This window comes from Variovorax sp. DAIF25 (assembly GCF_050711835.1).
Classification (GTDB): domain Bacteria; phylum Pseudomonadota; class Gammaproteobacteria; order Burkholderiales; family Burkholderiaceae_C; genus Variovorax.
Genome location: NZ_CP136636.1, coordinates 6,965,831 through 7,076,913 on the forward strand (window position 1 = coordinate 6,965,831; position 111,083 = coordinate 7,076,913).

The 111,083-nt window shown below is 70.6% G+C and carries 103 protein-coding genes and 1 pseudogene (2 of these 104 running past the window's edge); 69 read left to right on the plus strand and 35 right to left on the minus strand.

Annotation, left to right across the window (positions count from 1 at the left end; all coding sequences use genetic code 11):
* Window positions 1-871: the 3' portion of a DUF445 domain-containing protein gene (locus tag R0232_RS32190; RefSeq protein ID WP_431510659.1), read on the plus strand. It extends 395 nt beyond the left edge of the window; only the last 871 of its 1,266 coding nucleotides appear in the window; its start codon lies beyond the left edge, outside the window; its stop codon occupies window positions 869-871.
* Window positions 872-1,005: 134 nt separating this feature from the next.
* Here the strand turns inward: R0232_RS32190 and R0232_RS32195 are convergent, their stop codons facing one another.
* The gene (locus tag R0232_RS32195; protein ID WP_093354459.1) at window positions 1,006-1,788 is read right to left on the minus strand and encodes a type III pantothenate kinase; all 783 of its coding nucleotides are present in this window, start codon (window positions 1,786-1,788) and stop codon (window positions 1,006-1,008) included.
* A gap of 134 nt (window positions 1,789-1,922) precedes the next feature.
* Between R0232_RS32195 and lysM the strand changes: the two genes are divergently transcribed.
* A complete protein-coding gene (gene lysM / locus R0232_RS32200) occupies window positions 1,923-2,387 on the plus strand; it encodes a peptidoglycan-binding protein LysM (RefSeq protein ID WP_093354195.1) in 465 nt (154 codons plus the stop codon).
* Window positions 2,388-2,713: 326 nt separating this feature from the next.
* Here the strand turns inward: lysM and R0232_RS32205 are convergent, their stop codons facing one another.
* Window positions 2,714-3,124, minus strand: a complete 411-nt coding sequence (locus R0232_RS32205) for a rhodanese-like domain-containing protein (protein WP_431510660.1) — start codon at window positions 3,122-3,124, stop codon at window positions 2,714-2,716.
* A 227-nt stretch (window positions 3,125-3,351) separates the two neighbouring features.
* On the opposite strand from R0232_RS32205, the gene R0232_RS32210 reads away from it, so the two are divergent.
* From R0232_RS32210 to R0232_RS32220, 3 genes are all read left to right on the plus strand, one after another.
* Entirely contained in the window at window positions 3,352-4,467 is a 1,116-nt protein-coding gene (locus R0232_RS32210; protein WP_208514018.1) for a TRAP transporter substrate-binding protein, read from the plus strand.
* A gap of 229 nt (window positions 4,468-4,696) precedes the next feature.
* Entirely contained in the window at window positions 4,697-5,326 is a 630-nt protein-coding gene (locus R0232_RS32215) for a TRAP transporter small permease subunit (RefSeq protein WP_208514019.1), read from the plus strand.
* Window positions 5,323-7,272 (plus strand): TRAP transporter large permease, encoded by a 1,950-nt coding sequence (locus R0232_RS32220; protein ID WP_431510661.1) that lies wholly within the window; start codon window positions 5,323-5,325, stop codon window positions 7,270-7,272. The genes R0232_RS32215 and R0232_RS32220 overlap by 4 nt, the downstream gene beginning before the upstream one ends.
* Window positions 7,273-7,339: 67 nt before the next feature.
* Here the strand turns inward: R0232_RS32220 and R0232_RS32225 are convergent, their stop codons facing one another.
* The 6 genes from R0232_RS32225 to R0232_RS32250 form a co-directional block, all read right to left on the minus strand.
* Window positions 7,340-8,308 (minus strand): Bug family tripartite tricarboxylate transporter substrate binding protein, encoded by a 969-nt coding sequence (locus R0232_RS32225; protein ID WP_431510662.1) that lies wholly within the window; start codon window positions 8,306-8,308, stop codon window positions 7,340-7,342.
* A 46-nt stretch (window positions 8,309-8,354) separates the two neighbouring features.
* Window positions 8,355-9,362 (minus strand): hydroxymethylglutaryl-CoA lyase, encoded by a 1,008-nt coding sequence (locus R0232_RS32230; protein WP_209542983.1) that lies wholly within the window; start codon window positions 9,360-9,362, stop codon window positions 8,355-8,357.
* A complete protein-coding gene (locus R0232_RS32235) occupies window positions 9,359-10,564 on the minus strand; it encodes a CaiB/BaiF CoA transferase family protein (protein WP_431510663.1) in 1,206 nt (401 codons plus the stop codon). Before R0232_RS32235 ends, R0232_RS32230 begins: the two co-directional genes overlap by 4 nt.
* Entirely contained in the window at window positions 10,561-11,946 is a 1,386-nt protein-coding gene (locus tag R0232_RS32240) for an MFS transporter (RefSeq protein ID WP_431510664.1), read from the minus strand. The genes R0232_RS32235 and R0232_RS32240 overlap by 4 nt, the downstream gene beginning before the upstream one ends.
* 130 nt (window positions 11,947-12,076) lie before the next feature.
* Window positions 12,077-12,970 carry a LysR family transcriptional regulator gene (locus R0232_RS32245; protein ID WP_203203197.1) on the minus strand — a complete coding sequence of 298 codons (894 nt, stop codon included), beginning with the start codon at window positions 12,968-12,970 and terminating at the stop codon, window positions 12,077-12,079.
* Window positions 12,971-12,986: 16 nt separating this feature from the next.
* The gene (locus tag R0232_RS32250; RefSeq protein WP_431510665.1) at window positions 12,987-15,023 is read right to left on the minus strand and encodes a PEP/pyruvate-binding domain-containing protein; all 2,037 of its coding nucleotides are present in this window, start codon (window positions 15,021-15,023) and stop codon (window positions 12,987-12,989) included.
* 152 nt (window positions 15,024-15,175) lie between these two features.
* Here R0232_RS32250 and gorA point away from each other — a divergent pair, with 152 nt between their 5' ends.
* Entirely contained in the window at window positions 15,176-16,537 is a 1,362-nt protein-coding gene (gorA, locus tag R0232_RS32255) for a glutathione-disulfide reductase (protein WP_431510666.1), read from the plus strand.
* A gap of 8 nt (window positions 16,538-16,545) precedes the next feature.
* Here gorA and R0232_RS32260 read toward each other — a convergent pair whose 3' ends face one another.
* Together R0232_RS32260 and R0232_RS32265 are read right to left on the minus strand one after the other, a co-directional pair.
* Window positions 16,546-17,448 carry a ketopantoate reductase family protein gene (locus R0232_RS32260; protein WP_431510667.1) on the minus strand — a complete coding sequence of 301 codons (903 nt, stop codon included), beginning with the start codon at window positions 17,446-17,448 and terminating at the stop codon, window positions 16,546-16,548.
* Between the two features lie 55 nt (window positions 17,449-17,503).
* Window positions 17,504-18,418 carry a LysR substrate-binding domain-containing protein gene (locus tag R0232_RS32265; RefSeq protein ID WP_057592576.1) on the minus strand — a complete coding sequence of 305 codons (915 nt, stop codon included), beginning with the start codon at window positions 18,416-18,418 and terminating at the stop codon, window positions 17,504-17,506.
* A gap of 185 nt (window positions 18,419-18,603) precedes the next feature.
* Between R0232_RS32265 and R0232_RS32270 the strand changes: the two genes are divergently transcribed.
* The 7 genes from R0232_RS32270 (at window position 18,604) to R0232_RS32300 (ending at window position 25,558) form a co-directional block, all read left to right on the plus strand.
* A complete protein-coding gene (locus R0232_RS32270; RefSeq protein WP_203203201.1) occupies window positions 18,604-19,380 on the plus strand; it encodes an ABC transporter permease in 777 nt (258 codons plus the stop codon).
* Window positions 19,377-20,405, plus strand: coding sequence for an ABC transporter ATP-binding protein (locus R0232_RS32275; RefSeq protein ID WP_431510668.1), 1,029 nt, complete (start codon window positions 19,377-19,379; stop codon window positions 20,403-20,405). Before R0232_RS32270 ends, R0232_RS32275 begins: the two co-directional genes overlap by 4 nt.
* 25 nt (window positions 20,406-20,430) lie before the next feature.
* Window positions 20,431-21,507 carry an extracellular solute-binding protein gene (locus tag R0232_RS32280; protein ID WP_296788811.1) on the plus strand — a complete coding sequence of 359 codons (1,077 nt, stop codon included), beginning with the start codon at window positions 20,431-20,433 and terminating at the stop codon, window positions 21,505-21,507.
* Between the two features lie 10 nt (window positions 21,508-21,517).
* A complete protein-coding gene (locus tag R0232_RS32285; RefSeq protein ID WP_296788809.1) occupies window positions 21,518-22,342 on the plus strand; it encodes an ABC transporter permease in 825 nt (274 codons plus the stop codon).
* On the plus strand, window positions 22,290-22,841 hold the full coding sequence (locus R0232_RS32290) for a TIGR00725 family protein (RefSeq protein ID WP_431510669.1): 552 nt from the start codon (window positions 22,290-22,292) through the stop codon (window positions 22,839-22,841). Before R0232_RS32285 ends, R0232_RS32290 begins: the two co-directional genes overlap by 53 nt.
* 59 nt (window positions 22,842-22,900) lie before the next feature.
* Window positions 22,901-24,418, plus strand: coding sequence for an AMP nucleosidase (locus R0232_RS32295; protein ID WP_093354454.1), 1,518 nt, complete (start codon window positions 22,901-22,903; stop codon window positions 24,416-24,418).
* 147 nt (window positions 24,419-24,565) lie between these two features.
* Entirely contained in the window at window positions 24,566-25,558 is a 993-nt protein-coding gene (locus R0232_RS32300; protein WP_431510670.1) for a Bug family tripartite tricarboxylate transporter substrate binding protein, read from the plus strand.
* A gap of 12 nt (window positions 25,559-25,570) precedes the next feature.
* On the opposite strand, the gene R0232_RS32305 is transcribed toward R0232_RS32300, so the two are convergent.
* Window positions 25,571-26,272 carry an ArsR/SmtB family transcription factor gene (locus tag R0232_RS32305; RefSeq protein ID WP_093354147.1) on the minus strand — a complete coding sequence of 234 codons (702 nt, stop codon included), beginning with the start codon at window positions 26,270-26,272 and terminating at the stop codon, window positions 25,571-25,573.
* Window positions 26,273-26,384: 112 nt separating this feature from the next.
* On the opposite strand from R0232_RS32305, the gene R0232_RS32310 reads away from it, so the two are divergent.
* On the plus strand, window positions 26,385-27,542 hold the full coding sequence (locus R0232_RS32310; protein WP_431510671.1) for a cytochrome P450: 1,158 nt from the start codon (window positions 26,385-26,387) through the stop codon (window positions 27,540-27,542).
* Between the two features lie 79 nt (window positions 27,543-27,621).
* Here the strand turns inward: R0232_RS32310 and R0232_RS32315 are convergent, their stop codons facing one another.
* Together R0232_RS32315 and R0232_RS32320 are read right to left on the minus strand one after the other, a co-directional pair.
* On the minus strand, window positions 27,622-28,602 hold the full coding sequence (locus R0232_RS32315) for a pyridoxamine 5'-phosphate oxidase family protein (RefSeq protein WP_431510672.1): 981 nt from the start codon (window positions 28,600-28,602) through the stop codon (window positions 27,622-27,624).
* A gap of 40 nt (window positions 28,603-28,642) precedes the next feature.
* Entirely contained in the window at window positions 28,643-29,290 is a 648-nt protein-coding gene (locus tag R0232_RS32320; RefSeq protein WP_431510673.1) for a glutathione S-transferase family protein, read from the minus strand.
* A 120-nt stretch (window positions 29,291-29,410) separates the two neighbouring features.
* Here R0232_RS32320 and R0232_RS32325 point away from each other — a divergent pair, with 120 nt between their 5' ends.
* The gene (locus tag R0232_RS32325; protein WP_093354140.1) at window positions 29,411-30,301 is read left to right on the plus strand and encodes a LysR family transcriptional regulator; all 891 of its coding nucleotides are present in this window, start codon (window positions 29,411-29,413) and stop codon (window positions 30,299-30,301) included.
* Between the two features lie 9 nt (window positions 30,302-30,310).
* On the opposite strand, the gene R0232_RS32330 is transcribed toward R0232_RS32325, so the two are convergent.
* Window positions 30,311-30,985 (minus strand): hypothetical protein, encoded by a 675-nt coding sequence (locus R0232_RS32330; RefSeq protein ID WP_431510674.1) that lies wholly within the window; start codon window positions 30,983-30,985, stop codon window positions 30,311-30,313.
* Window positions 30,982-31,857, minus strand: coding sequence for a hypothetical protein (locus R0232_RS32335; RefSeq protein ID WP_431510675.1), 876 nt, complete (start codon window positions 31,855-31,857; stop codon window positions 30,982-30,984). Before R0232_RS32335 ends, R0232_RS32330 begins: the two co-directional genes overlap by 4 nt.
* 243 nt (window positions 31,858-32,100) lie before the next feature.
* Between R0232_RS32335 and R0232_RS32340 the strand changes: the two genes are divergently transcribed.
* From R0232_RS32340 to R0232_RS32375, 8 genes are all read left to right on the plus strand, one after another.
* Window positions 32,101-33,075, plus strand: a complete 975-nt coding sequence (locus tag R0232_RS32340) for an ATP-binding cassette domain-containing protein (protein ID WP_093354132.1) — start codon at window positions 32,101-32,103, stop codon at window positions 33,073-33,075.
* A gap of 55 nt (window positions 33,076-33,130) precedes the next feature.
* Window positions 33,131-33,976: an ABC transporter permease gene (locus tag R0232_RS32345; RefSeq protein WP_431510676.1), complete on the plus strand. Its 846-nt coding sequence runs from the start codon at window positions 33,131-33,133 to the stop codon at window positions 33,974-33,976.
* A 172-nt stretch (window positions 33,977-34,148) separates the two neighbouring features.
* Window positions 34,149-35,279, plus strand: coding sequence for an IS481 family transposase (locus R0232_RS32350; protein ID WP_431509459.1), 1,131 nt, complete (start codon window positions 34,149-34,151; stop codon window positions 35,277-35,279).
* Window positions 35,280-36,398: 1,119 nt separating this feature from the next.
* A complete protein-coding gene (locus tag R0232_RS32355; RefSeq protein WP_431510677.1) occupies window positions 36,399-37,742 on the plus strand; it encodes a hypothetical protein in 1,344 nt (447 codons plus the stop codon).
* A gap of 143 nt (window positions 37,743-37,885) precedes the next feature.
* Window positions 37,886-38,692, plus strand: coding sequence for an MHYT domain-containing protein (locus R0232_RS32360; protein WP_431510678.1), 807 nt, complete (start codon window positions 37,886-37,888; stop codon window positions 38,690-38,692).
* 78 nt (window positions 38,693-38,770) lie between these two features.
* Window positions 38,771-39,931, plus strand: a complete 1,161-nt coding sequence (locus R0232_RS32365) for an acyl-CoA dehydrogenase family protein (protein ID WP_093350984.1) — start codon at window positions 38,771-38,773, stop codon at window positions 39,929-39,931.
* Window positions 39,932-40,055: 124 nt separating this feature from the next.
* A complete protein-coding gene (locus tag R0232_RS32370) occupies window positions 40,056-40,358 on the plus strand; it encodes a YciI family protein (protein WP_431510679.1) in 303 nt (100 codons plus the stop codon).
* On the plus strand, window positions 40,355-40,687 hold the full coding sequence (locus tag R0232_RS32375; protein WP_431510680.1) for a Dabb family protein: 333 nt from the start codon (window positions 40,355-40,357) through the stop codon (window positions 40,685-40,687). Before R0232_RS32370 ends, R0232_RS32375 begins: the two co-directional genes overlap by 4 nt.
* A 16-nt stretch (window positions 40,688-40,703) precedes the next feature.
* Here the strand turns inward: R0232_RS32375 and R0232_RS32380 are convergent, their stop codons facing one another.
* Window positions 40,704-41,636 carry a LysR family transcriptional regulator gene (locus R0232_RS32380; RefSeq protein WP_431510681.1) on the minus strand — a complete coding sequence of 311 codons (933 nt, stop codon included), beginning with the start codon at window positions 41,634-41,636 and terminating at the stop codon, window positions 40,704-40,706.
* A 114-nt stretch (window positions 41,637-41,750) separates the two neighbouring features.
* Between R0232_RS32380 and R0232_RS32385 the strand changes: the two genes are divergently transcribed.
* The 4 genes from R0232_RS32385 (at window position 41,751) to R0232_RS32400 (ending at window position 47,629) form a co-directional block, all read left to right on the plus strand.
* Window positions 41,751-42,794 (plus strand): tripartite tricarboxylate transporter substrate binding protein, encoded by a 1,044-nt coding sequence (locus tag R0232_RS32385; RefSeq protein ID WP_431510682.1) that lies wholly within the window; start codon window positions 41,751-41,753, stop codon window positions 42,792-42,794.
* A 67-nt stretch (window positions 42,795-42,861) separates the two neighbouring features.
* Entirely contained in the window at window positions 42,862-44,568 is a 1,707-nt protein-coding gene (locus R0232_RS32390) for a carboxylesterase/lipase family protein (RefSeq protein WP_431510683.1), read from the plus strand.
* Between the two features lie 11 nt (window positions 44,569-44,579).
* Window positions 44,580-46,007, plus strand: a complete 1,428-nt coding sequence (locus R0232_RS32395; RefSeq protein WP_431510684.1) for a dipeptidase — start codon at window positions 44,580-44,582, stop codon at window positions 46,005-46,007.
* A gap of 140 nt (window positions 46,008-46,147) precedes the next feature.
* Window positions 46,148-47,629, plus strand: coding sequence for an SEL1-like repeat protein (locus R0232_RS32400; RefSeq protein ID WP_431510685.1), 1,482 nt, complete (start codon window positions 46,148-46,150; stop codon window positions 47,627-47,629).
* A 45-nt stretch (window positions 47,630-47,674) separates the two neighbouring features.
* Here R0232_RS32400 and R0232_RS32405 read toward each other — a convergent pair whose 3' ends face one another.
* A complete protein-coding gene (locus R0232_RS32405; protein WP_431510686.1) occupies window positions 47,675-48,973 on the minus strand; it encodes a DEAD/DEAH box helicase in 1,299 nt (432 codons plus the stop codon).
* Between the two features lie 99 nt (window positions 48,974-49,072).
* Here R0232_RS32405 and R0232_RS32410 point away from each other — a divergent pair, with 99 nt between their 5' ends.
* The 5 genes from R0232_RS32410 (at window position 49,073) to R0232_RS32430 (ending at window position 52,563) form a co-directional block, all read left to right on the plus strand.
* Window positions 49,073-49,459 (plus strand): translation initiation factor Sui1, encoded by a 387-nt coding sequence (locus R0232_RS32410; protein WP_057597644.1) that lies wholly within the window; start codon window positions 49,073-49,075, stop codon window positions 49,457-49,459.
* Entirely contained in the window at window positions 49,459-49,695 is a 237-nt protein-coding gene (locus R0232_RS32415) for a DUF3820 family protein (RefSeq protein WP_057597643.1), read from the plus strand. Before R0232_RS32410 ends, R0232_RS32415 begins: the two co-directional genes overlap by 1 nt.
* Before the next feature lie 190 nt (window positions 49,696-49,885).
* Window positions 49,886-50,341: an RNA recognition motif domain-containing protein gene (locus tag R0232_RS32420; protein WP_093351005.1), complete on the plus strand. Its 456-nt coding sequence runs from the start codon at window positions 49,886-49,888 to the stop codon at window positions 50,339-50,341.
* Window positions 50,342-50,549: 208 nt separating this feature from the next.
* The gene (locus R0232_RS32425) at window positions 50,550-51,038 is read left to right on the plus strand and encodes a tripartite tricarboxylate transporter TctB family protein (protein WP_093351008.1); all 489 of its coding nucleotides are present in this window, start codon (window positions 50,550-50,552) and stop codon (window positions 51,036-51,038) included.
* A 13-nt stretch (window positions 51,039-51,051) separates the two neighbouring features.
* Complete coding sequence (locus R0232_RS32430; protein ID WP_093351011.1) at window positions 51,052-52,563, plus strand: tripartite tricarboxylate transporter permease; 1,512 nt, start codon at window positions 51,052-51,054, stop codon at window positions 52,561-52,563.
* Between the two features lie 53 nt (window positions 52,564-52,616).
* On the opposite strand, the gene R0232_RS32435 is transcribed toward R0232_RS32430, so the two are convergent.
* The gene (locus tag R0232_RS32435) at window positions 52,617-53,375 is read right to left on the minus strand and encodes a sulfite exporter TauE/SafE family protein (RefSeq protein WP_431510687.1); all 759 of its coding nucleotides are present in this window, start codon (window positions 53,373-53,375) and stop codon (window positions 52,617-52,619) included.
* A gap of 418 nt (window positions 53,376-53,793) precedes the next feature.
* Here R0232_RS32435 and R0232_RS32440 point away from each other — a divergent pair, with 418 nt between their 5' ends.
* Window positions 53,794-55,029 carry an ammonium transporter gene (locus R0232_RS32440; RefSeq protein ID WP_431510688.1) on the plus strand — a complete coding sequence of 412 codons (1,236 nt, stop codon included), beginning with the start codon at window positions 53,794-53,796 and terminating at the stop codon, window positions 55,027-55,029.
* A 6-nt stretch (window positions 55,030-55,035) separates the two neighbouring features.
* Window positions 55,036-55,350, plus strand: a complete 315-nt coding sequence (locus tag R0232_RS32445; protein ID WP_057597260.1) for a hypothetical protein — start codon at window positions 55,036-55,038, stop codon at window positions 55,348-55,350.
* Here R0232_RS32445 and R0232_RS32450 read toward each other — a convergent pair.
* The 4 genes from R0232_RS32450 to amaB all read right to left on the minus strand — a co-directional run bounded on the left by R0232_RS32450 (window position 55,347) and on the right by amaB (window position 60,875).
* On the minus strand, window positions 55,347-57,026 hold the full coding sequence (locus tag R0232_RS32450; RefSeq protein WP_431510689.1) for a thiamine pyrophosphate-binding protein: 1,680 nt from the start codon (window positions 57,024-57,026) through the stop codon (window positions 55,347-55,349). The two genes, R0232_RS32445 and R0232_RS32450, sit on opposite strands and share 4 nt — an antisense overlap.
* A gap of 43 nt (window positions 57,027-57,069) precedes the next feature.
* Window positions 57,070-58,311: a pyridoxal phosphate-dependent aminotransferase gene (locus R0232_RS32455; protein ID WP_431510690.1), complete on the minus strand. Its 1,242-nt coding sequence runs from the start codon at window positions 58,309-58,311 to the stop codon at window positions 57,070-57,072.
* Window positions 58,308-59,225 carry an amino acid ABC transporter substrate-binding protein gene (locus tag R0232_RS32460; RefSeq protein WP_431510691.1) on the minus strand — a complete coding sequence of 306 codons (918 nt, stop codon included), beginning with the start codon at window positions 59,223-59,225 and terminating at the stop codon, window positions 58,308-58,310. Before R0232_RS32460 ends, R0232_RS32455 begins: the two co-directional genes overlap by 4 nt.
* Window positions 59,226-59,333: 108 nt before the next feature.
* The gene (gene amaB / locus R0232_RS32465; RefSeq protein ID WP_431510692.1) at window positions 59,334-60,875 is read right to left on the minus strand and encodes an L-piperidine-6-carboxylate dehydrogenase; all 1,542 of its coding nucleotides are present in this window, start codon (window positions 60,873-60,875) and stop codon (window positions 59,334-59,336) included.
* Between the two features lie 265 nt (window positions 60,876-61,140).
* Between amaB and R0232_RS32470 the strand changes: the two genes are divergently transcribed.
* Both R0232_RS32470 and R0232_RS32475 read left to right on the plus strand, forming a co-directional pair.
* Window positions 61,141-62,064: a hypothetical protein gene (locus R0232_RS32470; protein ID WP_398496702.1), complete on the plus strand. Its 924-nt coding sequence runs from the start codon at window positions 61,141-61,143 to the stop codon at window positions 62,062-62,064.
* A gap of 19 nt (window positions 62,065-62,083) precedes the next feature.
* Entirely contained in the window at window positions 62,084-62,683 is a 600-nt protein-coding gene (locus R0232_RS32475) for a CDP-alcohol phosphatidyltransferase family protein (protein ID WP_398496704.1), read from the plus strand.
* Between the two features lie 15 nt (window positions 62,684-62,698).
* Here R0232_RS32475 and R0232_RS32480 read toward each other — a convergent pair whose 3' ends face one another.
* Window positions 62,699-63,556: an IclR family transcriptional regulator gene (locus R0232_RS32480; RefSeq protein WP_261210075.1), complete on the minus strand. Its 858-nt coding sequence runs from the start codon at window positions 63,554-63,556 to the stop codon at window positions 62,699-62,701.
* Window positions 63,557-63,762: 206 nt separating this feature from the next.
* On the opposite strand from R0232_RS32480, the gene R0232_RS32485 reads away from it, so the two are divergent.
* From R0232_RS32485 to R0232_RS32515, 7 genes are all read left to right on the plus strand, one after another.
* Window positions 63,763-64,833 carry an ABC transporter ATP-binding protein gene (locus tag R0232_RS32485; RefSeq protein WP_431510693.1) on the plus strand — a complete coding sequence of 357 codons (1,071 nt, stop codon included), beginning with the start codon at window positions 63,763-63,765 and terminating at the stop codon, window positions 64,831-64,833.
* Window positions 64,830-65,690: an ABC transporter permease gene (locus R0232_RS32490; protein WP_093351028.1), complete on the plus strand. Its 861-nt coding sequence runs from the start codon at window positions 64,830-64,832 to the stop codon at window positions 65,688-65,690. The genes R0232_RS32485 and R0232_RS32490 overlap by 4 nt, the downstream gene beginning before the upstream one ends.
* A 4-nt stretch (window positions 65,691-65,694) precedes the next feature.
* On the plus strand, window positions 65,695-66,489 hold the full coding sequence (locus R0232_RS32495; protein ID WP_431510694.1) for an ABC transporter permease: 795 nt from the start codon (window positions 65,695-65,697) through the stop codon (window positions 66,487-66,489).
* On the plus strand, window positions 66,490-66,786 hold the full coding sequence (locus R0232_RS32500; protein WP_431510695.1) for a (2Fe-2S)-binding protein: 297 nt from the start codon (window positions 66,490-66,492) through the stop codon (window positions 66,784-66,786).
* Window positions 66,783-68,192, plus strand: a complete 1,410-nt coding sequence (locus R0232_RS32505; protein ID WP_431510696.1) for an FAD-dependent oxidoreductase — start codon at window positions 66,783-66,785, stop codon at window positions 68,190-68,192. The genes R0232_RS32500 and R0232_RS32505 overlap by 4 nt, the downstream gene beginning before the upstream one ends.
* On the plus strand, window positions 68,189-69,370 hold the full coding sequence (locus R0232_RS32510; protein WP_431510697.1) for an NAD(P)/FAD-dependent oxidoreductase: 1,182 nt from the start codon (window positions 68,189-68,191) through the stop codon (window positions 69,368-69,370). Before R0232_RS32505 ends, R0232_RS32510 begins: the two co-directional genes overlap by 4 nt.
* 64 nt (window positions 69,371-69,434) lie before the next feature.
* Complete coding sequence (locus R0232_RS32515; protein WP_296780451.1) at window positions 69,435-70,499, plus strand: ABC transporter substrate-binding protein; 1,065 nt, start codon at window positions 69,435-69,437, stop codon at window positions 70,497-70,499.
* A gap of 18 nt (window positions 70,500-70,517) precedes the next feature.
* On the opposite strand, the gene tet is transcribed toward R0232_RS32515, so the two are convergent.
* Entirely contained in the window at window positions 70,518-71,720 is a 1,203-nt protein-coding gene (gene tet / locus R0232_RS32520) for a Tet(A)/Tet(B)/Tet(C) family tetracycline efflux MFS transporter (protein WP_431510698.1), read from the minus strand.
* A gap of 91 nt (window positions 71,721-71,811) precedes the next feature.
* Here tet and tetR point away from each other — a divergent pair, with 91 nt between their 5' ends.
* Window positions 71,812-72,498 (plus strand): tetracycline resistance transcriptional repressor TetR, encoded by a 687-nt coding sequence (gene tetR / locus R0232_RS32525; protein WP_431510699.1) that lies wholly within the window; start codon window positions 71,812-71,814, stop codon window positions 72,496-72,498.
* A 7-nt stretch (window positions 72,499-72,505) separates the two neighbouring features.
* Here tetR and R0232_RS32530 read toward each other — a convergent pair whose 3' ends face one another.
* Window positions 72,506-74,137 (minus strand): GMC family oxidoreductase, encoded by a 1,632-nt coding sequence (locus tag R0232_RS32530; protein WP_431510700.1) that lies wholly within the window; start codon window positions 74,135-74,137, stop codon window positions 72,506-72,508.
* A gap of 129 nt (window positions 74,138-74,266) precedes the next feature.
* Between R0232_RS32530 and R0232_RS32535 the strand changes: the two genes are divergently transcribed.
* The 6 genes from R0232_RS32535 to R0232_RS32560 all read left to right on the plus strand — a co-directional run bounded on the left by R0232_RS32535 (window position 74,267) and on the right by R0232_RS32560 (window position 79,355).
* Entirely contained in the window at window positions 74,267-75,172 is a 906-nt protein-coding gene (locus R0232_RS32535; protein ID WP_208511068.1) for a LysR family transcriptional regulator, read from the plus strand.
* Window positions 75,173-75,383: 211 nt separating this feature from the next.
* Window positions 75,384-76,556, plus strand: a complete 1,173-nt coding sequence (locus R0232_RS32540) for an MlaE family ABC transporter permease (RefSeq protein ID WP_431510701.1) — start codon at window positions 75,384-75,386, stop codon at window positions 76,554-76,556.
* Window positions 76,553-77,407 (plus strand): ABC transporter ATP-binding protein, encoded by an 855-nt coding sequence (locus tag R0232_RS32545; RefSeq protein WP_431510702.1) that lies wholly within the window; start codon window positions 76,553-76,555, stop codon window positions 77,405-77,407. Before R0232_RS32540 ends, R0232_RS32545 begins: the two co-directional genes overlap by 4 nt.
* A 3-nt stretch (window positions 77,408-77,410) precedes the next feature.
* A complete protein-coding gene (locus R0232_RS32550; RefSeq protein ID WP_431510703.1) occupies window positions 77,411-78,382 on the plus strand; it encodes an MlaD family protein in 972 nt (323 codons plus the stop codon).
* Between the two features lie 33 nt (window positions 78,383-78,415).
* The gene (locus tag R0232_RS32555; RefSeq protein ID WP_431510704.1) at window positions 78,416-79,078 is read left to right on the plus strand and encodes an ABC-type transport auxiliary lipoprotein family protein; all 663 of its coding nucleotides are present in this window, start codon (window positions 78,416-78,418) and stop codon (window positions 79,076-79,078) included.
* Window positions 79,079-79,133: 55 nt separating this feature from the next.
* Entirely contained in the window at window positions 79,134-79,355 is a 222-nt protein-coding gene (locus tag R0232_RS32560; protein ID WP_057593185.1) for a hypothetical protein, read from the plus strand.
* A gap of 14 nt (window positions 79,356-79,369) precedes the next feature.
* Here the strand turns inward: R0232_RS32560 and R0232_RS32565 are convergent, their stop codons facing one another.
* Genes R0232_RS32565 through R0232_RS32575 form a run of 3 tightly spaced genes read right to left on the minus strand, consistent with a single transcriptional unit; the run spans window position 79,370 to window position 82,754 of the window.
* Window positions 79,370-80,389 (minus strand): hypothetical protein, encoded by a 1,020-nt coding sequence (locus tag R0232_RS32565; protein WP_431510705.1) that lies wholly within the window; start codon window positions 80,387-80,389, stop codon window positions 79,370-79,372.
* Window positions 80,386-81,924, minus strand: a complete 1,539-nt coding sequence (locus R0232_RS32570; RefSeq protein WP_431510706.1) for a serine hydrolase domain-containing protein — start codon at window positions 81,922-81,924, stop codon at window positions 80,386-80,388. The genes R0232_RS32565 and R0232_RS32570 overlap by 4 nt, the downstream gene beginning before the upstream one ends.
* A complete protein-coding gene (locus R0232_RS32575) occupies window positions 81,921-82,754 on the minus strand; it encodes an IclR family transcriptional regulator (protein WP_057593182.1) in 834 nt (277 codons plus the stop codon). The genes R0232_RS32570 and R0232_RS32575 overlap by 4 nt, the downstream gene beginning before the upstream one ends.
* Before the next feature lie 132 nt (window positions 82,755-82,886).
* On the opposite strand from R0232_RS32575, the pseudogene R0232_RS32580 reads away from it, so the two are divergent.
* The 6 genes and pseudogenes from R0232_RS32580 to fahA all read left to right on the plus strand — a co-directional run bounded on the left by R0232_RS32580 (window position 82,887) and on the right by fahA (window position 89,405).
* Window positions 82,887-83,846 (plus strand): annotated as a pseudogene (locus R0232_RS32580) (MBL fold metallo-hydrolase).
* Window positions 83,847-83,905: 59 nt separating this feature from the next.
* Window positions 83,906-85,582 carry an FAD-dependent oxidoreductase gene (locus tag R0232_RS32585; RefSeq protein WP_431510707.1) on the plus strand — a complete coding sequence of 559 codons (1,677 nt, stop codon included), beginning with the start codon at window positions 83,906-83,908 and terminating at the stop codon, window positions 85,580-85,582.
* Window positions 85,583-85,607: 25 nt separating this feature from the next.
* Complete coding sequence (locus R0232_RS32590) at window positions 85,608-85,805, plus strand: DUF2783 domain-containing protein (protein ID WP_057593179.1); 198 nt, start codon at window positions 85,608-85,610, stop codon at window positions 85,803-85,805.
* Window positions 85,806-85,826: 21 nt separating this feature from the next.
* On the plus strand, window positions 85,827-87,137 hold the full coding sequence (gene hmgA, locus R0232_RS32595; protein WP_431510708.1) for a homogentisate 1,2-dioxygenase: 1,311 nt from the start codon (window positions 85,827-85,829) through the stop codon (window positions 87,135-87,137).
* Complete coding sequence (locus R0232_RS32600; protein WP_431510709.1) at window positions 87,134-88,108, plus strand: Bug family tripartite tricarboxylate transporter substrate binding protein; 975 nt, start codon at window positions 87,134-87,136, stop codon at window positions 88,106-88,108. Before hmgA ends, R0232_RS32600 begins: the two co-directional genes overlap by 4 nt.
* 28 nt (window positions 88,109-88,136) lie before the next feature.
* Window positions 88,137-89,405 (plus strand): fumarylacetoacetase, encoded by a 1,269-nt coding sequence (gene fahA / locus R0232_RS32605; protein WP_431510710.1) that lies wholly within the window; start codon window positions 88,137-88,139, stop codon window positions 89,403-89,405.
* Window positions 89,406-89,488: 83 nt separating this feature from the next.
* On the opposite strand, the gene ggt is transcribed toward fahA, so the two are convergent.
* Entirely contained in the window at window positions 89,489-91,291 is a 1,803-nt protein-coding gene (ggt, locus tag R0232_RS32610; RefSeq protein ID WP_431510711.1) for a gamma-glutamyltransferase, read from the minus strand.
* Window positions 91,292-91,395: 104 nt separating this feature from the next.
* Between ggt and R0232_RS32615 the strand changes: the two genes are divergently transcribed.
* Window positions 91,396-92,304 (plus strand): LysR family transcriptional regulator, encoded by a 909-nt coding sequence (locus tag R0232_RS32615; protein WP_431510712.1) that lies wholly within the window; start codon window positions 91,396-91,398, stop codon window positions 92,302-92,304.
* Window positions 92,301-93,461, plus strand: coding sequence for a branched-chain amino acid ABC transporter substrate-binding protein (locus tag R0232_RS32620; protein WP_431510713.1), 1,161 nt, complete (start codon window positions 92,301-92,303; stop codon window positions 93,459-93,461). The genes R0232_RS32615 and R0232_RS32620 overlap by 4 nt, the downstream gene beginning before the upstream one ends.
* Before the next feature lie 10 nt (window positions 93,462-93,471).
* On the opposite strand, the gene R0232_RS32625 is transcribed toward R0232_RS32620, so the two are convergent.
* From R0232_RS32625 to R0232_RS32635, 3 genes are read right to left on the minus strand one after another with little or no spacing between them, the layout of a single operon-like run.
* A complete protein-coding gene (locus R0232_RS32625; RefSeq protein WP_431510714.1) occupies window positions 93,472-94,566 on the minus strand; it encodes a TRAP transporter substrate-binding protein in 1,095 nt (364 codons plus the stop codon).
* A 5-nt stretch (window positions 94,567-94,571) separates the two neighbouring features.
* Window positions 94,572-95,558 (minus strand): tripartite tricarboxylate transporter substrate binding protein, encoded by a 987-nt coding sequence (locus tag R0232_RS32630; protein ID WP_431510715.1) that lies wholly within the window; start codon window positions 95,556-95,558, stop codon window positions 94,572-94,574.
* 43 nt (window positions 95,559-95,601) lie between these two features.
* Window positions 95,602-96,405 (minus strand): maleate cis-trans isomerase family protein, encoded by an 804-nt coding sequence (locus R0232_RS32635; protein WP_093351091.1) that lies wholly within the window; start codon window positions 96,403-96,405, stop codon window positions 95,602-95,604.
* A 179-nt stretch (window positions 96,406-96,584) separates the two neighbouring features.
* Between R0232_RS32635 and R0232_RS32640 the strand changes: the two genes are divergently transcribed.
* The 4 genes from R0232_RS32640 to R0232_RS32655 all read left to right on the plus strand — a co-directional run bounded on the left by R0232_RS32640 (window position 96,585) and on the right by R0232_RS32655 (window position 99,816).
* Entirely contained in the window at window positions 96,585-97,280 is a 696-nt protein-coding gene (locus R0232_RS32640) for a GntR family transcriptional regulator (RefSeq protein WP_431510716.1), read from the plus strand.
* A 101-nt stretch (window positions 97,281-97,381) separates the two neighbouring features.
* Window positions 97,382-98,404, plus strand: a complete 1,023-nt coding sequence (locus R0232_RS32645) for a thiamine pyrophosphate-dependent dehydrogenase E1 component subunit alpha (RefSeq protein WP_431510717.1) — start codon at window positions 97,382-97,384, stop codon at window positions 98,402-98,404.
* Complete coding sequence (locus R0232_RS32650) at window positions 98,395-99,375, plus strand: alpha-ketoacid dehydrogenase subunit beta (protein ID WP_431510718.1); 981 nt, start codon at window positions 98,395-98,397, stop codon at window positions 99,373-99,375. Before R0232_RS32645 ends, R0232_RS32650 begins: the two co-directional genes overlap by 10 nt.
* Window positions 99,376-99,393: 18 nt before the next feature.
* A complete protein-coding gene (locus R0232_RS32655; protein ID WP_093351101.1) occupies window positions 99,394-99,816 on the plus strand; it encodes a MarR family winged helix-turn-helix transcriptional regulator in 423 nt (140 codons plus the stop codon).
* Window positions 99,817-99,825: 9 nt separating this feature from the next.
* Here the strand turns inward: R0232_RS32655 and R0232_RS32660 are convergent, their stop codons facing one another.
* Complete coding sequence (locus R0232_RS32660) at window positions 99,826-100,593, minus strand: SDR family oxidoreductase (protein WP_431510719.1); 768 nt, start codon at window positions 100,591-100,593, stop codon at window positions 99,826-99,828.
* A gap of 112 nt (window positions 100,594-100,705) precedes the next feature.
* Here R0232_RS32660 and R0232_RS32665 point away from each other — a divergent pair, with 112 nt between their 5' ends.
* Window positions 100,706-101,644, plus strand: coding sequence for a LysR family transcriptional regulator (locus tag R0232_RS32665; RefSeq protein ID WP_208507714.1), 939 nt, complete (start codon window positions 100,706-100,708; stop codon window positions 101,642-101,644).
* Window positions 101,645-101,767: 123 nt separating this feature from the next.
* On the plus strand, window positions 101,768-102,790 hold the full coding sequence (locus tag R0232_RS32670; protein WP_431510720.1) for a Bug family tripartite tricarboxylate transporter substrate binding protein: 1,023 nt from the start codon (window positions 101,768-101,770) through the stop codon (window positions 102,788-102,790).
* A gap of 90 nt (window positions 102,791-102,880) precedes the next feature.
* On the opposite strand, the gene R0232_RS32675 is transcribed toward R0232_RS32670, so the two are convergent.
* Entirely contained in the window at window positions 102,881-103,204 is a 324-nt protein-coding gene (locus R0232_RS32675; RefSeq protein ID WP_057593162.1) for a DUF1840 domain-containing protein, read from the minus strand.
* Between the two features lie 13 nt (window positions 103,205-103,217).
* Window positions 103,218-104,489, minus strand: coding sequence for an SAM-dependent methyltransferase (locus R0232_RS32680; RefSeq protein ID WP_296780377.1), 1,272 nt, complete (start codon window positions 104,487-104,489; stop codon window positions 103,218-103,220).
* A 187-nt stretch (window positions 104,490-104,676) separates the two neighbouring features.
* On the opposite strand from R0232_RS32680, the gene R0232_RS32685 reads away from it, so the two are divergent.
* The 5 genes in view from R0232_RS32685 to R0232_RS32705 are tightly spaced (at most 16 nt apart) and all read left to right on the plus strand, a layout consistent with a single transcriptional unit that may run on beyond the window.
* On the plus strand, window positions 104,677-107,025 hold the full coding sequence (locus R0232_RS32685) for a bifunctional salicylyl-CoA 5-hydroxylase/oxidoreductase (RefSeq protein WP_431510721.1): 2,349 nt from the start codon (window positions 104,677-104,679) through the stop codon (window positions 107,023-107,025).
* Window positions 107,026-107,041: 16 nt separating this feature from the next.
* Window positions 107,042-107,521 carry a MarR family winged helix-turn-helix transcriptional regulator gene (locus R0232_RS32690; protein WP_093351117.1) on the plus strand — a complete coding sequence of 160 codons (480 nt, stop codon included), beginning with the start codon at window positions 107,042-107,044 and terminating at the stop codon, window positions 107,519-107,521.
* Window positions 107,518-108,372 carry an enoyl-CoA hydratase family protein gene (locus R0232_RS32695; protein ID WP_057593158.1) on the plus strand — a complete coding sequence of 285 codons (855 nt, stop codon included), beginning with the start codon at window positions 107,518-107,520 and terminating at the stop codon, window positions 108,370-108,372. Before R0232_RS32690 ends, R0232_RS32695 begins: the two co-directional genes overlap by 4 nt.
* 4 nt (window positions 108,373-108,376) lie before the next feature.
* Complete coding sequence (locus R0232_RS32700) at window positions 108,377-109,567, plus strand: acyl-CoA dehydrogenase family protein (protein ID WP_296780367.1); 1,191 nt, start codon at window positions 108,377-108,379, stop codon at window positions 109,565-109,567.
* Window positions 109,564-111,083: the 5' portion of an AMP-binding protein gene (locus R0232_RS32705; protein ID WP_431510722.1), read on the plus strand. The gene runs 133 nt beyond the window's last position; the window shows 1,520 of its 1,653 coding nt (coding positions 1-1,520); its start codon is at window positions 109,564-109,566; its stop codon lies beyond the right edge, outside the window. Before R0232_RS32700 ends, R0232_RS32705 begins: the two co-directional genes overlap by 4 nt.

Consider the following 111,083-nt stretch of genomic DNA (forward strand, 5'->3'; position numbering starts at 1 on the left):
GCTCGGCGAATGGGGCGTGGCGGCCACGCGCTACGGGCTCTCGGCCTTCGACGACGCGCGCGTGCGCGACTTCATCGGCAAGGCCGCCGCGGCCGGGCTCGAGAAGATCGACCTGTCGCAGCTCATGGGCCAGACGCTGGGCGCGCTGACCGCGGGCGGGCGCCACCAGGCGCTGCTCGACGGGGTGCTCGAACAGATCGCGGGCGTGCTCGACGGCGAGGAGGTGCAGGCGCACATCACGGAGGCGATTGCGCGCGAGATCAAGACGCTGCGCTTCGTGGGCCTGGACCAGGTGGCGGCGCGCCTGGCCACGCGCAAGATCGTGGCGGCCGTGGCCCACACCATCGCCGAGCTCGCGGCCGAGCCCGCGCATCCGATGCGGCGGCGCTTCGACCATTTCGTCGACGACTTCATCGTGCGGCTGCAGCACGACCCCGAGTTCCATGCGCGCGGCGAGCGCATCCGCGCCGAGCTGATCGCGCACCCGGCGCTGGGCGACTACCTGCACGGGCTGTGGGGCGAGCTGCTGGCCTGGCTGCACGAGGACCTCGGCCGCGGCGATTCGACGATCCGCCGGCGCATCGCGTCGATGGCGGCCGCGCTCGGCCAGCGGTTGCAGGGCGACGAGGCGATCCGGCGCTGGATCAACGAGCAGATCGAGGCCGCGGCGCCGCTCGCGATCGAGCGCTACCGCGAGGACATCCGGCGCTACATCGTGGAGCGCGTGGCGCAGTGGAACACCGAGGAGATGACGGCCGAGCTCGAGCGCAACATCGGGCGCGACCTGCAGTTCATCCGCGTCAACGGCACGCTGGTGGGCGGGCTCGTGGGGCTGCTCATCCACGCGGCGACGCAGCTGCTGCGCGCCTGAGCGGCGAGCTTCAGAAGGTGTGAAGGAACCGTCGCGAGCGCCCCGAGGTCGCGTCGAGGACCGGAGCCGTACTGACGTACGGCGAGGACCGCAGATGCGAGATCGGGGCGCGCAGCAGGTTCATTCACACCTTCTCAGCCGGCGCGCTGCTGCGCGATCACCAGCAGCCCGTCCATGATCAGGCTCTCGACCAGCTCGAAGTGGCCGTTCATCACGGGCGCCATCTTCCAGCCCGCGCCGCCGGTCATGTAGCAGGCCGGCTCGGCGCCGCAGTGCGAGCGCACGTGCTGCACCATGCGCTCGACCGCGCCGGCGATGGCGTAGGTGCCGCCGCTGGTCAGCGCGTCGCTGGTGTTGGTGGGGAATTCGCGCACCTCGCCGGTGGGCACGTGCAGGCCCGCGGTGCCCGACTCGAGCGCGCGCAGCATGATGCCGTGGCCCGGCAGGATCAGGCCGCCGAGGAACTTGCCGTCGGCATCGACGGCCTCGACCGTGACCGCGGTACCGATCAGCACCACCACCATGGGCCGCGGCGCGCCTTCGCGCAGCATGCGGTGGCGCGCGCCGATCATCGCGACCCAGCGGTCGGCGCCGAGGCGCGTGGGATGGTCGTAACCGTTGACGATGCCGGCCTCGGCAAGGCTGGGCATGACCCAGCGCGGCGGACAGTCGAAGCGCTCGACCACCTGCTCCTCGGCGCGGCGGCGCAGCGCATCGCCGGCGACGACGCAGCCGAGCATGCTGGAAGGCGATGGAAGATCGGCCCAGGGGCCGTCGGCGAGCCGCTCGATGTGATCGAGGAACTCGGCACCCTGCGCCAGCAGGGCGGCGCCGGGGCGAGCCGCATCGTAGAGCGCCCACTTGAGGCGCGTGTTGCCGATGTCGATCGCGAGAAAGGGAGCGGTGGCTGCGGACATGCGCGGCATTATTGCGACTTTGTGACTATTCCTGCTGTCGCGGTGTTGTCGGTCGCGGTCGGGGACTACGCGGGGGCACCCCGGCGCGCCGCTACATTCGCGAATTCCATCGACCACCGACCAAGGAGAGAACCATGGGATTGTTGAGTTTCATCAAGGAAGCGGGCGAGAAGCTGTTCGGCGGCTCGTCGGCCCAGGCGGCCGAACCCGATGCCAACGACAAGGCCGCGGCCGCCATCAAGACCTACATCGAGACGCAGAACCTCGGCCTCACGAACCTCGCCGTGACCTATGTCGCGAGCACCGGCATCGTGACGCTCGCGGGCAATGCACCCTCGCAGGAAGCCAGCGAAAAAGCCTCGCTCGCGGCCGGCAACGTGGCCAACGTGACGAGCGTGGAGAACAACCTGGTCGCTCCCGCGGCACCGCCCGCGCAGTACCACGACGTGGTCAAGGGCGACACGCTGTCGGCCATCTCCAAGAAGTACTACGGCGACGCCAACAAGTACAACGCGATCTTCGAGGCGAACAAGCCGATGCTGTCGCATCCGGACAAGATCTATCCGGGGCAGAAGCTGCGGATTCCTCCGTTGAACTGACACCCCGCTTCGTTTTTGTGGGCCCTTCGATTTTTCGAGGGGCTTTTTTTTGGGGGCTTTCGACGGTTGGGGGCGCGTGCACAGGGCATCGGGTACTTCCCTCCGCGAATGTCCCCCGCCCTTCGGGCTCCTCCTTTATTTCGCTGCGGGAAGCACCCGATACCCTGTGCACGGGGACGCAGCGGTGGTGCCGCCCGCACAACAACCGTTGCGTCCAGGCTCACGTCGATGGGGTACTCCCCGCAGCGAAATAAAGGAGGAGCCGAAGGCGGGGGACATTCGCGGAGGGGAGTACCCCATCGGCGTGAGCCCGCCCCGAAAGTCAGTCAGTTCTGCTTCCAGGGCAACCCACGCTTGCGCCACCCCCCAACGAGACCCCGGTGCCCGTTCTCGTCCGGATTCCCCTCGAACCCCTCGAGGATGTTGTAAGCCTCCACCCCCAGCTCCGTCGCCCGCTTCGCGGCCGCGATCGAACGCACACCGCTGCGGCACAACAGCACCACCTTCTTCCCACCCTCGCCAGCCGCGCGCACGCCCTCGTCGAAGCCCGGGTTCAGCGCCATCCCCGGCCATTGCTTCCACGCCAGCGGTACCGCGCCCGGCACGAAGCCAACCCACTCGCGCTCGGCATCGGTGCGCACGTCGACCAGCACGGCCTCGCCGCTGGCCATCCATTGCGCCGCCTGCTCGGGCGTCACGTCGCCGGCATAGCCTTTTTCACCCACGGGTTCGGTCATCTTTTGCATTCCTTCCAATTCGATCGATGGCAAGAGGGTTCCCACGAAGCGGCGGCCATCTTTACCGGTTCCCGGTGGCCGTCGGATGGTGAAATTTTTCACCGGTTCGTGAAAACCCTGTTTGTCGTGTTTTGCTGCGCGCCAAAGATGGCGGCTTGGGCCTGTCAACCATAACTCCAAGACGGCGGCCTGGGATTTCCCCAGTCAGACCTATGGAGAGAGACAACATGACAGACAGCAAATCGACCCGCCGTCGCAGCCTGCTCAAGGGCGCCGCGGTGGCCGCAGGCGCCATGTCGGCGCCGATGGTCGCCATGGCCCAGACCACCACCCTGCGCTTCCAGAGCACCTGGCCGGCCAAGGACATCTTCCACGAGTACGCGCAGGACTACGCGAAGAAGGTCAACGACATGGCCGGCAGCCGCCTCAAGATCGAGGTGCTGCCCGCGGGCTCGGTGGTGCCGGCCTTCCAGCTGCTCGACGCCGTCGCCAAGGGCACGCTCGACGGTGGCCACGGCGTGGTCGCCTACTGGTACGGCAAGAACTCCGCGCTCGCGCTCTGGGGTTCGGGCCCCGGCTACGGCATGGACGCCAACATGATCCTGGCCTGGCACACCTACGGCGGCGGCAAGGCGCTGATGGACGAGATCTACAAGAGCCTCAACCTCGACGTCGCCTCGTACCTCTACGGCCCGATGCCCACGCAGCCGCTGGGCTGGTTCAAGAAGCCGGTGTCCAAGGCCGAGGACATGAAGGGCCTGAAGTTCCGCACCGTGGGCCTCGCGGTCGACGTGTTCACCGACATGGGCGCGGCCGTGAACCCGCTGCCCGGCGGCGAGATCGTGCCCGCGCTCGACCGCGGCCTGATCGACGCGGCCGAGTTCAACAACGCCTCGAGCGACCGCGTGCTGGGCTTCCCCGACGTGGCCAAGAACTGCATGCTGCAGAGCTTCCACCAGTGCGGCGAGCAGTTCGAGGTGCTGTGGAACGGCGCCAAGCTGCGCGCGCTGCCGCCCGAGCTCAAGGCCGTGATCGAGTACGCGACGCAGGCCGCGAGCGCCGACATGAGCTGGAAGGCGATCGACCGCAACTCCAAGGACTACGAGGAGCTCAAGAAGAGCGGCATCAAGTTCTACAAGACGCCCGACTCGGTGCTGCGCGCGCAGCTCGCCTCGTGGGACAAGACCATCGCGAAGAAGTCGGCCGAGAACCCGCTGTTCAAGAAGGTGCTCGATTCGCAGCGCGCCTTCGCCGAGCGTGCGGGCCAGTGGCAGAACGACTACTCGGTCGATTTCAAGATGGCCTACAACCATTATTTCGGACGGCAGGCGAAGAAGACCTGAAATAGGTCCACCCCCAGCCTCGCCCACTTCGTGTGGCTCGGACACCCCCTCAAGGGGGCGCACCCAGCGGCCCGGCAAAGCCGGTTCCGCGGGTGCCTCCGAACAGGCCGCGCTGTCGCGGGCCCTTGGAAGCCCCCGGCATTGCGACCGGTGCCCTCTTCTCATTTCTGATTTCGCCCGGCGCGGGCCGCGCACGACACGCGCAGCGCCTGGCGAGGAGTTCGTCCCGATGCAATCCTTCCTGTTGGCGGTCGACCGGTTCTCGACGTGGATCGGCAAGACTTTCGCCTGGTGTGCCCTGCTGCTCACGCTGCTGATCAGCTGGGAGGTGTTCTCGCGCTACGTACTCAACCGGCCGCATGCCTGGGTGCTCGACGCGCAGATCATGCTCTACGGCGCCATGTTCATGACCGCCGGGGCCTACACGCTCTCGAAGAACGGCCACGTGCGCGGCGACGTGCTCTACGGCTTCTTCATGCCGCGCACGCAGGCACTGGTCGACCTGGTGCTCTACATCGTCTTCTTCCTGCCCGGCATCATCGCGCTGACCTGGGCCGGCTGGATCTACGCGAGCGAGGCGCTCGCGATCCGCGAGCAGACCTTCTCGGCCGAGCCGCTGCCGTTGTATCCGTTCAAGTTCGTCATCCCGCTCGCGGGCTTCACGCTGCTCCTGCAGGGCATCGTCGAGATCATCCGCTGCGTGCAGTGCATCCGCGACGGCGCCTGGCCCTCGCGCGAGGAGGACGTCGAGGAGGTCGACGTCGAGAAGCTCAAGGAGATGGTGCACGTGAAGGACGCCGACATCGCCGCGCTCGACCGCGTGGTGATCGCCAACGAGGCACGGGAGGGCGCGCGATGAAGATCCGCCGCGAACTCTGGTTCGGCCTCACCTTCATGGCGCTGATCGTGATCGGCGGCGCCACCGTGCTGCTGCGCGCCGAGACCATCACCAACGGCCACCTGGGCCTGCTGATGCTGTCGCTCGTGGTGGTGGCGATCATGCTGGGCTTTCCCACCGCCTTCACGCTGATGGGCATGGGCATGCTCTTCACCTTCCTGGCCTACGACCGCGACTGGCACCGCACGCTCGACCTGATGGTGCAGTCGGCCTACAAGACCATGGCCAACGACGTGCTGATCGCCGTGCCGCTGTTCGTCTTCATGGGCTACCTGGTCGAGCGCGCCAACCTGATCGAGTCGCTGTTCAAGAGCCTGCACCTCGCGCTCGCGCGGCTGCCGGGCGCGCTCGCGGTCGCCACGCTCGTGACCTGCACCATCTTCGCGACCGCCACCGGCATCGTCGGCGCGGTGGTCACGCTGATGGGCCTGCTGGCGCTGCCCGCGATGCTGCGCGGCGGCTACAGCGTGCCGCTGGCCGCGGGCGCGATCACCGCGGGCGGCTGCCTGGGCATCCTGCTGCCGCCCTCGGTGCTGCTGATCGTCTACGGCGCCACGGCCGGCGTGTCGGTGGTGCAGCTCTACGCGGGCGCCTTCTTCCCGGGCCTGATGCTGTCGGGCCTCTACGTGCTCTACGTGATCCTGATCGCGAAGCTCAAGCCGCAGTGGGCGCCGCCGCTGTCGGCCGCCGAGCGCGTGGTGCCGCTGCCGCCGCTGACGCAGCGGCTCGCGAGCAGCCCGACGGCGCATGCGCTGGTCGGCCTGCTCAAGGGCAAGCGCAACGGCGAGGTGCCGTTCTCGCACGTGCTCAAGCAGCTCGGCATCGTGGCGCTGCCCGCCGTCATCTACGCGCTGCTCGCGCTGTCGAGCTACAAGGCCGTGACCACGGTCGAGGCCGAGGCGCGCTACGACATCGAGGAGATCGGTGCCTCGCGCGGCAGCAGCAGCGGCAGCAGTTCGGGCGGCTTGCAGGAACCGCCGGCCGAAGGTGGCCTGCAGGAGCCGCCGAGCGAGGGCGGGCTGCAGGAACCGCCGAGCGAGGAGCCCGCGGCCGGCGCCGTCGCCGAACCGCCGGGCGCCGAAGCACCGCCGGCGGCGCCCGCGCCCGCCGCCGCAGAGACCGCGCAGACCACACCGGCCGGCGCCAGCACCAGGCCGCCGCCCACCTGGTGGGTCGCGACCTTCTCGGTGCTCGGCGCGATCACGGCGCTGTTCTACCTGTTCCTGAGCTTCGCGCGGCTCGAGATCTTCAAGATGCTGCTGGCCTCCTTCTTCCCGCTGCTGCTTCTGATCCTCTCGGTGCTGGGCTCGATCGTGCTGGGCCTGGCCACGCCCACCGAGGCCGCGGCCATGGGCGCACTCGGCGGCATGCTGCTGGCGGCGGCCTACCGGCGGCTCAACTTCACGGTGCTCAAGGAGTCGGTGTTCCTCACCGCCAAGACCTCGGCGATGGTGTGCTGGCTGTTCGTGGGCTCGGCCATCTTCTCGGCCGCCTTCGCGCTGCTCGGCGGCCAGGCGCTGGTCGAGGAATGGGTGCTGGGCATGAACCTCACCAAGGTGCAGTTCCTGCTGCTGAGCCAGGTGATCATCTTCCTGCTCGGCTGGCCGCTCGAGTGGACCGAGATCATCGTGATCTTCATGCCGATCTTCATCCCGCTGCTCGACAACTTCGGCGTCGATCCGCTGTTCTTCGGCCTGCTGGTGGCGCTGAACCTGCAGACCGCCTTCCTGTCGCCGCCGGTGGCGATGGCGGCCTTCTACCTCAAGGGCGTGAGCCCGCCGCATGTCACGCTGAACCAGATCTTCCTCGGCATGCTGCCCTTCATGGGCATCCAGGTCCTCGCGATCTTCCTGCTCTACATGTGGCCGCAGATCGGCCTGTGGCTGCCGCAGCTGCTCTACAAGTGAGGAAGACGACGGCGGAGGGGAAACGCATGGCGGCGGCCGACCACCGACCGCCGCCATGCGCGCGGTCTCACTCGCCCTCGATCTTCGCGGCCTCGACCACCTTGCCCCAGCGCAGGTACTCGGCCTTGCTGTAGTCGGCGAGCTTCTGCGGGTTCATGTAGTCGGCCGTGGCGCCGAGCTCGGCGGCCTTCTGCTGGAAGGCCGGCGTGGCCACCACCTTGGCGATCTCGGCACTGAGCCTGTCGATCACGGGCTGCGGCGTCCTGGCGGGTGCGAACACCGCGAACCACGAGGTCGCGTCGAGGTTCGGCAGCCCGACCTCGGCCGCGGTCGGCACGCTCGGCAGCGAGGCCACGCGCGCCTTGCCGGTGACGGCCACCGCGCGCAGCTTGCCCGACTGGATGAAGGGCATGAACGGCGGCGGCGTGCCGAAGGTCATGTCGACCTGCGCGCCCAGCAGGTCCTGCAGCGCCGGGCCGGTGCCCTTGTAGGGGATGTGCGTGAGCTGGATGCCGGCCTGCTGCTCGAGCATGGCGCCGGTCACGTGCTGCAGCGAGCCCGGGCCCGAGGAGGCATAGGTCAGCTTGCCCGGGTTGGCCTTGGCATAGGCGATCAGCTCGGCCATGGTCTTCACCGGCAGGCCCTCGCGCACCACCACCACCTGCGGCGCGCTCAGCACGTTGGCCACGGCGCGGAAGTCCTCGGGCACCCACTGCGCCTTCTGCTTCGTGACGTGGGGCGAGATCACGTGGTAGCCCGAGTACTGCATCAGCAGCGTGTGGCCGTCGGCCTCGGCGCGCTTGACCGCCACCGCCGCGATCACGCCGCTGGCGCCGCCGCGGTTGTCGACCACCACCGGCTGGCCCAGCGCCTTGCCCAGCGGGTCGGCGAGCATGCGCCCGGCGATGTCGGTGGTGCCGCCGGCGGCCGTGGGCACCAGCATCGTGATCGGCTTGGAGGGATAGGTCTGGGCCAGGGCCGGGCCGGCGAGCAGCGCGGCCGCGGCCAGCGCGGCGATGAAGCGAAGGGGTTGCATGCGAATGTCTCCTGGTCTTGTGAAATGAAAGGGAAGCGAAGCGGTCTCAGTGCGCGCGCGCGGCCTCGCGCGCCAGCGCGCGTTCGCGCGTGGCCTCGAAGTCCGCGGGCGGCGCATGCAGGTCGAGCCGGCGGCCGGCCTTCACGATCTGGCTCGGGATGTCGTGGCCGATCAGCGCCGGCAGCCGGCGCGCGGCATCGATCACGCGCGCGAGGTCGACGCCGGTGTCCCAGCCCGAGAGCTCGAGCGCATGCACGATCTCCTCGCTGCAGACATTGCCGGTGGCGCCCGGCGCATAGGGGCAGCCGCCGATGCCGCCGATCGACGCATCGAAGCGGCGCGCGCCGGCGTCGATGCCGGCCAGCACGTTGGCCAGCCCCATGCCGCGCGTGTTGTGGAAGTGCAGCGTGAGCTCGGTGCCGGGCCAGCGCTGCAGGAAGGCGCGCGCGAGCCCGTGCACCTGGCCGGGCCAGGCCATGCCCGTGGTGTCGCACAGGGTGACGCCGCCGGCGCCGAGCTCCTCGACGAAGCGCTCGCACCAGCCGAGCACGCCGGCCTCGGCCACGTCGCCCTCGATCGGGCAGCCGAAGCTGCACGACAGCGAGACGTTGACCGCCACGCCGGCCTGGCGCGCGAGCGCGGCCACCTCCGCCAGCGCGCGGAACGACTGCTCGCGCATCATGCGCAGGTTGGCGAGGTTGTGGCTCTCGCTGGCCGACATCACGAGGTTCATCTCGTCCACGCGCGCATCGATGGCGCGCTCGGCGCCGCGCACGTTGGGCACCAGCGCGGTGTAGGCCACGCCGTCCACGCGCTCGATCTCGCGCAGCACCACCTCGGCGTCGCGCAGCGCGGGAATGGCCTGCGGCGAGACGAAGGCCGAGACCTCGATCTTCGCCATGCCGGCGCGCGAGAGCGCGTTGCACAGCGCGATCTTGTCCTCGGTCGGCACGAAGGCCGCCTCGACCTGCAGGCCGTCGCGCAAGCCCACCTCGCACATCCGCACGCGGCGATCGCCGTCGAATGTTCTTCCGTTCCAGACCGCGTCGTTCATGCAACCACCTTCCTGCCGCGCAAGGCGGCGATGTCTTCCGATGTGAATCCGATCTCGCCGAGCACCGCGTCGGTGTCGTCGCCCAGCCGCGGCGCCGAGGAGCGCACCGTGCCCGGCGTGCCCATGAGCTTGGGCACCACGCCGGGCACCTCGATCTCGTGGCCGTCGCGCGTGGCCTGGCGCAGCAGCATCTCGCGCGCGCGGTAGTGCGGGTCCTCGGCGATGTCCTTCGCGGTGTAGACCTTGCCCGCGGGCACGCGCGCCGCGCCGAGGACTTCGAGCACCGTCGCCACCGATTGCGGCAGCGTCCAGGCCTCGATCGCCTGGTCGATCTCGGCCACGCGCGCCACGCGGCCCGCGTTGTTCGCGAGCGCGGGATCGGCACCGAGGTCGTCGCGGCCGATGCTCTGCATGAGCCGGCGGAAGATGCTGTCGCCGTTGCCCGCGATCAGCACGTAGCCGTCGGCGCAGCGGTAGGCGTTCGAGGGCGCGATGCCCGGCAGCGCGCTGCCCGCGGCCTCGCGCACCGCGCCGAAGGCGCTGTACTCGGGCACCAGGCTCTCCATCACGTTGAACACCGCCTCGTTGAGCGCCACGTCGATGACCTGGCCCTGGCCGCCGTTGACCTTGCGGTGGTAGAGCGCGGTCAGCACGCCGATGGTGCCGTGCAGCGCGGCCAGCGTGTCGCCGATCGAGATGCCGCAGCGCACCGGCACCCGGCCCGGCTCGCCCGTGAGGTGGCGCAGGCCGCCCATGGCCTCGCCGATGGCGCCGAAGCCCGGCAGGTCGCGGTAGGGGCCGGTCTGGCCGTAGCCCGAGATGCGCAACATCACCAGGCCCGGGTTGCGCTCGCGCAGCACCTCGTAGCCCATGCCCCAGCCCTCGAGCGTGCCGGGGCGGAAGTTCTCGATCAGCACGTCGGCCTCGGCGATCAGCCGGCGCGCGATCTGCTGGCCCTCCTCGCTGCGCAGGTCGAGCGCCAGCGAGCGCTTGTTGCGCGACTGCACCTGCCACCAGACCGAGGTGCCGTCCTGCAGCAGGCGCCAGTTGCGCAGCGGGTCGCCGCTGCCGGGCGGCTCGATCTTGATCACGTCGGCGCCGAACTCGCCGAGCGTCTTGCCGGCGAAGGGGCCGGCGATCAGCTGGCCCATCTCGATGACGCGCAGGCCTTGCAGCGCGCCGGGACTCAGGGGAAGGTTCATGGCTTGGGGGCTTTCTCGGCGAAGGCGACGGCGGACGCATGCAGCGCGCCGCTCGCGGGGGAACGTGAAGCGGCCGACGGGCGCGGCTCGCGCCGGCGCAGCGATTCGGGCAGCGCGAAGGCCAGCAGCGCGGCGCACAGCAGCGCCAGCGCGCCGATGACGTAGAGCGCGGGCGTGGTGCTGCCGCTCAGGTCCTTGATGCGGCCCACCATCACCGGGCTCACGATGCCGCCGAGCTGGCCCAGCGTGTTGATCAGCGCGATGCCGCCGGCCGCGGCCGCGCCGCTCACCAGCTTGGGCGGCAGCGCCCAGAAGGCCGGGATCGAGGCGATCACGCCCGCGCCCATCACGGCCAGCGCGAGCACCAGCAGGTCGGTGTGGTGGTCGAACAGGCCGGCCGCGAAGAAGCCGATGGCCGCGAGCAGCAGCAGCGCGATCACGAAACGGCGGCGCTCGCCGCTGCGGTCCGACAGCCGCCCGACCACCACCATCGCGATCGCGCCGCACAGGTAGGGCACGGCCGTCAGCAGGCCGATCGCCGTGGGATCGGTGCTGCCCGAGGCGCGGATCAGGTGCGGGGCCCAGAAGTTGAGGCCATAGGACGCGACCTGGATCAGGAAATAGATCAGCCCGAGCATGAGGAAGCCCGGCGTCTTCAGCGCGTCGAGCAGCGAGCCGTGGGCACCTGCAGCGCCACCCTGCTCGGCGATGCGCTGCGACAGCCGCGTGCGCTCGTCGGGCGTGAGCCAGTGCGCGTCGGCGATGCGGTCGTCGAGCCGCACGAACACCAGCAGGCCGAGTGCGATGCACGGCAGCCCGCCGACCAGGAACAGCCAGTGCCAGCCGGCCATGCCGAGCAGGCCATCGAAGTGCGCGAGCACCAGGCCCGCGGCGGGCGCGCCGAACAGGCCCGCGAAGGCCGAGGCCAGGAACAGCATCGAGGTGACGCGGCCGCGGTGCGCGGCGGGGAACCACAGCGTGAGGTAGAACAGCACGCCGGGTGCGAAGCCCGCTTCCATCGCGCCGATCACGAAGCGCAGCGCATAGAACTGCCACTCGGTCTGCACGAACATCATGAGCGCGGTGGCCACGCCCCACGAGACCATGATGCGCGCGATCCAGCGCCGCGCGCCGACCTTGTAGAGCATCAGGTTGCTCGGCACCTCGAACAGCACGTAGCCGACCACGAACAGCCCGGCGCCGAAGCCGTAGGCGGTGTCGCTCAGGCCCAGGTCGCTCTGCAGCGCGAACTTGGCGAAGCTGATGTTGATGCGGTCGAAGAAGGCGAAGAGATAGCACACCATGATGAGCGGCATGATTCGCCACGCGACCTTGCGCACGATGGCGCCGTCGTCGTCGAGGAGGGAAGTGGGGGTAGCCATGGGAGCCTTTGTCTGCGCGGCTCGCCAGCACGACGCCGCATTCGTTGCCCGGATTCTGGGCAGCGCGGCCGCGCGGGAGAACGACAAAGGCGCGCACGCAGCTTTCGCGGAACGCGAAAGCGCCCGAGGGTTAACCCTGGCAGAGGTGGTCGATCAGGGTGCGCACGTGGCGCGGCACCACGCCGGCGTCGCGCAGGCCGATCAGCAGCCGGCGCTCGGCCCAGGCGTCGTCGAGCGCGATCTCGCGCAGGCCCATCGAGCGCAGGTGCGGCTGGATCGCCGCGTGCGGCAGCACGGCCACGCCCATGCCGGCCGCCACCATCTGGCACACGGCATCGAAGCTGCGCACCTGGATGCGCAGCCGCAGCCGCCGGCCCAGCGCCTCGGCCGCGGCCTGCAGCCGCTGCGCGAGCGAGGTCTCGGCCGGCAGGCTCACGAAGTCGTACTCGGTCGCCTCCTCGAGCCGCACGCTGCGCCGGCGCGCCAGCGGATGGCCGCGCGGCACCACCATCACCAGCCGGTCGACGCGGTAGTTGACGAGGTGCAGCCCGAGGCTCGGCGTGCCCTCCGCGAAGATGCCCGCGTCGGCGCGGCCGTCGAGCACCGCGAGCACGATCTCGCTGCTGTTGCGTTCCTCGAGCTCGATGCGGATGCCGGGATTGGCCGCCACGAAGCCCGACAGCCCGCGCGGCAGGAACTGCGTGACGGCCGAGGTGTTGACCCACAGCCGCACCACCCCGAGCACGCCCGAGGCGTAGTCGGACAGGTCGGCCGCGAGCTGGTCGACGTCGTCGAGGATGCGCTGCGCATGGCGGTGCAGCGCATCGCCCGCGACCGTGAGCGTGACGCCGCGCGAATGGCGCTCGAGCAGCGGCGTGCCCACGGCCGCCTCGAGGTCCGAGATGCGCTTGCTGGCCGCGCCCACCGCGAGGTGCGCGAGCTCGGCGCCCTTGCTGATGCTGCCGGTGCGCACCACCAGGTTGAACAGCGACAGCGAGACCAGGTCGAGGCGGTGCAGGTTCATGGCGCCGGTCCTGGCTTCAGCGGCGGCGCTCGACGTACGGCCGCGCCTGCAGCAGCACGATGCGCTCGCCCACGGTGGCCCATTCGATGTCCTGGTCGACGCCGCCGAAGCCGCGCTTGACCGCCGCGCCCACGTTCGCGAGCCGCACCACGAGTTCGTCGGTCAGCACGCTGCGACCGGCCTCCAGCGGCACCTCCTTCACGCCGCCGTCCTTGTCGAGCTGCAGCGCGCTGTCCTCGGCCGAGCGGCTCAGCACCTGGATCGCCTTCGACCAGCTCGAGTACATGAGCTGCTCGGCCACGCGCCGCCCCTCGACCACGCGGATGCCGATGCCGCGCTTGGCCGAGATGTAGGTGACGTGCGGATGGCCGGCGTCGAAGGGGTCGCGCGTGATCATCACGCCCGCGCTGGTGGCGTCGATCGCGGTCTGCACGAACACGCCCATCAGCACCGACTCGGCACCGAAGCCCGCGGCGCCGCGCGCTTCCCAGGCCTCGGCATTGAACACCGAGGCCCAGACCTTCTTCACCGCGAGCTCGAGCGCGTCGCCGCTCTTCACGTTGGGCACGGTGGTGTAGAGGCCGGCGCCGCTGAAGCCCGGCAGGTCCTCGGAGTTGGACGAGCTGCGCACGAACACGCCGCCGCCGCCGAGCTGCGACTGCCAGGCCGCGCGCCACGCGGCCGCGGTGGCGGGATCGACCGGCCACTGCACGATCTCGGCGCGCAGCGCCTCGAGCGCGCGCTGGCGCACCAGCGGATCGGCCGCGAAGCCCGGCGCCTGCTGCATGCGCGCGATGCGCTCGGCCAGGCCGTTGGCGCGCATGAAGCGGTCGTAGTGCGCGAACGGGATGCAGAAGCCGTCGGGCACGCTGGTCGACGGGATGCGCGCGGCCTGCAGCGCGCCGAGGTTGGCCGCCTTCACGCCGCACTGCGCGCTGCTGCGAGCGCGCAGCGAGGCCAGCGGCAGCAGCCGCGCCTCGCGCAGGTCGGGCCGCACGGCCGCGGCACCGCCCGGCGCGGCGCTGCCGCGGCCCATGGCGGCCGTGCGCGCGGCGCGCGTGGGCAGTGCCGCGATCTCCTCGGGCGTGAGCGGGCGCACCTGGTAGCCCGAGGCCGCGACCTTGAGCGCCACCCACTGGCCCGCATGCGCGCGCAGCGCCTCGGCCGCGTCGCGCACGTAGGCATTGGGAATGCCCCAGCCCTTGGCCAGCAGGTTGACGTGCGACAGCGCCGTGGACGGCCGCTCGGTCAGCACGCCCGCCACCGGCGGCAACGCGATCGGCACCTGGCGCAGCACCGCGATGTCCTCGGGCAGCAGCGCGTTGACCGCGCCCTCGTCCTCGACGATGCGCACCCGGCCGCTGGCCGTGCCGAGGTTCATCGGCAGGTAGGGCTGCTCGCGGATCAGCGCCTCCTGCGTCACGAAGTCGACGCCGGCCTCGCGTGCCACGCGTTCGTGCAGCGTGGAGTTGGTCTTGAACTTCACGGGCGCGAAGAAGCTGGCCTTCACCGCGCGGTCGGCCTCGCGCAGCAGCGGCGCGGTGAGGCGGTCGCCTTCCCAGAATTCATAGCCGAAGCCCGCGACGTTCTGCTGCCAGCTCAGCGTGCCGAACAGGAAGCGGCGGTCGGGCACGAGGTAGTTGCGGTCGATCTCGCGCTTGCCCGCGTGGGGCGCCAGGCCGGTGTCGCGCACGAAGCGCACATGGAGCTGCCAGCGCGGCGTGTCGAGGTAGTACACGCGCGGCGCCGGCTTCGCGCGCCGGTCGATCACGAACAGCACATGCGGCAGCGCCATCGGCGTGCCGGCGTCGTAGGTGCGCGCGAGCGCGTCGAAGTCGGCGCGGCTGGCGAGCGCGGGCAGCGACGAGGCGCCGCCGGCGGAGCGCACGGGCGAGGCCGGCTCCTCCACGCGCTTCTGCGCGTCGTAGAACGAGGGCTTGCGCGCGAGCTGCGCATCGGCGGGCAGGGGTGCGAGAACGGACAGGCACGACACGAGCAGCGCAAGCCGGCGCGCAACCGCGCCGCGTGGAAGGTGCCTGGGGTCGTTCTTCATGCGCTTGTCTCTGTCCTTCGTTGCCGACGAGCGCGGATTCTCGCTCCACCGCCGCCGGCGCGCGCGGCGGCTCGCGGCGCGTTCCAAGCCCCGTGCCCGGCAGCGGTCATCGGCGAGGGCTACAGTGCGCTCGCAAAGGAGAGCCTTGTTCCATGTCCACCCCCTACGACTTCGATCTCTTCGTCATCGGCGGCGGCAGCGGCGGCGTGCGCGCCGCGCGCATGGCCGCGCAGACCGGTGCCCGCGTCGGCCTGGCCGAGGCCGCCGAGCTCGGCGGCACCTGCGTCAACGTCGGCTGCATTCCCAAGAAGCTCTACAGCTACGCGGCCGGCTATGCCGAATCCTTCGAGGAAGCGGCGGGCTACGGCTGGCAGCTGCCCGGCGAACCGGTGTTCGACTGGTCGCACCTGAAGTCGCAGCGCGCCACGGAGATCTCGCGGCTCAACGGCATCTACGCCTCGCTGCTCAAGAACTCGGGCGTCACGCTGGTCACGGGCTGGGCCCAGCTCGCCGATGCCCACACGGTGGAGGTCGACGGCAAGCACTACACCGCGCGCCACCTGCTGGTGGCCACCGGCGGCACGCCCTTCGTGCCCGACATCCCGGGCCGCGAGCACATCGTGACCTCCGATGCGATGTTCGACCTCGACCCGTTCCCGCGCCGCCTGCTGGTGGTGGGCGGCGGCTACATCGCCTGCGAGTTCGCCTCGATCTTCAACGGTCTCGACGCGAAGGTCACGCTGCTGCACCGCCGCGCGCACCTGCTGACCGGCTTCGACGACGACGTGCGGCAGTTCCTCGCCAACGAGATGGGCAAGGCCGGCGTCGACGTGCGCCTGAACTGCGAAGTGGCTTCGGTCACGCGCACCGCCGACGGCCTGGTGGCCACGCTCGCGCGCGGCCAGCAGATCGAGGCCGACACGGTGCTGTTCGCCACCGGCCGCGTGCCCAACACGCAGGGCCTGGGCCTCGAGGCCGCGGGCGTGGCGCTCGACGAGCGCGGCGCGATCGCGGTCGATGCGCACTACCGCAGCTCGGTGCCTTCGATCTATGCGGTGGGCGACGTCTCCACGCGCGTGCAGCTCACGCCGGTGGCGCTGGCCGAGGCGATGGTGGTGGTCGACGAACTGTTCGGCAAGGGCAAGCGCCGGCTCGACTACGAGTTCATTCCCACCGCCGTGTTCACGCATCCGAACATCGGCACCTGCGGCTACGGCGAGCTCGACGCGCGCGCGAAGTTCGGCCAGGTCACGGTGTTCTCGAGCGAGTTCAAGTCGCTGCGCCACACGCTCTCGGGCCGCAGCGAGCGCACCTTCATGAAGCTGGTGGTCGACACCAAGAGCGACCGCGTGGTGGGCCTGCACATGGTGGGCGCCGACGCGGGCGAGGTGGTGCAGGGCTTCGCGGTCGCGATGCGCGCGGGCGCCACCAAGGCGATGTTCGACAGCACGGTGGGCATCCACCCCACTGCTGCCGAGGAGTTCGTGACGATGCGCGAGCCGATGCCGGGCTGAGGCCCGGTTCAGGCCTGCGCCGGCTTGTCCTCGAGCAGCCGCACCAGCGCCCACAGCAGCCGGTTGGCCGGCACCGGCACGCCCAGCGCCTCGCCGCGGCGCAGCACGAAGCCGTTGAGATGGTCGATCTCGCTGCGCTTGCCGCGCGCGAGGTCCTGCGCGGTCGAGGAGAACTGCGCGGGCATGGTGCGCGCGATGCCCGCCACCGCGACATCGATGTCGCCCGGGATCGTCACGCCCTCGGCCTGCGCGACCGCGAGGCATTCGGCCACCACGTCGCGCAGCACGCCGGGCACGCCCTCGTTGCGCACCAGCACGCCGTAGGGCAGTTGCGTGATCGCCGACAGCGCGTTGTAGGCGCAGTTGAGCACCAGCTTGGCCCACAGCGCGCCGCGCACGTTGCCGGAGATCTCGGTCGGCACGCCGGCCGCGCGCAGCGCCTGCGCCACTTTCTCGCCGCGGGCCGAGGGCGCGATCACGAGTTCGCCGCGGCCGTTGTGCTTGACGTGCCCCGGCCCCGCCATGCCGGTCGCGACATAGACCACGGCCGCGGCCACCTCGTGGGACCGCAGCACCGAGCGCGCGCGCTCGTCGTTGTCCACGCCGTTCTGCAGGGTGAGCACCAGCGCGCCGGGCGCCAGATGCGGCGCGATCTGCGCGGCGGCGGCCTCGGTGTCGGTCGACTTGACGCAGAACAGCACGAGGTCGGCGCCCCGCACTGCATCGGGCTCGGTGCTCGCGGCCATGGGCACGTGTTCGTCGAAGGTCTGGGCCTCGAGGCGCAGGCCGCGCGCCCGCACGGCCTCCACGTGCGCGGGCCGGCCGATCAGCACCACCTCGTGGCCCGCGCGCGCCAGCATGGCGCCGTAATAGCAGCCGACCGCGCCGGCGCCCATGACTGCGACTTTCATCGATGCATCGTCCTTGTCGTGATGAGGGATGGCGAGCGTAACCACTCGCGCGTTTTCATGCCTCGGCCTCCACGCCGCGCGACTTCTGGCCCTCGTCGAGCAGCCAGGCGCGAAAGGCCGCGAAGGCCGGCAGGTCGAGCCGGTCGGGCCGGTAGCAGAGGTAGTGGCCCTGGTTCACGCCGACCGGCGTGCCGCAGGGACTCAGCAGCGAGCCCTCGGCGAACTCCTCCTGCACCAGCAGCTTCGGCACCAGGCCGATGCCAAGGCCGTTGAGCGCGGCCTGGATCAGCGCCGAGTACTGCGCGAAGCGCGGGCCGGCCACGGTCTGCACCTCGGGCACGCCGTGCTGCGCGGCCCATTGGCGCCAGGCGGTAGGCGCGCCCTCGTGGTGCAGCAGCGTGTGGCCGAGGATGTCGGCCGGCTGCGCGATGCGGTGCCGCCCCTCGACCAGCGAGCGCGCCACGATCAGCACGAACTCGCGGCCCGCGATGTATTCGGACACCACGCCAGGCCAGCCGTCGGGGCCGTAGCGGATCGCCGCGTCGACGCCGGCCGGGATGCCGTCGCTGGGCTCGAGATGGCGGCTGAAGCTCAGCATGACGTGGCGGCTCTTCTGGCTGAAGGCCGGCAGCCGCGGGATCAGCCACTTGGTGAGGAAGGTGGGCACGCTCGCGAGCGTGAGCAGGCCGGCGCCGGCATCGCCCGAGCGCGCCTCGAAGGTGGCGGTCTCGATCGCGCGCAGGCCGCCGGCGATCTTCTGCCAGTAGACGCGGCCCTGCGGCGTGAGCTGCACGCCGCGCCCGTTCTTCTGCAGCAGGGCGCGGCCGAGGAAGGCCTCGAGCCCCGCGATCTGCTTGCTGACCGCGCTCACGGTGATGCACAGGGCGCCGGCCGCGAGCGTCAGGCTCTCGTGGCGCGCCACCGCGTCGAAGGCCAGCAGCTCCTGGATGGTGGGGCAGTCGCGCTTCATGCATGGCTCCGGTTGATGAAAGTTCGGTGAAAAACAGTTGCCAACAGCTCAAGTGTCGTCATCCAACTTTCACCCATGAATACCAAGGCGCTTCCTAGAATTCAGGCCGATGCGGCGGAAGACCCGGCGCAGACAGTAGCGCATCCGGAAAGTATGCCGGCCGCGCGTGACACGGAGACACACCCTTGGTTCGCGGCATCTCGCTCCTCTACGGCCTGTACCTGCTGCTGCCCATCGCCCTGCTGCTGGTCGGCAGCGTGGGCGGCAACTGGACCAACACGCTGCTGCCCACGGGCCTGACCGGGCAGTGGTATGTCGACCTCTGGCTCGACACCTCGTTTCGCAAGGCCTTCGTGAGCAGCTTGGTGGTGGCGCTCTCGGCCTGCGCGATCAACACCGTGCTGGCGCTGCCGCTGGCCTATGCGCTGTACCACGGCGCGCGCCGCGGCGGCAGCCTGGCGGCACGCATCGTGAGTGCCACGCCGGTGGCGGTGCCGGCGATCACGCTGGCCTTCGGCTACATGATCGTGTTCAACACCGACCTCGCGCCCTGGCTGGGCTCGATGCCGCTTCTGATCGCGGCGCACGCGATCCTCACGCTGCCCTACCTCACGAACACGCTGCTGACCGACCTGCGCCACCTCGACCTGGACCGGCTCGAGCAGGCCGCGGCCACGCTCGGCGCCTCGGGCTGGCAGCAGTTCAGCGGCATCGTGCTGCCGAGCCTGCGCCAGAGCCTGATCAGCGGGCTGGTGATGGTGGCGGCGATCTCGGTCGGCGAGTTCGGCGTGTCGAACCTGCTCACCAGCTTCCAGAACCGCACCTACCCGGTGGTGCTGCTGCAGGCCTTCTACGGCGCCACGGGCTTCGCCTGCGCGGCCACGGTCATCCTCCTGGTGCTGGCGAGCGCGTCGGCGCTTCTTTCCTCCTCCCTGGTGAAGCAACGCGCCGTCACGCCATGAGCCTCCTCCTCGACACGGTCAGCTACAACTACCCCGGCAGCACGCACGGGCTGCACGAGGTCTCGCTCGACGTGCGCACCGGCGAGCTGGTCGCGGTGATCGGGCCCAGCGGCTCGGGCAAGTCGACCCTGCTCAAGCTGGTGTCGGGCCTCGAGACCGGCCACACGGGCCGCATCGCGCTCGACGGCGAGGACATGTCGCGCACGCCGGTGCACCGGCGCCACATCGGCATGGTGTTCCAGAGCTATGCGCTGTTCCCGCACCTGAGCGTGCTCGACAACGTGGCCTACGGCCTCAAGCTGCGCAAGGTGGCGACCGCCGAGCGCCGCCAGCGCGCGCAGGCCTTGCTCGACACCGTGGGCCTGGGCGAGTACGCGCAGCGCGCCGTCGCGCAGCTCTCGGGCGGGCAGCAGCAGCGCGTGGCGCTGGCGCGCGCGCTCGCGATCGACCCGCGCGCGCTGCTGCTCGACGAGCCGCTGTCGGCGCTCGATGCCAGCGTGCGCGGCCACCTGCGCGACCAGATCCGCGCGATCCAGCAGCGCTTCGGCGCCACCACCTTGCTGGTCACGCACGACCAGGAAGAGGCGCTCGCCATGGCCGACCGCGTGGCGATGCTCAAGGATGGGCGGCTGCTGCAGATCGCCACGCCGCGCGAGATCTACGAGCAGCCCGCGAGCCGCGCGGTGGCCGAGTTCGTCGGGCTCTCGACGATCCTGCCGGCCAGGGTGGCGGGCCTCAACAAGCTGGACCTGGGCTTCGCCCAGCTCGCGGCGCCCACCGGCATGCGCGCGCCCGGCACCGCGCTGCACGTGCTGGTGCGGCCCGAGCACATCGCGGCCGATCCCGCGCCCGGCGCGCCGAACCGCATCGCGGGCCGCTGCGGCGCGCAGCGCTACCTGGGCTCGCTGACGCGCTACGACTTCGAGGTGCCGGGCGCGCCCAGGCCCTTTCTCGCCGAATCGGCGCGGCCGGCCACGGAGGCGATCGCGATCGCGCCCGAACACCTTCGCCTGCTCGACCACTGAATCATCTACTCCCGAGGAGTCACTCATGCAACGCAGACATCTGATCCAGGCCGCCGGCGCCCTGCCCGTGCTGGCGCTCGCGCGCACCGCCTTCGCCTTCGACGGCCCCGAGCTCTACGCGGGCGAGAAGGCGCTCTACGCCGAGGCGCAGAAGGAAGGCCTGTGCGTCTCCTTCGACACCGGCCCCGAATGGGCCAACTGGAAGTCGCTGTTCCGTGACTTCAAGAAGCGCTATCCCGAGATCGAGCTGACCTACAACGACATCGGCTCGGCCGCCACCGTGGTCGCGCTGGAAAAAACGAAGCGCCGCCCGCAGGCCGACACCGCCTACTACTTCGCGGCCTCGGCCGTCGATGCCGCGAAGAAGGACGTGGTCGCACCGTTCAAGCCCGTCAACTTCGACAAGCTGCCGGCCGTGTTCCGCGAGGCCGAGGGCCGCTGGTTCACCATCCACACGCTCAACATCGCGTTCCTCGTGAACAAGAAGCTGGTGAAGAACGTGCCCACCGGCTGGGCCGACCTGCTCAAGCCCGAGTTCAAGAGCACGGTGGTCTACCTCGACCCGCGCTCCACCGGCATCGGCCAGGTGCTGACCTTCGCCGCGGCCTATGCCAACGGCGGCGGCGTCGACAACGTGCAGCCCGGCACCGACTACCTCGGCAAGCTGCATGCGGCCGGCAACGTGCTGCGCGTGGAAGGCACCACGCCGTACGCCAAGTTCCTCAAGGGCGAGATCCCGGTCTGGATCAGCTACGAGAACGACGGCCTCAAGGCCAAGCATGTCGACGGCATGGGCGACGCGGTCGAGGTCGTGATCCCGAAGGAGGCCAGCGTGGCCGCGCCCTATGCGATCAGCCTGGTGAAGAACGGCCCGAACCCGAACGCCGGCAAGCTGTGGCTCAACTTCATCATGAGCGAGGCCGGCCAGTCGCTGTTCGCGCAGGGCTTCGTGCGGCCCGCAGTGCCGGGCACGCCGCTGTCCGCCGACGTCGCGGCCAAGATGCCGGCCGCGCCGCAGATCAAGCCGCTCGACGTGGTGAAGGCCTCGGAGCGCAAGGCCGAGCTCGACAAGCTCTGGGCCCAGGCCGCGCTGGGGAAGTAGGCGCTTCGTGATGAGACGCTTCGGTGCCTGGCCCGCCTGGGCCTTCATGGCGCTGTTCTTCGCGGTGCCGCTGGCGGCGCTGCTGCCCGAGGCCTTCGCCGAGCGCGGCAGCGCCTTCGGCCGGCTGGTGGGCAACCCGCTGTTCTTCGGCGCGCTGCGCAACACGCTGGCGCTCGGGCTGGCGGCGGGCGCGGTGTCGGCGCTGGTCGGCACCTGCATCGCGATCGAGCTCGCGCGCCAGCCGGCCGCGCGGCGCCAGTGGCTGATGACCCTGCTGGGCCTGCCGCTGGCCTTCTCGGGGCTGGTGATCGCCTACGGCTTCATCCTGGCCTTCGGCCGCGCGGGCTTCGTGACCCAGCTCATGGCCGGGCTCGGCGCCGATCCTGCCGTGCTCGGCAGCTGGATCTACAGCGTGTCGGGCCTGGGCTTCGCCTATGCCTACTACCTGATCCCGCGCGTGGCGCTGTCGCTGTACCCGGTGTTCGCCAACCTCGACCCGCGCCCGGCGCAGGCCGCGCGCACGCTCGGCGCCTCGCGCGCACGGGCCTTCTGGGACACGGTGCTGCCCGAGGTCGCGCCCTCGGTGCTGTCGAACGCCTGCATGGTGGCCGCGATCGCGATGGGCACCTACGGCACGGCGCTGGCGCTGGTGGGCACGCAGCTCAACATCCTGCCGCTGATGCTGCTGGCGCAGGTGGGCGACGGCGGTTCCGATTTCGCGGTGGCGGCGGCCCTGTCGCTGGTGCTGATGGTGGTGTGTGTGATCGTGATGGGAGTGGGCGATGTGCTTACGCGAAGGCGCGAACGCGGTGCAGTGGTCGGCGCCGGTCATTGAGGCGCTCGCGCGCCTCGGGCAACGGCAGCGCGGGCCCGATCGCCATCGCCAGCCGGTGGCGATCATCGGCCCCGGCGATGGCGGCCCGGCCGAGTGCGAGGCCGCCTATGCGGTGGCGCATGCGCTGGCCGGCGCGGGCATGGCGGTGGTGTGCGGCGGGCGCGGCGGCGTGATGGCCGCGGCCTCGCGCGGCGCCGCCGAGGCCGGCGGCATCGCCGTGGGCATCCTGCCCGAGGACGACGACCGCAACGCCAACGAATGGCTCAGCGTGGCCATCCCCACCGGCATGGGCGAGCTGCGCAACGGCATCGTCGCGCGCAGCGGCCTGTGCCTGGTCGCCATCGGCGGCAACATGGGCACGCTGTCGGAAATGGCGATGGGCCTCAAGTGGGGCAAGCCGGTGTTCGTGATGCACGGCGACGTCGAGCTGCCGGGCGCGGTGCCCGCGACGGATGCGGACGACATGCTCGCGAAGGTGCTGGGCTGCCTGCTGGCCTGAAGGGCGAGCCGGCCGGAAGCGTTTCGAAAGCGGTCACGACGGCATTGCACAATGCCGCCATGCCCTACATGCCCCCCTTCGTCGCACCCGCCCGCTTCACCGACGCCGCCGCCGCGCTCGACCAGGTGAAGGCCATCTACCAGGGCGGACTCGCCCATCTGCGCGAATCGATGCTGCGCTTCGTGGACGGCGACGAACTGCCGGGCCGCGTGCGCGCCTGCTATCCCTTCGTGCGGGTCCACACCCACACGGTGGCGCGCCACACGCCGCCGGCCAATGCCGGCCTGAGCTACGGCTTCGTGGCCGGACCGGGACGCTACGAGACCACGCTGACGCGGCCCGATCTCTATGCGCGCTACTACCTCGACCAGTTCCGGCTGCTGCTCGAGAACCACCAGGTCGAGCTCGAGGTGGGCACCAGCACGCAGCCGATCCCGATCCATTTCTCGTTCGCCGAGAACGACCACATCGAGGGCACGATGAGCCCCGAGCGGCGCGCGCTGATGCGCGACGTGTTCGACCTGCCCGACCTCGGCGCGATGGACGACGGCATCGCCAACGGCACCTTCGAGGCGCTGCCCGGCGAGGCGCAGCCGCTGGCGCTGTTCACGGGCGCGCGCGTCGACTACTCGCTGCACCGGCTGCGCCACTACACGGGCACCCTGCCCGACTGGTTCCAGAACTTCGTGCTGTTCACCAACTACCAGTTCTACATCGACGAGTTCGTGCGCCTGGGCCACGAGGCGATGGCCGACGAGAACAGCGAGTACATCGCCTTCATCGAGCCCGGCAACGTGGTGACGCGCCGGCGCGGGCTCTCGGCCGGCGCCAGCGCCACCTTCGGCCACCTGCTCGACGGCAGCCAGGGCACGGCGCCGCCGCGGCTGCCGCAGATGCCGGCCTACCACCTGGTGCGCGAGGACTACAGCGGCATCACGATGGTCAACATCGGCGTCGGCCCGGCCAACGCCAAGACCATCACCGACCACATCGCGGTGCTGCGCCCGCACGCCTGGATGATGCTGGGCCACTGCGCGGGCCTGCGCAACACGCAGCAGCTCGGCGACTACGTGCTGGCCCACGCCTACGTGCGCGAGGACCACGTGCTCGACGAGGAGCTGCCGCTGTGGGTGCCGATCCCGGCGCTGTCGGAGATCCAGCTCGCGCTCGAGCAGGCGGTGGCCGACGTCACGAAGTGCGAGGGCCCCGAGCTCAAGAAGATCATGCGCACCGGCACGGTGGCGAGCACCGACAACCGCAACTGGGAGCTGCTGCCCGGCAACCAGCCGCAGCGCCGCTTCAGCCAGAGCCGTGCGGTGGCGCTCGACATGGAGAGCGCGACCATCGCGGCCAACGGCTTCCGTTTCCGCGTGCCCTACGGCACCCTGCTGTGCGTCAGCGACAAGCCGCTGCACGGCGAGATCAAGCTGCCCGGCATGGCCAACCACTTCTACCGCGAGCGCGTGGAGCAGCACCTGCGCATCGGCATGCGGGCGATCGAGATCCTGCGCCAGGAAGGCTCGACCCGGCTGCACAGCCGCAAGCTGCGCAGCTTCGCGGAAGTGGCGTTCCAGTAAGGCCTGGCCCGCCAAAAGCGTGACTTAGTTCCCCATTTGGCGGGACTGGAGGCCCATTCCCCGGGTTTTCCCCTGGGTGCCTGTCACCGACACGACAGGCGCTGTGCGTCATCATTTGTTTACCTTTTTAGACAATCGGAAACAAACATGCCGCACCCGACCGCCCTGCCGCCTTCGCCCGGACGCCGGCGCTTCCATGCCTGGCTGGGCGCGATGGCCGTGCTGGGAACGGGGGCCGCGCGCGCGGCCGAGCCGCAGCTGACCGCGAAGCTGCGCATCGTGATCCCCGCCAACGAGGGCGGCGGCTGGGACCAGACCGGCCGCGCGCTCGGCGCCGCGATGCTGGCCTCGGGCGCGGTGGGCGACGTGGTCTACGAGAACATCGGCGGCAAGGGCGGCACTATCGGGCTCGCGAAGTACGTCGAGAAGTATGACGCCGACCCCGACGCGATCCTGATGAGCGGCATGGTGATGGTCGGCGCGGTGGCGCTGCAGAAGCCGGCCGTGACGCTGGCCCAGGTGGCGCCGGTGGCGCGCCTCACGAGCGACTACGAGGTGGTGGCGGTGCGCGCCGATTCGCCGATCAGGACGCCCAAGGACCTGATCGCCCAGCTGCGCGCCGACGCCGCCAAGACGGTGATCGCCGGCGGTTCGGCCGGCGGCGTGGACCACATGTACGCCGGCATGCTGGCGCGCGTGGCGGGCAACACCGCGGCGTTGGTCTACCAGCCGCACCCGGGCGGCGCGCAGGTGGTGGAGTCGCTCGAGTCGGGCAAGTCGGTGGCCGGCATCTCGGGCTACAGCGAATTCAGCGAGGCCCTCGCGAGCGGCAAGCTGCGCGCCATCGGCGTGTCGGCCAGGCGGCCCTTCCTCGGCATCCCCTCGGTGCGCGAACAGGGCGTGGACGCCGACCTCGCCAACTGGCGCGGCGTGCTCACCGGCAGGAAGGTGACACCCGAGCGACGCGCCGTGCTGCTCGAAGCGGTGCGCCGCGCGACCGTGGCCGACCTCTGGCAGAAGACCATCCGGAAGAACAACTGGGACGCCTACTGGATGGCGGGCAAGGACTTCGAGGGCTTCCTCGAGCTCGACACCGCGATGGCGGGCCCGCTGATCTACCTGCTCAAGCTCAAGGCCTGATTCGAGGCCCGATCAGGCACCGGCGAACAGCTCGGGCATCTCGCGCACGGCCTTGGGCGTGAGCGCGAGCGCGCGGCCGTCGAGCTCCTGGCGCACCCAGCCGCGCTTCAGCGAAAGCTGCAGCCACGCGGCGCCGAGCGCGCCGCCCAGGTGCGGCCGGCGCTCGCTCCAGTCGAGGCAGGCGCAGGCGAAGCGGCGGCGCGAACGCCGCACCGCATCGACCTCCACGCCCAGGCTCTCGAGCGCGACCGCGCCCTCGGCCGTGAGTTCGTAGGAGCCGCTCGCGAGGCCGCTGAGCCAGCCCTGCGCATGCAGCCGGTCGTGCAGCGCGACGCCCGCCGTGCCGGCCATGTGGTCGTAGCAGGTGCGCGCGCTGCGCAGCCGGCTCGGCGTGCTGGGCTTGAACCCGGCCACGCGCGGCGCGCCGGCCACCACCATCAGGCCTTCGAGCGCGGCCGCCACGTCGTCGTCGGCGAGCCGGAAGTAGCGGTGCTTGCCCTGCACCAGCAGCGCGACCAGCCGCTCCTCCCTGAGCCGCGCGAGGTGCGCGCTCGCGGTCGAGGGCGCGACCTCGGCCACGGTCGCGAGCTCGGTGGCGGTGCGCGCATGGCCGTCCATCAGGCAGCTGAGCATGCGGGCGCGCGCGGGCTCGGCGATGGCGCCGGCGAGGCGGGCGAGCTGGAGGTCCGGGTTCGCGGAGGCGGCGGTGTTCATGCGGCGATCCTAAGGCGCCATGCCATCCCACACTTCGGCCGCGAGCGAAGTGTGGCGGACACGCGCGGCGCAGACTTCGGCCATGAGCACGCCGCACCCCACCCTCGAGACGATGGCCCCGACCGCCCCGACCGACCCCGTCAAGGCCGTCGTGCATCCCGATCCCTATCCCTACTACGCCACCCTGCGCGACGGCCCGCCGCTGGCCTGGAACGCCACGCTGCGCCTGTGGGTCGCGAGCCGCGCCGAGGTCATCGAGACGCTGCTGCAGGCCCACGGCGCGCTGCGCGTGCGGCCGGCCGCCGAGCCGGTGCCGCGCGTCATCGTCGGCCAGCCCTCGGGCGAGGTCTTCGGCCACCTGGTGCGCATGAACGAAGGCGCGGCGCACCAGGCGCACCGGCCCGCGCTGCAGCGCGCGCTCGCGGGCCTCGACCTGCAGGGCGCGCATGCCACCGCGCTCGAAGCGGCCACGGGCACGCGCGCGCTGCCGTTGTCGGACGCGCTGTTCTCGATCCCGCTGCGCGCGGTGGCGCGGCTGCTGGGCTTCGGCGATGCGGCGCTGCCGCAGGTCGACGGCTGGATGCGCGACTTCGTGGCCTGCCTGTCGCCGCTGTCGAGCGAAGCGCAACTGCGTGCGGCGAGCGTTGCGGCGGCCGCGCTGATGACGCGCTTCGAGGCCCTGGTGGCCGACGGACCGGCCGCGCGCGGCACGCTGCTCGCGGCGGTGCGCGAGGTCGAGCCCGCGGGCACGCCACCCTCGCGCGCGCTGCTCGCGAACCTCGTCGGCCTGCTGTCGCAGACCTGCGATGCCACGGCCGGCCTGCTCGGCAACGGGCTGATCGCCTGGCGGCGCGAACCGGCCGCGCGCGAGGCCGCGGCCACGCGCGATGGCCTGCAGATGGTGGTGCAGGAGACCGCGCGCCACGACCCTTCCGTGCACAACACGCGGCGCTTCGTGGCCGAGCGGGTGGACATCGCGGGCACGACGCTGGCCGCGGGCGATGCCGTGCTGCTGGTGCTGGCGGCCGCGAACCGCGACCCGGCCTTCAATCCCGAGCCCGATCGCTTCCAGCCGCTGCGCGCGCGCCGCCGCATGCTGGGCTTCGGGCATGGCCTGCATGCGTGCCCGGGGCAGGCGCTGGCCTGCACGCTCGCGGCGGCCGGGCTCGAGGCCTTGCTGCGCGAGCGCCGCGCCGAGGTCGAGCGGCTGCTCGAGCGCGGCTGGCGCTATCGGCCTTCGGTCAACGGGCGCATTCCCTCGTTCGATTGAGACCCAACCATTCACGCTGAGCCTGTCGAAGCGCCGCGCGAGGCTTCGACTGGCTCAGCCCGAACGGGTGTTGATCCGCTCAGGCCGTTGCCTCGACCCACTGCCCCATGCGCTCCAGGAACGGCGACAGCTGTGCCGCGCCCCAGCGCAGCGGCAGCGCGCCGGGCCGGCGCAGCACCTGCTGCACGCGCAGCCGCAGCAGCCGCTCGGCGCCCTCGAAGGACGCGAGCTCGGGTCCGTCGATCACGATCTCGGCCGTGGCCGCGACATGCAGCATCTCGCCGCTGTCGAAGTCGACGAACAACAGGCCCGCGCGCGGATAGGCCAGCAGGTTGCCGAAGGTGTTGAAGAAGCGGTTGCCCGTGAAGTCGGGCACCGTCAGCACGCCGCCGCCGATGTCGTCCACGCGCACGAAGCCGGGCCGGCCGCCGCGGTGCGAGACGTCGACGCCGCGCGCGCTGACATCGACCTCGTCGCCCTCGATGGCCGCGCTCGCGGGATGGGCGCTGGCGATGAACAGCGTATCGGCGCGCCGGATCAGCGCGCGTGCCGCGTCGTCGAGGCCATCGAGCCATTGCGCCGCCGCGGGCGCCGAGGCCGGCGGCCGGTAGGCGGGCTCGCGCGCCTGGATGTACTTCGGGCAGTTGCCGAAGCTCTGCTGCACCTCGAGCGTGAAGCCCGCCGCGTCGAGCGCCTCGACCGTGCCGTTCATGCGGTTGCGCCGCCGCGTGTGCGGCTGGATGCCGAGCAGCCCGAGCGTCGCGCCGTCGCGCAGCGAGGCCGCGAGCGGATCGCCGGCATCGGGCAGCGCATCGATGCGCAGGTGCGTCGGGTCGGGCGAATGCGCGAAGCCGGCCGGCGCGGCCAGCATGCTGGCCCAGGGCTGGCCCTGCGCGTCGATGCTGCCGGTGACCAGGAAGGGCAGCAGCGCGAAGAAGTCGCGGTGCTGGTCGGGCATGAAGTCGCGGATCACGCGCGAGCCGGCCGCGGCCATGACCTCGCGCGAGCCGGCCTGCAGCTGCATCGCGCGTTCGCCGGCGTGGAAGGGAACATCGATCATGGCGGACCTCCGCGAGTTTCTTCAGTGAGGGCGGGCGCGATCAGGCGGCCAGCGCGACGGGCGAGCGCACCATCGGCACGAAGCCCGGCAGCGCCTCGACGCGCGCGAGCCATTGCCGCACGTGGGGATAGGGATCGAGCGACACGCCGCCCTCGGGCGCATGGGCCACGTAGGCGTAGTTCGCGATGTCGGCCAGCGTGGCCGACTCGCCCACCAGGAAGGGCCGGGCCGCGAGGTGCTGCTCCATCACCTCGAACAGCGCATGGGCGCGCTTGCGCACCTCGCTCGGATCGTCGGGCCGGCCGAACAGCGCGAACACGCGCGCGGCCGCCGGCCCGAAGGCGAGCTGGCCCGCCGCCACCGAGAACCAGCGCTGCACCTGCGCCGCGCCGAAGGCATCGCGCGGCATCCAGCGGCCGGGATCGGCCGCATAGCGCTCGTTGAGGTAGACCAGGATCGCGTTCGAATCGGCGAGCGTGAGTTCGCCGTCCTCGATCACCGGCACCTGGCCGAAGGCGTTGCGCGCCAGGAACTCGGGCGTGCGGTTGGCGCGGGTGCGCATGTCGATCTCGATCGCCTCGAAGGGCAGGCCCAGCAGCGACAGGAACAGGCGCACGCGGTGCACGTGGCCCGAGATCGGCGTGCCGTAGAGCTTGATGAACTGGGCCGGTTGGCGGGAAGCGGTCATGGTCGGAATCCTCGAAGTGGTGGCGTCGGAATGGATTCTTCTCTCTTGCGTCGATCGAAGGAATACACGTCATCGGATTTGACTGCTGCGTTTTTCGGATTAATCCGATCTAATCGCCCGATGGATCGCTTCAAGGCCATGCAGACCTTCGTGCAGATTGCCGACCAGGGCAGCCTGACCCGCGCCGCCGAGGCGCTCGGCACCTCGCTGCCCGCGGTGGTGCGCGCGCTCGCCGCGCTCGAGGCGCACCTGGGCGTGCGGCTGTTCCACCGCACCACGCGGCGGCTGTCGCTGACCGAGGAAGGCAGCCACTACCTGCCCGCCGCGCGCGAGGTGCTGCTGGCAGCCGACGCCGCCGACCTCGCGCTGCAGGCCGAGGCGCGCGAGCCCGAGGGCCGGCTCACGATCACCGCGCCGGTGCTGTTCGGCCACATGTACGTGGCGCCCGCGATCACGCGCTTCATGCAGCGCCACGAACGCGTGCGCTGCAGCGTGCTGCTGTACGACCGCACGGTGAACCTGCTCGAGGAAGGCATCGACGTGGGCATCCGCATCGGCAGCCTGGAAGACTCCTCGCTGGTCGCGCAGACGCTCGGCAGCATCCGCCGCGTGGTGGCCGTGAGCCCCGCCTACCTGAAGCGCCACGGCACGCCGCGCCACCCACGCGACCTGGCCGGCGCGCCCGCGGTGCGCGGCCGGCTCGATGCGCCCGCGCAATGGAGTTTCCACGAAGGCAGCCGCACGATCCATGTCGCGACCGTCACGCGGCTCGAGTTCAACCACCTCGCGCCGGCCGTCGAGGCCTGCGCCGCGGGCATGGGCTTCGGCACCTTCTTCTCCTACCAGGTGCTGCCGCTGGTGGCGCAGGGCCGGCTCGCGCTGGTGCTCGAGGACTTCGAGCCGCCGCCGCGGCCGGTCAGCGTGATCTATCCGAACGCGCGGCTGCTGCCGGCGCGCACGCGCGCCTTCATCGACTGGATGAAGGACGAGTTCACCGGGCTGCGGATGTAGCTCGGGGGCTCAGGGCGCCTCGGGCGGCAGCGGCCGGCCGTCGCACAGCCGCTCGGCGTCGTTGACCATGCCGCGCACCGCTTCCTCGAGGCCGAGGTTCAGCACCGCCATGAACTCGCCGTTGGCGCTGGCCCAGTTGGCGCGCGTGCCCATGCCGTGGTACTGGCGCGAGACGGTGGCGCCGCCCGGCAGCCGGTAGTCGACCTTGATCGCCACGTGCGACACCAGGTTGAGGTCGACCGACCAGGCATGCGCGAGCCGCAGCGAGACCTCGGCGCCGAGCTGGCGGCGCGCCAGGCCCGCGGCCGGCGGCACGGCCGCGAGCGTGTCGAAGCCGTAGCGGCGCGTGGCCAGCAGCGCGTCGCGCACCCAGGGCACGGCATCGCCGCCGCGCAGCGACTCCACGCGGCGCGGCGTGGCATGCACCGTCGGCAGCATGCGCGTGAGGTTGCCCATGTGGCTCTTGTTGCGGCGGATGTCGTCGACGCGCGCGAGGAACAAGGTGCAGCGCTGCGCGATGCGGAACGCCAGCACCGGCGCCTCGTCGGGCCGCTGCCCGGGCTCGGGCGAGGACTCGAAGACCATGCTCAGCGGCTCGTTCTCGTCGACCGCGTGCGCCAACGGCGTCAGCGCGCCGGCCAGCAGCACGAGCACGGCGGCGCGATGGAAGCGAAGGCGCGTCATGGCACGGTGCTCCGGATCGAATACAGCGCCTTGTCCTCGTCGCGGAACAGCACGCGCGGCGGACCGGCCTGCGTGTCCTCGATGCCCTGGCCGCCGATCACGACCCAGGTGCCGTTGACGTTGAAGCGCCCGGTCTTCACCGGCCCCGAGCGCGCGCCCGCGATGTCGAGCGCGAACAGGCGCATCGTCTGCATCACCGAGTCGCGCATCACGGCGCGCAGCGCCTGCCCATCGTTGGCGACCAGCCGCCGCACCACCGTGGGCCGCGTGCCGCCGCCGATCGGCGACTGGTAGATCGCGCCCGCGCGGTAGACCGGCTCGCTGCCGCCGTCCTGCCACAGCAGCGCGGTGGTGCGCGTGGTGAAGGCGCCGAGCCCCGGCTCGAGCGCGTACTGCAGCAGCAGCACGAGATAGGCGGGCCCGTTGCGCGTGGCCGCGATGCGCGCCTCGTGCTGCGCCTTGGGCGGCATCGCGGGCAGCACCTGCGCCGAGGCGATGCGCAGCGGCGGATAGAGGCCGGTGGCACCGATCTCGCCGAGCGCGATGCCGGCCTCGGTGCGGTAGTCGTAGTCGAGCAGCGGCCCGACCGTGGCGCCGACCTCGGCGCTCATCTCCTTCTGCCGCGCCTGCTGCACCGAGGAGTCGATCAGCGCGCCGATCATGCCGCCGCCGAGCGCCGCGGCCGCACCGGGCGGCTGGGCCGAGAACATGAAGCTCTCCTGCGCGACCACCACGCGCACGTCGACCTCGGGCAGCTTCGCGCGCTCCGCCGCGCCGATCGAACGATGGAAGGGCGCGCAGGCCGCGAGCAGCGCGATGCACAGCACGAGCAGCAGCGCGCGCCAGGGCCGCGACGCGGTCGCTGCCGTCATAGGCCGCGGACCCGGAAGAAGAAGGAAGTGCACGGCCTGTGGCTTGTCTGCATGGAAGGTCGGACGAAAGAATGCGTGGACGGACTGCGGCCAGGGCCGGCAAAGCCGCGATTGTGTCTCGCTCGCGCGCGCCATGGGCTCGCGGTGAACCCTGGTCCCCCGACGGACGGCGCCGCGCGCGGGCCTGCGTCAGAATCGTCGCGTTCCGCGGTCCTCCCTGTCTTCCTCTTTCTGGTCCCGCCCGTGTACTCCTCCTCCCAAGCTGCCTCCCCTCCCTCGCCGGCCGCCGCGCCCGCCGCGCCGCTCTTTCGCGTGGCGAACCTGCGCAAGCGCTACGGCGACACCACGGTGGTCGACGATCTCTCGTTCGACATCGCGCCCGGCGAATGCCTGGGCGTGATCGGCCCGAACGGCGCCGGCAAGACCACCACCATCCGCATGTGCCTGGGCCTCACCGCGCCCGACGGCGGCAGCATCGAGGCGCTGGGCCTGCAGATGCCGCGCGACGCGCTCGCGATCAAGGCGCAGCTCGGCGTGGTGTCGCAGTTCGACACCCTCGACCCCGACTTCAGCTGCGCCGAGAACCTCGTGGTCTACGGCCGCTACTTCGGCTTCGCGAAGAAGCAGGTGCGCGAGCGCGTGCCGCAGCTGCTCGAGTTCGCGGCGCTCTCGCACAAGGCCGATGCCAAGCCCGGCGAGCTCTCGGGCGGCATGCGGCGCCGGCTCTCGCTGGCGCGCGCGCTGGTCAACGACCCCAAGCTGCTGCTGCTCGACGAGCCCACCACCGGCCTCGACCCGCAGGCGCGCCACCTGATGTGGGAGCGCCTGCAGGTGCTGCTGCAGCAGGGCAAGTCGATCCTGCTGACCACCCATTTCATGGACGAGGCCGAGCGCCTGTGCTCGCGCCTGCTGGTGCTCGACCACGGCCGCAAGATCGCCGAGGGCCGCCCGCGCGACCTGATCGCCGAGCACCTCGAGCCCGACGTGGTCGAGGTCTACGGCAACGGCGCGCTCGCGCTGGCGAACGTCGACGCACTGCGCGCCCTGGCCGCGCGCGTGGAGGTCAGCGGCGAGACGGTGTTCTTCTACACGCAGGACGCGCGCCGCCTGCTCGAGGCGCTGTCGCAGCACCCGGGCCTGCGCACCTTCCACCGGCCCGCGAATCTCGAGGACCTGTTCCTCAAGCTCACGGGGCGGCAGATTCGCGAGGACGGCTGACGCCTGTGACGCGCCACGCCACGAGAACATCAGAGACCCCCACCGATCGCATCGCATGACCACCCCGACCCTCGCCACCGAGCCCTCCTCCTCTTCTTCACCACCTTCGCCTTCCGCGTGGCGGCCGCCGCAGCTGTCGATGCGCTGGTGGCCCGTGTTCCTGCGCAACCTGCTGGTGTGGCGCAAGCTCGCGATCCCGAGCCTGATCGGCAACATCGCCGAGCCGCTGATCTGGCTCGTGGCCTTCGGCTACGGCATGGGCGCGCTGGTGGGGCAGGTGAGCGTGGGCGAGACGAAGGTGCCCTACATCCTGTTCCTGGCGAGCGGCTCGATCTGCATGAGCGCGATGAACGCGGCCTCGTTCGAGGCGCTGTATTCGGCCTTCTCGCGCATGCACGTGCAGAAGACCTGGGACGGGATCATGAACGCGCCGGTGGGGCTCGACGACATCGTGCTGGCGGAGATGCTGTGGGCGGCGTTCAAGTCGATCTTCACGGTGACGGCGATCCTGTTCGTGATGCTGGGGCTGGGGATCAGCCACAGTCCGAAGCTGTTCGTGGCGTGGCTGGTGCTGGCTGGGGCGGGGGTCACGTTTTCATCGATCGCGCTGATCTTCAATGCGATGGCGAAGGGGTATGACTTCTTCACCTACTACTTCACCTTGTTCATGACGCCGATGATGTTCTTGAGTGGGGTGTTCTTTCCGCTCGAGCAACTGCCTGGGGCTGTGCAGGTGGTGGCTGGGTGGTTGCCGTTGGCTAATGCTGTGGCGTTGGTTCGGCCTTTGTTCATGGATCAGTGGCCTGTGGGGTGGGGGCGGCATGCTTGTGTGCTGGTTGTGTATGCGGGGGTGGCGTTTTGGGTGGCGTTGGCTTTGACTCGGAAGAGGTTCAGGGCTTGATTGGCGTTGATCTTTTTGCCTAGGGCTTGCTTTTGGTTAGGCCGTCGGCCGGGTCCCGCCCCGGCGGGCGGCTCACTTTCTTTGTCTCGCTGTATGGACCGGGCACATGGTGGACAGGTGTGCGAGGACATGGTGGACACCATCGGGCGTATCGCCCGATCGGAAGACGACCATGCCCTGGAGCACCCGAGACACCATGAGCCTGAGAGAAGAGTTCGTTGCCCTGGCACGCCAGGAAGGTGCCAACCGGCGTGAGCTGTGCCGGCGCTTCGGCATCAGCCCGCAGACCGGCTACAAATGGCTCGCACGCAGTGCCACGCTGGGTGCCGCCGGCCTGGGCGATGCCAGTCGCCGCCCACACAACAGTCCCGGCGAGACCTCGCCCGAGCTTCAACAATCCATCGTTTCGCTGCGCCAGCAGCACCCTGCATGGGGCGCACGCAAGCTCGCACGGCGCCTGAGTGACCTCGGACAGGGTTGCCTGGCTCCGAGCACCGTCAACTCCATCCTCAAGCGCCACGGCCTCATCAGCGCCCAGGCCAGCAGTGCGGCCACCGCCTGGCAGCGCTTCGAGCACGAGGCGCCCAACAGCCTCTGGCAGATCGACTTCAAGGGCTACGTGTCCACCGCAGCGGGGCCCTGCCATCCGCTGACGCTGCTGGACGACCACTCCCGTTACAACCTGGCCCTGCGCGCCTGTGCCCGCCAGCAAACGGCCAGCGTGAAGGAGCAGTTGCAGGACGTCTTCTCCCGCTACGGTCTGCCGGTGCGCATCAATGCGGACAACGGCGCACCCTGGGGCAGTCCGCGCGAGCCGGGCCAGCTCAGCGAACTCGCGCTGTGGCTCATCCGCCTGGGCGTGCGGGTGAGCTTCAGCAGCCCTTATCACCCGCAGACCAACGGCAAGGACGAGCGCTTCCATCGCAGCCTGAAGGCGGAGTTGCTGGTCGGGCGCAGCTTCCAGGATCTGGCGCAGGCGCAGCAGCAGTTCGATCGCTGGAGGCGTATCTACAACCATGAGCGCCCGCATCAGGCGCTGGGCATGAACACCCCGGCGAGCCGGTACCGCGCCAGCGAGAGGGCCTATCCGAGGACGCTGCCACCGCTCGAGTACGGCCCGAACGACACGGTGGTGAAGGTCGGCTGGCTGGGGGAGGTGCGCTTCAAGAGCAAGCGCTTCAAGGTGTCCGCAGCACTCAAGGACCACGAGATCGCGCTGCGCGCGCAGCCCGGGCGAGAGGGCTGCTACGACGTCTACTTCGTGCACCACAAGCTGCGCGAGATCGACCTGCGCGAGGCCTGAACCACCATGCAGAATGTGTCCACCATGTCCTCGCACATGTGTCACCCATGTCTCCGGTCCATACATCTCGCCAAAGAAAGTAAGCAAAGAAAGGCGACCCCGCTGTCTGTGTCCCTCCGCTTCGCTACGGGCAACCTGCGGTGCTCGGAGAAAGCGGGGGTCCGCAGAACTCGCTCCACTTCGTTGCGCTCAGACAGCTGCGGCCCTTATCCCGCTTTCTCCTGCGCTCCTCGGCACAGCCAGAGGGGATTAGGGTCAACGCGCCGTGGCGCGTCCTTGTGTGTGGGGTGTGTGCGAGCGCGTAAGCCTTGGGTCTTCCACCCCGGCCGAGCAACGCGAAGGCCCGTTGGGTCTTGGTGGCCGAGCGCAGCGACGGCCCGAACCACCCCTCTGGCTGCGCCGAGGAGCGCAGCGTTTCGCGGATAAGGGCTCGCAGCTGTTTGAGCGAAGCGAGTTCTGCGAGACCCCGCGAAACGCGAGCACCGCAGGTTGCCCGTAGCGAAGCGGAGGGTCGCAGACAGTGGGTCGCCTTTTCTTTGGTTACTTTCTTTTGGCGAAGCAAAAGAAAGTGACTCGCCCGCCGGGGCGAGACCCGGCCAACGGCCTAACCACAAGAGACAGCACCTTAAGAAAACCCAAACCCCTGTCTCACCAGCGACCAATTCCCCCTCCACATTCCCTAGACTCCCCCGCGCGCCTCAAACAACGCCGAACAAAGAGAAGAGAGAAGGAGACCCCGTGCCCACCTGCCCCCTGTTCCGTCGCTTCGCGATCGCCACCACGGCCGTCTGGCTCGCCGCCTGCAGCACGACAACAACGACAACGAGCCAACCGTCAACGCCCCCAGCAGTCGCACAGACACCAGAGCCGGCACCCGTACCGTCCCCACCCCTCATCACCACAAGACCCACAGCCTGGCACCCCCCAGAACCCCTGGTCCCCCCCTCCTCCTTCTCCGGCGTCCACGGCCTCGCCATCGACCAGAAGGGCCGCCTGCTAGCAGGCTCGGTCCTGGGAAACACCCTCTGGGAAGTCGACAGAAAAACAGGTGCAGCCAAGATCCTGATCGACGCCCCCGAAGGCCAATCCGACGACATCGCCATCGGCCCCCAAGGCGAGATGGCCTGGACCAACTACCTCATGGGCATGCTGCGCTACCGCGAGAACGACACCGCCCCCATGCGCGTCCTCGCCAAGGACCTGCCCGGCCTCAACTCGCTGGCCTTCGACCCGCGCAACGGCAAGCTCTACGCCTCGCAGGTGTTCCTCGGCGACGCGCTGTGGGAGATCGACCGCGCGGGCCAGAAGCCGCCGCGGCTGATCCGCAAGGACATGGGCGGCTTCAACGGCTTCGAGGTCGGGCCCGACGGCATGCTCTACGGGCCACTGTGGTTCAAGAACCAGGTGGTGAAGATCGATCCGGCCGACGGGCGCATCACGCCGATCGCCGACGGCTTCCAGATCCCGGCCGCGGCCAACCTCGACGGCAAGGGCAACCTCTGGGTGGTCGACGCGCGCAGCGGCGAGCTCGTGAAGGTCGAGCTCGCCACCGGCCGCAAGACGGTCGCGAAGCAGCTCAAGCCCTCGCTCGACAACCTCGCGATCGCGCCCGAAGGCACGATCTACATCTCGAACATGGCCGACAACGAGGTCATGGCCTTCGAGCCCGCCACCGGCGAGCTGCGCACGCTCACCGGCGGCAAGCTCGCGGTGCCGGCCGGCATGAAGCTCGACGGCAACGACCTCTGGGTCGCCGACGTGTTCGGCTTTCGGCGGGTGGACGTGCGCAACGGCGAGGTGCGCGACGTGTTCCGCATGCAGCGCGAACCCGAGCTCGAGTACCCGTTCGCGGTCGGGCTCTCGGCGCGGCTGTTCGCGCTGAGCTCGTGGTTCACGGGCACGGTGCAGCTGGTCGACCGGCAGACGCTGAAGACGGTGGAGACGATCCATGGCCTGAAGGCGCCGTTCGATGCGATCCCGATGCCCGACGGCAGCGTGATCTACGCCGAGATCGCCACCGGCAGCATCACGCGCGCGAGCGGCGCGAAGTTCGCCGAGCGGCAGGTGATCGCGAGCGGGCTCAACGGGCCGGTGCAGATGGTGATCGGCCGCGACGGCGCGCTCTACGTCACCGAGGCGGCCGGCAAGCTGCTGCGCATCCCGCTCGACGCCAGCGCGCCGCTGCGCACCATCGCCGACAAGCTCGCGCTGCCCGAGGGCCTGGCGCAGACGCCCTGGGGCAGCTTCGTGGTGGCCGAGAGCGCGGCGCGGCGGCTGGTGGAGATCGACCCGGCCGATGGCTCGCGCCGCACCATCGCCGAGAACCTGCCGATCGGGCTGGCGCCCGGGCCCGGACTGCCGCCGCCCTACGTGGTGACCGGCGTGGCGGTCGGGCCCGACGGCACGGTCTACATGGCGGCGGACCGGAACAACGCGATATACCGGATCCGGCCTCAGCGCTGAAAAATTAAGAGAAAAGTAATCTAAACAGAATTGTAAAAAACCAGTTTACTTTTAAAAACAAACATTACAAACTCGCCCGGAACGGTCCGGTACCACCGATTTCCGGGGGCGAGCGGTGCCGTTTTGCTGTCGAAAGGACAACCATGACACCGCTCGTCGCAGGCCAGCTGCTGTCGCCCGAATACTCGCTGGGGCTGGTGGCACTGTCGTACTTCATTTCCTTCGCCGGCTCGCTGACCGCGCTGATCTGCGCCGGGCGCATGGTCGGCGCCGACGGCCGCCCGAACCTCGCGGCCGTGGCCTGTGCGGCGGTGGCGCTCGGCGGCATCGGCATCTGGTCGATGCACTTCATCGGCATGCTGGCGTACCGGCTGCCAATCTCGATCGCCTACAACATGCCGCTGACCGTGGTCTCGCTGGTGGCCGCGATCCTGATCTCGGGCATCGCGCTCTACCTCGCGGGCGGGCGCCGCAAGTTCAGCCGCGCTGGCTGGCTCGCGGGCAGCCTGCTGGCGGGCCTGGGCGTGTGCGTGATGCACTACATGGGCATGTTCGCGATGAACATGCGCGCGTCGATGCAGTTCGACCCGATGGCGGTCGGGCTGTCGGTGCTGATCGCCATCAGCGCCGCCGCCGCCGCGCTGTGGCTGGCCTTCAACGTGCGCAAGCTGAGCCTGCAGATCGGCGCCGCGGCCGTGATGGGCCTGGCGGTCTGCACCATGCACTACGTGGGCATGAGCGCGGCCACCATGGTCTGCACCGCCGCCGCCCCGGTCGATGCGCTCGCCATCGGCGGCAGCTACATGGGCCTCACGGTGTTCGGCACGGCCGGCGCGGTGCTGATCTTCATCTACTGGGTGCTCACCGGCAACAGCATCGAGTCGCCGATCTCGGCCGCCTCGAACGCGCGGCCGGCACCGGCCACCGCGCGCCGCGCGCGCACCAGCTAGTTGGCGCAAGCCCCACGGCCGGGGCGCGCCTAGAGTTCCTGCGATCGGGGCCGGGAGCGCCCCGCCCGCTGGGACACCATGCACTACACGCACGAACACCTCGAGATCCAGAAGACCCTGCGCCGCTTCATCGACGAGGAGATCAATCCGCACGTCGACGAGTGGGAGGCGGCCGAGACCTTCCCCGCGCACGAGGTCTTCAAGAAGCTCGGCAACCTCGGCCTGCTGGGCCTCAACAAGCCCGAGGCCTACGGCGGCGCCGGCCTCGACTACTCGTACGCGATGGCGCTGGCCGAGGCGCTGGGCCACGTGAGCTGCGGCGGCGTGCCGATGGCGATCGGCGTGCAGACCGACATGTGCACCCCCGCGCTCGCGCGCTTCGGCAGCGACGAACTGCGCCGCGAGTTCCTCGCGCCGGCGATCGCGGGCGATACCGTGGGCTGCATCGGCGTGTCCGAACCGGGCGCGGGCAGCGACGTGGCGGGGCTCAAGAGCCATGCGCGCAAGGATGGCGACGACTACCTCATCAGCGGCCAGAAGATGTGGATCACCAACAGCCTGCAGGCCGACTGGATGTGCATGCTGGTCAACACCGGCGACGGCCCGGTGCACCGCAACAAGTCGCTGGTGATCGTGCCGATGGACAGCCCCGGCATCGAGAAGGCGAAGAAGATCCGCAAGATCGGCATGCACTCGAGCGACACCGGCCTGATCTACTTCGACAACGTGCGCGTGCCGCAGCGCTACCGCATCGGCGAGGAAGGCCAGGGCTTCGTCTACCAGATGCAGCAGTTCCAGGAAGAGCGGCTGTGGTGCGCGGCCAGCTCGCTCGAGCCGATGGACGACTGCATCGCGCAGACCATCGAATGGGCCCAGCAGCGCAAGCTTTTCGGCGGCACGCTGGCCGACCAGCAGTGGGTGCAGTTCAAGCTGGCCGAGCTCAAGACCGAGGTCGAGGCGCTGCGCGCGCTGACCTACCGCGCCTGCGACCTGCACGTGCAGGGCCAGGACGTGACCGAGCTGGCCTCGATGGCCAAGCTCAAGACCGGCCGGCTCACGCGCGAGGTGGCCGACACCTGCCTGCAGTTCTGGGGCGGCATGGGCTTCACGCTCGAGAACCGCGTCTCGCGGCTGTACCGCGACGGCCGCCTGGCCTCGATCGGCGGCGGCGCCGACGAGGTGATGCTCGGCATCCTCGCGAAGACCATGGGCATCGCGAAGCGGCCGCCGCGCGACTGAAGCCGGAGCGCCGCCAGCGGAAAACTGTTCTCCAGCGGCGACGCGGTCTTTCGCGCCGCGCCTGCATACCATCGTCCGCACGCCGCGGGCTCCTTCCCTGCCCCGCGGCAGCTGGAGCCCTCGCGTGATCTTCGTCTTCCACCTGCTCGACAAACCCGGCTCGGCCGCCCTGCGCGAAGAGATCCGGCCCGCCCACAAGGCCTACCTCGGCGCGGTCGCCGAGCGCATCGCCTTCGCCGGCCCGCTGCTCGCGGACGATGGGCAGGCCATGCTCGGCAGCCTGCTCGCGATCGACTTCGACCACCGCGAGGCCGCCGAACGGTGGCTGGCCGGCGAGCCCTTCACGCGCGCCGGCGTCTACGAGACGCGCTCGGTACTGCCGTTCCGCAACCTCTGGCCGCAGAAGGCCGGCTTCCCCGCGCCATGAATGGCACGGCACCCGCGGCCATGTTCAAGCACATCGTGATGTGGGACCTGCGCGCCGACACGCCCGAGCAGAAGGCGCGCGCCACGCAGTTCGTGAAGCAGCAGTTCGAGTCGCTGCGCGGCCAGGTCCCGGGCCTGCTGCGCATCGAGGTCGGCGTCGACTCGAGCCGCGTTGCCTATGCCTGCGACGTGGTGCTCTATTCGGAGTTCGACAGCCAGGCTTCGCTCGACGGCTATGCCACGCATCCGGCGCACCTGCGCGTGCGCGAGGCGCTGGGCGATCTGCGGATCGCGCGGCACCAGGTGGATTTCGCGGCCGCCCCCAGCTGACAGCGGCGCCTCGGCGCTATGCCTGCTCGGCCGCCGACTCCCTGCGCGCCAGCGCCATGCAGAAGCCGCGCACGATCTGCAGCGCGGGCGCCTCGGTGCGGCCCTCGAGCGTGACGAAGGCGAACTGCGCATCGAGCCCGGCCTGCGGCGCCACGGCCAACTCGACCAGTTCGCCGCCGTCGCGCAGCGCGCGCGTGACCGCGAGCACGCCGAGGAAGATCGCGTCGGTGTTGCGCACGGCTTCCACCAGCACGCCGATCTCTTCCGAGGACACCTGCAACCAGCGCTGCGGACTGGCCTCGCTGCCGTAGCGCTCGACCAGGCGGCGCGCGACGTCGTCGCTCACGCGCGTGGAGATCAGCGGAAAGCGCGCGAGCTCGGCGAAGGCCAGCGCGCCCGCCTCGCGCAGGCGCCTTGCCAGCGGATGGCCGCGCCGGCAGACGAAGCCAGAACGCAGGGTGGGCAGCACCTCGATGCGCAGGTCCTCGCTCGGCGAGAGCGCGCGGTAGGTGATCAGCAGCGCATCGATGGCACGCGCGCGCAGCGCCGCGAGCTGCTGCTCGGGCCCGCCGCCATGCAGCTCGAGGCCGACGCGCGGGTAGTCGCGCAGCATGTGGATCAGCAGCGGCGCCGAGAACAGCGCGCCCGGCGCGGCGCCCAGGCCCAGCCGCAACTGGCCCGCCTGCCCGTCGCTCAACAGCGCCGCGGCCCGGCGCAGCTCCTGCGCCTCGCTCGAGATGCGCCGCGCACGCGCCAGCACCATCGCGCCGAAGGGCGTGAGCTCGTTGCGCTTGCCGATGCGGTCGACGAGCGGCATGCCGAGCTCCTGCTCGAGCATCTGGATGCTGCGGCTGAGCGCGGGCTGCGTGAGGTGCACCTTCTCGGAGGCGCGGCTGAAGGAGCCGGTTTCGGCGAGCGCGAGCAAATGCTCGAGTTGCTGCAGGTTCATGGCGTGCCGATCATGAGTCCAGATCATGATAAGCAGAAAAACAATGCATTGGACAGATAGCGGGGCGATTTCTAGCATCCGTCGCGTACTGCTTTCGACCCAAGGAATCGCCCCATGCACGGCTTCTCGCAACGCTTCTCCCGACTGTCGCCCGGGCTGTCCCGCCGCCGCGGCGCCCTGGCGCTCGCCGCGGCCCTCGCCGGTCTTGCGGCCGTGGGCTCCGGCGCCTGGGCGCAGCCCGCGGCCTTTCCCTCGAAGCTGGTCACCTTGATGGTGCCGTACCCGGCCGGCGCGGCCAGCGACTTCACGGCGCGCGCGCTCGCCGAGCCGGTGGCCAAGGCGCTGGGTGGGCAGGTGATCGTCGAGAACCTCGGCGGCGCGGCCGGCGCCATCGCCGCCAACAAGGTGCTCGCGGCACCGGCCGACGGCCACTCCCTGTTCCAGGGCTCGCCCAGCGAGCTGATCCTCTCGGGCATGGTCAACAGGAGCGTGCGCTACCGCCCCGAGGACTTCCAGCTGGTGGCGCCGGTCGCGATCTCGCCGCTGGTGGTGGTGGTCAACGACAAGCTGCCCGCGCGCACGCTCGACGAGCTGGTGGCGCTGGCGCGCACCCGCGGCAAGGACGCGCCGCTGAGCTACGGCTCGACCGGCCCGGGCACGCTCTACCACCTGCTGGGCGAGCTGTTCGCCAAGCGCGCCGGCGCGAACGCCACGCACGTGCCCTACAAGGGCGGCGCGCCGCTGCTGCAGGACCTGCTCGGCGGCCAGATCGACTTCGCCTTCATGCCCTACCAGGCCTTCTATGCCGACTACGCGCGCCAGGGCAAGCTGCGCGTGATCGGCGCGCTCTCGGGCGGCCGCCTGCCGGCGCCGTTCGAGGACGTGCCCTCGAGCGCGGACTCGGTGTCGATGAAGGGCTTCGACTTCAGCATCTGGACCGCCTACGCGGTGAAGAAGGGCACGCCGCAACCGGTGGCCGAGCGGCTCAATGCCGCGATCGAGAGCGGGCTCGCCAATGCCCATGCGCGCGCCCAGCTCGAGGCGCAGGCCAAGACGATCTTCCAGCCGATGAGCCTGGAGGCGGCCGAGAAGTTCTACCGCGCGGAGATCGCGCGCTACCGCGAGCTGGTGCGCACCGTGGGCTACGAGTCGCCCTGAGCGCTGCTGCTTCCTTTTTCTTCCCCCACCCACCGAGAGAGGCCGCTCGCCGGCCCGAAGGAGACCCATGACCACCCTCGATCGAAGGGCGCCTCGTCGCGCCCTGCCGCTGGCCCTGGCCGCGATCCTGTGCACCGCCCTCGCGGCCTGCGGCGGCGGAGGCGGCGGTGCCGCGAACTTCGCGCTGCCACCGGTCGCCACGCCCGCGCCGCCACCGCCGGCCGCGCCCGATCCCGCGCTCGCCAGCACCACCGAAGGCCCGGTCGCGGGCCAGCGCCAGGACGGGCTGGTCGCCTTCCTCGGCATTCCCTATGCACGCCCGCCGGTCGGCGACCTGCGCTGGGCGCCGCCACGGCCGCCCGCCGCGCACGACGCGACGCTGCAGGCCCAGGCCTTCGGCACCGCCTGCCTGCAGGCGCCCGAGACCAATGTCGACGGCCGCTCGGCCGAGGACTGCCTCTATCTCAATGTCTGGAAGCCCGCGGACGCGAAGCCCGGCGACCGGCTGCCGGTGCTGGTCTACATCCACGGCGGCGCCTTCGTGCTCGGCTCGGGCTCGCAGGCCTCGGGTACGCTCGCGGCGCGCGGCGGCGTCGTGGTGGTGAGCTTCAACTACCGGCTCGGCGCGCTCGGCTACCTCGCCAACCGCTCGCTGCGCGCGCTCAACCGCGACGGCAGCCTCGGCAACTTCGCGCTGATGGACCAGATCGCCGCGCTCGAATGGGTGCAGCGCAACATCGCTTCGTTCGGCGGCGACGCGGGCAAGGTCACGATCTGGGGCACCTCGGCCGGCGCCACGCAGAGCTTCTCGCTGCTGCAGTCGCCGAAGGCCCGGGGCCTGTTCCACCGCGCCGTGATGCAGAGCGGCGGTGGCGGCGAGTACTCGAACCAGGGCATGGACACGGCGCTGGGCATCGGCGATGCCGCGGTCGCCAGGCTGGGCTGCGCCGGCAAGGCCGACGACGCCGCCACCGTCGCCTGCCTGCGCGGCCTGCCGGCCTCGGCGCTGCTGGCCGTGGGCGGCAGCAAGTGGCGGCCCACGGTCGACGCGCAGGTGCTCACGCAGGTGCCGGCGCGCGCCTTCGAGAGCGGCAACTTCAACCAGGTGCCGGTGATGATCGGCGGCGTGTACGACGAGGGCACCCTGTTCGTCGACACCAGGCTCGGCGCCGACGTCTACCCGTTCTACCTGCGCGGCCTCGCGCCCGCGGGCTTCGACACCACGGCCATCGAGGCGGCCTACCCGCTCTCGCGCTTCGCGGTGCCGGCGCAGGGCGTCGCGCGCGCCATCGGCGACGGCATGTACGCCTGCGGCAACAGCGCGCGACGCGGCGCGCTCTCGGCCTGGGTGCCGGTCTACGGCTGGGAGTTCACCGACCCGGTGCTGTCCTTCCCCGCCAAGCCCTCGGCCTTCTACTACGGCAGTGCGCACGGCATGGACAGCTTCTATTTCGGCGACATGGCCGACCAGCTCGCGGGCTATCCGTACCTCGATGCCGCCGACACCACGGCCGCGGGCGGCGATGCCGTCGTGGCCACGCAGCGCCGAGCGCTCGCCGCGCAGATGAGCACCTACCTGCTCAACTTCGTGCGCAGCGGCGATCCGAACCAGGGCACGCCGGTCGCCACGCCCTGGCCGCGCTTCGCCTCCCCGGCCGACCCGGCGCTGATCGCCTTCGGCTATCCCGCGATCGGCGTCACGCGCGGCGACTTCGAGCGCACGCACCGCTGCGACACGCTGTGGGGACCGGGCGTGTTCCCGCCGATCTACTGATGAACACCACCATGCATTCCACAGACTCCCCTTCCGCGGACGCCGGCGCGCAGGCCGTCATCGACCACCTCGCGGCGCGCCAGCAGCCCATCGTGGCCTGGCTCGAGGACTTCCTGCGCATTCCGAGCGTGAGCGCCGACCCGGCCTTCGCGCCCGGCATGGACACGGCGCGCCGCTTCCTGCTCGAGCGGCTGCGCGCCATCGGCCTGCACGAGGTGCAGCTGCTCGACGGCGGCGGCGAGCCCGCGGTGTACGGCGAATGGAACGGCGCGCCCGGCCGGCCCACCCTGATGGTCTACGGCCACTACGACGTGCAGCCCGCCGACCCGCTCGCGCTGTGGCGCACGCCGCCGTTCGAGCCGGCCACGGTCGACGGCCGGCTCTATGCGCGCGGCAGCTCCGACGTGAAGGGCTCGACCACCATCGCGCTCGAGACCATCGCCGCCTTCCTCGCGGTGCGCGGCGGCTGCCCGGTCAACATCAAGGTCTTCCTCGAGGGCGAGGAGGAGACCGGCAGCCCCTCGCTGCGCCGCCTGGTCGAGCGCCACCGCGCGCTGCTGCGGGCCGATGCGGTGCTGTCGGCCGACGGCGGCCGCGCGAGCGCCGAGGTGCCGACGATCAACACCGGCGCGCGCGGCAATGCGCAGCTCGAGGTGCGCCTGCGCAGCGCGCACAAGGACCTGCACTCGGGCCGCTACGGCGGCGGCGTGCGCAACGCGCTGCACGAGATGGCGCGGCTCATCGCCTCGCTGCACCATGCCGACGGCGGCGTGGCGGTCGAGGGCTTCCATGCCGGCGCGCAGCCGCCGACGCCGCGGCAGCGCGCCGACACCGCGGCCTTTCCCTACGACGAGGCCGCCTTCTTCGCGGACGTGGGCGGCAACGACCACGGCGAGCCCGGCTACAGCGCGCGCGAGCGCATCACGCTGCGCCCCGCGCTCGACGTCAACGGCCTGTGGGGCGGCTACACCGGCGAGGGCGGCAAGACCATCGTGCCCTGCGAGGCCGGCGCCAAGCTGACCGCGCGCGTGGTCGCGGGCCAGGATCCGGGCGCCGTCATCCGCGCCGTGCTGCGCCACCTGCAGGCGCACTGCCCGCCGGGCTGCACGCTCGAGACCGTCGCGCTGCACGAGGGCTCGCCGGCCTCCACCCTCGCGCCCGCGCATCCGCTGGTGCGCGCGGCCGAGGCCGTGCTCGAGCGCGAGAGCGGCCGCCGGCCGATCCATGTGCGCCTGGGCGCGAGCGTGCCGGTCACCGCGCTGTTCAAGGAGACGCTGGGCATCGACACGCTGATGTTCGGCTTCAACCTGCCCGACGAGGACGTGCACGCGCCGAACGAGTTCTTCCGGCTGGCGTCGATCCAGCAGGGCACGCGCGCGTGGACGCTGCTGCTGGCGGAACTGGCGTCGTACCCGCCGGCACGGTTCCACGGGCACTGAGCGCGCGGGCTCGGCATTCCGCCGGCGGCTTGCCCGCGCGGTGAGCGGCACGGCACCCGCGGCCCCGTTCGAGCACATCGTGATGGCGGCTACCATCGCGCAGCGTCTGCCCGACCTGCCGTCTCCGCCCCTCCTTGCCCATGAAGCTGCTTGCCGCCCGCGTCTGCGCATTCGTCCTGGGAGCCGCCGCGTCCCTCGGCGTCGCCGCCGCCGATCTCGACGCCGGCGTGCGCGCCTACCGGGCCCGGGACTTCGATGCCGCCGTGGCCCAACTGCAACCGCTGGCGGAGCTCGGCGACCCGGATGCGGCCTTCTACCTGGGCAGCATCCATGCCCGCGACGACAGCCGCCATCAGGACGACTACATGGCCTACAAGCTGCTGTCGCGCGCGGCACGCGCCGGCCGGGTCGATGCCAGCGACGCACTGATCCTGATGCGCGCCAAGGGCAAGGTCAGCCTCGTGTTCGAAGGCTATGCGCTACGCCCCGCGGACAAGGCCGGGCTGGAGCCGCTTCGGCAGGCCGCGCTCGAAGGCCGCTTCGACACGCTCGGCACGGAGAACCTGACGCGGCTCGCGGTCGCCTACTGCGAGCACATGGGATTGGCCGAGGGAAGCGGTCCCCAGAGAACCGTCGATCGCAACGAGAACGTGCACGACTGGCTGCAGCGGGCGGCGGAGGCCGGGGAGCCGCGTGCGCAGTTCCTGCTCGGCATGCTGTATGCCGGTGGCCAACCTTGCCATGGCGTGTCGGTGAAGATCGATCGTGCCCTCGGTCTGTCGTGGTGGCGCAAGGCTGCCGCCCAAGGCCTGCTGCAGGCCCAGCGAACGATCGCCGCCTTCGTCGTGCGCGCGCGGGATGGCATCCCGGCCGATCCGAAGGAAGGCATGGAATGGCTGCGCCAGGCGGCGGCTCGCGACGATGCGCCCGCCATGGCGTGGCTGAGCATCTATCACGACAAGGGCTACGGAGTGCCCAGGGATGCGGCGCAAGCCATGCGCTGGTTCCGGAAGGCAGCCGATCTCGACGACGTCACCGCGCTCGACAACCTGGGCGACATGCTGTCGGCGGGCCAGGATGTCCCGGCGGATCCGGTCGAGGCGCATGCCCTGTACCGGCGCGCCGCGGACCTGGGGGACCCTTATGCGCAGCGCCGTCTGGCCGAGATCTACACCCAGGGCGCCGGCGTGGAAAAGAGCGCGGAACGCGCGCTGCAGTGGCGCACCGCCTCCGCGCGCGGCGGCGACCCGGTGTCGCAGACGATCCTGGGCCAGATGTACCTGTTCGGACGCGATGCGCCGCGCGATCCCAAGGCGGCACTGGACTGGCTGCGCGAAGGAGCGAGCCGCGGCCAGCCGCAAGGCCTGCTTCTGCTGGGCAGCGTGCTGGAGGCGGCGCCGGATGGCCTGGCGAAAGCCTGGGCGCTCTACACGCTGTCCGACCGCGCGGGCGAGCCCCGGGCAGCCCCGCGGCGAAACACGATCCAGGCCCGGATGTCGGCCGACGAACTGGCGCGCGGCGAGCGCCTGGCGGCCGACTGGCGCATGGACGCACGCCAGCCCGGCGACTGGAATTGGCGGGCTCTCTCCCTCACGGCGACATCGCCGGAGGACAGTTTCTAGAGCTGGACAGCCACCACGCCTCGTGGCCGCGCTGCGTGCCAGGCTTCAGTGATCCTTCCCGGGTGACGGCGAAGCCTTCGCCGCTTCCGCGGCCAGCGCCGCGCGCAGCTTGTCCTTCTTGCTCGGCCGCGTGCCCTTGATCCCGCCCGTGCCGCTCGCGTCGACCAGCGGCGGCGCGACCTCGGTGGGCTCGAAGCCCTCGATGCGCTCGCGCGGCACGCGCCGGTCCTGGCGCTTCTCGATCAGGCGGAAATGCGCCTCGGAGGCCGGCGTCACGAAGCTGATCGCCAGGCCGCTCTCGCCCGCGCGGCCGGTACGGCCGATGCGGTGCACGTAGTCGGTGGGCGAACGCGGCAGGTCGTAGTTGACGACCACCGGCAGCCGCGCGATGTCGAGGCCGCGCGCGGCCAGGTCGGTGGCCACCACCACGTCCCAGCGGCTCTGCTTGAACTGGTCGAGGATGTCGGTGCGCGCGCCCTGCGAGATGTCGCCGTGGAAGGGCACGGCATAGATGCCGTGGCGGTAGAGCTTCTCGGCCACGGTCTGGGCGGCATGCTGGGTGGCGACGAAGACCAGCACGCGGCCCCAGGCCTCGCCGTGCTGCTCGAGCAGGTGGCGCAAAAGCTGGGTGCGGCGGGTGCTGTCGACCTCGATCGCGCGCTGCACGATGTCGGGCGCGGTGCCGGGCTCGCCCTGCACGTCGATCGTTTCCGGGTCGCGCAGCATGCGGTCGGCCAGCGCCTGGATGGCCTGCGGGAAGGTGGCCGAGAACAGCAGGTTCTGCCGCTTCGCCGGCAGCTGCGCGAGGATGCGGCCCAGCTCCTCGGCGAAGCCCAGGTCGAACAGGCGGTCGGCCTCGTCGAGCACCAGCGTGGCGATCGCGTCGAGCCGCAGCGCGTTGTGCTCGACCAGGTCGAGCAGCCGGCCCGGCGTGGCGACGATCAGGTCGGCGCCGCCGCGCAGGCCCATGAGCTGCGGATTGATCGACACGCCGCCGAACACCACCGCGATGCGCAACCGGTCGGGCAGTGCGCGCGCCAGGTCGCGCAGGGTCTCGCCGACCTGGGCCGCGAGCTCGCGCGTGGGCACCAGCACCAGCGCGCGAAGCCGGCGCTCACCCCCGGCCGAGTCGGCGGCCAGCCGGTGCAGCAGCGGCAGCGAGAATGCCGCGGTCTTGCCCGAACCGGTCTGGGCCGAGCCGCGCAGGTCGCGCCCCTGCAGAATCGCGGGAATGGCCGCGGCCTGGATCGCGGTCGGCTCGGCGTAGCCGCGTTCGGCGGCGGCGCGCACGAGCGCCGGGGCCAGCCCCAGCGATGCGAAGGACGGGGTGGGCGCAGCGGTCAAGCGGCGGTCTCCCCACGGAAGAAGGCGGGCGGCAGGTGCATCGGAAAGGCTCGTCTGGGCTGGTAGAAAAGAGATCGGGAACGAAGAGAACGCAAGAACATGGCAACCCACAAGGACAACCCGGCGGCCACCCGGCTGGTGTATTCGACCGAGGCCGGCGGCCGCATGTGCCCCGATTGCGGCGAACCGCTGGCGCAATGCCGCTGCAAGGACCTCGCCGAGCAGGCGCGGCTGCGCGCCGCCGATGGCATTGTGCGTGTGTCGCACGAGACCGCGGGCAGAAAAGGCAAGGGCGTGACCGTGGTGAAGGGCGTGGCGCTCGACGCGGCGGCCCTGCTTTCGCTCGGCAAGCAGCTCAAGGCGGCCTGCGGCACCGGCGGCACGGTGAAGGACGGCACGATCGAGATCCAGGGCGACCACCGCGAACAGGTGATCGCCACGCTCACCAAGCTGGGCCACACGGTCAAGCGCGCGGGAGGCCGCTGATGAAGCCCGAGGACCTCGAGCGCCTGGTCACGCTGGCGATGCCCTTCGGCAAATACAAGGGAACGCTGATCGCCGACCTGCCGGGCAACTACCTGACCTGGTTCGCGCGCGAGGGTTTTCCCCCGGGAGAGATCGGCCGGCTGCTCGCCTTGATGCATGAAATAGACCACAACGGGCTCTCCGGGCTGCTCAAACCGTTGCGAAACCGCCCGTCGGGATCAGAGGTTTCCCGATGAATGTGCAATTAAAAGCTTGATTTCCCGGCCAAACCGGGATAATCGCCGCTACGTGTCAGTGAGCCATCGGCTCCCGTGCACGTTATCCGGTGATCGGTCAGTTTCGCGCACAGCGCCTTTGTTTGTTGTGATTCTGGGACTCCATCGCTTTTTCTGTTATTTGGTTTTTTTGAGTTGAGGAGTCCCTTTCATGGGCAAGAAACTTTACGTGGGCAATCTCGCCTACTCGATCCGTGACAACGACCTGGAGCAAGCTTTCGGCGCCTACGGTGCCATCGTCAGCGCCAAGGTCATGATGGAACGTGACACCGGCCGCTCCAAGGGCTTCGGCTTCGTGGAAATGGGTACCGACGCCGAGGCGCAAGCCGCGATCGCCGGCCTGAACGGCCAACCGGTCCAGGGCCGTGCCCTGACCGTGAACGAAGCCCGTCCGATGGAAGCCCGCCCGCCCCGTAGCGGTGGCGGCGGCTACGGTGGTGGCGGCGGCGGTTACGGCGGTGGTGGCGGCGGCGGCGGTTACGGCGGCGGCGGCGGTGGTCGCAGCGGCGGTGGCGGCGGCTACGGCGGCGGCGGTGGTGGCCGCAGCGGTGGCGGCTACGGCGGCGGCGGTGGCAGCGACGACGGCTACGGCCGCGGCGGCTACTAAGCCCTCGCACCCCATCGAATGGCGGCCCTGCCGCCTTTCACTGAAAAAGCTCCTTCGGGAGCTTTTTTCGTTTCTGCGCCACCCCCGTCTCGGGGCCGCGCGGGCTTACCCGTAGTAAGCGCTACGCATTAGTCCCTACCGGTCAGGTCAGCCAGCGGTCAGCCGCCGGAAACGACCCTCATCCCTCCAAAACAGAGGGTCGAGAGACATGAAAATCAAGAGCCAGGCCGACTTCTTTTCAGGAGTCATGTTCACGGCCGTGGGCGGCGCCTTCGCCATCGGCGCCACCGCATACAACATCGGCGACGGGGCCCGCATGGGTCCCGGTTACTTCCCGCTCATGCTGGGCATCCTGCTCGCGCTGCTCGGGCTGGGGATCATGTTCCAGGCCATGGTGGTCGAGACCACCGACGGCGATCCGATCGGCAAATGGGCCTGGAAGCCGCTGGCCTACGTGCTGGGCGCCAACCTCGCGTTCGGCGTGCTGCTGGGCGGCCTGCCGAGCATCGGCCTGCCGGCCATGGGAATGATCATCGCGATCTACGCGCTCACCATCATCTCGAGCATGGCGGGCGAACACTTCAACCTGCGCGACGTGCTGGTGCTCGCCACCATCCTCGCGGCGGGCAGCTACGTGGCCTTCATCTGGGCGCTCAAGCTCCAGATCCAGGTCTGGCCCACCTTCATCGCCGGTTGAGGAGCACACCGCCATGGAACTGTTCCACAACCTCGCGACCGGCTTCGGCGTCGCCTTCACCTTCACCAACCTGCTGTACTGCCTGGTCGGCTGCATCCTGGGCACGCTGATCGGCGTGCTGCCCGGCATCGGCCCGGTCGCCACCATCGCGATGCTGCTGCCCGCGACCTACGCGCTGCCCCCTGTCTCGGCCCTGATCATGCTGGCCGGCATCTACTACGGCGCCCAGTACGGCGGCTCCACCACCGCCATCCTGGTCAACCTGCCCGGGGAGTCGTCCTCGGTCGTGACCTGCATCGACGGCTACCAGATGGCAAGGCAGGGCCGCGCGGGCCCGGCGCTCGCGGCCGCGGGCCTGGGCTCGTTCTTCGCGGGCTGCGTGGGCACGCTGATCCTGGCCGCCTTCGCGCCGCCGCTGACCGAGCTGGCCTTCAAGTTCGGCCCGGCCGAGTACTTCTCGCTGATGGTGCTGGGCCTGATCGGCGCCGTGGTGCTGGCCTCGGGTTCGCTGCTCAAGGCGGTGGCGATGATCGTGCTGGGCCTGCTGCTGGGCATCGTCGGCACCGACGTGAACTCGGGCGTGGCGCGCTTCAGCTTCGACATCCCCGAACTGACCGACGGCATCGGCTTCGTGGTGATCGCCATGGGCGTGTTCGGCTACGGCGAAATCATCGGCAACCTCTCGCAGCCCGACGACGAGCGCGAGGTCTTCACGCACAAGGTCAAGGGCCTTTGGCCCACCAAGGACGACTTCAAGCGCATGACGCCCGCGGTGCTGCGCGGCACGGCCCTCGGTTCGGCCCTGGGCATCCTGCCGGGCGGCGGCGCGCTGCTGGCGGCCTTCGCGGCCTATGCGCTCGAGAAGAAGATCAAGATGCGCCCGGGCGAAGTGCCCTTCGGCAAGGGCAACATCCGCGGCGTGGCCTCGCCCGAGTCGGCCAACAACGCCGGCGCGCAGACCTCCTTCATCCCGCTGCTGACGCTGGGCATTCCGCCCAACGCCGTGATGGCGCTGATGGTGGGCGCGATGACGATCCACAACATCCAGCCGGGCCCGCAGGTGATGACCAGCAACCCCGAGCTGTTCTGGGGCCTGATCGCCTCGATGTGGATCGGCAACGCGATGCTGATCATCCTGAACCTGCCGCTGATCGGCATGTGGATCAAGCTGCTGACGGTGCCCTACAAGTTCCTGTTCCCGGCGATCGTGCTGTTCTGCGCCATCGGCGTGTACTCGACCAACAACAACACCTTCGACGTCTGGATGGTCGCGATCTTCGGCTTCGTCGGCTACCTGTTCCTCAAGCTGCGCACCGAGCCGGCCCCGCTGCTGCTGGGCTTCATCCTCGGGCCGATGATGGAAGAGAACCTGCGGCGCGCGCTGCTGCTGTCGCGCGGCGCCTGGAGCGTGTTCGTCACGCGGCCGCTGTCGGCCGGCCTGCTGGTGGCCGCGGCGCTGCTGCTGGGCATCGTGCTGCTGCCTGCGGTGAAGTCCAAGCGCGAGGAAGCCTTCGTCGAGGATTGAGCGCCCCGCGCATCCCATGAAAGAAAAGGCCCCGGTTTGTCCCGGGGCCTTTTCTATTGGAGGAAGGCGTCGTACGCGGTCTTGAGGATCAGCGCGCTGACCACGACCATGAACACGATCCGCACGAAGCCCGCACCGTGCCTGAGCGCCACGCGCGTGCCTATCAGGCTGCCGGCCACGTTGGCGACCGCCATCGCCAGCCCGTAGTGCCACCAGACATGGCCCTTGAGCGCGAGCAGCAGCAGCGCCGCGCCGTTGGTGAGCACGTTGATGACCTTGGCCGAGGCCGAGGCGTTGAGGAAGTCGTAGCCCATCCAGCGCACGAACAGGAACACCAGGAAGCTGCCGGTGCCGGGACCGAAGAAGCCGTCGTAGACGCCGATGCCCAGGCCGATGCCGCAGGCGGCGAGCGTCTCGGCGCGGCCGGTGAAGCGCGGCGCGTGATGGCGGCCCATGTCCTTGCGCGCCAGGGTATAGAGCAGCACCGCCAGCAGGATCGCGGGCAGCGCGCGGCGCAGGAAATCGCCCGGAAACTGGGTGACGCCCCAGGCGCCGGCCAGCGCGCCGCAGAAACCGGCCAGCGCGGCCGGCCACAGCGCGCCCCAGCGCATCTGCACGCGCTGGCTGAACTGCGCCGCCGAAGCGGCCGTGCCCCAGATCGACGCGCTCTTGTTGGTGCCCAGCAACGTGGCCGGTGGCGCGCCGGGAAAGGCCGCGAACAGCGCCGGCACCAGGATCAGTCCACCCCCACCCACGATCGCATCCACGAACCCCGCGAGCAGCGAGGCCGCGGTCATCAGCCACATTTCCATGGCCGCGATTGTCGCACCGGAATCGCTATCAAAAGAGTAGCTATACACAGAGCTACCGCCGGCCGTTCCGCCGCTTTTCACGACAAGGATTCGGGGCACCGATGCGACAGCGACAGGCAAAAAAAAAGCGCCGACCAGCGGCGCTTTTCAATCTGTGAACCAGGCTCTCGAATGTAGCCTTTTGGATGATTGTTCTTGTCGATCGGGAATTTGTCTCCTCGGCCCTCGGCAGCACGAGCAGGGCCCGTTCGCGAGTGGCTGGACTTTAGGGGGTGCACCGCCGCAGTGCATTGGGAATTACCCGCTTTGCCTTACTTTCGCGCACGGCGTAGCAAACCAAAGTGTTTCATGCGGTTAACGATGGTGGCACGACTTGTGCACAGAGTCCGGACCACCACTCCAAGAAGAGACCGCCGCCATGGCCCTGGTACCGCAAGCCTCCATCAGCGCCGCGGACACCGCGTGGATGATGACCTCCACGGTGCTGGTGCTGCTGATGACGCTGCCGGGCATCGCCCTCTTCTATGCCGGCATGGTGCGGCGCAAGAACGTGCTCGCCACCATGGCCTGCGTGGTCGCCATCGCCGCGGTGGTGTCGCTGACCTGGTTCGCGCTCGGCTACTCGCTGGCCTTCACGCCCGGCTGGCCCTGGCTCGGCGGCACCGGGCGCTTCTGGTTCGCGGGCTTCGATTACCTGAAGGACGCCGGCACGCTGACCGTGAGCCACGTGGCGCCCAACGTGCCCGAGACGGTCTACGCGATGTTCCAGCTGAGCTTCGCGATCATCACCACCGCGCTGGTGCTCGGCGCCTTCGTCGAGCGCATGCGTTTCTCGGCCGTGCTGTGGTTCGCGCTGCTGTGGAGCGTGCTGGTCTATGCGCCGATCGCGCACTGGGTCTGGGAGCCCGGCGGCTGGCTCGCGCAGATGGGCGCGCTCGACTTCGCGGGCGGCTCGGTAGTGCACGTCAACGCGGGCGTGGCGGGGCTGGTCTGCGCCTATGCGCTGGGCCCGCGCCGCGGCTATGGCCGCGAGCCCTTCGAGCCCTACAACCTGGCCTTCACCATGACCGGCGCCAGCCTGCTGTGGGTGGGCTGGTTCGGCTTCAATGCGGGCTCGGCGGTGGCGGCCGACGGGCGCGCGGGCCTCGCGATGCTGGTCACGCACGTGGCGGCCGCCGCGGGCGCCGCGAGCTGGATGATCGCCGAGTGGACGGTGCGCCGCAGCCCCTCGCTGCTGGGCCTGTGCTCGGGCCTGGTCGCGGGGCTGGTGGCGATCACGCCGGCCGCGGGCTTCGTCACGCCGCCCTCGGCGCTGGCCATCGGCGCCATCGCCGGCCTGGCCTGCTACTGGGGCGCCACCGGCCTCAAGCGCCTGCTGGGCGCGGACGATTCGCTCGACGTGTTCGGCGTGCACGGCATCGGCGGCATCGTGGGCGCGCTGCTCACGGGCGTGTTCGCCGACAAGGCCATCTCGGGCGCCAGCGGCAACGTGCTGACGCAGGCGATCGCGGTCGGCGGCGTGGCGGTCTACAGCGCGGCCGGCACCGCGATCGTGCTGTTCCTGGTGCGCGTGCTGGTGGGGCTGCGCGTCGATCCCGACAGCGAGGTGCAGGGGCTCGACCTGGCCCAGCACCGCGAACACATCGGAGGCTGAACCGCGATGGATGGCCACGTCCTGTCCGAGAGCGAGCGCATCGCGCTCGCGGCGCGCCTGCACGTGGCCCTGCGCCGCAAGCACGGCCGCGTGACCGACACCGAGTGGATGGCCGTCAATGCCGAGTACGCCACCGAGATGGTGCGCTTCGCGCGCGCGCATGCGGCCGAGACCCACGACGACGAGCTCGCGGCCATCGCGCTGCGGCTCGAGCAGGCGATGGAGCCGCTGGCGCGCGCCGCGCGGCTCGAGGCCGCGGCGCGGCTGCCCGACGGCAGCGGGCGGCAGCCGCCGCCCAAATACATCGGCGGACTGCGCTAGGCGCTCTTCGCGAGCGCCGTGTCGCGGATCGCCTGCAGCGTGGTCGACGGCGTGATCGCCTCCGGATCGAGCACGCAGTGCAGGATCGCAGGCTTGCCGCTGGCCCGCGCGCGCGCCAGCGCGGGGCCGAACTCGGCGGTGCTCGTGACGCGCTCGCCGTGGCCGCCGAACACCTCGGCATAGCCGCGGAAGTCGGGGTTCTTCAGCTGCGTGGCGCTGATGCGGCCCGGGTAGTGGCGCTCCTGGTGCATGCGGATGGTGCCGTACATGGCGTTGTCGAGCAGCACCACGAGGATCGGCAACCCGTACTGCACCGCGGTCGCGAACTCCTGGCCGTGCATCAGGAAGTCGCCGTCGCCCGCGAACACCACCACCTCGCGCTGCGGCCACAGCCGCTTCGCGCCGACGCCGGCCGGCAGGCCGTAGCCCATCGAGCCGCTGGTGGGCGCGAGCTGGCTCGCGAAGGCGCGGAACGGCCAGAAGCGGTGCACCCAGGTCGCGAAGTTGCCCGCGCCGTTGCAGAAGATGGTGTCGTGCGGCAGCACCTCGCGCAGGTGCTGCATCACCTCGCCCATCTGCAGCGGGCCCGGCACGCGGATCGGCGCCGGATCGCTCCAGCGCAGGAACTCCTCGCGCGCCTCGGCAGTGCGCGACTTCCAGGCCGGCGCCTGCGCCGGCCTCAGCCCGGCCACCGCCTCGGCGAAGGCACGCGGCGTGGCATGGATGCCCAGCGCGGGCCGGTAGAGCTTGCCGAGCTCGTCGGCATCGGCATGCACGTGCACCAGCGCCTGCGCGGGCTGCGGAATGGCCAGCAGCTCGTAGCCCTGCGACGGCACCTCCGACAGCCGGCCGCCGACCAGCAGCACCAGGTCGGCCTCGCGGATGCGCTGCAGCATGCGCGGATTGGCGCCCAGCCCCAGGTCGCCCGCGTAGCAGGGATGCTCGGCCGACAGCAGCATCTGGCGCCGGAACGAGCAGTACACGGGCAGCGAGTGGGCCTCGACGAATTGCGCGAACTGCTGCGTGGCCTCGGCCGACCAGCGGCTGCCGCCGAGCACCACCACCGGCCGCTCGGCCTGCGCGAGGCGCTGCTGCAGCTCGGCGATCTGCGCCGCGCCCGGATGGGTCTCGGTCACGGCGTAGGGCAGCGCATCGGCCACCGCGGCGGCCTCGGTCAGCATGTCCTCGGGCAGCGCGATCACCACCGGGCCGGGCCGGCCCGAGGTCGCCACGTGGAAGGCGCGCGACACCAGCTCGGGCACGCGCGCGGGGTCGTCGATCTGCACCACCCACTTGGCCATGGTGCCGAACACCGCGCCGTAGTCGAGCTCCTGGAAGGCCTCGCGCCCCAGCGCCTCGCGCGCCACCTGGCCCACGAACAGCAGCAGCGGCGTCGAGTCCTGGTGCGCGATGTGCACGCCGGCCGAGGCATTGGTCGCGCCCGGTCCGCGCGTGACGAAGCAGACGCCGGGCCGGCCTGTGAGCTTGCCCTGGGCCTCGGCCATCATGGTGGCGCCGCCTTCCTGGCGGCAGACGGTGACGGCGATCGAGGCGTCATGCAGCGCATCGAGCACCGCGAGGAAGCTTTCGCCGGGAACGCAGAACAGCTGCTCGACGCCGTGCAGGACGAGCTGGTCGACCAGGAGCTGGCCGCCGGTGCGGGAGGTGGGGGTCACGAGAGGGCTCCGATGCGAGGGAGAAGAAGAAAGAAGGACGGAATCATTCGAGCGCCGCGCAGGCCGCCGCGATGCGCGCGCAGGCCTCCTCGAGCTGCGCCATCGAGGTCGCGTACGAGATGCGGAAATAAGGCGCCAGCCCGAACACGCTGCCCGGCACCACCGCCACCTCGAAGTCCTCGAGCAGGTAGCGGCAGAAGTCCGCGTCGCTGGCCAGCAGCGCGCCGCGGCGCGTGCGCCGGCCCAGCAGGCCCTCGCAGCGCGCGAAGGTATAGAACGCGCCCTCGGGCCGCGGGCAATGCAGGCCGTCGATGCGGTTGAGCGCGGCCACCACGAAGTCGCGCCGGCGCTGGAAGTCGTCGCGCCGCTCGGCCACGATGCCCTGCGGCCCGGTCAGCGCCTCGATCGCCGCGGCCTGGCTCACCGACGAGGGGCACGAGGTGGTCTGGCTCTGCACCACGGCCATCGCCGCGATCAGCGCGCGCGGCCCGGCGCCGTAGCCCACGCGCCAGCCGGTCATCGCATAGGCCTTCGACACGCCGTTGATCGTCAGCGTGCGTTCGCGCAGCCGCGGCTCCACCGCCGCCGGCGTGGCGAAGGCCAGGCCGTCGTAGAGGATGTGCTCGTAGATGTCGTCGGCCAGCACCCACACGCGCGGATGCCGCAGCAGCACCTCGCACAGCGGCTTCAGCTGATCGGCGCCGTAGGCCGCGCCGCTCGGGTTCGAGGGCGAGTTCAGGAACAGCCAGCGCGTGCGCGGCGTGATCGCCGCCTCGAGCTGCGCGGCCTCGAGCCGGAAGCCCTGCGCGTCGCCGCAGGGCACGCCGACCGGCACGCCGCCGCAGATGCGCACGATATCGGCGTACGAGGTCCAGTAGGGCGCGGGCAGGATCACCTCGTCGCCCGGATCCAGGCTCGCCATCAGCGCGTTGAAGATCACCTGCTTGGCGCCCGCGCTCACGCTGATCTCGTCGAGGCCGAAGTCCAGCGCGTTGTCGCGCCTGAACTTGAGCTGCACCGCCGCCTTCATCGCCGGGCTGCCGTCGAGCACCGTGTAGCGCGTGTCGCCGCGCCCGATGGCGCGCACCGCGGCCTCACGCACGTTGTCGGGCGTGTCGAAGTCGGGCTCGCCCGCGCCCAGCACGATCACCGGGCGGCCCGCACGCTTGAGCGCGTTGGCATGGTCGGTGATGCGCAGGATCTCCGACACGCCGAGTGCGCGCACGCGCTGCGCCGGCTCGAAGTTCGAGGAGGAGGACGAAGAGGCGGCGGAAGCGGGACTCACTTGGCGTAGCTCTCCAGCGGCTTGTCGTTGGGCTCGAGCACCAGCTGCTTGAGCATCGCGCTCATCGGCAGGTTCAGGCTGGTGTTCTTCGGCGGGATCGGCGCCACGAACCACCTGGTGTAGATGCGCTCGAGCTCGCCGCTCTTCATGAGGCGGCGCAGCGCGCCGTCGACCGCCGCCTTGAAGGCCGGGTCGTCCTTGCGGAACAGCAGCGCGATCGGCTCCGAGCCCAGCGGCTCGCCGACGATGCGGTAGGCCGTCGGGTTCTTCGAGTTCGCGATGATCCCGGCCAGCAGGTTGTCGTCGAGCACGAAGGCATCGGCGCGGCCCGACTCCATCAGCAGGAAGCTCTCGAGGTGGTCCTTGCCGAGCATGGTGTTGATGCTCACGTTGTTGCTGCGCTCGCGCTTGCGCAGCAGCTGCACCGCCGTCGTGCCGGTGGAGGCCGACACGGTGCGGCCCGCGAGCTGGTCGAGCGTGGTGATGCCCGAGTCGACGCGCGTGGCCATGCGCACCTCGCTCACGTAGGTGGTGAGCGCGAAGGCCACCTGCTGCTGGCGCGCGAGGTTGTTGGTGGTGGGGCCGCAGCCGATGTCGAGCGTGCCGTTCTGCACCAGCGGGATGGTGTTCTGCGCGGTGACCGCCATGTACTCGAGCTTCGCGGCCGGCACGATGTCCTTGAGCACGCGCTCGCACAGCTCCACGTGGTAGCCCACGTACTTCTCGCCCGCGCCCAGCATGTAGGCCATGGGCGGCGAGGCCTCGCGCACGCCGAGCACCGCCTTGCCGCTGGCGGCGATCTTCTCGAGCGTGCCCGCGGGCGCCGGTTGCTGCGCGCCGGCCGTGGCGGCCAGGGACAGCAGCAGCGTGGCGGCCGCGGCCTTGAGCGGGTGCAGGGATGGAATGAAGTTCATGTCGTCGTCTCCTCGTCGTTGTGGTGATGGATGGTCAGGCAAGCGCGCAGGCATCCGCCCGCGGCGACGCTCATGCGCCGCCGCGGCCAAAGCCTGCGTCACGGGAAATCAGTCGCCGATATCGAAGGTCACGCCCTGTGCGAGAGGCAGTGCCGTCGAATAGTTGATGGTGTTGGTCGCGCGGCGCATGTAGGCCTTCCAGCTGTCGGAGCCGGCCTCGCGGCCGCCACCGGTTTCCTTCTCGCCGCCGAAGGCACCGCCGATCTCGGCGCCGCTCGGGCCGATGTTGACGTTGGCGATGCCGCAGTCGGAGCCGGCGCACGAGAGGAAGCGCTCGGCCTCGCGCATGTCGAGCGTGAAGATCGACGACGACAGGCCCGCGCCCACCGCGTTGTGCTGCTCGATCGCCTCGTCGAGCGAGGCATAGCGCACCACGTAGAGGATCGGCGCGAAGGTCTCGCGCAGCACCGCGCCGACATGCGCCTTGAGCTCGACCAGCGCCGGGCGCGCGTAGTAGGCCTCGGCACCGCCGATACCGTCGACGCGGCCGCCGCCATGCACGATCGCGCCGGCATCGCGGCTCTCGTCGAGCGCCTTCTGCATGCCCTCGAAGGCCGCGCGGTCGATCAGCGGACCGACCAGCGTGCCGGCCTCGCGCGGATCGCCGACCTTCACGCCGCCATACACCTTGATCAGGCGCGGCACCAGCTTGTCGTACACGCTCTCGTGCACGAACAGCCGGCGCAGCGTGGTGCAGCGCTGGCCCGCCGTGCCCATGGCCGCGAAGGCGATCGCGCGCAAGGTGAGGTCGAGGTCGGCCGAGGGCGTGACGATGGCCGCGTTGTTGCCGCCGAGTTCGAGGATGGCGCGCGCGAAGCGGGCCGCGAGTTTGGGACCGACCTGGCGGCCCATCGCGGTGGAACCGGTGGCCGACAGCACCGCCACGCGGTGGTCGTCGACCAGCAGCTCGCCGATGTCGCGCTGGCCCAGCAGCAGGCCGAGCAGACCTTCGGGCGCGTCGGCGCCGAAGCGCTCGATGGCGCGCGCCGCGATCGCATGCACCGCGAGCGCGGTCAGCGGCGTCTTCTCGGACGGCTTCCACACCACCGGGTCGCCGCACACCAGCGCCAGCGCCGCGTTCCACGACCACACCGCGACCGGGAAGTTGAAGGCCGAGATCACGCCACACACGCCCAGCGGATGCCAGGTTTCCATCATCCGGTGCTCGGCGCGCTCGGTGGCCAGCGTGAGGCCGTAGAGCTGGCGCGACAGGCCGACCGCGAAGTCGCAGATGTCGATCATTTCCTGCACCTCGCCCGCGCCCTCGGACGGCACCTTGCCGGCCTCGAGCGTGACCAGCCGGCCGAGGTCGCGCTTGGCCGCGCGCAGTTCCTCGCCGAGCAGCCGCACCAGTTCGCCGCGCCGCGGCGCCGGCACCGCGCGCCAGGCCTTGAAGGCGGCATGCGCGCGCGCGATGGTCTCGGTGGCCGCGGTCGGCGTGGTCTGCGCGACCTGCGCGATCACCTCGCCCGTGAGCGGCGAGCGCACCGTCAGCTCGCCGCCGACGTGGGACTCGCGCGGCACGCCCAGGCGCTGGAGCAGTTGTTCGACTTCGGAGGGCAGGGAAACGGAGGTGTGGACTTCGGACATGGGCGCGCTCCGCGGGGGAGTCGGGAAGAAAGAAGAAGGAAGGCGACCGGGGTCGGGGGAACCGCGCCAATATCTGCGAAGTGGGCGGGGTTGGCTAGTGAAAATATGGAAGGACTTGATGCGTTTGGGGAAGGAAGTGGCGCGGCCGAACGCCCCGCGGCGCGTTCGACGGACCGGCCCCACGCGTTACAGTGCGCCCGCCGTCCGTTCCGCCAGGGGACGCACGCCACCACCAACGACACACGACATGCCCGGGAGGAACACCTTGAATCTGGCTCGCTTCGCTTTTCTCATCGTTTCGGCCGCGACCCTGGTGGGTTGCGGCAATCTGCAGGGTCTTCAGGTCGCGTCGGTGCCTTCGGCGCTCGCGAGCCGCCCGATCGAGGTGAGCACCACGCCGCCGGCCAAGGAGGCGATCGCGCCACGCGGCCATGCGCTGGAAAAGCAGGGCCTCTACGTGCTGCAGACGGGCGGCGGCAGCGCCGTGACGGCCCTGCTCTTCGGCCCGGTGGGCATGGTGGCGAACGCCGCGAGCATCGGGGCGCAGACCCGCGAACTCGGGGAGGCGGCCAGCAGATCCAGCCTGCTGCAACTGAATCCGCTCGACGAGATGTCGACGGCCTGGAAGGCATTGCCGGCGCTGAGTCCGAATGCCGCGGCGGCCGATGGCAGCGCGCTGAAGATCGCGCCCTACCTGATGCTGTACGTCGACGACGACCGGAAGAATCTCTTCACCGTGGTCGGTCTGCGCGCGGAAGCGGCATCGACGGCGGGCGTGAAGGCCTGGAACGGCAACTACAACTTCGCGCTCGAGCGCAGCCTGCCCGTGGATCGGCTGAGCACGGCGTCCGCCGGCGCGGAGTTCGAGGCCTACAGGTCGGAAATCCAGGAAGCCTACCGGCAACTGCGCGCGGAACTGCTCGTGGACCTGAGCCCCGCCGCCTCGACCCGGCACGCGACGGTCGCCTCCGTCAAGGCGCCGATCCTCCGGTCCACCCTGATGGGCTTCGCGGGCTTCACGTCCGGCGACGCGGACATCGCGCCCGGCGGACGGCTCGTCATGCGCGTGAACATGGACAACTATGGTCCCGCCATGGACAAGTCGGTGCCCTACGTGCTGTGGATATTCCCGAGCGCGACGCAGTACACCTTCGACCTCGGACCGGAGCCACGCAAGGCGCGCCAATAGGCACACGGCCTTCGGTTCGATGACCCCCTTCACGCACCGGATCCCGCTCGGGCTCACGATGCTGCGCGCGCTGCTCGCGCCCGTGGTCGTGATCGCGGCCCTGGCCTTTCCGCACCGGCTGCTGTTCGGCGCCTGCCTCGTGCTGGCCTTTCTCTCGGACGTGTTCGACGGCATCATCGCGCGCCGGCTGAACATCGCCACCGCCAACCTGCGCCGCCTCGACAGCCTCGCGGATTCGCTGTTCTATGCGGGCGCCACGGCGGCGGCCTGGCTGCTGTACCCGCAGGTCTTTCGCGACCACGCGGTGGCGCTGCTCGCATTGCTCGCGCTCGAAATCGCCCGCTATGCCTTCGATCTCGCCAAGTTCGGGCGCGAGGCCAGCTATCACATGTGGTCGTCCAAGGCCTGGGGCCTGTTCCTGTTCGCGGGCTTCCTCTCGCTGCTGGGCTTCGGCGAGACGGGCGTGCCGGTGGCGCTGGCGATCTACGTCGGCATCGCGGCCGACCTCGAGGGGCTGGCGATCTCCTGCGTGCTGAAGGCGTGGAAGGCCGACGTGCCCTCGATCGTGCACGCGCTGCGGCTGCGCGCCGCGCACGATCGCCGATCTTCGGCACCCTGACCGCCCGCCGCGGCGTCAGCCCGGCCCCGCCGCCTCCGGCATCGGAATCCTCTGCCCCGCCGGCGACCCCGCCAGGCTCTGCGCCGGCCGGCGCAGCGAGGCATCGAAGGGATTGATCCTCGGCCCGATCGCCACCGCCTCGCGCTGCAGCAGGTCGACCACGGTCGGCAGCCGGTCGGCGTTGAGGCGGTCGGCGATGGTGCCCACGCTCAGCGCGGCCACGGCGCGGCCCTCGCGGTCGAGGATGGGCACGGCCACGCCGGCCATGCCCTCGAGCAGGCCGGTGTTGCGGCCCGCGAAGCCGCTCTGGCGCACGCGCTCGATCTCGGTGCGCAGGTAGACCTCGTCGTAGACGCCGTACTCGCGCACGCGCGAGAGGTTGAAGCGGATCACCTCCTCGCGCTCGCCCTCGGGCAGGAAGGCCAGGATCGCGAGCGCGCCCTGCCCCACGCCGAGCGCGATGCGCCCGCCGATGTCGCCGGTGAACGAGCGGATCGGGAACGGGCCCTCGCTGCGGTCGAGGCACACGGCATCGAAGCCGCTGCGCACCAGCAGGAAGATGCTGTCGCCCAGGCTCGCGCACAGGCGCAGCAGCGCGGGCCGGCACAGGGTGCGCAGGTCGCCGGGATTGCCGGCGTTGGCCGCGAGCGCGAAGAACTCGATGCTCAGCCGGTACAGCTTGCTGCGCTCGTCCTGCTCGACCACGCCCTCGGCCATCAGCGACTGCAGCAGGCGGTGCGTGGTGGCCTGCGTGAGGCCGACGGCGCGCGCGATCTGGGTGACGCGGCCGCCCTCGGCCTGCACCACGCCGAGCGCCCGGATCACCGAAAAGATGCGCGGCACGCCGCCGCTGGCCGCGGTTGTGGTTTCCATGTCCCGTTTCCTTGGAATACGTCGATCTTGCTCGGGCCATCATATTCCATTGAACGGAATAAATTGAAGAAATATTCTGATTAATGGAATACCCGTGGCGGTCTGGCGCGATCGTTGCAATAGAGTGAATCGAAAGCACTCACGCATTCACGGCCCCGGCGCAGGCGCGCCGGCCGTGGATTCCGATCTCCGACGAAAGGCGTTCCATGTCATTCCTGCGGCTCAGCGACGTGTCCAAGTCCTATGGCAGCACCCGCGCGGTGACGGCCATGAACCTCACTGTCGAGAAGGGCGAGTTCGTCTCGCTGCTCGGTCCCTCGGGCTGCGGCAAGACCACCACGCTGCAGATGATCGCGGGCTTCGAGGCCGTGACCAGCGGCCGCATCGAGCTCGCGGGCCAGGACATCACGCATGCCAAGGCCAACACGCGCGGCCTGGGCATCGTGTTCCAGAGCTATGCGCTGTTTCCGCACATGACGGTGGCCGACAACGTGAGCTTCGGCCTCGAGATGCGCAAGATGCCGAAGGCCGAGCGCCGCGAGCGCGTGCAGCAGGCGCTGGCGCTGGTGCACCTCGAGGCGCATGCCACGCGCTATCCGCGCGAGCTCTCGGGCGGCCAGCGGCAGCGCGTGGCGCTGGCGCGCGCGCTGGTGATCGAGCCGCCGGTGCTGCTGCTCGACGAGCCGCTGTCGAACCTCGACGCCAAGCTGCGCGAGGAGATGCAGTTCGAGCTGCGCCAGATCCAGCGCAAGGTCGGCACCACCACGGTGATGGTCACGCACGACCAGAGCGAGGCGATGTCGATCAGCGACCGCGTGGTGGTGATGGAAGGCGGCCGCGCGACGCAGATCGACCATCCGCACCGCGTCTACGAGCATCCGAGCACGCGCTTCATCTCGACCTTCGTGGGCAAGGCCAACCTGCTGCCGGGCCGGGTCACGGCCTGCGGCACGGGCAGCTGCAACGTGGCGGTCGGGCCGCTCGCGGTCGAAGTTGGCGAAGGCGGCTACGACAGCGGCGCCGCCGTGCTGATGAGCGTGCGCCCCGAGAAGCTGCAGCTGGTGCCCGCGGGCAGCGGCCGGCTCGACGGCACGGTGCGGGAGCGCTTCTTCCTCGGCAGCCAGTGGCTCTACCGGCTCGCCACGCCGGCCGGCGAACTCATGGTGCTGAGCCCCAACGACGGCCGCGCCGCGCTCGACGAAGGCGACGCGGCCGGCATCGACTGGCCCGCGCACTGCACGCGGCTGCTGCGCGACGACGAGGCGGTGGCGGCATGAGCGGGACTTCTCGCAAGGCCACGCCCTGGTGGCTCTCGGGCCCCGCGCTGGCGCTGTTCATCGCGCTGCTCGTGGTGCCGCTGCTGCTCACGGCCGTGCTGTCCTTCAACGTCTACGACCCGGCCAGCGGCCCGCGCACCGGCGAGTTCACGCTCGCGCACTACGCGCAGGTGTTCGGCGACGACTACTACCACGGCATCTTCTGGCGCACCTTCTGGATCTCGGCGCTGGTCACGCTGATCTGCGTGCTGATCGGCGCGCCCGAGGCCTATGTGCTGAGCCGCATGCGCAACCCCTGGCGCTCGGTGCTGCTGCTGGTGGTGCTGGCGCCGCTGCTGGTGTCGGTGGTGGTGCGCGCCTTCGGCTGGAGCATGCTGCTGGGCCCCGAGGGCGCGGTCAACGCGCTGCTGCAACTGGTGGGCATCGGCCCGGTGAAGATCCTCTACACCAGCGCGGCCGTGGTGATCGCGCTGGTGCACGTGATGCTGCCCTTCATGGTGATCCCGGTCTGGACCTCGCTGCAGAAGCTCGATCCCGGCGTGGAGAACGCGGCCCTCTCGCTCAATGCCACGCCCTTCACCACCCTGCGCCGCATCGTGCTGCCGCAGGTGATGCCCGGCATCCTCTCGGGCAGCCTGATCGTGTTCGGCCTCGCGGCGAGCTCGTTCGCGATTCCCGGCCTGCTCGGCGGGCGCCGCCTCAAGATGGTCGCGACCGTGGTCTACGACGAGTACCTGAGCGAGCTCAACTGGCCGCTGGGCGCGGCGGTGGCGCTCACGCTGCTGGTCGCCAACCTCGTGGTGATGCTGAGCTACAACCGGCTCGTGGAAGGCCGCTACAAGAAGGCGCTGGGGTGATCGCATGAGCAGGAACGGCCCCATCGCCCTCGCGTTCAACGCGCTCGTCATCGCCTTCATGCTGGCGCCGCTGCTGGTGGTCTGCATCGTCGCGTTCACGCCCGAGAACACGCTGACCATCCCGACCACGCACTTCTCGCTGCGCTGGTTCGAGGCGGTGTTCGCGCATCCCGACTTCGTGCAGTCGTTCTGGAACAGCCTGTGGCTAGCGCTGAGCGCGGCCACCATCGCGACGCTGCTCGCGGTGCCGGCCGGCATGGCGATCACGCGCTACGACTTCCCGGGCCGCGACTTCCTCAACGGCCTGTTCCTGTCGCCGCTGATCATTCCGCATCTGGTGCTCGGCGTCGCGCTGCTGCGGCTGTTCGCGCTGGTGGGCGGCACCGGCAGCTTCGGCTGGCTGGTGATGGCGCATGCGCTGATCGTCACGCCCTACACGCTGCGGCTGGTGGTGGCGGCGCTGGTCGGCTTCGACCGCAGCGCCGAGCAGGCGGCGCTCTCGCTGGGTGCGAGCCAGGCCACGGTGTTCCGCCGCATCACGCTGCCGATGATCCTGCCGGGCGTCACCGGCGGCTGGATGCTGGCCTTCATCAACAGCTTCGACGAAGTGACGATGTCGATCTTCGTCACCTCGCCGAGCACGGTGACGCTGCCGGTGCGCATGTACATGTACGCCACCGAATCGATCGACCCGCTGATGGCCGCGGTGTCGGCGCTGATGGTGGCGGTGACGGCCGTCGCGATGGTGGTGCTCGACCGACTCTATGGCCTGGACCGCGTGCTGGTGGGACGCAAGTAGATGGCGACCCACGCATTGCTGCACCGCGTGGCCGAGACCGGCCGCGCCACGGTGCCCTTCACGCTCGACGGCGCGCCCGCGTCGGCGCTGGCCGGCGACACGGTGCTGACCGCCGTGCTCACGCAGGCCGCCCAGCTGCGCCGCAACGAGTTCAGCGACGCGCCGCGCGCGGGCTTCTGCATGATGGGCGCCTGCCAGGACTGCTGGATCGCGACCGCCGAGGGCGAACGGCTGCGCGCCTGCTCCACCTTCATCGCGCCGGGCATGGCGCTGGTCACCGGCCGGGGCGAGGCATGACGACGACGCCACACCCTCCCGTGATCGTCGGCGCCGGACCGGCCGGCGTGCGCGCCGCACAGGCACTGGTCGCGCATGGCCTGCGCCCGGTCGTGATCGACGAGGCCGCGCGCGCCGGCGGACAGATCTACCGCCGCCCGCCCGCCAACTTCGTCGAACGCGCGGCGGCCACGCTCTACGGCTTCGAGGCCGCGCGCGCGAACGCGGTGCACGCAGCCTTCGACGGCCTGCGCGATCGCATCGACCACCGGCCCGACAGCCTGGTGTGGAACGCGCAGGGCGGCGTGCTCGACGTGCTGCACGGCCCGACGCGCAGCACCGCGCGCGTGCCGCATGGCCCGCTGATCGTGGCCACCGGCGCCACCGACCGCGTGCTGCCGCTGCCGGGCTGGACCCTGCCCGGCGTCTACACGCTCGGCGGCGCGCAGGTGGCGCTCAAGTTCCAGGGCTGTGCCATCGGGCAGCGCGTGGTGTTCCTGGGCACGGGGCCGCTGCTCTATCTGGTGGCCTACCAGTATGCGAAGGCCGGCGCGCAGGTCGCGGCCGTGCTCGACACCGCGCGACTCGCGGACCAGCTCGCGGCCACGCCCGCGATGCTGCGGCAGCCCGCGGTGTTCGCGAAGGGCGTCTACTTCGTCGCCTGGCTGCGCGCGCATGGCGTGCCGCTGCACGGCGGCGTGCGACCGCTGCGCGTGACTGGCGACGATGCCGCGAGCCGCGTCACCGGTGTCGCCTGGCACGACGGGCGCGAGGAGCGCCGCATCGATTGCGATGCCGTCGGCTTCGGCTATGCGCTGCGTTCCGAGACCCAACTGGCCGACCTGCTGGGCTGCCGCTTCGAATTCGCGCCGATGCATCGCGCCCACCTGCCGGTACGCGACGCGGCGGGCCGCTCGAGCGTGGCGGGCGTGTACCTCGCGGGCGATGGCGCCGGCATCATGGGCGCCGACGCGGCCGAGTGGGCCGGCGAACGCGCGGCGCTCGCGCTGCTCGCGGACCAGGGCGTGGCGGTCGATGGCGCGCGCGCCGCGATGCTCGAGAAGAAGCTCGACCAGCTGACGGGCTTTCGCCGCGGGCTCGAACGCGCGTTTCCGCTGCCGCACGACTGGGCCGCCCACGCACCCGACGAGCTCGTCGTCTGCCGCTGCGAGAACGTCACGGCCGGCACGCTGCGCCAGACCGTCGCGGTCAACGGCACCGACGAGCTCAACCGTCTCAAGGCGCTGTCGCGCGTGGGCATGGGCCGCTGCCAGGGCCGCATGTGCGGCGTGGCCGCGGCCGAGATCCTCGCGCACGCGACCGGCCAGCCGCTCGCGCAGGTCGGCCGGCTGCGCGGGCAGGCACCGGTCAAGCCGATACCGATCCGGCTCGTCACGCAGGGCCCCGCCGAGGGAGCGCGCACATGAGCACCACCCGCACCTTGCGCTGCGACATGGCGATCGTCGGCGGCGGCATCGTGGGTTCGTCGGCCGCGCTCGCGCTGCGGCGCATGGGCCTGGACGTGGTGCTGCTCGAGCGCGACCTCTGCGGCTCGCGCTCCAGCGGCGTCAACTACGGCGGCGTGCGGCGCCAGGGCCGGCCCTTGAGCCAGCTGCCGCTGGCGCAGCGCGCGCACCGCATCTGGGGCCGGCTCGGCGAACTGATCGGCACCGAGGGCGAGTACCAGCGCTCGGGCCATTTCAAGATCGGCCGCAGCGAGGACGACATGGCCGCGCTCGAGCGCTACCGCGCGAGCGTGCGCGACGCCGGCTTCGACCTCGGGCTCGAGCTGGTGACGGGCGCGCGGCTGCGCGAGCACTGCCCCTGGCTCGGCGCGCGCGCGCTCGGCGGCTCGCTGTGCATCGAGGATGGGCAGGCCAATCCGCGGCTGGTGTCGCCGGCCTTCGCGCTCGCGGCGCGCCATGCGGGCGCGCGGGTGCTCGAGCGCCACCGCGTCGACGAGGTCGCGCACGACGGCACGCTGTTCCGGCTGCGCGCCACCCATGCCGAAGGCACGCTCGAGGTGCGCTCGCCGGTGCTGCTGAACTGCGCGGGCGCCTGGTCGGGTCCGATCGCCACCCACTTCGGCGAGGCCGTGCCGCTGCAGTCGGGCCATCCCGCGATGGCGGTGACCGAGCCCCTGCCCTTCTTCATGGACTGGAGCCTCGGCGTCGAGGGCGGCGGCATCTACTGCCGCCAGGTCGCGCGCGGCAACCTGGTGCTCGGCGGCGGCGCCGGCATCGGCCTCGATGCCGAGCGCGCGCGTTCCGAGCGCGACGCCATCGCCACGCTGTCGGCGCAGGCGATCGAGCTGCTGCCGCGGCTCGCGCATGCGCATTTCATCCGCACCTGGAGCGGCACCGAGGGCTACCTGCCCGACCGCCAGCCGGTGCTGGGGCCGAGCCGCACCACGCCCGGCCTGTTCCACGGCTTCGGCTTCGCGGGCGCGGGCTTCCAGATCGGCCCGGCCGCGGGCGAGGTGCTGGCCGAGCTGGCGTGCGACGGCCGCAGCACCACGCCGATCGAGGCCTTCGCGATCGAGCGCTTCTTTCCCGACGCGAAGGCCGCGCGGCCCGCCGAAGCCGCCGCATCGGCCTCGCACTGAACACGACAAGAGCAACCCACCGCAACCGCAGATCCACCCTCGACACTGAACGGAGAGTCCCACCATGGCACGACGCGACCGCACTTCCTTTTTCCTCACCTTCGCCGCCACCGCTGTGGCCGCCCTCGCGGGCTTCGGCGGCGCGGTCCACGCGCAGACGAAGACGCTCTACATCGGCATGAACGGCGGCACGATGGAGAAGGCGTACACGCAATACGTCTTCCCGGCCTTCGAGAAGCTCTACGGCGCGAAGGTGGTGGTGGTGCCCGGCACCTCCTCCGACATCCTCGCCAAGGCCCAGGCCAACAAGGACCGGCCGCAGATGCACGTGATGTTCCTCGACGACGGCATCATGGTGCGCGCCATCGGCATGGGCCTGTGCCAGAAGCAGAAGCCCAATCCCTCGCTGGCCGAGATCTACCCGGCCGCGCGCTTCAAGGACGACATGGCCAGCGGCGTGAGCCTGGGCATGACCGGCCTGGCCTACAACGCGAAGATGTTCAAGGAGAAGGGCTGGGCCGCGCCCACCTCGTGGATGGACCTGGCCGATCCGAAGTTCAAGGGCAAGGTGGTGTTCCAGTCGATGTCGTCCTCGTCCTTCGGGCTGCACGGCTTCCTGATGTTCAACCGCATCCAGGGCGGCAACGACAAGAACGTGGAGCCCGGCTTCAAGGCCTGGCCGACCACCATCGGCCCGAACGTGCTCGAGTACATCCCGAGCTCGGCCAAGCTCTCGGAGATGGTGCAGACCGGCGAGGCCGCGATCTTCCCGCTCACGCCGACGGCCGTGGCCGCGCTCAAGGTCAAGGGCATTCCGGTGGAATACGCGCCGCCCAAGGAAGGCGCGGTGGTGCTGATGGTGGGCCAGTGCGTGATCGCCAACAACAGCGAGCCCGAGCTGTCGCAGAAGCTCGCCGAGTTCCTGCTGAGCCCGCTCGCGCAGGCCAACGTGCTGCAGTACGGCGCCCAGATCCCGACCAACCCCAAGGCGCCGGCCGTGGGCGAGGGCGCGACGCAGGTGGCCGAGATCAACCAGTGGATGAAGACCGCGGTCACCATCGACTGGGAGAGCATCAACGCCAACCGGCCGGCCTGGAACGCGCGCTGGAACAAGTCGATCGAGAAGTGACCGCGCTGGCGAGGGTGCTCAGCGCGTTCGGCGCAGCAGCACCGGCAGGCACAGCAGGTAGAGCACCGCGCCGGCCAGCCACACGATGCCCGGGAAGCGCGCGCGGAACGCGAAGTACAGCGGGCTGATCAGCAGCGGGCCGAACACCGAGGCCAGGCTGGCGATGCTCGCGAGCACGCCCTGCAGCCGCCCCTGCTGGGCCTCGCCCACGCGCGCCGACAGCGTGGACTGCAGCGCGGGCGCGCAGATGCCGCCCAGGCACAGGAAGGGCAGCAGCGCCAGCACCATCCAGCCGTGCGAGGCGAAGGCGATCAGCGCATAGCCGGTGCCGTCGGCGATGGTGCCGACCGCGATCGCCGTGCGCTCGCCCCAGCGCTCGACCAGCGGCCCGGCGACGAAGCCCTGCACCAGCGCCTGCAGCAGGCCGAAGACCGCGAGCGAGATGCCGACCATGCTGGCGTTCCAGGCGTAGCGGTCTTCGCCGTAGAGCACCCAGGTCGTGCCCGCGACCTCGCCCACCAGCACCAGCACGAGGAACACGCCGAGCACCGGCAGCAGCGCCGGAAAGCTCGCGGCCCAGCGCAGCGGCGCGAGCGGATGCAGCACGCCGCGGTCGAAGGGCTGCGAGGCGAGCGCCGGCGGCCGCGATTCGCGCAGCACCAGCAGGCCGACCAGGAAGGTCAGGCCGTTGAGCACGGCCGCCGCGATGAAGGGCAGGCGCACGCCGTGGTCGCCGAGCACGCCGCCGAGCGCCGGCCCGGCGATGAAGCCCAGACCGAAGCAGGCGCCCATGCGGCCGAACCAGCGCGCGCGCTGGTGCTCGGGCGTGAGGTCGGCGATGGCGGCCGAGGCCACGGCCATGCTCGCGCCCGTCATGCCGGCGATCGCGCGGCCCACGAACAGCAGCCACAGCGAGGGCGCGAAGGCCATGAACAGCGCGTCGATCGCCGCGCCCAGCACCGAGATCAGCAGCACCGGCCGGCGGCCGAAACGGTCGCTGAGCGCGCCGAGCACGGGCGCGCAGAGGAACTGCATCAGCGCGTAGAGCGAGAGGAAGGCGCCGAAGTGCCAGCCGAGCTCGCCGCTGTGGCCGACCTCGCGCAGCAGGCTCGGCACGATCGGCATGACCAGGCTGATGCCGATGGCATCGAGCGTGACGATCGCGAGGATCACCGCCTGCGCGTGGCGGTTTCCGGCGAATGGGAGGGAAATGGAGGACATGGTTAATTTATCTTTGATAAGGAATTATCATCGATAAATTCCGGGCCGTGAAGTACCCTCGCGGATCGACACCGGCAAGCACGACAACTGAATGAAACTGGACCGCGACGTGATCCTCCAGGCGGCGCTCGCGCTGCTCGACGAGGTCGGCATGGACAAGCTCAGCACCCGGCTCCTGGCCGAGCGGCTCGGCGTGCAGCAGCCCGCCCTCTACTGGCACTTCAAGAACAAGCGCGCGCTGCTCGACGCGATGAACGGCGAGATCCTGCGCCGCAGCCACCACCGCAAGCTGCCGCTGCCCGACGAGTCGTGGGAGAGCTTCCTGCGCGAGAACGCGCGCAGCTTCCGGCGCGCGCTGCTGGCGCGGCGCGACGGCGCGCGCCTGCATGCGGGCTCCGAGCCCGACCCGGGCGACCTCGACATGGTGGAGGCCCAGCTCGCGGCCGTGGTGCGCCTGGGCGTGCCGCCCGCGCAGGCGATGACCCTGCTGATCGCGCTGGGCCGCTACACCGTGGGCTGCGTGCTCGAGCAGCAGGCGACGCCGGCCGACGCGGCGATGCAGCAGCAGACGCTCGATGCCGCCGCGGCCTCGCGGCCGCTGCTGGCGGAGGCGTTCGCGACCTACCGCGCGGCGGGGCCCGATGCGCTGTTCGAGATCGGCGTGGACCTGATGCTCGAAGGCGCGAAGGTGCGGCTGGCGGCCCAGGCCCCGCAGGCGAGGCGCCGCGCGGCCGCCGAGGGCGCGCCGCCGCGGCGCGGCCCGGCGCCGCGGCGCTGAGGCCGGTTCAGCGCGCCTCGGCGCGGATCCAGCCCGCGGCCTTCTCGGCCATCATCAAGGTGGGGCTGTTGGTGTTGCCGCTCGTGATCGTGGGCATCGCGCCCGCATCGACCACGCGCAGCCCCTGCACGCCGCGCACGCGCAGCCGCGCATCGAGCACCGCCATTGGATCGTTGTCGGCGCCCATCTTGGTGGTGCCCACCGGATGGAAGATGGTGGTCGCGATGTCGCCGGCCAGGCGCGCGAGGTCCTCGTCGCTCTGGTACTGCACGCCGGGCTTCCATTCCTGCGGCTTGTACTTGGCGAGCGCGGGCTGCTCGGCGATGCGGCGCGTCACGCGCAGCGAGTCGGCCGCCACCTTGCGGTCGGCGTCGGTGCTCAGGTAGTTGGGCGCGATCGCGGGCGCGTCCTCGAAGCGCTTCGAGCGGATGCGCACCGTGCCGCGGCTGGTCGGGTTGAGGTTGCACACGCTCGCGGTGAAGGCCGGGAACGCGTGCAGCGGCTCGCCGAAGGCATCGAGCGACAGCGGCTGCACGTGGTACTGGATGTTGGGCCACTCGCGGTCGGGCGAGCTGCGCGTGAAGGCGCCGAGCTGCGAGGGCGCCATGCTCATCGGGCCGCTGCGGCTCAGCAGGTACTCGAGGCCGATGCGCGCCTTGCCGACCAGCGACGAGGCCAGCACGTTGAGCGTGGGCGCGCCGTCGATCTTGTAGACCGCGCGGATCTGCAGGTGGTCCTGCAGGTTGGCGCCGACGCCGGGCGCGTCGACCACCACCTCGATGCCGTGCTGGCGCAGCAGCTCGGCCGGGCCGATGCCCGAGAGCTGCAGGATCTGCGGCGAGCCGATGCTGCCCGCGCTCAGGATCACCTCGCGCGTGGCGTGCGCCGTCACCATCTCGTGGCCGTTCCAGATCCGGGCGCCGGTGCAGCGCTGCGTGCCGTCGGCCAGCCGCTCGATCACCAGCTTCGAGACCTGCGCGCCGGTCCAGAGCTCGAAGTTGGGCCGGCCGTAGCAGGTGGGCCGCAGGAAGGCCTTGGCCGTGTTCCAGCGCCAGCCGTTCTTCTGGTTGACCTGGAAGTAGCCCACGCCCTCGTTGCTGCCGCGGTTGAAGTCGGTGGTGTGCGGCACGCCGGCCTCGACCGCGGCGGCCGCGAAGGCGTCGAGGATGTCCCAGCGCAGCCGCTGCTTCTCGACCCGCCACTCGCCGCCCGCGCCGTGCATCTCGTCGGCGCCGAGGTAGAAGTCCTCGTGCTTCTTGAAGGCCGGCAGCACGTTCTGCCAGCGCCAGTCCTCGTCGCCGGTGAGCGCGGCCCACTGCTCGTAGTCGCGCGACTGGCCGCGCATGTAGATCATGCCGTTGATGCTCGAGCAGCCGCCCAGCGTCTTGCCGCGCGGATAGCGCAGCACGCGCCCGTTGAGGCCGGCGTCGGGCTCGGTGCTGTAGAGCCAGTCGGTGCGCGGATTGCCGATGCAGTAGAGGTAGCCCACCGGGATGTGGATCCAGTGGTAGTCGTCCTTGCGACCGGCCTCGACCAGCAGCACGCGCTTGTCCTTGTCGGCGCTGAGCCGGTTCGCGAGCAGCGCGCCGGCGGTGCCGGCGCCGATGACGATGTAGTCGAAGGTGGTGTCGTTGCTCAATGGGCTTGTCTCCGTCATCGATATTTTCCGTACTCATGGGTCGGCGCTAAGCCGCTGCGCCTGATTTGGCCCAATCCACGCCCGGAATGCCAATGAAATCGAATCAGATGGCGTATAAATCCGATTTATATGACTGCCGCCGCGATGGACTTGCAAATTCTGCGCGCCTTCGTGCTGGCCGCGCGCGAAGGCAGCGTCTCGCGCGCCGCCGCCAGGCTGCACCTCACGCAGCCCGCCGTGAGCCTGCAGCTCAAGCGCCTGGCGGAAGACACCGGCCTGCAGCTGTTCACGCGCACGCCGCACGGGCTGGCGCTCACGGCCGATGGCGCGGCGCTGCTGCCGCAGGCCGAGCGCGTGCTGGCCGCGGTGGGCGACCTGCAGCAGGCGGCGCGCAACCTGCAGTCGACGGTGCGCGGTGCGCTGCGCATCGGCACCATCCTCGATCCCGAATTCACGCGCCTGGGCATGTTCCTGCGCGAGCTGGTCGAGTCGGCGCCGCAGATCGAGACCGAGCTGCGCCACGGCATGAGCGGCACGGTGCTCTCGCAGGTGCTGCGCGGCGAGCTCGACGTGGGCTTCCATCTCGATGCGGAGGGCGATGCGGCCGGCGGCGATGCCGCGCTGGCCGCGCGCACCCTCACGCGCTTCACCTACCGCGTGGTGGCGCCGGCCGGCTGGGGGCCGCAGGTGACGGGGCGCGACTGGAAGGCGCTGGCGGCGCTGCCCTGGCTCGCGACGCCGCCCGAATCGGCGCACCACCGGCTGCTCGAGCGCGTGTTCGGACCGCTGGGGCTGGCGCCGCGCCGCGTGGCGCTGGTCGACCAGGAGGCCTCGATGCTCGACCTGCTGAAGTCGGGCGTGGGCCTGAGCCTGCTGCGCGACTCGATCGCGATCCGCGAGAGCCAGGCCCACGGGCTGGTGCTGGCCGACCGGGTGCAGCTCGACTGCGCGCTGCGCTTCGTGTCGCTGGCGGCGCGGCGCAACGAGCCGGTGATCGCGAGTGCCTGGGACGCGCTGACGCGCGCCTGGACCTGAGAAGGTATGAATGACCCTGCTGCGCGCCCCGAACGGTTTCACGAAAAGTTAAGAAAGGCCTCAGGAAAAACGGCGTGCTTCCCTACGTAATCGAGGGTTCGGTCGCACATGACGCCCCAGGGCCTACGGTTACGATGCGCGCTGCATTTTGAAACCTTTGGTTCGTCCCGCTCGCCCTTCCTCCTCCTCTTCCCACCCGCTCCCCCGGACCATGCCCTCCACCACGCCGCCTGCCGACAGCCCCGCTGCAGCCGACGTCGCCGCGAGACCCCGCATCGAGTCGCGCGAACAGGACGGCCGGCGCTGGATCGTGGCGAGCGGCCGCTGGACCACGCTGGCGATGTCCTCGGCCTCCGACTGGCAGGCGCTTGCGAAGAGCCTGGACGCGCTGCCGAAGCAGGACGACGCGGCCTGGGACCTGCGCCCGATCGCGCAGCTCGACCACATCGGCGCGCAGCTGCTGTGGGAGCGCTGGCACCACGACTGGCCGGCCACGCTCGAGATGGCGCCGCAGCACAAGGCGGTGCTCGACCAGGTGGCGCAGTACACCGTCGGCACGCCCGAGGAACCGCCGAAGACGCTGGTCGAACGGCTGCGCGACTTCTCGCACAACGGCCCGCGCGCGATGGGCGTGACGCGCGACTTCGTCGGCCTGATCGGCCAGCTCACGATCGACGTCGGCAGGCTGCTGGCGGCACCGCACCGCGGGCCCTGGCGCGACTTCTCGGGCCATCTCTACCAGTTCGGCGCGACGGCGCTGCACATCACGGCGCTGGTCGGGCTGCTGATCGGCGTGGTGCTGGCCTACCTGATCTCGCAGCAGCTGCGCCAGTACGGCGCCGAGACCTTCGTGGTCAACATCCTCGGCCTGTCGCTGGTGCGCGAGCTCGGGCCGGTGCTGGCGGCGGTGCTGATCGCGGGCCGCTCGGGTTCGGCGATCACGGCGCAGATCGGCGTGATGCGCGTGACCGAGGAGCTCGACGCGATGCGCGTGATGGGCATCCCGCACGGCTTCCGGCTGGTGATGCCGCGCGTGCTGGCGCTCGCCATCGCGATGCCGCTGATCAGCCTGTGGACCTCGATGGCGGCGCTCCTGGGCGGCATGCTCGCGGCCGACGCGGCGCTGGACATCTCGCCGGCCTATTTCCTCTCGGCGCTGCCGCGCGCGGTGCCGATCGCCAACCTCTGGCTGGCCACCGCCAAGTCGGCGGTGTTCGGCATCCTGATCGCGCTGATCGGCTGCTACTTCGGCATGAAGGTCAAGCCCAACACCGAGAGCCTGGGGCGCGGCACCACCTCGTCGGTCGTGACCTCGATCACCGCGGTGATCCTGGTCGACGCGCTGTTCGCCGTGCTGTTCAAGGGCATCGGGTTCCGCGGATGAACACGCAGGCCACGCCCTCCCCCGCCGCGTCCGAGACCGTGGTCGATATCCGCCGGCTGTGGACCGTGTTCAAGAACACCGATGGCGAGCAGGTGGTGCACCGCGACCTCGACCTGCGCATCGCGCGCGGCGAGGTGCTGTCGCTGGTCGGCGGCTCGGGCACCGGCAAGACGGTGCTGCTGCGCCAGATCCTCGGGCTCGAGAAGCCCTCGAAGGGCACGGTCGAGGTGCTGGGCCAGGCGCCCGGCGAACTCAGCGCGGCGGGCGCGGCCAACGTCGGCATGCTGTTCCAGCACGGCGCGCTGTTCTCGGCCTTCAGCGTGCTCGAGAACATCGCCTTTCCGCTGCGCGAACTCAAGCTCCTGCCCGACGAGCTGATCCGCAACGCGGCGCTGGTCAAGCTGCAGATGGTGGGCCTGGAGCCGCGCCACGCGAACCGCAGCCCGGCCGACCTGTCGGGCGGCATGATCAAGCGCGTGGCGCTGGCGCGCGCGCTGATCATGGACCCGCCGCTGCTGCTGCTCGACGAACCCACGGCCGGCCTCGATCCCGAGGCCTCCGACAGCTTCTGCGACCTGCTGCGCGGGCTGCACCGCGAGCTCGGCCTCACGGTGGTGATGGTCACGCACGACCTCGACACGCTGTTCGACCTGAGCACCCGCATCGCGGTGCTGGCCGACCAGAAGGTCATCGCCAGCGGCACCGCGCGCGAGGTGATCGCCTACCCGCATCCCTTCATCCACGAGTACTTTCTCGGTGGGCGCGGCCAACGCGCCCTGGAGGCGCTGCACGACCGACCCGCCCCCGAACGACATGCGCCGCGGCCCGAGGCCGGCGGCGCCGAAAGGTAGTCCATGGAAAACAAAGCCCATGCCCTCGCCGCCGGTGCCTTCGTGCTCGGCCTGCTCGCCGTGCTCGTCGGGCTGGTGGTCTGGTTCACGCGCGACAACACCGTGCGCAACATCTACGAGCTCTCCACGCGCGACGCGGTCAGCGGCCTGCAGCCGCAGGCGATGGTGCGCTACCGCGGCATCGCGGTCGGCAAGGTGACGCTGATCGACTTCGACCCCAAGGTGAAGGGCAACGTGCGCGTGCGCATCACGGTCGACGAGCGCGTGCCGCTGACCACCTCGAGCTTCGCCACGCTGAGCTACCAGGGCGTGACCGGCCTGGCCTTCATCGCGCTGGACGACAAGGGCGAATCGAACGTGGCGCTCAAGCCCGACAACGGCGATCCGCCGCGCATCCCGCTCAAGCCCTCGATGCTGGCCCAGCTGCAGGACCGCGGCGAGGCGATCATCAACCAGGTCGAGGAAGTGACCAAGCGCGCCAACCGCCTGCTCAACGACGACAACCAGAAGCGCGTGGCCGATGCGCTCGAGAACATCGCGGCCGCGACCTCGAGCGCCAACCAACTGATGCTGCGCCTCGACGGCACCGTGAAGACCGGCGTCGCCCCCGTGCTGCAGCGGCTGCCCGACACGCTCGACTCGGTGAAGAAGGCCGCGGGCGACGTCTCGCGCGTGGCGAACAACTTCAACGGCACCGTGACCCGGCTCAATGCGCCCGACGGCCCGGTGCAGCGCCTGGGCGACGGCACCAAGGCGCTGGCGCAGGCGGTCGATTCCTTCAACGCCGCCACGCTGCCGCGCGTGAACCGCGTGGCCGACGACACCTCGCACGCGGTGCGCCGGCTGGGCCGCGCGGCCGACAGCATCAACGACAACCCGCAATCGCTGCTGTTCGGCAACGGCGGCGCGGCGGCCGGACCGGGCGAGCCGGGCTTTTCGCCGCCGCCCGCTTCGGGCAACGGCGCCAAGCCCTGAGGCCCCGGCATCCACGATGGCAGGACAACGACCATGAAGAACGCCACGCATCCCCTTCTCGCTCTCTGCCTTGGCCTCGCGCTGCTGCTGGCCGGCTGCGGCGCGCTGCCCGACAAGCCCCAGCGCGCCACGCTCTACGACTTCGGTCCCGGACCGATGGCGGCGCAGCAGGCGAGCAGTGCGCCGGCGGCGCAGGCCATGATCGCGCTGCCCGAGATCGAGGCCAATCCGCGGCTCGACGGCACGCAGATCCTCTACCGGCTCGGCTATGCCGACGCCAACGAACTCAAGCCCTACGGCCAGTCGCGCTGGAGCCTGTCGCCCGCGCAGCTGCTGCGCCAGCGGCTGCGCGACACGCTGGCCGAGCGCCGCACCGTGCTGGGCCCCGAGGAGAGCGCGACCATCGCGCGCGCCGAGGGCCGCGTGCCCGATACGCTGCGCCTGTCGCTCGACGAGTTCAGCCACTACTTCGATTCGCCCGGCGCGAGCGTGGGCCTGGTGCGGCTGCGCGTCACGCTCGTGCGCAGCGGCACCGGCGGCGACCGCGTGATGGGCCAGAAGCTGATCACCGTGCGCCGGCCCGCGCCGAGCGCCGACGCACCGGGCGGCGTGAAGGCGCTGGCCGCGGCCAGCGACGCGGCGATCGCCGAGATCGTGCAGTGGGTGGACGAGCAGCAACAGCAGCAGCCGCGGTAGTAAGCTGCCGCCAGCCGCGGCACCCCGCATCGGCCCACGGACGGAGACACGCACCATGAACGCCACCCGCATCGTCGGCATCATCCTGATCGTCGCCGGCATCGCCGGGCTGGGCCTCGGCGGCTTCAGCTTCACGCGCGAGACCCATCAGGCCAAGCTCGGGCCGATCGAGCTGTCGGTGAAAGAGAAGCAGACCGTGAACTTCCCGGCCTGGGCCGGTGTCGCGGCGATCGTGGTGGGCGGGGTGCTGGTGCTGTTCGGCGGCCGCAAGGGCTGAACGGCCTCGCGGCCTCAGCCCCCGCGCGGCGCGGCCAGCTTCTCCTTCACCGCCTGCACCATGCGGTCGCCCAGCACCAGTTGCCCCTGCATCGAGATGTGGGTGTCGTTGGGCATGTAGAAGTCGCGCATCGCGGTCTTCTGCTGCTGCGCGAACGCGAACAGGTCGGGACCGAGCCCGGCGTCGCCGAAGGCCTTCACGAAGTCCCGCGAATGCGCGGGCTTGAGGTAGGTGGTGGTCTTGTCGGGCACCATCATCCAGAGGATCGGCACCGTGCCGCGCGCCTGGCCGAAGGCCTGCAGCTGCGCCGCGTGCGCGGCCGTGAGTTCGCGGCTGGCCTCGTCCTGGGCCAGGAACAGCGCCATCTCGCAGCGCCGGTTGCTGAACAGCGCGCAGCCGTCGGCCACGGCGCGCGCATGCGTCTGCTGGTCGCAGCCGCTGCGCTTCTTGCCGGCGATGGCCGCGCGCGTGCAGCGCTGCGTGAGGAAGCCGGCGTAGATCTGGCCCTCCCAGTTGAGCGCGAAGCCCGGCACGTGGTCGAGCGGCGGCGACGGCACCTCGGGCTTGGCGACCAGCGGCTTCTTCATCTGCCGGCAGTCCCGCGAGCGCTCGAGGCGGAAATCGACGATCCGCTCCACGCTCTCGATGATCACCAGCTTGCCGCGAAAGCCGCCGGCTTCGAGCCAGTGGTCGAAGTCGTCGCACAGCGTCTCGTCGATGTCCTGCCAGTAGGTGGTGGCGACGCTGTAGCCGGCCTTGGCGAGCTGCGACTGCCAGCGGTGCGTGGCCGAGAAGCTGTCGCCGATGACCAGGATGTCGGCCTGTGCGACCGGCGCGCCGCGCAGCAGCGCCGGGTCGACCCGCGGCGGGTCGATGCGCCAGCCGAAGTCATGGTCGGAGATGCGCCCGATGCGCGCGAGGTCGCCATAGGGCGCGGGCGTGAAGAGGGTCTGCAGCAGCAGCCCGACGAACACGGCGTAGCCGATGCCGAAGATCCAGAGCCACAGCCTGGCGAAGGAAGAGTTCATTGTCATGGCGCGGTCTCCCCGCGCATCTCGGCCTGGAAGCCATAGGAGTTGGAAAAGACGAGGTCGATGCCCTCGGCGCCATCTTCGCGCAGCCGCAGCAGGTAGCGGGTGCGCAGCGGTTCGCCGAGGATGCGTGCCTCCACGTCGAAGCTGCTCGCATCGCTCCAGCGGCCCCGGGTGGCGACCACCGGCATCGGGCCGCCCGCGGGGCTGGTGCGGAACAGGCCGTCGAGGCCGATCGGCGCGGTGAAGCGCTCGTCGGCGCCGCCGGGGCGGCGCGCGGCGGTCACGACCTCGTAGCGCGGGTTCGCGGGATCGAGCTCGAGCCGCAGGCTGCGCAGCCCGATCGGATTGGTGCCGAAGCGCCAGGTGCGGCCCGCGAGGCGCTGCGCCGCGTCGGGCACCGGGCCGACCTCGGAGGGCTTCTCGGCCGTGGCCTTCGCCACCGCGGCCTCGAGCGCGGCCTGGGCCGCGGCATCGTCGGCGACGGCGCCGCCGGCCTTGACCGACCGCAGGATGCGCTCGATCAAGAGCGGCACCGGCGCCGCGCGTGTGCTCGTGAACACCGCCACCGCGTCGGCCTCGGGCAGCACCACGATGCCCTGGCCGTTGTGGCCCATGGCCATGTAGACGCGGCGCGCGGGCAGGGTCCACCAGCCGTTGGCATAGAAGAAGCCCGGCGTGCCGAGGTCCTTCATCTCGACCGTGGCCGCGAGGTTCTTCGCGACCCAGGCGGCCGGCACGAGCTGGCGGTCTTCCCAGCGGCCGCCGCGCAGGTAGAGCTGGCCGATCTTCGCCATGTCGCGCGGCTGCAGCGCCAGGCCGAAGCCGCCGACGGGCACGCCCTGCGGGTCCTGGCGCCAGCGCAGGTCGGCGATGCCCAGCGGCTTGAACAGGCGCTCGGTGGCATAGGCCTGCAGGTCGCCGCCGGTGCGCCGCGCGAGCAGGGCCGACAGCAGCTGCGAGTTGCCGCTGTTGTAGTTGAAGCCGGCGCCGGGCGCCTGCGCCATCGGGCGGCCGCGCACGTAGGCGGCCCAGTCGCGCGCACGCTCCATCTCGATCAGCGAGACCGGCTTGCCGCGGTCGTTGAGCGGCTCGGTCCAGTCGATGCCCGATGTCATGTCGAGCAGGTGCGCGACCGTGACCGCGCCGCGCTGGGGATCGGTGGCGTTGTCGAACACCGGGTCGTCGAGGCGCAGCCGGCCGTCCTCGATCGCGATGCCCGCGAGCGTGCCGACCACGGCCTTGGTGACCGAGTTGACCGCGTGGCGCAGGCCGGGGCGGAACGGCGCGTAGTAGGCCTCCACCACGATGCGGCCGTGGCGCACCACCAGCAGGCTGTCGAGCTGGTGGGTGGCGCCGAGCTCGACCAGCCGCGCGAGCTCGGCCGGGTCCATGCCCTGCGAGGCGGGCGTGGCGACGGTCCAGCCGGCGGTGGGCCAGGGGCCGTCGTCGGCCGCGGCGGCACCGCCGGCGAAGGCGAGGGAGACGGACAGCGAGAGGGCCTGGAGGCCCGCGGCCATGGCGTGCGAGGCGTTCATCGGCGGCTCGCCCCCAGCCGTTGCGACACCGCGTCGGCGCAGCCCTTGAGCGCGGTGCCGATGGCGCCGTCCCAGGTCGTGTCGAAGATGCCGGCCGGGCCGATGGCGGTGATCGCGAGCACGATCGCGCCCGTGTGGTCGAACACCGGCGCGGCCATGGCGCTCACGCCCTCGATCACCTCGCCGTCGGAACGGCTGATGCCGTGCGCGCGCACCTCCTGCAGCTGGCGCTCGAAATCGGCCCACGAGGGCAGCGGCTGCACCGGCGGCATGCCGGCCGGCGGCGCGGGCTCGGCCTTGCGCTGCTTCTGGCGCAGGCGCTCGGCCTCGAGCAGTTCGCGCACGCGCTCGGCATCGAGGTAGGCCGCGAACACCCGGCCCGAGGCCGTGTTGGTCAGCGAGAACACCGTGCCATGGCGCATGTTGACGTGCACCGGCGAGGGCGATTCGGCCGTGCGCACGATGGTCGCGCCGCGCGCGCCCCAGACCGCCAGCGCGATGGTGTGGCCGGTCTGCTGCGCGAGCTGGGCGATGGCCGGGGTGGCGATGTGCACCGGGTCGGCCTGCTGCAGGCTGATCAGGCCCAGTTGCAGCGCCAGCGGGCCGAGCAGATAGTGGCCGCTCGCGCGGTCCTGCTCGATCAGCCCCAGCCGGCCGAAGCTCACCATGTAGGGATGGGCCTTGGCGGGCGTCATGTCGGCCTCGCGCGCCAGGTCCTTGAGCGCCATCGGCCGGCCGTGGTGCACCAGCGCGCGCAGCAGCTGGCCGCCGACCTCGATGCTCTGGATGCCGCGCTGGGCGCGGTCGGCGTCAGGTTGTGCTTCGTTCATGGAGTGGGGATTAGACATGAAGCGATTCGCGGCTTACACTCGTGCAAATTCGTTAACTGCAAATTCGTTCGCCCTAAACGAATTTCAACCACCCGCCACCCCACCCCCCAAACACTCCACCGGAGACACACGATGAGCCAAGCCAAGAAATTCGCCAGCCAGGCCGACATGGAAGAGAAGAAGGTCACCTTCAGCCAGATCTCGGAACACGCCTAGGCCTACACCGCCGAGGGCGACCCGAACACCGGCATCGTGATCGGCGACGACTGCGTGCTGGTGGCCGACACCCAGGCCACGCCCGCGATGGCGGCCGACGTGGTGCGCCGCATCCGCGAAGTGACCGACAAGCCGATCAAGTACGTGGTGCTCACGCACTACCACGCGGTGCGCGTGCTGGGCGCGGCCGGCTACGGTGCCGAGCACATCCTGGCCAGCCAGGACACGCGCGACCTGATCGTCGAGCGCGGCGAGCAGGACAAGGCCAGCGAGATCGGCCGCTTCCCGCGCCTGTTCCAGAACGTCGAGACCGTGCCGCCGGGCCTGACCTGGCCCACCATGACCTTCACCGGCAAGATGACCCTGTGGCTCGGCAAGCTCGAGGTGCAGCTGCTGCAGCTCGGCCGCGGCCACACCAAGGGCGACACCGTGGTCTGGCTGCCGCAGGAACGCGCGCTGCTCTCGGGCGACCTGGTCGAGTTCGGCGCCACGCCGTACGCGGGCGACGCCTACTTCAAGGACTGGCCGCAGACGCTGGACAACGTCGCCGCCCTCAAGCCCGCCGCGCTGGTGCCGGGCCGCGGCGCCGCGCTGACCACGCCCGAGGCCGTGGCCGAGGGCCTGACGGGCACGCGCGACTTCATCGCCGACGTCTACGCCAGCGTGCAGGAAGGCGTGAAGGCCGGGCGCGACCTGAACGCGGTCTACAAGGACACCTACGAGAAGCTCAAGCCCAAGTACAGCCAGTGGGTGATCTTCGACCACTGCATGCCCTTCGACGTGAGCCGCGCCTACGACGAGGCCTCGGGCCACGTCGACCCGCGCGTGTGGACGGCCGAGCGCGACGTGGAGATGTGGAAGGCGCTCGAAGGCTGAGACGGGCGCTCCCTCCCCGCCGAGGGAGCGGCAGGACAGAAGAGACGGAGACAACGGACGTGAACGCACTCGCCACCGAAGCCGCGCAGGTCGACTACCAGAGCCTGCGCTTCGACTACCGCCGCCACCCCGACCAGGACGCGGCCCCGCCCGCGCGCCACCCGGTGGTGGTGGTCGGCGCCGGCCCCGTGGGCCTGGCGCTGGCCATCGACCTCGCGCTGCGCCAGGTGCCGGTGGTGCTGCTCGACAACGACAACACGCTGTCGACCGGATCGCGCGCGATCTGCTTCGCCAAGCGCACGCTCGAGGTCTTCGACCGGCTGGGCTGCGGCGACCGCATGGTCGACAAGGGCGTGTCGTGGAACATCGGCAAGGTCTACTTCCACGACGAGCAGGTCTACCGCTTCGACCTGCTGCCCGAGCCCGGCCACGAGCGCCCGGCCTTCATCAACCTGCAGCAGTACTACGTCGAGGGCTACCTGGCCGAACGCGCGGCCCAGCTGCCGCTGATCGACATCCGCTGGAACAACAAGGTCACCGGCATCGCGCAGGACGCAGATGGCGCGACGCTGACCGTGGAGACGCCCGAGGGCGAGTACCGCCTGGCCGCCGACTACGTGAGCGCCTGCGACGGCTCGCGCTCGAACCTGCGCCAGCTGCTGGGCCAGGAATCGAAGGGCCGCGTGTTCCGCGACCGCTTCCTGATCGCCGACATCACGATGGACGCGCAACTGCCGACCGAGCGCCGCTTCTGGTTCGACCCGCCCTTCCATCCGGGCCAGAGCGTGCTGCTGCACAAGCAGGCCGACGGCATGTGGCGCATCGACTTCCAGCTCGGCTGGGAGGCCGACCCGGTGGAGGAGCGCAAGCCCGAGCGCATCGTGCCGCGCGTGCGCGCGCTGCTCGACAGCATCGGCCACGCGGGCGTGCAGTTCGAGATCGGCTGGGCCAGCGTCTACACCTTCGCCTGCCAGCGCATGGACAGCTTCCGCCACGGCCGCGTGCTGTTCGCGGGCGACTCGGCGCACGGCGTGTCGCCGTTCGGCGCGCGCGGCGCCAACTCGGGCGTGCAGGACGCCGACAACCTGGCCTGGAAGCTGGCCGCCGTGGTGCGCGGCGAGGCGCCCGATGCGCTGCTCGACAGCTATGCCGGCGAGCGCGAGTACGCGGCCGACGAGAACATCCGCAACTCAACCCGCGCCACCGACTTCATCACGCCCAAGAGCGAGGTCAGCCGGCTGTTCCGCGACGCGGTGCTGGCGCTGACGCGGCAGCACGCCTTCGCGCGCACGCTGGTCAACAGCGGCCGGCTGTCGGTGCCCTCGGTGCTGCGCGGTTCGCCGCTCAACACGCCCGACGCACACGGCGACGGCTTCGCGGGCGCGATGGTGCCGGGCGCGGCCGCGGCCGACGCGCCGGTGGCGCTCGCCGAGGGCGGCAGCGGCTGGCTGCTGCGCGAGCTCGGCCGCACGCACGGCTTCACGGCGCTGGTGTTCGGCGATGCCGACGACGCGGCGGTCGCGCAGAGCCTGCGCGCCATCGACGCCGCGGGCCTGCCGCTACGCACGGTGCGCGTGCCCGCGGGCGCGGCGAGCGAACTGGCCGTGCGGCGCTACGATGCGCGGCCCGGCACCGTCTACCTGCTGCGTCCCGACCAACATGTGAGCGCGCGCTGGCGCGCACCGTCGCCCGCACAGATCCGCGCGGCCTTCGACCGCGCGCTGGCCCGCGCCTGAGACGACACGCAGCGAGACATTGCCCATGACCGCATCCACCCCCACGCTGATCACCGACGCGCACCTCGAGGCGCCCGACGATTTCTACGAAGCGCTGATCGAGGCGCACCAGGGCCTGAGCACCGAGGAGAGCCATGCGTACAACGCGCGCCTCGTGCTGCTGCTGGCCAACCACATCGGCTCGCTGCCCGTGCTGCGCGAAGCGCTCGCGGCCGCGAAATGAACACCATCCAGTGAGGACACCATGACCGCCGCAACTCCCGCCACCGAGCGCCGCTACCAGAGCGGCTTCGGCAACGAATACGCGTCCGAGGCCGTGCCCGGCGCGCTGCCGCAGGGCCGCAACAACCCGCAGCGCGGGCCCTTCGACCTCTACACCGAGCTGCTCTCGGGCACCGCCTTCACCGCGCCGCGCCACGAGAACCGCCGCACCTGGCTCTACCGCCGCCAGCCCTCGGTGGTGTCGGGCCGCTACCAGCCCTATGCGCAGGCGCACTGGACCACCGGCGCCGACCGCGAGATCGCGCTGCCGCCCGAGCCGCTGCGCTGGCATCCGCAGCCGCTGGACGGCGCGGGGGAACATGACTTCGTCGACGGCATGCACACCATCGCGGCCAACGGCGATGCCGAGTCGCAGGTCGGCATCGGCTCGCTGATGTACCTGGCGGGCCGCTCGATGGACAAGCGCGCCTTCGTCAACGCCGACGGCGAGATGCTGGTGGTGCCGCAGCAGGGCCGGCTGGTCATCACCACCGAGCTCGGCGTGCTCGAGGTGAAGCCCGGCGAGATCGCGCTGCTGCCGCGCGGCATGGCCTTCAAGGTGGCGCTGCCCGACGGTCTCTCGCGCGGCTACGTCTGCGAGAACTACGGCGCGCACTTCCGCCTGCCCGAGCTCGGCCCGATCGGCTCGAACGGCCTGGCCAACGCGCGCGACTTCCAGGCGCCGGTGGCGGCCTTCGAAGCGGAAGACGGCGGCTACGAGATCGTCAAGAAGTTCGGCGGCCGCTTCTGGCACGCGCCGATGAAGCAGACGCCCTTCAACGTGGTCGCCTGGCACGGCAACCTCGCGCCCGTGAAGTACGACACCGCGCACTTCATGGTGATCGGCTCGATCAGCTTCGACCATCCCGATCCCTCGATCTTCACCGTGCTGACCTCGCCCAGCGACACGCCCGGCACCGCCAACTGCGACTTCGTGATCTTCCCGCCGCGCTGGATGGTGATGGAGAACACCTTCCGTCCGCCGTGGTTCCACCGCAACCTGATGAGCGAGTTCATGGGCCTGGTGCTCGGCGAGTACGACGCCAAGCCCGGCGGCTTCAAGCCCGGCGGCGCGAGCCTGCACAACAGCATGGTGCCGCACGGCCCCGACGAGGAAGCCTTCGACAAGGCCACCCACGCCGACCTCAAGCCGCACAAGCTCGACAACACGCTGGCCTTCATGTTCGAGAGCCGCTACCGTTTCATCCCCACCCGCTTCGCGCTGCAGAGCCAGGCGCTCGACACCGACTACGCCGACTGCTGGGCCGGCCTCAAGGACCAGTTCAAGCCATGAGCCCCGTCTTCGCCCTGACGCGCCGCGCCGCGGTCCTCGCGCTGCTCGCCGCGCCTTTGTTCTCGCAGGCCGCGGACTTCCCCGCCAAGCCGATCCGCTTCATCGTGCCCTACACCCCGGGCGGCACCACCGACCTGGTGGCGCGCACCGTGGGCCAGAAGGTGTCGGAGAAGCTGGGCCAGCCGGTGCTGATCGACAACCGCGGCGGCGCGGGCGGCAACATCGGCATGGACGCCGTGGCCAAGGCCGCGCCCGACGGCTACACCATCGGCTTCGGCGCCATCTCGACCAATGCGCTGAACCCGCACATCTACAAGTCGATGGCCTTCGATCCGCGCAAGGACTTCACCGCCATCAGCCTGCTGGGCACCTCGACCATCGTGCTCGAAGTGCCGGCGGCCTCGCCGATCAAGTCGGTGGCCGACCTGATCGCGGCCGCGAAGAAGACCCCCGGCATGCCCTACGCCACCGCGGGCGCGGGCACCTCGATGAACCTGGCCGGCGTGATGTTCGCGCAGATGACCGGCACCGAGCTGACCCACGTGGCCTACAAGGGCAGCGGCCCGGCCATCACCGACATGCTGGGCAACAACATCGGCCTGATGTTCGACAACCTGCCGGCCTCGCTGCCGCACATCCAGGCCGGCAAGCTGCGCGCGCTGGCCGTCGCCGGGCCCACGCGCTCGCCCTCGCTGCCCGAGGTGCCGACCATCGCCGAGGCCGGCCTCAAGGGCTATGCGCTCGAGCCCTGGTTCGGCGTCTACGGCCCCGCCAACCTGCCGGCGCCGATCGTGAAGGCGCTCAACGAGGCCTTCGTGGAGGCGCTCGCGCAGCCCGACGTGAAGGCCAAGCTGGCGCAGGCCGGCTTCTCGCCGCGCGGCTCGAGCGCGCAGGAACTGGCCACGCTCACGCAGACCGAGTACCAGCGGCTCGGCGAGGTGGCGAAGAAGGCCGGCATGACGGCCGAGTGAACCGAACACCGCAACGAAAGACACATCCATGACCACCGCACTGAACGCCACCCACGACCCGAAGCTGCGCAGCTGGGTTGCCTCGGCCAATGAAGCCGGCAGCGACTTCCCGATCCAGAACCTGCCCTTCGGCCGCTTCCGCGCCGCCGGCAGCACCGAGGCCTTCCGCATCGGCGTCGCCATCGGCGACCAGGTGCTCGACCTGCGCGCCGCCGGCCTGGTCGACAGCGACGACATGAACGCGCTGATGGCCGCGGGCACCAAGGAGCGCCAGGCGCTGCGCGCCGCGCTCTCGGCCGGCCTCGCCGAAGGCAGCGACAAGCAGGCCGCCTGGACGAAGGCGCTCGTCGCGCAGGCGCAGGCCGAGATGACCGTGCCCTGCCGCATCGGCGACTACACCGACTTCTACACCGGCATCCACCATGCGACCACCATCGGCAAGCTGTTCCGTCCCGACCAGCCGCTGATGCCCAACTACAAGTGGGTGCCGATCGGCTACCACGGCCGCGCCTCGTCGATCGGCGTGAGCGGCCAGGTCTTCAAGCGCCCGCAGGGCCAGACCAAGGCCCCCGATGCCGCCGAGCCCAGCTTCGGCCCGTCGAAGCGCCTGGACTACGAACTCGAGCTCGGCTTCCTCATCGGCCGCGGCAATGCGCTCGGCGAGCCGATCGCCATCGGCGAGGCCGAGGAGCACCTGTTCGGCGTGACGCTGCTCAACGACTGGTCGGCGCGCGACCTGCAGGCCTGGGAGTACCAGCCGCTCGGCCCCTTCCTCGCGAAGAACTTCGCGAGCACGCTGTCGCCGTGGATCGTGACCATGGAAGCGCTCGCGCCCTTCCGCGCGAAGTTCGAGCGGCCCGAGGGCGATCCGCAGCCGCTGCCCTATCTCGACGCGCCGTCGAACCGCGCCGCCGGCGCGCTCGACATCACGCTCGAGGTGCTGCTGCAGACCGCGAAGATGCGCGAAGCCGGCGAGGCGCCGGTGCGCCTCACGCTCGGCAACACCACCGAGGCCGCCTACTGGACCGCGGCGCAGCTGGTGACGCACCACACGGTGAACGGCTGCAACCTGCAGCCCGGCGACCTGCTGGGCTCGGGCACGCTCTCGGGCCCGAAGCCCGACCAGGCCGGTTCGCTGATGGAGCTCACGCTCGGCGGCAAGCAGGCGGTGACCTTGCCCAACGGAGAGAAGCGCACCTTCCTCGAGAACGGCGACACGCTGGTGATGCGCGGCTGGTGCGAGCGCGCGGGCGCGGTGCGCATCGGGCTCGGCGAGGTCAGCGGCACGGTGGTCTGACGCCACACCGGCGTTCGCCATCCGCAAGGCGATGAAGGCGGTGGAGGCGGCAACGCCTTCACCGCCTTTTTCACGTCAGGGCCTCAGGGCTTCGGCGCGATCACGAGCGCGAGGCCATCGGGATTGCGCGGGTCGGACACCGGCACCGGCGCATTGCCCACCACCTGGATCGCCTGGATGTTCTGGCCGCCGGCCAGTCCGTCCTGCATGGTCCAGCCGCGTGCGCGCAGGTTGTCGGCCGTGGCCGCGGGGAAGCGCTCGGCCTCGTAGTAGATGACGTTGTCGGGCAGCAGCTGGTGGTGGAAGCGCGGTTGCGCCTGAGCCTGGTCGAGCGGCAACTTGTAGTCGAGCACGTTGACCAGCACCTGGTAGACCGCCGTGAAGATGCGCGAGCCGCCGGGCGTGCCGAGCACCAGCGCGAGCTTGCCGTCCTTCACCGCGATGGTCGGGCTCATCGACGACAGCGGGCGCTTGTTGGGCTGGATCGAGTTGACGTCGCCGCCGACCACGCCGAACTGGTTCGGCACGCCGGGCTTGGCGGAGAAGTCGTCCATCTCGTTGTTGAGCAGGAAGCCCGCGCCCTCGACCACGATGCCGCTGCCGAAGCCGCCGTTGAGCGTGTAGGTGATGGCCAGTGCGTTGCCCCACTTGTCGACCACCGAGAAGTGCGTGGTCTGCGGCTTCTCGCCGGTGCTGACCGGCGGCACGGGGTCGGTGCCGAGGCCGGGCTTCACCTTGGCCAGCGGCGTCGGCGTGGCGGGGTTGGCCTCGGCCGCGCGGCCCTTCAGGTAGTCGTCGGCCAGCAGCTTGAGCATCGGCACCTGGTAGAAGTCCGAGTCGCCGAGGTACTGCGCGCGGTCCGCGAACACGCGCTTCTCCATCTCCGCCGTCAGGTGCACGTACTGCGCCGAGTTGAGCGGTGCCTTGGCGAACTGCGGCTCGAGGTCCTTCTTCATCTTGAGCAGCTGCCCGATGCCGAAGCCACCCGAGCTCGGCGGCGGCGCGGTGTAGACCGTGTGGCCGTTCCAGTCGATGGAGACGGGCTCGCGCCACACCGCCTGGTAGTTCTTCAGGTCGTTCTTGCTGATGAGGCCGCCGGTGCGTCCCATCTCGGCCACCAGCAGGTCGGCCGTCTTGCCGGTGTAGAACTCGCTGCCGCCGTTGTCGCTGATGCGCTGCAGCGTGTCGGCCAGCTCGGACTGCTTGAACAGCTGCCCTTTGATCATCTTGCCGCCGAAGTACTTGTTGAAGTTCGAGCGGCTGTTGACGGTGGTCATCTCGGCCGTCGAGTACGCGACGAAGCCATTGCGCGCATAGGCGATGGCCGGTGCCAGCACCTGCGCCCAACTCAGCTTGCCGAAGCGCTGGTGCGCGGTCCACATGCCCGCGACCGAGCCCGGCACGCCCGCGGCCAGCGAGCCGTCGAGGCTCAGGCCCGGGATCACGTCGCCGTTCTTGTCGAGGTACATGGTGGGCGTGGCCGCGCCCGGTGCCTTCTCGCGGAAGTCGAGGAAGTAGGGCTTGCCGTTCATCCAGGTCGTCATGAAGCCGCCGCCGCCGAGGTTGCCCGCCTCGGGCAGGGTCACGGCGAGGGCGAAGGCCGTGGCGACACCGGCATCGACGGCATTGCCGCCCGCGTCGAGGATCTGCTTGGCGGCGGCCGCGCCGAACTGGTCGGGCGATGCGACCGCCCCGGCGTTGAGCGTGGTGCTCTCGGCCGGAGGCGACGCGGGAGGAACGATGGGTGCGAAGGCAGTGCCCGATCCACCACCGCCGCAAGCGGAAATACCGATGGTGGCGAACAGGATCAGGGAATGAAATGCGCGGCGCGACGTGGCGTGCGTGAAGGGCACTGTGAGTCTCCTCAAGTTGTGAATCTCTGGCATGCTCGCCAGGCTTTTTGGGGGTGCGCACTCCCGGGGGCGGACTGTAGTGCCCGGTCCAGCCAGCGTCTAACGAAAGATTTTCGAGTTACCTATTCCGGATCCTCATGGAGACAAGAAAGCTGGCGCACCTGATCGAATTGGCGATGACCGGCTCCTTCAGCCGCGCGGCCGCCAACCTGCATCTCACGCAATCGGCACTGAGCAAGAGCATCCAGTCGCTCGAGATGGAACTCGGCGCGCCGCTGATCGAGCGGCTCGGGCGGCGCTGCACGACCACCGCCGCGGGTTCGCTGGTGGTCGAGCGCGCGCGCCGGCTGCTGGTCGATGTCGACAACCTCTCGGTCGGCGTGCGGGACGAGGCCGTGCTCGAAGGCACGCTGCGCGTGGGCTTCGGCGCCGGTCCCGGCGCCTGCATGAGCGCGGACTTCATCACCCACGTGCTCGAGACGCATCCGCGCATGAAGCTGCTGGTGCGCCGCGGCACGGCGCGCTTCCTCATGAGCGCCTTGCGCGACCGCTCGATCGACGCGATCCTCATCGACGCGCGCTCGCTGGTGCTGTCCGACGAGCTCGTGGTCGAGCGCATGGGCGGCCTCGCGGGCGGCGCCATCTGCCGCGTCGGCCATCCGCTGGCCACGCGCGCGGCGGTCACGATGCAGGACCTGCTGCAGTTCCCGATCCTCAGCACCGACGTGTCGGACGAGGTGGCCACGCTGACGAAGGAGCACTACGGCCTGACCGACGACGTGCGCCACTCGACCACCGTGGAGTCGGAGGAACTCGAGCCCCTGATCGCCGCGACGGCGCGCTCCGACGCGATCTTCTTCGGCGCGCTGGCGGCCGCCGGCGAGCAGATCGCCGCGGGCCGGTTGCGGCGCATCACGGTCGAGTCGCAGCTCGAGGTGTCGATCCCGGTCGCGCTCGTGCGCCTGGCCAGCAAGGGCGAACAGAAGCTGGTGCAGGTGGTGCGCGATTTCGCGGCCCACTGGTTCGAAGCGCGGGAGGCCCCATGACGCCGTCTTCATCACGCATCGCGAAGCGCGTGCTGACGAGCGCGCTGGCCGGTCTCACCTTCGGCGCGCTCGCGCAGGAGCAGACCATCCGCATCGGCCTGGTCGCGCCCATGAGCGGCGCGCTGGCCGTCTCGGGCAAGGCCAACCAGAAGGGCGGGCAACTGGCCGTGGACGAACTCAATCGGCAGCAGTTGCGCATCGGCGGGCAGCGCGCGCGCTTCGAGCTGATGGCCGAGGACGATGCGGGCGACCCGAAGCAGGGCACGGCGGCCGCGCAGAAACTCGTGGACGCCAAGGTCAACGGCGTGGTCGGCCACCAGACCTCGGGCTCGGCCATTCCCGCCTCGCGGCTCTACAGCGAGGCGGGCATTCCGCAGGTCTCGCCTTCGGTCACGGCGCCCAAGTACACCGACCAGGGCTTCAAGACCACCTTCCGCATCGTTGCGGGCGACGCCAGCATCGGCGACGCCATCGCCACCCATGCGGTGCGGCAGTTGCGCATGAAGCGCTTCGCGATCGTCGACGACCGCAGTTCCTACGGCCACGGCATCGCCGAGGAGTTCGCCAAGGCCGCCGTGCGCGCGGGCGGCACCATCGTCGGCCGCGAGCACGCGAGCGACAAGAGCAGCGACTTCTCGGCCATCCTCACGGCGATCAAGGCGCAGCAGCCCGATGCGATCTTCATCGGCGGCATGTACGCGATGGCCGGCCCGATGCTGCGCCAGATGAAGCAGCTCGGCCTCGGCGCCAGCGTGCTCGGCGGCGACGGCATCTGCGACAACGAACTGCTGCGCCTGGCCGGTGGCGCGGCGCGCGACGACCAGGTGTTCTGCGCGGCCTCGGGCGAGATCGAGGACGACCGCGAAGGCCGGCTGCGCGACTTCAGGAAGGCCTACCGCCAGCGCTTCGACATGGACCCGGAGCTGGTCTCGCTCTATTCCTACGATGCGGTGAAGGTGCTCGCGGATGCGATGCGCCGCGCCGATTCCGCGAACCCCGAGACCTACCTGCCCTTCCTGGCGCGCACGCGCGACTACGCCGGGCTCACGGGCAGGATCTCCTTCGATGCCAAGGGCGACCTGCTGCATCCGCAGCTGGCGCTCTACACCTTCAGGCGCGGCGTGCGCGCGCACCTGGCGACGATCCAGATGCCCTGAGCGGGTGGGCTCAACGCACCTTGAACACGGCCTGGTCGGCCTGCAGGCTGTAGGGCGCCACGCGCGCCTTGTACGCCAGCAGGCTCTGGATCACGCGGCGCGCATCGGCGTCGGCGCGCGCGCTGGCATCGAGCTCCACGCGCGTGGCCTCGCGCAGGGCCTCGACGACGGCCGGCGGCAGCGCCTCGATGCGCGTGCCGCGCGCCTCGAGTTCGCGCATCGCCACCGCGTTGCGGTCGTTGGCGCGCGCGATCGAGCGCAGCGCCGCGGCCTGCGCCGACTGCCGCACGATCTGCTGCAGGTCGGCCGGGAGCGCGAGGAACTTCGCGCGGCCGATGAACAGGTGCATCGCCACGTCGGGCTCGTGCCAGGGCGCGACGTAGTGCGGCGCATAGCGCGCGAGCGGCAGCGTCGCGTCGATCGCGGGGCCGACCACGTCGGCCGCGTCGATGCGGCCCTCGGCGAAGGCCGGCACGATCTGCCCCAGCGGCAGGTTCACCGGAACCGCGCCCACGCGCGCCAGCACGCGACCCGGAAAGCCCGCGATGCGCACGCGCACGCCGCGCAGGTCCTCGGGCGTGCGCAGCGGCTTCGCGAACCAGCCGCCCATCTGGATGCCGGTGTGGCCCGCCGTCAGCGGCAGCACGTCCAGCGGCGCCAGCACCGCCTCGAACAGCGCCTGGCCACCGCCCTCGTTGAGCCAGCCTTCCTGCTCGACCGGCAAGAGGCCGAAGGGCACGGCGGTGAAGAAGTCGATCGCGGGTACTTCGGCGGCGTAGTACTGCGCCGTGGTGTGCACGAGGTCGAACTCGCCGCCGCGCAGCGCCTGCAGCAGGCCCGCGGGCTTGCCATGGCGCGCGGGATCGATGGTCTCGATGCGCAGGCGCCCGCCCGAGGCGGCGTTCACGGTGTCGGCGAAATCGAGCGCGGCTTCGTGCAGCAGCGGCAGGCTGGTGGGCCACGAGGTGCCCATGCGCCACACGATGGGCTGCGTGCCCGGTGGCGCGGCGGCCGGTGCCGCGCAGCCGGCGAGCGACAGCGCGAGCGCGCACGGCAGCAGGAGCGCGGCCAAGCCGCGGCGCAGGAGAGCGAAGTTCCCGGGCATGGCCGTCACTCCGCAACGATGCGTTTGTCCGCGGCCAGCTTGCTCCAGCGCGCGATCTCGGCCTTCAGGTAGTCCTGCGCCTGGGCCGGCGTGCCGCCCGCGACGTCGGTGCCCAGCGCCGCGAGCTTGTCGCGCACCTCGGGCGACTGCAGCGTGCGGTTCATCGCATCGGCGAGCGCATCGACCACCGGCTTGGGCAGGCCGGCCGGGCCCATCAGCATGTACCAGGCGCCGATCTCGTAGTCGGGCACGCCGGCCTCGATCACCGTCGGCACCTCGGGCAGGCTGGCCGCGCGCTGGCGCGAGGTGACGGCGAGCGCGCGCAGCTTGCCGGCCTTCACCTGCTGCAGCACGGTGGGCACGGTGTCGAAGTTCACGTCGACCTGGCCCGCGATCAGGTCGGCCAGCGCCGCGCCGCTGCCCTTGTAGGGCACGTGCGTCATGGTGGTCCGCGTGGCCTGCTGGAACAGCTCGGCCGCGAAGTGCTGCTGCGTGCCCGCGCCCGAGGAGGCGTAGTTGATGCCGCCCGGCTTGGTCTTCGCGAAGGCGATGAATTCCTGCAGCGTCTTCACGGGCAGGCTCGCGGGCACGGTCACCACCTGCGGCACGCTGCCGATCAGCGTGATGGCGGTGAAGTCGCGCGCCGCCGCGTAGGGCAGCTTCGGCATGATCGCCGGCACCATCGCGTTCGAGCTCACGTGGCCCAGCAGCAGCGTGTAGCCGTCGGGCCGCGCGCGTGCCGCGGCGGCGGTCGCGATGGTGCCGCTGGCGCCGGCGCGGTTCTCGACGATCACCGGCTGCTTCAGCAGCTCGGACAGGCGCGGCGCGACCTGGCGCGCGATCAGGTCGGTGCCGCCGCCGGGCGCGAAGCCCACCAGCAGCGTGACCGGCTTGGCCGGCCAGTGCTCCTCGGCCGCCGCGGGCAGCAGCCCGAGCAGCGCCCAGGCTGCGAGCGCGGCGCCGGCCGCGCGCATGCGTTGTCTCGTCGTCATGCTTGTCTCCTTCGTTCTGTGCGTCTGTGCGCGCGCGCCGGACTCAGTGGAATTCCGTCAGGCTGCCGAAGCCCGGGAACTGGTCCTTGATGCCCATCCTGCGCAGCGCCGACCAATAGATCACCGGGCCCGAGGCGAAGACCGGCTTCCTGAGCCACTTCTCGGCATCGTTGGCCACGCGCGCATAGGCCAGGTTGGTGCCCAGCTGCAGGATCGCGTCGGGCTTGGCGGCCTCGCAGCGCAGGGTGGCCTCGGCGAGCTGCTCGTAGGTCTGCGAGGCGACGTGGATGATGCTCTTGCACTTGAGTCCCTCGACGTGCACCACCTCGAAGCCGCGCGACGTGAAGTAGCTGATGGCGTTGGTCTCGATCACCGGGTAGTAGGGCGTGAGCAGCGCGATGCGCTTCGCGCCGCAGAGCTTGAAGGCCTGCTCGGCCGACTGCGCGCCCATGGTCACCGGCACGCCCGAGAGCTTCTCGAGGTGCTCGAGCAGCGCGAAGCTGCCCTTCTCGCCGCCCATGTAGCTCTGCGAGGACATGCCGAGCACGAGGTGGTCGATCAGCGCTTCCTTCAGGCGGCGCACCGAGTCGTCGAGGTTGGCCGTGACGTTGCGCATGATCACCGACCAGTCCTCGTCCTGCGCGATCTTCTGGTTCGGCACGTAGTAGCGGTCGATGGCGTTGATCACGCCGCGCGGGCGCATGTCCATCATCTCGTTCTCGACGTTCACGTTCGGTCCCGGCGTCATCACGCCGATCACGCCGCGCGGGCCGAGGGCGTTGGTGTAGCGATCGGTGTCATGGGTCGAGCCTGCGATTTCGACGATGCCTTGCTGGAATGCATTCATAAATTGCCTTTTGAAGCTGGATTGGGAGAGTTTCGGGGGTTCAATTGCTGCAAATGAATGCGTTCAATGTAGCGGAGGCCAGCCGGCTCGGTCAACACTTTGAATTCAAATAGCCGAAAATTCTCTCTTTCGAGGGCTCTTATCGGCGAATTAATCGAAAAATGAATTCATAATTGCCCATGGCCAAAGAATTCGTTCACAACGATCTGCTCGGAAACCTGCGCGAGGTGTTCGTGCAGGGCGAGTTCCCGCCGGGCAGCAAGGTGCCCGAAGCCCTGCTGTGCGAGCGCTTCGGCATCTCGCGCACGCCGTTGCGCGAGGCGCTCAAGGTGCTGGCCGCCGAAGGCCACGTCGAGTTGCTGCCCAACCGCGGCGCGCGCGTGCGCGAGCTGTCGCTCGAGGAGGTGGAGGGGCTGTTCGCGGTGGCCGGCGCGCTCGAGGCGCTGGCCGGCGAGCAGGCGGCCGCGCGCGTCACCGACGCGCAGCTCGCGGAGATCACCGCGCTGCACGAGCGCATGCGCAGCGCCTTCGCGGCGCGCGACATGGCGAGCTACTACGCGCTGAACCGCGGCATCCACGAGACCATCGTGCAGGCCACGCGCAACCCGGTGCTGCTCGACCAGTACGCGCTGATCAACGCGCGCATCCGGCGCATCCGCTTCAACTCGCCGATGACGCCCGAGATCTGGTCGCGCGCGATGGCGGAACACGAGGGCATGCTCAACGCGCTGGCGCGGCGCGACGCGGCCTCGCTGTCGGGCATCCTCAAGACGCACCTGAAGCACAAGTGCGAGGCGATCCTCGAGGGGATGAAGGCCACCGCGGAGGCGACCGCGGCGCAGGCTGCGAGTGGATCGCGGCGCAAGGCGGCCTGAACGCGCAGCACCGCCTCCCCGGGGAAAGCCCCCTGCCCCCAGTCCGTCACGCTTGATACGATTTTTCCGCAAACGCCCATTCCACAGGCGTCGGAGACAAGATGGACCTGGACATCCCCAGCGGCGCCGCCGAGGCGCTGTACCGCACCATGGTGCGCATCCGCGCGTTCGAGAACGCGGCCGAGACGGCCAGCCAGGGCGGCGTGAGCGCCTATGGGCAGCAGGCCGGCGGCGCGGCCAAGGTGCGCGGGCCGCTGCACCTGTCGACCGGGCAGGAAGCGGTGCCGGCCGGCGTCTGCGCGCACCTGCGCACGAGCGACTACCTCACGTCCACCCACCGCGGCCACGGCCACACGCTGGCCAAGGGCGCCGACCTCGCACGCATGATGTGCGAGCTGTTCGGCAAGGCCACGGGCTTCAACGGCGGCAAGGGCGGCTCGATGCACATCGCCGATTTCTCGGTCGGCATGCTGGGCGCCAATGGCGTGGTGGCGGCCGGGCTGCCGATCGCGGTGGGCGCGGCGCATGCGCAGAAGGTGCTGGGCCAGGGCGACGCCCTCACGGTCTGCTTCTTCGGCGACGGCGCGATCAACCGCGGACCCTTCCTCGAGGCGCTGAACTGGGCCCGCGTGTACGAGCTGCCGGTGCTGTTCGTCTGCGAGGACAACCGCTGGAGCGCGACCACCGCGAGCGGCCCGATGACCGCGGGCGAAGGCGCCTCGGCGCGTGCCGAATCGCTGGGCATCGCGGCCACGCAGGTCGACGGCAACGACGTGTTCGCGGTGCACGCGGCCGCGGCGCGGCTGGTGGCCGAGGTGCGCAGCGGCGGCGGACCGCGATTGCTGCATGCGCTGACCTACCGCGTGAAGGGCCACGTGTCGGTCGACCTCGCGGCCTACCGCGATCCGGCCGAACTGGCGGCGGCGCTCGAGACCGATCCGCTGGCCCGCGCGCGCGGCCGGCTGCTGGAAGCCGGGCTCGAGGCGGCGGCGCTCGATGCGATCGAGAACGCGGCCACGGCCGAGGTCGAGGCCGCCCTGGCCACCGCCGACGCGGCACCCTGGCCCGAGGCCGGCGCCGCCTTCACCGACGTGCAGACCACGGGAGCCGGGCAATGGCACTGAACGCAGCGAACACCGTGGAAGAACTCAGCTATGCCGAAGCCGCCGTGCGCGCCATCGCGCGCGAGATGGAGGCCGATGCGCGCGTGGTCGTGCTCGGCGAGGACGTGGGCCGCGGCGGCATCTTCGGCCAGTACAAGGGGCTGCAGCAGCGCTTCGGCGAGCGGCGCGTGATCGACACGCCGATCAGCGAGGCCGCGATCATGGGCGCGGGCGTGGGCATGGCGCTCGCGGGCCTGCGGCCGGTGGTCGAGATGCGCGTGGTCGACTTCGCGCTGTGCGGCATGGACGAACTGGTGAACCAGGCCGCCAAGAACCGCTTCATGTTCGGCGGCCAGGGCCGCGTGCCGCTGGTGGCGCGCATGCCGGGCGGCATCTGGGACGCCTCGGCGGCGCAGCATTCGCAGTCGCTCGAGGCCTGGTTCGCGCACCTGCCCGGCGTGGTGGTGGTGAGCCCGTCGACGCCGCAGGACAATCACTCGCTGCTGCGCGCGGCGCTGCAGTGCGGCGACCCGGTGGTCTACATCGAGCACAAGACGCTGTGGGGGGCGCGCGGCCCGGTCGACGAGACGCTGGCGGTGCCGCTGGGCAAGGCGGCGCGCCTGCGCCAGGGCGACGCGCTCACGATGGTGAGCTGGAGCCGGCAGGCGCAGGTCTGCGCCGAGGCCTGCGAGCGGCTCGCGGCCGAGGGCATCGCGGTCGACCTGATCGACCTGCGCACGCTGTGGCCCTGGGACCGCGAGACGGTGTTCGAATCGTGCGTGCGCACCGGCCGGCTGCTGGTGGCGCACGAGGCGGTGCAGGCCGCGGGCTTCGGCGCCGAGATCGCGGCCAGCGCGGCCGAGGCCACGGGCTGCCGCATCGCGCGGCTCGGTGCGCCGCGCATCCCGGTCGGCTATGCGCCGGTGCTCGAGGCGCAGTCGCGCGTGGGCGTGGACGCCATCGTCGCGGCGGCGAAGAAGCTGGCGGGCTGACACGCGCCCCGCGCACCCATGGACCCGCTGTTCTTCAAGCTGGTGCGCGTGGTCAACCTGACGGCGCGGCCCTTCCACGAACGCGTGGGCCGCGAGCACCAGCTCACGCTCAACGAGTGGCGCACGATGGCGGTGCTGGGCGCGCAGCCCGGGCTCACCGCCTCGCAGGTGGCCGACCAGACGGGTCTCGACAAGATGGCGGTGAGCCGCGCTCTGGCCGGCCTGAAGCGCCACCGGCGCGTGCAGTGCCGCGAGGATCCGACCGACCAGCGCCGCAGCCGGCTGCACCTCACGGCCGCCGGCAAGGCGCTGCACGAGACGGTGGGCGCGCTCGGGCGCGAGCGCGAGGCCGCGCTGTTCGCCGGCATCGACGCCGCGGAACTGGCACGGCTGGGCGCGACGCTGGACCGGCTCACCGAGGCCGTGCAGCGCGCCGACTGAGGGCCCGGCTCAGGCCGCGAAACCGCCGTCGATGTTGAGCCCCGCGCCGGTCACGAACGCGGCCTCGGGGCTCGCGAGGTAGGCCACCATGCCCGCGATCTCGTCGGCGTGGCCGTGGCGGTCGAGCGCCATGAAGCTGTGCATGGTCGCGGCCATCGGGCCGTTGGCCGGGTTCATGTCGGTATCGACCGGGCCGGGCTGCACGTTGTTGACCGTGATGCCGCGCGGGCCGAGGTCGCGCGCCAGGCCCTGCACCAGGCCGGTGAGCGCCGACTTGCTCATGGCGTAGATGCTGCCGCCCGCGAAGGGCATGCGCTCGGCGTTGGTGCTGCCGATGTTGACGATGCGCCCGCCGCTGCCCATGTGCGCCAGCGCGGCCTGGATGGCGACGAACACGGCGCGCACGTTGACGGCGATGGTGCGGTCGAAATCGGCCAGCGTGAGCTGGTCGACCGGGCCCAGGTGCAGCACGCCGGCGCTGTTGACCAGGATGTCGATGCGGCCGCCGAAGTGGCGCGCCGCCTGGTCGATGCCGGCCTTGAGCGCCTCGGCATCGGCGCTGTCGATCTGCAGCGCGAGCGCGCGGCCGCCCTCGGCCTCGAGGCTGCGCGCGAGTTCCTCGGCGACGGCCTGCGAGCTGCTGTAGCTGAAGGCCACGGCGGCGCCGTCGCGCGCCAGGCGGCGCACGATGGCCGCGCCGATGCCGCGCGAGCCGCCGGTGACGAAGGCGACCTTGCCGGCGAGGACGGGGGTCGGGGAGGTGGTGGTGGAGGTCATGGTTTTTTCCTGGTGAGTGGTGTTGGAAGGCCTCCAGTCTCTGCCTTCGATTGCGTTTGCGGTAGCCATCAATCGGTCCCATCAAATTCAACCATTGGTTGAAAATGGCGCGATGGAACCGCTCAACCATCTCGCTTCCTTCGTGCAGAGCGCCGAGGGCGGCAGCTTCTCGGCCGCCGCGCGCCGCCTCGGGCTCACGCCGGCCGCGGTCAGCAAGAACGTGGCGCGGCTGGAGGCGCGGCTCGGCGTGCGGCTGTTCCAGCGCAGCACGCGCCGGCTCACGCTGACCGAGGGCGGCGAGCGCTTCCTGGCGCAGATCGGCGGCGCGCTCGCGACCCTGCAGGAGGCGGTCGCCGGCATCGACAAGGACGACGGCCAGCCCTCGGGCACGCTCAAGGTCAGCATGGGCCAGGCCTTCGGCCGCACCCACGTGCTGCCGATGATGGGCGACTTCCTCGCGCGCTACCCGGCGATCGTGCCGGACTGGCATTTCGACAACCTGCAGGCCGACCTCGTCGGCGAGGGCTTCGACGCGGCCATCGGCGGCGGCTTCGAGCTGTCGGCCGGGCTGGTGGCGCGCGAGCTGGCGCGCATTCACGTGGTGGCGGTGGCAGCGCCGGCCTACATGGCGCAGCGGCGGATGCCGCGCCATCCGTCGGAGCTGGCGGCGCTCGACGCGCTGGTGCGCCGCTCCTCGCCCACGGGCCGGCTGCGCAGCTGGACGCTGCGGCATGCGCGCGGCGCGGCGAAGGAGGCGGAGGTCACGGTCGAGCTGCCGCGCCCGCGCGCGATCTTCAACGACCCCGAGGCCATCGCGCAGGCGGCGCTGATGGGGCTGGGCGTGGCGATGCTGCCGATGCCCTTCGTGGAACAGGGACTGCGCGACGGCAGCCTGCTGCGGCTGCTGCCCGAGTGGCACCACGACGCGGGCGCGGTCTGGCTCTACTACCCGAGCAAGAAGCTGCTGCCGCCGAAGACGCGGGCCTTCGTCGACTTCGTGCTCGAGCGGTTCCGTGAGGAGCGGTTTGCGCAGCGCATGCAGGTGGGCTGAGCGCCGCGCCGGGCCGCCCCAAGCAAGCTCGCACCGCAGTGCGAAGCACGAAGGTGCTCCATTGAGCCGCGCCCGGGGTTTTCACCCGCGACGGGCACGGCACGCGCCTGTACAAAGGCGCGCATGACTTCTTCTCACTTTCACTTCCCGTTCCGGCGTGCGCTGCTCGCCGCCTCGGTCGCCGCCGCCGCGACGCTGCTCGCCGCCCCCTCGTGGGCGCAAGGCACCTGGCCCACCAAGCCGGTGCGCATCGTCGTGCCCTTCGCCGCGGGCGGCACCACCGACATCCTCGCGCGCGCGATCGCGCCCGAGCTCTCCAAGGCCTTCGGCCAGCAGTTCATCGTCGACAACCGCGCGGGCGCGGGCGGCAACCTGGGCGCGGAGATCGTCGCGCGCGCGCCGAACGACGGCTACACGCTGCTGATGGGCACGGTGGGCACGCACGGCATCAACCGCGCGCTCTATCCGAAGCTGCCCTTCGACCCGATCAAGGACTTCGCGCCGATCACCATGGTGGCCGCCGTGCCGAACGTGATGGAGATGAACGCCGAGAAGGCCAAGACGCTCGGCATCCACAACGTGCAGGACTTCATCAAGTACAGCAAGGCCAACCCCGGCAAGTTCAACATGGCCTCGAGCGGCAGCGGCACCTCGATCCATCTCGCGGGCGAGCTGTTCAAGAGCATGACGGGCACCTTCATGGCCCACATCCCCTACAAGGGCTCGGGCCCGGCCCTGCTCGACATGGTGGCCGGCAACGCCGACGTGATGTTCGACAACCTGCCCTCGTCGATGGCGCAGATCAAGGCCGGCAAGCTCACGGCACTGGCCGTGACCAGCGCGCAGCGCTCGCCCGCGCTGCCCGACGTGCCGACGGTGGAAGAGGCCGGCGGCCCGACGCTCAAGGGCTTCGAGGCCAGCTCGTGGTTCGGGCTGCTGGCGCCGGCGGGCACCTCGCCCGAGATCGTCAACCGCATCCAGCAGGAAGTCGCCAAGTCGCTCGGCACGGCGGCGATCAAGGAGAAGATGCTGGCGCAGGGCGCGATCCCGAGCGGCAACACGCCGGCCGACTTCACGAAGCTCATCGCGAGCGAGCACGTGAAGTGGGCGAAGGTGGTGAAGGATTCGGGCGCGAAGGTGGACTGAGGGAGTCCCGCCGAGTGAAGATTCAGCGCCCGTCCGTCGCGGACTGGCGCCGGACACCGGCCGCCGCGCGGCCGGTTGTCCGACCCGGACTCAGGTGGTCCAGGTCACGTCCTTGTTTTCGGCCAGCGATTCCTTGAGCATGTGCAGCAGCGGCGTGGCGCGCTGATGCAGCGCCACATGCTGTTTTTCGGCGTCGTGGGTGTGGTCCTCGACCGCGAATTCGTCATGGTTGTGGGTGTTGCTCTTCTCGCGTGCGAGCGCGGCCTCGATGGCCGAGATCGCCCCGGGAATCTGCTCGACCGTGATGATTCCTTGCGCGGAAGGCGACTTGCCGACGATGTCGAACAACTGGCGCGCGTGCGTCTCGAGCATCACGAAATCCGACGAGGCCCTGGACTGGAAACGATAGAGCATGGGGGTGTCCCTTTCACTTGTAGAGATGATCACGCGTGAAAGGGTACACCGATTGCGCACCGCGCAAAGTGCCGTGATCGACCTTGCCGTCGGGCTTGGTCGAGACCATCTGGTACAGGCCGATCCAGCCCTGCTCGAAGCTCATGGCCGAGCCCGCGAGGTAGAGCCGGTAGGCGCGCAGGATGCGCTCGGCGTTGGCGTGCTGGCGCTCGCTGCCGCCGTTGCGCAGCACGGCGCGCGCGGTCTCGAGCTGCGCCTCGAGCGCGTCGGACCAGGCCCACAGCGTGCGCGCGTAGTGCGGCCGCAGGCTCTCGACGTCGACGATCTCCAGGCCGGCGGCCGCGGTCTCGCGCAGCACGTGCGTGACGTGCAGCAGCTCGCCGCCCGGGAAGATGTACTTCTCGATGAAGTCGCCCATGCCGTTGCCGAGTTGGCGGTAGTTGAGCTGGCCCGAGGTGATGCCGTGGTTCATCAGCAGGCCGCCGGGTGCCAGCAATGAATGGATCTTGGCGAAGTAGGTCGGCATGTTGGCCGCGCCCACGTGCTCGAACATGCCCACCGAGGAGATCTTGTCGAACGGCCGCTCGGCCGACAGCTCGCGGTAGTCGCGCAGCTCGACGCGCACGCGGCCCGTGAGGCCCTTCTCCTCGATCAGGCGCTGCACGTGCGCATGCTGGTTGCGCGACAGCGTGATGCCGGTGGCGTCGACGCCGTAGTGCTCGGCCGCCCACAGCAGCAGGCCGCCCCAGCCCGAGCCGACGTCGAGGTAGCGCTCGCCGGGCTTGAGCATCAGCTTGCGGCAGATGTGGTCGAGCTTGGCTTCCTGCGCCTGCGCCAGCGTGAGGTCGGGCGTTGCGTAGTAGGCGCACGAGTAGACCCGGCGCGGGTCGAGCCACAGCGCGTAGAAGTCGTCGGAGACGTCGTAGTGGAACTCGATCTGGGCGGCGTCCTTGCGCAGCGAGTGCGAGCCGCGCGACTTGGCCAGGTGCTGCAGGCGGCTCCACCATCCGGTGTCGGTCTCGGCCGGGTTGCCGGGCAGCAGCCCGACGGTGGCGTCGATCAGGTCGCGCATCGCGCCCTCGATCTGCACCTTGCCCTCGACGTAGGCCTCGCCGATCGCGCCTACCTGTCGGCCTGCGAGCTTGGCCAGGGCGGACCATTCCGAGAAAGCCAGCGTGACACGCGAACCGGCTGCCGCCACCCGTCGCCCATCGGGCAATTGCAGTGCCACGGGCACGGGAAGCGAAGCCAGCTGCGACTCGATCTTGGGTATCAAGCTTTGCATGGGCCGCATGGTATTGATTTTTCGAGCTTCTTGCATGCGGTTGCATCGGGCGGCCCGGATCGCATCGCGGGGACGCCGGCCGGCGCCAGCGCCGGCGGGCCCGATGTGCTTCGGGAAAATCCGTTTGACACCAGATTGTTTATGTCTAAACTATTCAACCATGAACAGCATCGCCCACGCCCCGTCCATGGACCTCCAACGCATCCTGTGCATCGGCGGCGGGCCCGCCGGCCTGTACTTCGCGCTGCTGATGAAGGCGCGCAACCCGGCCCTGCAGATCACGGTGGTGGAGCGCAACCGGCCCTTCGACACCTTCGGCTGGGGCGTGGTGCTCAGCGACCAGACGCTCGCGAACCTGCGCGCGGCCGACGCCGAGTCCGCCGCGCTGATCGGCGACGACTTCCACCACTGGGACGACATCCAGGTCTTCTTCAAGGGCCGCCAGGTGCGCTCGGGCGGCCACGGCTTCTGCGGCATCGGCCGCAAACGGCTGCTCAACATCCTGCAGGAGCGCTGTCTCGCGCTCGGCGTCGAGCTGGTGTTCGAGACCGACGTGACCGACGACCAGGCGCTGGCCGCGAAGTACGAGGCCGACCTGGTGATCGCGAGCGACGGCCTCAACAGCCGCATCCGCCAGCGCTATGCCGACGTGTTCCAGCCCGACATCGACCTGCGCCAGTGCCGCTTCGTCTGGCTCGGCACGCACCAGACCTTCGACGCCTTCACCTTCGCCTTCGAACAGACCGAGCATGGCTGGTTCCAGGCCCACGCCTACCAGTTCGACAAGGACACCTCGACCTTCATCGTCGAGACGCCCGAGGCCGTGTGGCAGGCCCACGGCCTCGACAGGATGGAGCAGCCCGAGGCGATCGCCTTCTGCGAGAAGCTGTTCGCGAAGTACCTCGGCGGCCACACGCTGATCAGCAACGCCACGCACCTGCGCGGCTCGGCCAACTGGATCCGCTTCCCGCGCGTGGTGTGCGAGCACTGGACGCACCGCGTCGATGTCGGCGGCCGCTCGGTGCCCGTGGTGCTGATGGGCGACGCCGCGCACACGGCGCACTTCTCGATCGGCTCGGGCACCAAGCTCGCGCTCGAAGACGCGATCGACCTGGCCAACGAATTCGCGGCCGGCGGCAGCACCGACCAGGTGCTCGAGCAGTACGAGGCGCGCCGCAGCGTCGAGGTGCTCAAGATCCAGAACGCCGCGCGCAACTCCACCGAATGGTTCGAGAACGTGCCGCGCTACACCGGCATGGAGATCGAGCAGTTCGCCTATTCGCTGCTCACGCGCTCGCAGCGCATCAGCCACGAGAACCTGCGGCTGCGCGACACGAAGTGGCTCGGCGGCTACGAGCAGTGGCTGGCCGGCGGCAAGGCCGTCGCGCCGATGCTGATGCCGCTCAAGGTGCGCGGCCTCGAGCTCAAGAACCGCATCCTGGTGTCGCCGATGGCGACCTACAGCGCGGTCGACGGCGTGCCGCAGGACTTCCTGCTGGTGCACCTGGGCGCGCGCGCGCTCGGCGGCGCGGCGATGGTGTTCGTCGAGATGACCAGCCCCACGCCCGAAGGCCGCATCACGCCCGGCTGCACCGGCCTCTACAACGACGAGCAGCAGGCCGCGTTCAAGCGCATCGTCGATTTCGTGCACACGCAGTCGAGCGCGAAGATCGCGATGCAGCTCGGCCACAGCGGCCCCAAGGGCTCGACGCAGGTGGGCTGGGAAGGCACCGACGAGCCGCTGCCCAGCGGCAACTGGCCGCTGCTGGCCGCCAGCGCGCTGCCCTACGGCGAGCAGAACCAGCTGCCGGCCGCGATCACGCGCGCCGAGATGGACACGCTGCGCGAGCAGTTCGTGGCATCGACGCGCCGCGCGGCCGAGGCCGGCTTCGACTGGCTCGAGCTGCACTGCGCGCACGGCTACCTGCTGTCGGCCTTCATCAGCCCGCTGACCAACCTGCGCGAGGACGAGTACGGCGGCAGCCTCGAGAACCGCTGCCGCTATCCGCTCGAGGTGTTCCGCGCGATGCGCGCCGCCTGGCCGGCGGACAAGCCGATGAGCGTGCGCATCTCGGCCCACGACTGGGCACCGGGCGGCAACACCGATGCCGACGCGGTGGCGATCGCGCGCTTCTTCAAGGACGCGGGCGCCGACTTCATCGACGTCTCCTCGGGCCAGACCACGCGCGCCGCCAAGCCGGTCTACGGCCGCATGTACCAGACGCCGTTCGCCGACCGCATCCGCAACGAGGTCGGCATCTCGACCATCGCCGTGGGCGCGATCACCGAGGCCGACCAGGCCAACAGCATCATCGCGGCCGGCCGCGCCGACCTCTGCGCGATCGCGCGGCCGCACCTGGCCGACCCGGCCTGGACGCTGCACGAGGCCGCCAAGCTGCAGAGCCGCGCCGTCGAGTGGCCAAAGCAGTACCTGAGCGGGCGCGACCAGATGTACCGCGAGATCGCCAAGCAGCAGCAGATGGCGGCCGCCGCCACCGCCGCGATGGCCGCGGCACAGAGCGAAGAAACGCACTGATCGCCGGCAGCACCCCATGGACCTCGAAGCCCGCGCCCACGCCGAGCATCCCGAAGCGCTGCGGCTGTGGCTGCGCCTTCTGACCTGCACGCAGCTGATCGAGAAGGAAGTGCGCAACGGGCTGCGCGCGCAGTTCACCACCACGCTGCCGCGCTTCGACCTGATGTCGCAGCTCGAGCGCTCGCCCGAGGGGCTGAAGATGAACGAGCTGTCGCGCCGGATGATGGTGACCGGCGGCAACGTGACCGGCATCACCGACCAGCTCGTGACCGAGGGCCTGGTCGAGCGCGTCGACGTCGAGGGCGATCGCCGCGCCTGGCGCGTGCGGCTCACGCCGCGCGGCCGCAAGCTGTTCCACGAGATGGCGCAGCAGCACGAGGACTGGATCGTCGGGGCCTTCGCTGGCCTCACGGGCAAGGAGATCGCGCAGCTCCACAAGCTGCTCGGCAAGGTCAAGCAACACTCACAGAGCCAGACACTGGCGGAGGCCGAATGAAGCATTACATCGGTGCGGGAAATCCCATGCACGCGCAATTCGAAGCGAAGGCGGCCTATGCCGCGAAGCACTTCGCCTGGCACTACGACAACGGCGTGGGCACCATCACGCTGAACCGTCCCGAGCGCAAGAACCCGCTGACATTCGACTCGTACGCCGAGCTGCGCGACCTGTTCCGCGCGCTCAACTACGCGAGCGACGTGAAGGTGATCGTGGTCACGGGCGCGGGCGGCAACTTCTGCTCGGGCGGCGACGTGCACGAGATCATCGGCCCGCTGACCGGCATGCGCATGCCCGAGCTGCTCGAGTTCACGCGCATGACGGGCGACCTGGTGAAGGCGATCCGCGCCTGCCCACAGCCGATCGTCGGCGCGATCGACGGCGTGTGCGCCGGCGCCGGCGCGATGATCGCGCTGGCCTGCGATCTGCGCTACGGCTCGCCCGCCACGCGCACCGCCTTCCTGTTCACGCGCGTCGGCCTGGCCGGCGCGGACATGGGCGCCTGCGCGCTGCTGCCGCGCGTGATCGGCCAGGGCCGCGCTTCCGAGCTGCTGTTCACGGGCCGCGCGATGACCGCGCAGGAAGGCCATGCCTGGGGCTTCTTCAACGCGCTGCACGAGAGCGACGCGCTGCTCGAGGCCGCGACCAAGATGGCGCGCGAGCTGGCCGAGGGCCCGAGCTTCGCGCACGGCATGACCAAGACCATGCTGGCGCAGGAATGGTCGATGACCATCGACCAGGCGATCGAGGCCGAGGCGCAGGCGCAGGCGATCTGCATGCAGACCGAGGACTTCCGCCGCGCCTACGAGGCCTTCGCGGCCAAGCGCAAGCCGGTGTTCGGCGGGGACTGAGGCCATGGCGAAGATCCCGGCTCCTCCTTCCACCGCGCACCTGGCGCTGCCCTTCTTCGACGAGGCGCACCGCGCCCTCGCGAGCGACCTGCTGCCCTGGTGCGCCGCGCAGGAGGTCGACGAACGCGACGACCGCGCGGCCTGCCGCGAATGGGTGCGCCGCCTCGGCGACGGCGGCTGGCTGCGCTACGCGGTGCCCGGCAGCGCCGGCGGCGCGCTCGAACGCCTCGATTCGCGCGCGCTGGTGCTGCTGCGCGAAACCCTCGGCTACCACTCGCCGCTGGCCGACTTCGCGTTCGCGATGCAGGGCCTGGGCAGCGGCGCGATCACGCTCGCGGGCACGCCCGAGCAGCAGTCGCGCTACCTCGGCGCGGTCGGCAAGGGCGAGAAGATCGCGGCCTTCGCGCTGAGCGAGCCCGAGGCCGGCTCCGACGTGGCCGCCATGGCCATGCGCGCCGAACCCACGGCCGACGGCTGGCGCCTGAACGGCAGCAAGACCTGGATCAGCAACGGCGGCATCGCCGACTTCTACTGCGTGTTCGCCAAGACCGATCCCGCGGGCGGCACGCGCGGCATCACGGTGTTCATCGTCGATGCGACCACGCCCGGCCTCGACACCTCCGAGCACATCGACGTGATGGCGCCGCATCCGCTGGCCACCCTGCGTTTCGACGACTGCGTGGTGCCGCGCGGCGCCCAGCTCGGCGAACTGAACGGCGGCTTCAAGCTCGCGATGCGCACGCTCGACATCTTCCGCGCCTCGGTGGCCGGTGCCGCGCTCGGCATGGGCCGGCGCGCGCTGGCCGAGGCGATCTCGCATGCGAAGAACCGCCGCATGTTCGGCCAGACGCTGGCCGACTTCCAGCTCACGCAGGCCAAGCTCGGCGAGATGGCGGCGCTGATCGACGGCGCGGCGCTGCTGACCTACCGCGCGGCCTGGATGCGCGACGAGGCCGAGCAGCGCGGCGGCGCGCCGGTGGGCGACGTGTCGGCCGCGGCCGCGATGGCCAAGATGGCCGCGACCGAGAACGCCAGCCGCGTCATCGACATGGCGCTGCAGATGCATGGCGGCCTCGGCGTCAAGGTCGGCACCAAGATCGAGGCCCTCTACCGCGACATCCGTTCGCTGCGCATCTACGAGGGCGCGACGGAAGTGCAGCAACTGATCATCGGCAAATCCGTACTGCGGGGATGAACACCGTGACCGCTCCATCCGCCCAAGTCGACCGCTTCGTGCACGACCGGCTGCCGCCGGCGGCGCAGCTGCCGGTCTTCCGCTACGACCGGCCCGAACTGCAACTGCCCGACCAGCTCAACCTGGTCGAGGAGCTGCTCGACAAGGCGCCCGCCAAGGGCTTCGGCGACCGGCCGCTGCTGCGCTCGCCGCAAGGCACGCTCAGCTATTCGCAGGCCGCCATCCAGGTCAACCGCATCGCGCAGGTGCTGACCGAGGACCTGGGCCTGGTGCCCGGCAACCGCGTGCTGCTGCGCGGCGGCAACTCGGTGGCCATGGCGCTGGCCTGGCTCGCGGTGGTGAAGGCCGGACTGATCGCCGTCGCGACCATGCCGCTGCTGCGCGCCAAGGAGCTCGGCGACATCATCGAGAAGTCGCAGCCGGTGGCCGCGCTGTGCGACGGCCGGCTGCTCGACGAGCTGGTGGCCGCGCAGCAGGCGCACCCGGTGCTCGCCGACATCATCGCCTTCAACCAGCCCGATGCGCCCGATTCGCTGTCGGCGCGCGCGGCCGCCAAGAGCGGCATCTTCGAGGCCTGCCCCACGGCGGCCGACGACATCGCGCTGCTGGCCTTCACCTCGGGCACCACGGGCAAGCCGAAGGCGCCCGTGACCACGCACCGCGACGTGCTCGCCATGTGCGAGACCTGGCCGCGCCACGTGCTGCAGGCGCGGCCCGACGACGTGGTGGTGGGCTCGCCGCCGCTGGCCTTCACCTTCGGGCTCGGCGGGCTGCTGGTGTTTCCGATGTACGCGGGCGCCTCGATCTACTTCCCCGACGCGCCCTTCACGCCCGAAGGCCTGGTGAAGCTGATCAACGAGGTCGGCGCGACCATCTGCTACACCGCCCCGACCTTCTACCGCCAGATGGCGCCGTTCGTGAAGCAGCACGGCGCGCCCACGCTGCGCATCAGCGTGAGCGCGGGCGAGGCCCTGCCCGATGCCACGCGCCAGCTCTGGAAGGAGGCCACCGGCCTCGAGATGCTCGACGGCATCGGCGGCACCGAAGTGTTCCACATCTACATCTCGGCCGCGGGCGACGAGGTGCGCCGCGGCGCCGTCGGCAAGGCCGTGCCGGGCTTCATCGCCAAGGTGGTCGATGCCGAGGGCAACGAGGTGCCGCGCGGCACGGTCGGCAAGCTGGCGCTGCAGGGCCCGGTGGGCTGCCGCTATCTCGACGACGCGCGCCAGGCCGACTACGTGAAGAACGGCTGGAACTATCCGGGCGATTCCTTCGTCCAGGACGACGACGGCTATTTCTTCTACCAGGCGCGCGCCGACGACATGATCATCACCGCCGGCTACAACGTCGGCGGCCCCGAGGTCGAGGACGCGCTGCTCAAGCATCCGGCCGTGGCCGAATGCGGCGTGATCGGCAAGCCCGATGCCGACCGCGGCATGATCGTCAAGGCCTTCTGCGTGCTCAAGCCCGGACAGACCGGCGATGCCGGCCTCGTGAAGGCGCTGCAGGACCACGT

Coding starts and splice junctions, on each gene's coding strand:
- R0232_RS32215 (WP_208514019.1), top strand. CDS start 4,697: ATGCAATCCTTCCTGTTGGCGGTCGACCGGTTCTCGACGTGGATCGGC.
- R0232_RS32650 (WP_431510718.1), top strand. CDS start 98,395: ATGGCACTGAACGCAGCGAACACCGTGGAAGAACTCAGCTATGCCGAA.
- R0232_RS32410 (WP_057597644.1), top strand. CDS start 49,073: ATGGCAACCCACAAGGACAACCCGGCGGCCACCCGGCTGGTGTATTCG.
- R0232_RS32350 (WP_431509459.1), top strand. CDS start 34,149: ATGCCCTGGAGCACCCGAGACACCATGAGCCTGAGAGAAGAGTTCGTT.
- R0232_RS32250 (WP_431510665.1), bottom strand. CDS start 15,023: ATGAAGAACGACCCCAGGCACCTTCCACGCGGCGCGGTTGCGCGCCGG.
- R0232_RS32325 (WP_093354140.1), top strand. CDS start 29,411: ATGGATCGCTTCAAGGCCATGCAGACCTTCGTGCAGATTGCCGACCAG.
- R0232_RS32235 (WP_431510663.1), bottom strand. CDS start 10,564: ATGAACCTTCCCCTGAGTCCCGGCGCGCTGCAAGGCCTGCGCGTCATC.
- R0232_RS32500 (WP_431510695.1), top strand. CDS start 66,490: ATGGCGACCCACGCATTGCTGCACCGCGTGGCCGAGACCGGCCGCGCC.
- R0232_RS32675 (WP_057593162.1), bottom strand. CDS start 103,204: ATGCTCTATCGTTTCCAGTCCAGGGCCTCGTCGGATTTCGTGATGCTC.
- R0232_RS32440 (WP_431510688.1), top strand. CDS start 53,794: ATGGCCCTGGTACCGCAAGCCTCCATCAGCGCCGCGGACACCGCGTGG.
- R0232_RS32475 (WP_398496704.1), top strand. CDS start 62,084: ATGACCCCCTTCACGCACCGGATCCCGCTCGGGCTCACGATGCTGCGC.
- R0232_RS32365 (WP_093350984.1), top strand. CDS start 38,771: ATGCACTACACGCACGAACACCTCGAGATCCAGAAGACCCTGCGCCGC.
- R0232_RS32425 (WP_093351008.1), top strand. CDS start 50,550: ATGAAAATCAAGAGCCAGGCCGACTTCTTTTCAGGAGTCATGTTCACG.
- R0232_RS32210 (WP_208514018.1), top strand. CDS start 3,352: ATGACAGACAGCAAATCGACCCGCCGTCGCAGCCTGCTCAAGGGCGCC.
- R0232_RS32385 (WP_431510682.1), top strand. CDS start 41,751: ATGCACGGCTTCTCGCAACGCTTCTCCCGACTGTCGCCCGGGCTGTCC.
- R0232_RS32515 (WP_296780451.1), top strand. CDS start 69,435: ATGGCACGACGCGACCGCACTTCCTTTTTCCTCACCTTCGCCGCCACC.
- gorA (WP_431510666.1), top strand. CDS start 15,176: ATGTCCACCCCCTACGACTTCGATCTCTTCGTCATCGGCGGCGGCAGC.
- R0232_RS32345 (WP_431510676.1), top strand. CDS start 33,131: ATGACCACCCCGACCCTCGCCACCGAGCCCTCCTCCTCTTCTTCACCA.
- R0232_RS32265 (WP_057592576.1), bottom strand. CDS start 18,418: ATGAAGCGCGACTGCCCCACCATCCAGGAGCTGCTGGCCTTCGACGCG.
- R0232_RS32330 (WP_431510674.1), bottom strand. CDS start 30,985: ATGACGCGCCTTCGCTTCCATCGCGCCGCCGTGCTCGTGCTGCTGGCC.
- R0232_RS32225 (WP_431510662.1), bottom strand. CDS start 8,308: ATGCAACCCCTTCGCTTCATCGCCGCGCTGGCCGCGGCCGCGCTGCTC.
- R0232_RS32260 (WP_431510667.1), bottom strand. CDS start 17,448: ATGAAAGTCGCAGTCATGGGCGCCGGCGCGGTCGGCTGCTATTACGGC.
- R0232_RS32300 (WP_431510670.1), top strand. CDS start 24,566: ATGCCGCACCCGACCGCCCTGCCGCCTTCGCCCGGACGCCGGCGCTTC.
- R0232_RS32560 (WP_057593185.1), top strand. CDS start 79,134: ATGAACGCCACCCGCATCGTCGGCATCATCCTGATCGTCGCCGGCATC.
- R0232_RS32510 (WP_431510697.1), top strand. CDS start 68,189: ATGAGCACCACCCGCACCTTGCGCTGCGACATGGCGATCGTCGGCGGC.
- R0232_RS32535 (WP_208511068.1), top strand. CDS start 74,267: ATGACTGCCGCCGCGATGGACTTGCAAATTCTGCGCGCCTTCGTGCTG.
- R0232_RS32690 (WP_093351117.1), top strand. CDS start 107,042: ATGGACCTCGAAGCCCGCGCCCACGCCGAGCATCCCGAAGCGCTGCGG.
- R0232_RS32430 (WP_093351011.1), top strand. CDS start 51,052: ATGGAACTGTTCCACAACCTCGCGACCGGCTTCGGCGTCGCCTTCACC.
- lysM (WP_093354195.1), top strand. CDS start 1,923: ATGGGATTGTTGAGTTTCATCAAGGAAGCGGGCGAGAAGCTGTTCGGC.
- ggt (WP_431510711.1), bottom strand. CDS start 91,291: ATGCCAGAGATTCACAACTTGAGGAGACTCACAGTGCCCTTCACGCAC.
- R0232_RS32420 (WP_093351005.1), top strand. CDS start 49,886: ATGGGCAAGAAACTTTACGTGGGCAATCTCGCCTACTCGATCCGTGAC.
- R0232_RS32445 (WP_057597260.1), top strand. CDS start 55,036: ATGGATGGCCACGTCCTGTCCGAGAGCGAGCGCATCGCGCTCGCGGCG.
- R0232_RS32540 (WP_431510701.1), top strand. CDS start 75,384: ATGCCCTCCACCACGCCGCCTGCCGACAGCCCCGCTGCAGCCGACGTC.
- R0232_RS32360 (WP_431510678.1), top strand. CDS start 37,886: ATGACACCGCTCGTCGCAGGCCAGCTGCTGTCGCCCGAATACTCGCTG.
- R0232_RS32545 (WP_431510702.1), top strand. CDS start 76,553: ATGAACACGCAGGCCACGCCCTCCCCCGCCGCGTCCGAGACCGTGGTC.
- R0232_RS32495 (WP_431510694.1), top strand. CDS start 65,695: ATGAGCAGGAACGGCCCCATCGCCCTCGCGTTCAACGCGCTCGTCATC.
- R0232_RS32305 (WP_093354147.1), bottom strand. CDS start 26,272: ATGAACACCGCCGCCTCCGCGAACCCGGACCTCCAGCTCGCCCGCCTC.
- R0232_RS32600 (WP_431510709.1), top strand. CDS start 87,134: ATGAGCCCCGTCTTCGCCCTGACGCGCCGCGCCGCGGTCCTCGCGCTG.
- R0232_RS32275 (WP_431510668.1), top strand. CDS start 19,377: ATGAGCCTCCTCCTCGACACGGTCAGCTACAACTACCCCGGCAGCACG.
- R0232_RS32205 (WP_431510660.1), bottom strand. CDS start 3,124: ATGACCGAACCCGTGGGTGAAAAAGGCTATGCCGGCGACGTGACGCCC.
- R0232_RS32290 (WP_431510669.1), top strand. CDS start 22,290: ATGTGCTTACGCGAAGGCGCGAACGCGGTGCAGTGGTCGGCGCCGGTC.
- R0232_RS32550 (WP_431510703.1), top strand. CDS start 77,411: ATGGAAAACAAAGCCCATGCCCTCGCCGCCGGTGCCTTCGTGCTCGGC.
- R0232_RS32480 (WP_261210075.1), bottom strand. CDS start 63,556: ATGGAAACCACAACCGCGGCCAGCGGCGGCGTGCCGCGCATCTTTTCG.
- R0232_RS32695 (WP_057593158.1), top strand. CDS start 107,518: ATGAAGCATTACATCGGTGCGGGAAATCCCATGCACGCGCAATTCGAA.
- R0232_RS32335 (WP_431510675.1), bottom strand. CDS start 31,857: ATGACGGCAGCGACCGCGTCGCGGCCCTGGCGCGCGCTGCTGCTCGTG.
- R0232_RS32400 (WP_431510685.1), top strand. CDS start 46,148: ATGAAGCTGCTTGCCGCCCGCGTCTGCGCATTCGTCCTGGGAGCCGCC.
- hmgA (WP_431510708.1), top strand. CDS start 85,827: ATGACCGCCGCAACTCCCGCCACCGAGCGCCGCTACCAGAGCGGCTTC.
- fahA (WP_431510710.1), top strand. CDS start 88,137: ATGACCACCGCACTGAACGCCACCCACGACCCGAAGCTGCGCAGCTGG.
- R0232_RS32320 (WP_431510673.1), bottom strand. CDS start 29,290: ATGACCGCTTCCCGCCAACCGGCCCAGTTCATCAAGCTCTACGGCACG.
- R0232_RS32615 (WP_431510712.1), top strand. CDS start 91,396: ATGGAGACAAGAAAGCTGGCGCACCTGATCGAATTGGCGATGACCGGC.
- R0232_RS32490 (WP_093351028.1), top strand. CDS start 64,830: ATGAGCGGGACTTCTCGCAAGGCCACGCCCTGGTGGCTCTCGGGCCCC.
- R0232_RS32575 (WP_057593182.1), bottom strand. CDS start 82,754: ATGAACGAAGCACAACCTGACGCCGACCGCGCCCAGCGCGGCATCCAG.
- R0232_RS32655 (WP_093351101.1), top strand. CDS start 99,394: ATGGACCCGCTGTTCTTCAAGCTGGTGCGCGTGGTCAACCTGACGGCG.
- R0232_RS32295 (WP_093354454.1), top strand. CDS start 22,901: ATGCCCTACATGCCCCCCTTCGTCGCACCCGCCCGCTTCACCGACGCC.
- R0232_RS32435 (WP_431510687.1), bottom strand. CDS start 53,375: ATGGAAATGTGGCTGATGACCGCGGCCTCGCTGCTCGCGGGGTTCGTG.
- amaB (WP_431510692.1), bottom strand. CDS start 60,875: ATGTCCGAAGTCCACACCTCCGTTTCCCTGCCCTCCGAAGTCGAACAA.
- R0232_RS32240 (WP_431510664.1), bottom strand. CDS start 11,946: ATGGCTACCCCCACTTCCCTCCTCGACGACGACGGCGCCATCGTGCGC.
- R0232_RS32285 (WP_296788809.1), top strand. CDS start 21,518: ATGAGACGCTTCGGTGCCTGGCCCGCCTGGGCCTTCATGGCGCTGTTC.
- R0232_RS32380 (WP_431510681.1), bottom strand. CDS start 41,636: ATGAACCTGCAGCAACTCGAGCATTTGCTCGCGCTCGCCGAAACCGGC.
- R0232_RS32460 (WP_431510691.1), bottom strand. CDS start 59,225: ATGAACTTCATTCCATCCCTGCACCCGCTCAAGGCCGCGGCCGCCACG.
- R0232_RS32625 (WP_431510714.1), bottom strand. CDS start 94,566: ATGCCCGGGAACTTCGCTCTCCTGCGCCGCGGCTTGGCCGCGCTCCTG.
- tet (WP_431510698.1), bottom strand. CDS start 71,720: ATGTCCTCCATTTCCCTCCCATTCGCCGGAAACCGCCACGCGCAGGCG.
- R0232_RS32310 (WP_431510671.1), top strand. CDS start 26,385: ATGGCCCCGACCGCCCCGACCGACCCCGTCAAGGCCGTCGTGCATCCC.
- R0232_RS32230 (WP_209542983.1), bottom strand. CDS start 9,362: ATGAACGACGCGGTCTGGAACGGAAGAACATTCGACGGCGATCGCCGC.
- R0232_RS32390 (WP_431510683.1), top strand. CDS start 42,862: ATGACCACCCTCGATCGAAGGGCGCCTCGTCGCGCCCTGCCGCTGGCC.
- R0232_RS32280 (WP_296788811.1), top strand. CDS start 20,431: ATGCAACGCAGACATCTGATCCAGGCCGCCGGCGCCCTGCCCGTGCTG.
- R0232_RS32670 (WP_431510720.1), top strand. CDS start 101,768: ATGACTTCTTCTCACTTTCACTTCCCGTTCCGGCGTGCGCTGCTCGCC.
- R0232_RS32685 (WP_431510721.1), top strand. CDS start 104,677: ATGGACCTCCAACGCATCCTGTGCATCGGCGGCGGGCCCGCCGGCCTG.
- R0232_RS32665 (WP_208507714.1), top strand. CDS start 100,706: ATGGAACCGCTCAACCATCTCGCTTCCTTCGTGCAGAGCGCCGAGGGC.
- R0232_RS32640 (WP_431510716.1), top strand. CDS start 96,585: ATGGCCAAAGAATTCGTTCACAACGATCTGCTCGGAAACCTGCGCGAG.
- R0232_RS32415 (WP_057597643.1), top strand. CDS start 49,459: ATGAAGCCCGAGGACCTCGAGCGCCTGGTCACGCTGGCGATGCCCTTC.
- R0232_RS32645 (WP_431510717.1), top strand. CDS start 97,382: ATGGACCTGGACATCCCCAGCGGCGCCGCCGAGGCGCTGTACCGCACC.
- R0232_RS32220 (WP_431510661.1), top strand. CDS start 5,323: ATGAAGATCCGCCGCGAACTCTGGTTCGGCCTCACCTTCATGGCGCTG.
- R0232_RS32590 (WP_057593179.1), top strand. CDS start 85,608: ATGACCGCATCCACCCCCACGCTGATCACCGACGCGCACCTCGAGGCG.
- tetR (WP_431510699.1), top strand. CDS start 71,812: ATGAAACTGGACCGCGACGTGATCCTCCAGGCGGCGCTCGCGCTGCTC.
- R0232_RS32485 (WP_431510693.1), top strand. CDS start 63,763: ATGTCATTCCTGCGGCTCAGCGACGTGTCCAAGTCCTATGGCAGCACC.
- R0232_RS32565 (WP_431510705.1), bottom strand. CDS start 80,389: ATGACAATGAACTCTTCCTTCGCCAGGCTGTGGCTCTGGATCTTCGGC.
- R0232_RS32195 (WP_093354459.1), bottom strand. CDS start 1,788: ATGTCCGCAGCCACCGCTCCCTTTCTCGCGATCGACATCGGCAACACG.
- R0232_RS32555 (WP_431510704.1), top strand. CDS start 78,416: ATGAAGAACGCCACGCATCCCCTTCTCGCTCTCTGCCTTGGCCTCGCG.
- R0232_RS32505 (WP_431510696.1), top strand. CDS start 66,783: ATGACGACGACGCCACACCCTCCCGTGATCGTCGGCGCCGGACCGGCC.
- R0232_RS32700 (WP_296780367.1), top strand. CDS start 108,377: ATGGCGAAGATCCCGGCTCCTCCTTCCACCGCGCACCTGGCGCTGCCC.
- R0232_RS32375 (WP_431510680.1), top strand. CDS start 40,355: ATGAATGGCACGGCACCCGCGGCCATGTTCAAGCACATCGTGATGTGG.
- R0232_RS32315 (WP_431510672.1), bottom strand. CDS start 28,602: ATGATCGATGTTCCCTTCCACGCCGGCGAACGCGCGATGCAGCTGCAG.
- R0232_RS32355 (WP_431510677.1), top strand. CDS start 36,399: ATGGCCTGGACCAACTACCTCATGGGCATGCTGCGCTACCGCGAGAAC.
- R0232_RS32635 (WP_093351091.1), bottom strand. CDS start 96,405: ATGAATGCATTCCAGCAAGGCATCGTCGAAATCGCAGGCTCGACCCAT.
- R0232_RS32395 (WP_431510684.1), top strand. CDS start 44,580: ATGCATTCCACAGACTCCCCTTCCGCGGACGCCGGCGCGCAGGCCGTC.
- R0232_RS32680 (WP_296780377.1), bottom strand. CDS start 104,489: ATGCAAAGCTTGATACCCAAGATCGAGTCGCAGCTGGCTTCGCTTCCC.
- R0232_RS32620 (WP_431510713.1), top strand. CDS start 92,301: ATGACGCCGTCTTCATCACGCATCGCGAAGCGCGTGCTGACGAGCGCG.
- R0232_RS32630 (WP_431510715.1), bottom strand. CDS start 95,558: ATGACGACGAGACAACGCATGCGCGCGGCCGGCGCCGCGCTCGCAGCC.
- R0232_RS32660 (WP_431510719.1), bottom strand. CDS start 100,593: ATGACCTCCACCACCACCTCCCCGACCCCCGTCCTCGCCGGCAAGGTC.
- R0232_RS32245 (WP_203203197.1), bottom strand. CDS start 12,970: ATGAACCTGCACCGCCTCGACCTGGTCTCGCTGTCGCTGTTCAACCTG.
- R0232_RS32570 (WP_431510706.1), bottom strand. CDS start 81,924: ATGAACGCCTCGCACGCCATGGCCGCGGGCCTCCAGGCCCTCTCGCTG.